Origin of the sequence: Labrenzia sp. VG12, from assembly GCF_002237595.1 — a bacterium.
Lineage (GTDB): Bacteria > Pseudomonadota > Alphaproteobacteria > Rhizobiales > Stappiaceae > Roseibium.
This window is the reverse complement of sequence record NZ_CP022529.1, coordinates 230687-344062: the sequence shown is the minus strand read 5'-3', so window position 1 is coordinate 344062 and position 113376 is coordinate 230687. Positions and strand designations below refer to the sequence as shown.

110 protein-coding genes, 1 tRNA gene and 3 pseudogenes (2 of these 114 only partly in view) are annotated in these 113376 nt (G+C 59.6%); 40 read left to right on the top strand and 74 right to left on the bottom strand.

All coding sequences use genetic code 11. From position 1 onward, the window contains the following. From CHH27_RS01590 to CHH27_RS01530, 12 genes and pseudogenes are all read right to left on the bottom strand, one after another. Positions 1-121 carry the start of an ABC transporter permease gene (locus CHH27_RS01590; RefSeq protein WP_094070016.1) on the bottom strand. It extends 878 nt beyond the left edge of the window, so the window shows 121 of its 999 coding nt (coding positions 1-121); its start codon is at positions 119-121; its stop codon lies beyond the left edge, outside the window. Then, positions 118-1683, bottom strand: a complete 1566-nt coding sequence (locus tag CHH27_RS01585; RefSeq protein WP_094070015.1) for a sugar ABC transporter ATP-binding protein — start codon at positions 1681-1683, stop codon at positions 118-120. The genes CHH27_RS01590 and CHH27_RS01585 overlap by 4 nt, the downstream gene beginning before the upstream one ends. Before the next feature lie 80 nt (positions 1684-1763). Further along, the gene (locus tag CHH27_RS01580) at positions 1764-2684 is read right to left on the bottom strand and encodes a sugar ABC transporter substrate-binding protein (RefSeq protein ID WP_094070014.1); all 921 of its coding nucleotides are present in this window, start codon (positions 2682-2684) and stop codon (positions 1764-1766) included. A 1237-nt stretch (positions 2685-3921) separates the two neighbouring features. Next, positions 3922-4308: a GFA family protein gene (locus CHH27_RS01570; protein ID WP_094070012.1), complete on the bottom strand. Its 387-nt coding sequence runs from the start codon at positions 4306-4308 to the stop codon at positions 3922-3924. Between the two features lie 11 nt (positions 4309-4319). Further along, positions 4320-5060, bottom strand: a complete 741-nt coding sequence (locus CHH27_RS01565; protein ID WP_094070011.1) for an SDR family oxidoreductase — start codon at positions 5058-5060, stop codon at positions 4320-4322. A gap of 449 nt (positions 5061-5509) precedes the next feature. Further along, a complete protein-coding gene (locus CHH27_RS01560; protein ID WP_094070010.1) occupies positions 5510-6961 on the bottom strand; it encodes an aldehyde dehydrogenase family protein in 1452 nt (483 codons plus the stop codon). Between the two features lie 10 nt (positions 6962-6971). Then, the gene (locus CHH27_RS01555; RefSeq protein ID WP_157738644.1) at positions 6972-7142 is read right to left on the bottom strand and encodes a hypothetical protein; all 171 of its coding nucleotides are present in this window, start codon (positions 7140-7142) and stop codon (positions 6972-6974) included. 13 nt (positions 7143-7155) lie between these two features. Beyond that, entirely contained in the window at positions 7156-8745 is a 1590-nt protein-coding gene (locus tag CHH27_RS01550) for an ABC transporter ATP-binding protein (protein ID WP_094070008.1), read from the bottom strand. Then, positions 8742-9572 carry an ABC transporter permease gene (locus tag CHH27_RS01545; RefSeq protein ID WP_094070007.1) on the bottom strand — a complete coding sequence of 277 codons (831 nt, stop codon included), beginning with the start codon at positions 9570-9572 and terminating at the stop codon, positions 8742-8744. Before CHH27_RS01545 ends, CHH27_RS01550 begins: the two co-directional genes overlap by 4 nt. Beyond that, a complete protein-coding gene (locus tag CHH27_RS01540) occupies positions 9572-10519 on the bottom strand; it encodes an ABC transporter permease (RefSeq protein ID WP_094070006.1) in 948 nt (315 codons plus the stop codon). Before CHH27_RS01540 ends, CHH27_RS01545 begins: the two co-directional genes overlap by 1 nt. Positions 10520-10620: 101 nt before the next feature. Beyond that, positions 10621-12105 carry an ABC transporter substrate-binding protein gene (locus CHH27_RS01535; protein ID WP_094070005.1) on the bottom strand — a complete coding sequence of 495 codons (1485 nt, stop codon included), beginning with the start codon at positions 12103-12105 and terminating at the stop codon, positions 10621-10623. Then, positions 12092-13416, bottom strand: a pseudogene (locus CHH27_RS01530) (acetylornithine deacetylase/succinyl-diaminopimelate desuccinylase family protein). Before CHH27_RS01530 ends, CHH27_RS01535 begins: the two are co-directional and overlap by 14 nt. A gap of 85 nt (positions 13417-13501) precedes the next feature. On the opposite strand from CHH27_RS01530, the gene CHH27_RS01525 reads away from it, so the two are divergent. After that, entirely contained in the window at positions 13502-14062 is a 561-nt protein-coding gene (locus CHH27_RS01525; RefSeq protein ID WP_094070004.1) for a PAS and helix-turn-helix domain-containing protein, read from the top strand. A gap of 177 nt (positions 14063-14239) precedes the next feature. Here the strand turns inward: CHH27_RS01525 and CHH27_RS01520 are convergent, their stop codons facing one another. The 6 genes from CHH27_RS01520 to CHH27_RS01495 all read right to left on the bottom strand — a co-directional run bounded on the left by CHH27_RS01520 (position 14240) and on the right by CHH27_RS01495 (position 21140). Beyond that, a complete protein-coding gene (locus CHH27_RS01520; protein ID WP_094070003.1) occupies positions 14240-15094 on the bottom strand; it encodes a fumarylacetoacetate hydrolase family protein in 855 nt (284 codons plus the stop codon). A gap of 138 nt (positions 15095-15232) precedes the next feature. Further along, entirely contained in the window at positions 15233-16177 is a 945-nt protein-coding gene (locus tag CHH27_RS01515; protein WP_094070002.1) for an ABC transporter substrate-binding protein, read from the bottom strand. A 73-nt stretch (positions 16178-16250) separates the two neighbouring features. Then, positions 16251-17255: an ABC transporter permease gene (locus CHH27_RS01510; RefSeq protein WP_094070001.1), complete on the bottom strand. Its 1005-nt coding sequence runs from the start codon at positions 17253-17255 to the stop codon at positions 16251-16253. Continuing rightward, on the bottom strand, positions 17252-18778 hold the full coding sequence (locus CHH27_RS01505; RefSeq protein ID WP_094070000.1) for a sugar ABC transporter ATP-binding protein: 1527 nt from the start codon (positions 18776-18778) through the stop codon (positions 17252-17254). Before CHH27_RS01505 ends, CHH27_RS01510 begins: the two co-directional genes overlap by 4 nt. A gap of 34 nt (positions 18779-18812) precedes the next feature. Beyond that, complete coding sequence (locus CHH27_RS01500) at positions 18813-19562, bottom strand: SDR family oxidoreductase (protein ID WP_094069999.1); 750 nt, start codon at positions 19560-19562, stop codon at positions 18813-18815. Positions 19563-19613: 51 nt separating this feature from the next. After that, a complete protein-coding gene (locus CHH27_RS01495) occupies positions 19614-21140 on the bottom strand; it encodes a UxaA family hydrolase (protein ID WP_247646178.1) in 1527 nt (508 codons plus the stop codon). A gap of 117 nt (positions 21141-21257) precedes the next feature. Between CHH27_RS01495 and CHH27_RS01490 the strand changes: the two genes are divergently transcribed. From CHH27_RS01490 to CHH27_RS01475, 4 genes are all read left to right on the top strand, one after another. Then, positions 21258-21971, top strand: a complete 714-nt coding sequence (locus tag CHH27_RS01490) for a GntR family transcriptional regulator (protein WP_094069997.1) — start codon at positions 21258-21260, stop codon at positions 21969-21971. A gap of 66 nt (positions 21972-22037) precedes the next feature. Beyond that, positions 22038-23090, top strand: coding sequence for an aldo/keto reductase (locus CHH27_RS01485; RefSeq protein ID WP_094069996.1), 1053 nt, complete (start codon positions 22038-22040; stop codon positions 23088-23090). Further along, positions 23080-23511: an RbsD/FucU family protein gene (locus CHH27_RS01480; RefSeq protein WP_094069995.1), complete on the top strand. Its 432-nt coding sequence runs from the start codon at positions 23080-23082 to the stop codon at positions 23509-23511. Before CHH27_RS01485 ends, CHH27_RS01480 begins: the two co-directional genes overlap by 11 nt. After that, positions 23508-24329: an amidohydrolase gene (locus CHH27_RS01475; protein ID WP_094069994.1), complete on the top strand. Its 822-nt coding sequence runs from the start codon at positions 23508-23510 to the stop codon at positions 24327-24329. Before CHH27_RS01480 ends, CHH27_RS01475 begins: the two co-directional genes overlap by 4 nt. A gap of 107 nt (positions 24330-24436) precedes the next feature. Here the strand turns inward: CHH27_RS01475 and CHH27_RS01470 are convergent. Further along, positions 24437-26793: pseudogene (locus tag CHH27_RS01470) on the bottom strand (1-deoxy-D-xylulose-5-phosphate synthase N-terminal domain-containing protein). Positions 26794-26918: 125 nt separating this feature from the next. On the opposite strand from CHH27_RS01470, the gene CHH27_RS01465 reads away from it, so the two are divergent. Next, a complete protein-coding gene (locus CHH27_RS01465; protein ID WP_094074452.1) occupies positions 26919-27386 on the top strand; it encodes an Lrp/AsnC family transcriptional regulator in 468 nt (155 codons plus the stop codon). A 156-nt stretch (positions 27387-27542) separates the two neighbouring features. Here the strand turns inward: CHH27_RS01465 and CHH27_RS01460 are convergent, their stop codons facing one another. After that, entirely contained in the window at positions 27543-28745 is a 1203-nt protein-coding gene (locus CHH27_RS01460) for a methionine gamma-lyase (RefSeq protein WP_094069993.1), read from the bottom strand. 113 nt (positions 28746-28858) lie between these two features. On the opposite strand from CHH27_RS01460, the gene CHH27_RS01455 reads away from it, so the two are divergent. From CHH27_RS01455 to CHH27_RS01445, 3 genes are all read left to right on the top strand, one after another. Then, positions 28859-29317 (top strand): Lrp/AsnC family transcriptional regulator, encoded by a 459-nt coding sequence (locus tag CHH27_RS01455; protein WP_094069992.1) that lies wholly within the window; start codon positions 28859-28861, stop codon positions 29315-29317. A gap of 396 nt (positions 29318-29713) precedes the next feature. Then, a complete protein-coding gene (locus CHH27_RS01450) occupies positions 29714-30952 on the top strand; it encodes a tyrosine-type recombinase/integrase (protein WP_094069991.1) in 1239 nt (412 codons plus the stop codon). A 307-nt stretch (positions 30953-31259) separates the two neighbouring features. Then, entirely contained in the window at positions 31260-31775 is a 516-nt protein-coding gene (locus tag CHH27_RS01445) for a 2-oxo acid dehydrogenase subunit E2 (RefSeq protein ID WP_247646177.1), read from the top strand. Positions 31776-31889: 114 nt separating this feature from the next. On the opposite strand, the gene CHH27_RS01440 is transcribed toward CHH27_RS01445, so the two are convergent. The 10 genes and pseudogenes from CHH27_RS01440 to CHH27_RS01395 all read right to left on the bottom strand — a co-directional run bounded on the left by CHH27_RS01440 (position 31890) and on the right by CHH27_RS01395 (position 41168). After that, positions 31890-32243, bottom strand: a complete 354-nt coding sequence (locus tag CHH27_RS01440; protein WP_094069990.1) for a RidA family protein — start codon at positions 32241-32243, stop codon at positions 31890-31892. Between the two features lie 32 nt (positions 32244-32275). Next, positions 32276-33336 (bottom strand): annotated as a pseudogene (locus tag CHH27_RS01435) (NAD(P)/FAD-dependent oxidoreductase). Positions 33337-33371: 35 nt separating this feature from the next. Further along, positions 33372-34394 (bottom strand): histone deacetylase family protein, encoded by a 1023-nt coding sequence (locus tag CHH27_RS01430; RefSeq protein WP_094069989.1) that lies wholly within the window; start codon positions 34392-34394, stop codon positions 33372-33374. Continuing rightward, positions 34391-34873 carry a GNAT family N-acetyltransferase gene (locus CHH27_RS01425; RefSeq protein WP_094069988.1) on the bottom strand — a complete coding sequence of 161 codons (483 nt, stop codon included), beginning with the start codon at positions 34871-34873 and terminating at the stop codon, positions 34391-34393. The genes CHH27_RS01430 and CHH27_RS01425 overlap by 4 nt, the downstream gene beginning before the upstream one ends. A gap of 2 nt (positions 34874-34875) precedes the next feature. Further along, a complete protein-coding gene (locus tag CHH27_RS01420; RefSeq protein WP_094069987.1) occupies positions 34876-35805 on the bottom strand; it encodes a 3-keto-5-aminohexanoate cleavage protein in 930 nt (309 codons plus the stop codon). 6 nt (positions 35806-35811) lie between these two features. After that, positions 35812-37167 carry an aspartate aminotransferase family protein gene (locus CHH27_RS01415; protein ID WP_094069986.1) on the bottom strand — a complete coding sequence of 452 codons (1356 nt, stop codon included), beginning with the start codon at positions 37165-37167 and terminating at the stop codon, positions 35812-35814. Next, a complete protein-coding gene (locus CHH27_RS01410) occupies positions 37164-38249 on the bottom strand; it encodes an ABC transporter ATP-binding protein (RefSeq protein ID WP_094069985.1) in 1086 nt (361 codons plus the stop codon). The genes CHH27_RS01415 and CHH27_RS01410 overlap by 4 nt, the downstream gene beginning before the upstream one ends. Positions 38250-38323: 74 nt before the next feature. Next, positions 38324-39463 (bottom strand): extracellular solute-binding protein, encoded by a 1140-nt coding sequence (locus CHH27_RS01405; RefSeq protein WP_094069984.1) that lies wholly within the window; start codon positions 39461-39463, stop codon positions 38324-38326. 53 nt (positions 39464-39516) lie between these two features. Continuing rightward, on the bottom strand, positions 39517-40302 hold the full coding sequence (locus CHH27_RS01400; protein WP_094069983.1) for an ABC transporter permease: 786 nt from the start codon (positions 40300-40302) through the stop codon (positions 39517-39519). Beyond that, positions 40302-41168 (bottom strand): ABC transporter permease, encoded by an 867-nt coding sequence (locus tag CHH27_RS01395; RefSeq protein WP_094069982.1) that lies wholly within the window; start codon positions 41166-41168, stop codon positions 40302-40304. Before CHH27_RS01395 ends, CHH27_RS01400 begins: the two co-directional genes overlap by 1 nt. Positions 41169-41274: 106 nt before the next feature. On the opposite strand from CHH27_RS01395, the gene CHH27_RS01390 reads away from it, so the two are divergent. Next, entirely contained in the window at positions 41275-42243 is a 969-nt protein-coding gene (locus tag CHH27_RS01390; protein WP_094069981.1) for a LysR family transcriptional regulator, read from the top strand. 29 nt (positions 42244-42272) lie between these two features. Here the strand turns inward: CHH27_RS01390 and CHH27_RS01385 are convergent, their stop codons facing one another. Continuing rightward, positions 42273-42602, bottom strand: coding sequence for a hypothetical protein (locus CHH27_RS01385; RefSeq protein WP_371681810.1), 330 nt, complete (start codon positions 42600-42602; stop codon positions 42273-42275). Between CHH27_RS01385 and CHH27_RS28600 the strand changes: the two genes are divergently transcribed. Further along, complete coding sequence (locus tag CHH27_RS28600) at positions 42513-42899, top strand: hypothetical protein (RefSeq protein ID WP_371681869.1); 387 nt, start codon at positions 42513-42515, stop codon at positions 42897-42899. The genes CHH27_RS01385 and CHH27_RS28600 overlap by 90 nt on opposite strands. Here the strand turns inward: CHH27_RS28600 and CHH27_RS01375 are convergent. Beyond that, positions 42889-44130: a Zn-dependent hydrolase gene (locus CHH27_RS01375; protein WP_094069979.1), complete on the bottom strand. Its 1242-nt coding sequence runs from the start codon at positions 44128-44130 to the stop codon at positions 42889-42891. The genes CHH27_RS28600 and CHH27_RS01375 overlap by 11 nt on opposite strands. Before the next feature lie 143 nt (positions 44131-44273). On the opposite strand from CHH27_RS01375, the gene CHH27_RS01370 reads away from it, so the two are divergent. From CHH27_RS01370 to CHH27_RS01340, 7 genes are all read left to right on the top strand, one after another. Beyond that, positions 44274-45833, top strand: coding sequence for an ABC transporter substrate-binding protein (locus CHH27_RS01370; RefSeq protein WP_094074451.1), 1560 nt, complete (start codon positions 44274-44276; stop codon positions 45831-45833). 84 nt (positions 45834-45917) lie between these two features. Next, entirely contained in the window at positions 45918-46862 is a 945-nt protein-coding gene (locus tag CHH27_RS01365) for an ABC transporter permease (protein ID WP_094069978.1), read from the top strand. Continuing rightward, on the top strand, positions 46862-48799 hold the full coding sequence (locus CHH27_RS01360; protein ID WP_094069977.1) for a dipeptide/oligopeptide/nickel ABC transporter permease/ATP-binding protein: 1938 nt from the start codon (positions 46862-46864) through the stop codon (positions 48797-48799). The genes CHH27_RS01365 and CHH27_RS01360 overlap by 1 nt, the downstream gene beginning before the upstream one ends. Next, entirely contained in the window at positions 48796-49806 is a 1011-nt protein-coding gene (locus CHH27_RS01355; RefSeq protein WP_247646176.1) for an ABC transporter ATP-binding protein, read from the top strand. The genes CHH27_RS01360 and CHH27_RS01355 overlap by 4 nt, the downstream gene beginning before the upstream one ends. A 33-nt stretch (positions 49807-49839) precedes the next feature. Then, entirely contained in the window at positions 49840-50631 is a 792-nt protein-coding gene (locus tag CHH27_RS01350; protein ID WP_094069976.1) for a FadR/GntR family transcriptional regulator, read from the top strand. After that, complete coding sequence (locus CHH27_RS01345; RefSeq protein ID WP_094069975.1) at positions 50628-51578, top strand: acetamidase/formamidase family protein; 951 nt, start codon at positions 50628-50630, stop codon at positions 51576-51578. The genes CHH27_RS01350 and CHH27_RS01345 overlap by 4 nt, the downstream gene beginning before the upstream one ends. Positions 51579-51729: 151 nt before the next feature. Next, complete coding sequence (locus tag CHH27_RS01340) at positions 51730-52911, top strand: amidohydrolase (protein WP_094069974.1); 1182 nt, start codon at positions 51730-51732, stop codon at positions 52909-52911. Positions 52912-53108: 197 nt separating this feature from the next. Here the strand turns inward: CHH27_RS01340 and CHH27_RS01335 are convergent, their stop codons facing one another. From CHH27_RS01335 to CHH27_RS01320, 4 genes are all read right to left on the bottom strand, one after another. Continuing rightward, a complete protein-coding gene (locus CHH27_RS01335; protein ID WP_094069973.1) occupies positions 53109-53852 on the bottom strand; it encodes a serine protease in 744 nt (247 codons plus the stop codon). Positions 53853-53854: 2 nt separating this feature from the next. Further along, positions 53855-54913: a fatty acid desaturase gene (locus CHH27_RS01330; RefSeq protein ID WP_094069972.1), complete on the bottom strand. Its 1059-nt coding sequence runs from the start codon at positions 54911-54913 to the stop codon at positions 53855-53857. 57 nt (positions 54914-54970) lie between these two features. Continuing rightward, positions 54971-55159, bottom strand: a complete 189-nt coding sequence (locus tag CHH27_RS01325; RefSeq protein ID WP_157738643.1) for a hypothetical protein — start codon at positions 55157-55159, stop codon at positions 54971-54973. 158 nt (positions 55160-55317) lie between these two features. Beyond that, complete coding sequence (locus tag CHH27_RS01320; RefSeq protein WP_094069970.1) at positions 55318-55527, bottom strand: cold-shock protein; 210 nt, start codon at positions 55525-55527, stop codon at positions 55318-55320. Between the two features lie 342 nt (positions 55528-55869). On the opposite strand from CHH27_RS01320, the gene CHH27_RS01315 reads away from it, so the two are divergent. Beyond that, entirely contained in the window at positions 55870-56187 is a 318-nt protein-coding gene (locus tag CHH27_RS01315) for a GFA family protein (protein WP_094069969.1), read from the top strand. Between the two features lie 251 nt (positions 56188-56438). Here the strand turns inward: CHH27_RS01315 and rpsU are convergent, their stop codons facing one another. The 6 genes from rpsU to CHH27_RS01285 all read right to left on the bottom strand — a co-directional run bounded on the left by rpsU (position 56439) and on the right by CHH27_RS01285 (position 61898). Further along, positions 56439-56687, bottom strand: coding sequence for a 30S ribosomal protein S21 (gene rpsU, locus CHH27_RS01310; RefSeq protein WP_094074449.1), 249 nt, complete (start codon positions 56685-56687; stop codon positions 56439-56441). A gap of 89 nt (positions 56688-56776) precedes the next feature. Continuing rightward, on the bottom strand, positions 56777-56938 hold the full coding sequence (locus CHH27_RS27515) for a hypothetical protein (protein WP_157738642.1): 162 nt from the start codon (positions 56936-56938) through the stop codon (positions 56777-56779). A 678-nt stretch (positions 56939-57616) separates the two neighbouring features. Next, a complete protein-coding gene (locus CHH27_RS28595) occupies positions 57617-57973 on the bottom strand; it encodes a transglutaminase family protein (RefSeq protein WP_371681808.1) in 357 nt (118 codons plus the stop codon). Continuing rightward, positions 57885-59072, bottom strand: a complete 1188-nt coding sequence (gene metK / locus CHH27_RS01295; RefSeq protein ID WP_094069968.1) for a methionine adenosyltransferase — start codon at positions 59070-59072, stop codon at positions 57885-57887. Before metK ends, CHH27_RS28595 begins: the two co-directional genes overlap by 89 nt. A gap of 82 nt (positions 59073-59154) precedes the next feature. Further along, complete coding sequence (locus CHH27_RS01290; protein ID WP_094069967.1) at positions 59155-60849, bottom strand: methyltransferase domain-containing protein; 1695 nt, start codon at positions 60847-60849, stop codon at positions 59155-59157. Between the two features lie 959 nt (positions 60850-61808). Then, a tRNA-Ser gene (locus CHH27_RS01285) sits at positions 61809-61898 on the bottom strand. A 306-nt stretch (positions 61899-62204) separates the two neighbouring features. Between CHH27_RS01285 and CHH27_RS01280 the strand changes: the two genes are divergently transcribed. The 3 genes from CHH27_RS01280 (at position 62205) to CHH27_RS01270 (ending at position 64686) form a co-directional block, all read left to right on the top strand. Beyond that, on the top strand, positions 62205-62939 hold the full coding sequence (locus CHH27_RS01280; protein WP_094069966.1) for an ABC transporter substrate-binding protein: 735 nt from the start codon (positions 62205-62207) through the stop codon (positions 62937-62939). A 224-nt stretch (positions 62940-63163) separates the two neighbouring features. After that, positions 63164-63898 (top strand): ABC transporter substrate-binding protein, encoded by a 735-nt coding sequence (locus CHH27_RS01275; protein ID WP_157738641.1) that lies wholly within the window; start codon positions 63164-63166, stop codon positions 63896-63898. 110 nt (positions 63899-64008) lie between these two features. Continuing rightward, positions 64009-64686 carry a DUF930 domain-containing protein gene (locus tag CHH27_RS01270; RefSeq protein ID WP_157738640.1) on the top strand — a complete coding sequence of 226 codons (678 nt, stop codon included), beginning with the start codon at positions 64009-64011 and terminating at the stop codon, positions 64684-64686. Between the two features lie 119 nt (positions 64687-64805). Here CHH27_RS01270 and CHH27_RS01265 read toward each other — a convergent pair whose 3' ends face one another. Further along, positions 64806-65045 (bottom strand): hypothetical protein, encoded by a 240-nt coding sequence (locus CHH27_RS01265; protein ID WP_094069963.1) that lies wholly within the window; start codon positions 65043-65045, stop codon positions 64806-64808. A gap of 449 nt (positions 65046-65494) precedes the next feature. On the opposite strand from CHH27_RS01265, the gene CHH27_RS01260 reads away from it, so the two are divergent. The 3 genes from CHH27_RS01260 (at position 65495) to CHH27_RS01250 (ending at position 67410) form a co-directional block, all read left to right on the top strand. Further along, positions 65495-66271: an alpha/beta hydrolase gene (locus CHH27_RS01260; RefSeq protein WP_094069962.1), complete on the top strand. Its 777-nt coding sequence runs from the start codon at positions 65495-65497 to the stop codon at positions 66269-66271. Positions 66272-66399: 128 nt separating this feature from the next. After that, entirely contained in the window at positions 66400-66822 is a 423-nt protein-coding gene (locus CHH27_RS01255; protein WP_094069961.1) for a DUF2147 domain-containing protein, read from the top strand. Between the two features lie 114 nt (positions 66823-66936). Continuing rightward, entirely contained in the window at positions 66937-67410 is a 474-nt protein-coding gene (locus CHH27_RS01250; protein ID WP_094074448.1) for a DUF2147 domain-containing protein, read from the top strand. A 48-nt stretch (positions 67411-67458) separates the two neighbouring features. Here CHH27_RS01250 and CHH27_RS01245 read toward each other — a convergent pair whose 3' ends face one another. Beyond that, positions 67459-67950, bottom strand: a complete 492-nt coding sequence (locus CHH27_RS01245) for a GNAT family N-acetyltransferase (protein ID WP_208988417.1) — start codon at positions 67948-67950, stop codon at positions 67459-67461. 12 nt (positions 67951-67962) lie between these two features. After that, positions 67963-69492, bottom strand: coding sequence for a glycosyltransferase family 39 protein (locus CHH27_RS01240; RefSeq protein WP_208988416.1), 1530 nt, complete (start codon positions 69490-69492; stop codon positions 67963-67965). A 207-nt stretch (positions 69493-69699) separates the two neighbouring features. Here CHH27_RS01240 and CHH27_RS01235 point away from each other — a divergent pair, with 207 nt between their 5' ends. Beyond that, a complete protein-coding gene (locus CHH27_RS01235) occupies positions 69700-70638 on the top strand; it encodes a DMT family transporter (protein ID WP_094069959.1) in 939 nt (312 codons plus the stop codon). A 148-nt stretch (positions 70639-70786) separates the two neighbouring features. Here the strand turns inward: CHH27_RS01235 and CHH27_RS01230 are convergent, their stop codons facing one another. The 6 genes from CHH27_RS01230 to CHH27_RS27510 all read right to left on the bottom strand — a co-directional run bounded on the left by CHH27_RS01230 (position 70787) and on the right by CHH27_RS27510 (position 76342). Next, entirely contained in the window at positions 70787-71407 is a 621-nt protein-coding gene (locus CHH27_RS01230; protein WP_094069958.1) for a LysE family translocator, read from the bottom strand. 56 nt (positions 71408-71463) lie between these two features. Continuing rightward, positions 71464-71838, bottom strand: coding sequence for a GFA family protein (locus CHH27_RS28040; RefSeq protein WP_094069957.1), 375 nt, complete (start codon positions 71836-71838; stop codon positions 71464-71466). A 26-nt stretch (positions 71839-71864) separates the two neighbouring features. Next, on the bottom strand, positions 71865-73346 hold the full coding sequence (gene gatB / locus CHH27_RS01220) for an Asp-tRNA(Asn)/Glu-tRNA(Gln) amidotransferase subunit GatB (protein ID WP_094074446.1): 1482 nt from the start codon (positions 73344-73346) through the stop codon (positions 71865-71867). A 182-nt stretch (positions 73347-73528) separates the two neighbouring features. After that, positions 73529-73810, bottom strand: coding sequence for an EscU/YscU/HrcU family type III secretion system export apparatus switch protein (locus CHH27_RS01215; RefSeq protein ID WP_094069956.1), 282 nt, complete (start codon positions 73808-73810; stop codon positions 73529-73531). A gap of 13 nt (positions 73811-73823) precedes the next feature. Then, the gene (locus CHH27_RS01210; protein ID WP_157738639.1) at positions 73824-74753 is read right to left on the bottom strand and encodes a flagellar hook-length control protein FliK; all 930 of its coding nucleotides are present in this window, start codon (positions 74751-74753) and stop codon (positions 73824-73826) included. Beyond that, positions 74729-76342 (bottom strand): hypothetical protein, encoded by a 1614-nt coding sequence (locus CHH27_RS27510; protein WP_157738638.1) that lies wholly within the window; start codon positions 76340-76342, stop codon positions 74729-74731. Before CHH27_RS27510 ends, CHH27_RS01210 begins: the two co-directional genes overlap by 25 nt. Positions 76343-76591: 249 nt before the next feature. Between CHH27_RS27510 and CHH27_RS01195 the strand changes: the two genes are divergently transcribed. Further along, complete coding sequence (locus CHH27_RS01195) at positions 76592-76831, top strand: DUF6455 family protein (RefSeq protein WP_094069952.1); 240 nt, start codon at positions 76592-76594, stop codon at positions 76829-76831. Between the two features lie 19 nt (positions 76832-76850). Here the strand turns inward: CHH27_RS01195 and CHH27_RS01190 are convergent, their stop codons facing one another. Continuing rightward, complete coding sequence (locus CHH27_RS01190) at positions 76851-77153, bottom strand: phosphatidylglycerophosphatase (protein ID WP_094069951.1); 303 nt, start codon at positions 77151-77153, stop codon at positions 76851-76853. 1037 nt (positions 77154-78190) lie between these two features. On the opposite strand from CHH27_RS01190, the gene CHH27_RS01185 reads away from it, so the two are divergent. Then, complete coding sequence (locus CHH27_RS01185; protein WP_094069950.1) at positions 78191-78448, top strand: YjhX family toxin; 258 nt, start codon at positions 78191-78193, stop codon at positions 78446-78448. Between the two features lie 35 nt (positions 78449-78483). Here CHH27_RS01185 and CHH27_RS01180 read toward each other — a convergent pair whose 3' ends face one another. Continuing rightward, entirely contained in the window at positions 78484-78894 is a 411-nt protein-coding gene (locus tag CHH27_RS01180) for an imm11 family protein (protein WP_157738637.1), read from the bottom strand. Positions 78895-79214: 320 nt separating this feature from the next. Then, the gene (soxR, locus tag CHH27_RS01170; protein WP_208988414.1) at positions 79215-79697 is read right to left on the bottom strand and encodes a redox-sensitive transcriptional activator SoxR; all 483 of its coding nucleotides are present in this window, start codon (positions 79695-79697) and stop codon (positions 79215-79217) included. Positions 79698-79808: 111 nt separating this feature from the next. Between soxR and CHH27_RS01165 the strand changes: the two genes are divergently transcribed. After that, complete coding sequence (locus tag CHH27_RS01165) at positions 79809-80174, top strand: VOC family protein (RefSeq protein WP_371681807.1); 366 nt, start codon at positions 79809-79811, stop codon at positions 80172-80174. A 55-nt stretch (positions 80175-80229) separates the two neighbouring features. Here CHH27_RS01165 and CHH27_RS01160 read toward each other — a convergent pair whose 3' ends face one another. The 8 genes from CHH27_RS01160 to CHH27_RS01125 all read right to left on the bottom strand — a co-directional run bounded on the left by CHH27_RS01160 (position 80230) and on the right by CHH27_RS01125 (position 89959). Further along, positions 80230-81471 (bottom strand): HlyD family secretion protein, encoded by a 1242-nt coding sequence (locus tag CHH27_RS01160; RefSeq protein WP_094069946.1) that lies wholly within the window; start codon positions 81469-81471, stop codon positions 80230-80232. Further along, positions 81464-81988 (bottom strand): hypothetical protein, encoded by a 525-nt coding sequence (locus CHH27_RS01155; RefSeq protein ID WP_094069945.1) that lies wholly within the window; start codon positions 81986-81988, stop codon positions 81464-81466. The genes CHH27_RS01160 and CHH27_RS01155 overlap by 8 nt, the downstream gene beginning before the upstream one ends. 156 nt (positions 81989-82144) lie before the next feature. Next, complete coding sequence (locus tag CHH27_RS01150) at positions 82145-82912, bottom strand: SDR family NAD(P)-dependent oxidoreductase (protein ID WP_094074444.1); 768 nt, start codon at positions 82910-82912, stop codon at positions 82145-82147. 158 nt (positions 82913-83070) lie between these two features. After that, positions 83071-84426 (bottom strand): adenylate/guanylate cyclase domain-containing protein, encoded by a 1356-nt coding sequence (locus tag CHH27_RS01145; RefSeq protein WP_094069944.1) that lies wholly within the window; start codon positions 84424-84426, stop codon positions 83071-83073. A gap of 97 nt (positions 84427-84523) precedes the next feature. Then, entirely contained in the window at positions 84524-85681 is a 1158-nt protein-coding gene (locus CHH27_RS01140) for a helix-turn-helix transcriptional regulator (protein ID WP_094069943.1), read from the bottom strand. A 306-nt stretch (positions 85682-85987) separates the two neighbouring features. After that, on the bottom strand, positions 85988-86812 hold the full coding sequence (locus tag CHH27_RS01135) for an MBL fold metallo-hydrolase (protein ID WP_198338325.1): 825 nt from the start codon (positions 86810-86812) through the stop codon (positions 85988-85990). 10 nt (positions 86813-86822) lie between these two features. Then, positions 86823-87281 (bottom strand): cyclic nucleotide-binding domain-containing protein, encoded by a 459-nt coding sequence (locus CHH27_RS01130; RefSeq protein WP_094069941.1) that lies wholly within the window; start codon positions 87279-87281, stop codon positions 86823-86825. A 95-nt stretch (positions 87282-87376) separates the two neighbouring features. After that, positions 87377-89959, bottom strand: coding sequence for an ABC transporter ATP-binding protein (locus CHH27_RS01125; RefSeq protein WP_094069940.1), 2583 nt, complete (start codon positions 89957-89959; stop codon positions 87377-87379). A 232-nt stretch (positions 89960-90191) separates the two neighbouring features. Between CHH27_RS01125 and CHH27_RS01120 the strand changes: the two genes are divergently transcribed. From CHH27_RS01120 to CHH27_RS01095, 6 genes are read left to right on the top strand one after another with little or no spacing between them, the layout of a single operon-like run. Beyond that, on the top strand, positions 90192-91406 hold the full coding sequence (locus CHH27_RS01120) for a glycosyltransferase family protein (RefSeq protein WP_094069939.1): 1215 nt from the start codon (positions 90192-90194) through the stop codon (positions 91404-91406). Between the two features lie 41 nt (positions 91407-91447). Continuing rightward, positions 91448-92668: a glycosyltransferase family 4 protein gene (locus CHH27_RS01115; RefSeq protein ID WP_094069938.1), complete on the top strand. Its 1221-nt coding sequence runs from the start codon at positions 91448-91450 to the stop codon at positions 92666-92668. 23 nt (positions 92669-92691) lie between these two features. Continuing rightward, entirely contained in the window at positions 92692-93819 is a 1128-nt protein-coding gene (locus tag CHH27_RS01110) for a glycosyltransferase family 4 protein (RefSeq protein ID WP_094069937.1), read from the top strand. Continuing rightward, positions 93816-94970, top strand: a complete 1155-nt coding sequence (locus CHH27_RS01105; protein WP_094069936.1) for a glycosyltransferase family protein — start codon at positions 93816-93818, stop codon at positions 94968-94970. Before CHH27_RS01110 ends, CHH27_RS01105 begins: the two co-directional genes overlap by 4 nt. Beyond that, positions 94967-95761: a polysaccharide deacetylase family protein gene (locus CHH27_RS01100; RefSeq protein WP_094069935.1), complete on the top strand. Its 795-nt coding sequence runs from the start codon at positions 94967-94969 to the stop codon at positions 95759-95761. The genes CHH27_RS01105 and CHH27_RS01100 overlap by 4 nt, the downstream gene beginning before the upstream one ends. Next, the gene (locus CHH27_RS01095; protein WP_094069934.1) at positions 95758-96063 is read left to right on the top strand and encodes a DUF3088 domain-containing protein; all 306 of its coding nucleotides are present in this window, start codon (positions 95758-95760) and stop codon (positions 96061-96063) included. Before CHH27_RS01100 ends, CHH27_RS01095 begins: the two co-directional genes overlap by 4 nt. Before the next feature lie 319 nt (positions 96064-96382). Here CHH27_RS01095 and CHH27_RS01090 read toward each other — a convergent pair whose 3' ends face one another. From CHH27_RS01090 to CHH27_RS01075, 4 genes are all read right to left on the bottom strand, one after another. Beyond that, positions 96383-96883 carry a peptide-methionine (S)-S-oxide reductase gene (locus CHH27_RS01090; RefSeq protein WP_208988413.1) on the bottom strand — a complete coding sequence of 167 codons (501 nt, stop codon included), beginning with the start codon at positions 96881-96883 and terminating at the stop codon, positions 96383-96385. Positions 96884-97184: 301 nt separating this feature from the next. Beyond that, positions 97185-97394, bottom strand: coding sequence for a DUF2783 domain-containing protein (locus CHH27_RS01085; protein ID WP_094069933.1), 210 nt, complete (start codon positions 97392-97394; stop codon positions 97185-97187). 4 nt (positions 97395-97398) lie between these two features. Then, positions 97399-99009, bottom strand: coding sequence for an FAD-dependent oxidoreductase (locus tag CHH27_RS01080; protein ID WP_094074442.1), 1611 nt, complete (start codon positions 99007-99009; stop codon positions 97399-97401). 74 nt (positions 99010-99083) lie between these two features. Beyond that, positions 99084-99626 carry a VOC family protein gene (locus CHH27_RS01075; RefSeq protein WP_094069932.1) on the bottom strand — a complete coding sequence of 181 codons (543 nt, stop codon included), beginning with the start codon at positions 99624-99626 and terminating at the stop codon, positions 99084-99086. A 195-nt stretch (positions 99627-99821) separates the two neighbouring features. On the opposite strand from CHH27_RS01075, the gene nthA reads away from it, so the two are divergent. From nthA to CHH27_RS01055, 4 genes are read left to right on the top strand one after another with little or no spacing between them, the layout of a single operon-like run. Then, complete coding sequence (gene nthA / locus CHH27_RS01070) at positions 99822-100457, top strand: nitrile hydratase subunit alpha (RefSeq protein ID WP_198338324.1); 636 nt, start codon at positions 99822-99824, stop codon at positions 100455-100457. Beyond that, entirely contained in the window at positions 100454-101113 is a 660-nt protein-coding gene (nthB, locus tag CHH27_RS01065; protein ID WP_094069930.1) for a nitrile hydratase subunit beta, read from the top strand. The genes nthA and nthB overlap by 4 nt, the downstream gene beginning before the upstream one ends. Beyond that, complete coding sequence (locus CHH27_RS01060) at positions 101100-101474, top strand: nitrile hydratase accessory protein (protein WP_247646175.1); 375 nt, start codon at positions 101100-101102, stop codon at positions 101472-101474. The genes nthB and CHH27_RS01060 overlap by 14 nt, the downstream gene beginning before the upstream one ends. A 7-nt stretch (positions 101475-101481) precedes the next feature. After that, positions 101482-101934, top strand: coding sequence for an isoprenylcysteine carboxylmethyltransferase family protein (locus CHH27_RS01055; RefSeq protein WP_094069929.1), 453 nt, complete (start codon positions 101482-101484; stop codon positions 101932-101934). A gap of 7 nt (positions 101935-101941) precedes the next feature. Here CHH27_RS01055 and CHH27_RS01050 read toward each other — a convergent pair whose 3' ends face one another. After that, positions 101942-102832 (bottom strand): LysR family transcriptional regulator, encoded by an 891-nt coding sequence (locus CHH27_RS01050; protein ID WP_094069928.1) that lies wholly within the window; start codon positions 102830-102832, stop codon positions 101942-101944. 161 nt (positions 102833-102993) lie between these two features. Between CHH27_RS01050 and CHH27_RS01045 the strand changes: the two genes are divergently transcribed. Further along, positions 102994-103281 carry a DUF1330 domain-containing protein gene (locus CHH27_RS01045; RefSeq protein ID WP_094069927.1) on the top strand — a complete coding sequence of 96 codons (288 nt, stop codon included), beginning with the start codon at positions 102994-102996 and terminating at the stop codon, positions 103279-103281. Positions 103282-103321: 40 nt separating this feature from the next. Here CHH27_RS01045 and CHH27_RS01040 read toward each other — a convergent pair whose 3' ends face one another. The 7 genes from CHH27_RS01040 to CHH27_RS01005 all read right to left on the bottom strand — a co-directional run. After that, positions 103322-103834: a hypothetical protein gene (locus CHH27_RS01040; protein ID WP_094069926.1), complete on the bottom strand. Its 513-nt coding sequence runs from the start codon at positions 103832-103834 to the stop codon at positions 103322-103324. 944 nt (positions 103835-104778) lie between these two features. Continuing rightward, a complete protein-coding gene (locus tag CHH27_RS01030; RefSeq protein ID WP_094069924.1) occupies positions 104779-105369 on the bottom strand; it encodes a trans-aconitate 2-methyltransferase in 591 nt (196 codons plus the stop codon). 65 nt (positions 105370-105434) lie between these two features. Further along, positions 105435-106616, bottom strand: a complete 1182-nt coding sequence (locus CHH27_RS01025) for an ABC transporter permease (RefSeq protein WP_094069923.1) — start codon at positions 106614-106616, stop codon at positions 105435-105437. Next, complete coding sequence (locus tag CHH27_RS01020; protein WP_094069922.1) at positions 106613-107638, bottom strand: ABC transporter permease; 1026 nt, start codon at positions 107636-107638, stop codon at positions 106613-106615. Before CHH27_RS01020 ends, CHH27_RS01025 begins: the two co-directional genes overlap by 4 nt. Before the next feature lie 234 nt (positions 107639-107872). Further along, a complete protein-coding gene (locus CHH27_RS01015) occupies positions 107873-109759 on the bottom strand; it encodes an ABC transporter substrate-binding protein (RefSeq protein ID WP_094069921.1) in 1887 nt (628 codons plus the stop codon). Continuing rightward, a complete protein-coding gene (locus CHH27_RS01010) occupies positions 109756-111642 on the bottom strand; it encodes an ABC transporter ATP-binding protein (RefSeq protein ID WP_094069920.1) in 1887 nt (628 codons plus the stop codon). The genes CHH27_RS01015 and CHH27_RS01010 overlap by 4 nt, the downstream gene beginning before the upstream one ends. 189 nt (positions 111643-111831) lie before the next feature. Beyond that, a protein-coding gene (locus CHH27_RS01005) for an adenylate/guanylate cyclase domain-containing protein (protein WP_094069919.1) crosses the window boundary here: on the bottom strand, positions 111832-113376 show its 3' portion. The gene runs 336 nt beyond the window's last position; the window shows 1545 of its 1881 coding nt (coding positions 337-1881); its start codon lies beyond the right edge, outside the window; the stop codon is at positions 111832-111834.

Sequence of the window (113376 nt, the reverse complement as noted above, 5' to 3'; positions counted from 1 at the left end):
AGAGCGAGAAGAACAGGATCAGCGCCAGCAGCGCGAGACCGATGCCGGCATTATGCAGGACGGTGCGAATAGAGAATTTGGAGACCGGCGGCGCGGCTTCCTGAAGGGTTTCGGTGGTCATTGACGTGCTCCCCCGGCCGTGTCGGTCTGCCCGTAAGCCAGTTTCAGGATGTTTTCTTCTGAGAATTGGTCGCGGGCGAGTTCGCCCTGGATTTCGTGTTCGGCCAGCACCAGGATGCGGTCGGCCAGGGCCATCAGCTCGGGCATCTCGGAGGAAACGACCAGCAGGGCAACGCCCTCCCGGGCAAGGTCCTTCAGGATGCCGTAGATCTCCGCCTTGGCGCCGACATCGACCCCTCGGGTCGGTTCATCGAGCAGGAGCACCTTCGGCCCGCGCGCCAGCCATTTGGCCAGCACCACCTTCTGCTGGTTGCCCCCGGACAGGCTGGAAACGGCGTCCGAGGTCTTGCCGTATTTGAGTTTCAGTTTCGCCCCGCCCTCGCGCGCCTTGCGGGTCTCGCTGGCAAGCTGCAACAGCCCGGAGCGTGACACGGCCCCAAGACTTGCCAGCGACATGTTGGCGGCAATCGGCATGTCGAGGATCAGGCCTTCGTCCTTGCGATCCTCCGTGACAAAGCCGATCCCGGCGGCAATCGCATCACGCGGCCCCTTGAAACGCACTTCCTGGCCGTCGCGATAGAGTGTGCCGGACCGCAGCGGGTCGACGCCGAAGATGCCGCGCAGGATTTCCGTGCGCCCCGCACCGACCAGGCCGGCGATGCCGACGATTTCCCCTGCCCTCAGGTCCAGCGACACGCCGGTGTTGCCCGGGTTCGCGCCGGTCAGGAGATTGTCGAGTCTAAGAGCGGATCGGCCTGGCATCTTCACGTCCTGCTCGTCCCGTTCCGCACCAAGGTGACGCCCGACCATGCGCTGGACAACGCCTTCCGGTGTCGTCTCCGCAATCAGGTCGGTCGCGATGGTCTTGCCATTGCGGAAGACCGTAACCCGGTCGCAGATGGCAAAGACTTCATCGAGATGATGCGACACGAAAACGACGGTCACACCATCTACCTTGATGGCGGCGACAATGTCGAAGAGGCGCCTGGTCTCGCGCTCGGTCAGGGTTGCCGTCGGCTCGTCCAAGATCAGGATCCGGCTCTTCGACTGCAAGGCCCGGGCAATCTCGACCAGCTGGCGATGGGCGATACCGAGCGAGGAGACCGGCTGGGCGACGTCGATGTCGGAGAGGCCGATGGCATCAAGCGCCTGGCGTGCCCGCCGGTTCATTTCCCTGCGGTCGAGCAGGCCAAGCCGGTTGGTCGGCATGTGCTCGATGGAAATGTTCTCGGCAATGGTCAGGTGGTCAAGCAGGTTGAATTCCTGGTGCACCACCTGAACGCCGCGGTCCTTGGCCTCATGCGGAGTTGCCGGCGTGTAGCTAGCTCCGGCGAGCGTGACCTCGCCTTCATCGAAGGGAAAGACACCGGAGAGGATCTTGATCAGGGTGGATTTGCCGGCGCCGTTTTCGCCGACGAGTGCGTGAACCTCTCCCTCTTCAAGAGAGAAACTCACGCCATCCAGGGCCTTGACGCCCCCAAAGTATTTCTTGAGACCGAGAACGGACAGAAACGGTGTTTCCGGCGCAGCTGCGGGCGCTGCGGCAAGCGAGGCGGCTGCCATGATGCGTCCTGTCGTGATCTAGAAAAAGAAAACTGCTCCCGCCCTCAGGCTGACCGGACGGGAGCGCTCTTGGTTGGGGCTTAGTTTGCCGTCACCAATTCGATCGGGGTCTTGACCCAGCCCTCGAGTTCCTTGTCGGTTGCGACAACCTCCAGCGCCAGATCAATGGCATTGGCGGCCATGTCGGTGCCGAACTGGTCGACGGTGGCAAGCATGCGCCCATCTTCGATCATCGGGCCAACGGCCGGGATGTTGTCGAAGCCGACGACCAGAATGTCGTCACGACCGGCGCTTTCCAGAGCCTTGACGACACCGATCGCCATGGAGTCGTTGGCGGCCATCACACCCTGGATATCCGGGTTGGCGGTCAGCATGGTGGCGAAGACCTGGTTGGCTTCTTCTGTTTCCCAATGGGCCGTGCGGCTGTCCAGCAGGTCGAGCTTGAACTCGGCAACGCTGTCTTCAAAGCCCATGCGGCGCTGGTTGGCATTGTCGGCGCCCGGGTTGCCTTCAATGATGACAACCTTGCCGCCCTCACCCAGCGTCTTGCCGAGCGCATCGCCGGCGAGCTTTGCTCCACCCCGGTTGTCCGGACCGACAAAGGCCAGATCCACACCCTGCTGCTTCTTGGCGTCTTCATCGAGTGCCACGTCGAAATTGACGACCACGATGCCGGCTTCCATCGCCTTCTTCAGCGGACGGACCATGGCGCGGCTGTCAGCCGGGGCAACAACGATGGCGTCGACACCCTGGGTGATGAAATTCTCGACCGCGTTGATCTGGGATTCAAAGTCGGTCTCGTTCTGCATGCCGACGGCTTTCAGCACGTAGTCGCCACGCTTTTCCTGGTGCGCTTCTGCGCCCACCATCATGTTCTGGAAGAACTCGTTGGCGAGCGACTTCATGATCAGGCCGACCACCGGCTTGTCATCGGCCAGAGCGGTGCCACCAAGCAAAGCGAGACCGGTCGCTGCCGCGGCAGCGATTTTAAATAACTTCATGATTTTCCTCCCAAAAAGGCTGCACCCTCGGGGCCGGAATTCCGGCGCGATCAGGCTGACAAATTGAAAGCACGAGAATTGAAAACCGTCAATATGAAACGTTTCATTTTTTTGAATGCATTCATTTTATCCTGAAAATTGACCAGCAAAATCAGCGACTTTCGCCTAAAATTAATCGGCAAAAAAGTTATCCAGTGAGGAACGTTCATGCCGAAATCCAAGCTTACCCGCTGCCCAGTGTCGTCCCGAGCGAGCAATGCGAGGCGCTGGGGCAGACATGTTTCCGGAGCAAATGCGCTGGCTGAAAAGCATCGGCGCCAAAGCTCCCGCCAAGCGCAAACGAACATGCGAGTAGGCCCCGGATCAGCGCTGCGCTTGTCCGGGGTGACACCCGCACCTTCTCTTTCGTCGATTCGAACAAGTGGGACGCAGTTGGTCGCGGAGCCAGATCCAGGGTGTCAGAACCCCGACGGCGACAGTTGAACCCGAGCAAAACGCCGCCCCCCCGGTGTCACCCCGGGCGAGCGAAGTGAGACCCGGGGCCTACTCATTTCCAGAGCAAATGCGCTGGCTGAAAAGCATCGGTGCCAAAGCTCCCGCCAAGCGCAAGCGGACATGTGAGTAGGCCCCGGATCGGCGCTGCGCTTGTCCGGGGTGACACCCGCACCTTCTCTTTCGTCGATTCGAACAAGTGGGACGCAGTTGGTCGCGGAGCCAGATCCAGGGTGTCAGAACCCCGACGGCGACAGTTGAACCCGAGCAAAACGCCGCCCCCCCGGTGTCACCCCGGGCGAGCGAAGCGAGACCCGGGGCCTACTCATTTCCAGAGCAAATGCGCTGGCGGAAATGCATCTGCGTCAAAGGCTTCGCCAAGTGCAAGCGGACAGGCGAGTAGGCCCCGGCTCGGCGCTGCGCTTGTCCGGGGTGACATCCGCACCTTCTCTTCTCTCCTTCCGGACGAATGTGGCGCAGCTGGTTGCTGAGCCAGAACCTGTAGGTCAGCGCACCACCGGCAAACGCTGAACCCGAGCAAAACACCGCCTCCCTGGTGTCACCCCGGGCGAGCGAAGCGAGACCCGGGGCCTACTCATTTCCGGAGCAAATGTGCTGACTGAAAAGCATCGGCGCCAAAGCTCCTGCCAAGCGCAAGCGGACTTGCGAGTGGGCCCCGGGTCTCGCAATGCTCGCCCGGGGTGACATCGGTGGGGGTGGCCTTGGTCCTTGGAGGCAAACACCCTTAATCGCGCCCTTCCCCCTCCTGGTCCCGATCATAAAGCGTCATCTCCGGAAACTCCGGCAGCCAGGCCTCGCGGCGGATGGTCCAAAGCTCATAGGTCGGCCGGAACTGATCGGGGGCGTCGAAAGCGCCGAGATGCAGTTCCATCTCGTCACCTGTCCTGGAAAAGACCGAAGAACCACAACGCGGGCAGAAATGACGCCCCTGATAATTTTGCGTTTCCCCTTCAACGGTCACAGCCGTCTCCGGAAAGATTGCGGAGGCATGAAACAGCGCGCCGTGGTGCTTGCGGCAGTCGAGGCAATGGCAAAGACCGACACGCAAGGGCTCGCCCGATGCGATGAAACGCACCTTCCCACAGAGACACCCTCCGGCACATTGTATCATGGCCGCTCTCCTTAGATGCAGCGTCCACCATCCACCTCCATGGCCACGCCGGTGACCATGCCGGCTTCGTCGGAACACAGGAAACAGGCGGCGTTGCCCATATCCTCCGGGGTCGAGAACCGGCCAATCGGAATGGTGGAAAGGAACTTGGCGCGCATTTCCGGCGTATCCTCGCCCATGAAACTTTTCAGAAGCGGTGTCTCCCCGGCAACCGGGCAAATGGCGTTGACGCGCACGCCGGACGGCGCCAGTTCGACGGCCATGGTCTTGGTGGCCGTGATCATCCAGCCCTTGGAGGCATTGTACCAGTTGAGCTTCGGACGGGGGCTGAGACCGGCCGTCGAGGCGACATTCAGGATCGCGCCCTTGCCCGTGTCGCACATGGCCGGCACGAAATGCCTTGCCGTCAGGTAGACCGACTTGCAATTGACTGCCAGGACCCGGTCGAACTCGTCCTCTGTCACATCCTGCATCGGTTTGGGCAGATGGGTGATGCCGGCGTTGTTGACCAGGATGTCGACCTTGCCCATAAGCGAAGAGGCAACATCGGCCAGGTGGGCGACACTGTCATTGCAGGAGACATCCGTTTTGACCGCCAGTCCGCCGACTTCAGCCGCAATCTCTTCTGCCAGTTCCAGGTTCAGGTCGGCGACCATCACCTTAGCCCCTTCGGCAGCGAACTTGCGTACGATGCCAGCGCCAAATCCGGAGGCCCCGCCGGTCACAATTGCCCGTTTTCCGTCCAGTCTCATCCTTGTCTCCCGTTCTTTTGTCCGCGCTCTTCATCGTCACTTCGGCCGCAGCTAAGCGCGAGCCGGGACTGGAGAGCCAGTTGAGTTTGTTTCCTTCAAATCCACATTCGTTTTTCGTCATTGCCGGGCCCGACCCGGCAATCCACGCCATTTCCAATCAACACGCTCAGGCGGAGCCGTTGGAACCGAAGCGGCATGGATGCCATGGTCAAGCCATGGCATGACGGCAGAGACGTTGGTCTTCAAAGTCCATCACCGTCCGCCACTGCACAGCTCCCCCCAAACCTGACATCCCGACAAAGCACAGCGGAGATCCGGCCCCCTGCTCGCCGTGTCGTCAATTCCAAAACACAAACAACCTCATGAGGTTACTGGGTCCCCGCTTTCGCGGGGATGACAACCGAGAGTGTGGATGCCGCTCCTAATTCCGTTTCCGCCCCAGGACGTCCCTACCCGTGCAGTGCCGCGACGGTCTTCAGGGTCGTGAAGCCGTAGAGTGCCTCGAAGCCTTTCTCGCGGCCATGACCGGACTTGCCCATGCCACCGAACGGCAGCTCGACGCCGCCGCCGGCGCCGTAATTGTTGATGAAGACCTGACCGGAGCGGATTTGCTTTGCAAGCCGCATCTGGCGTGCACCATCCCGGGTCCAGAGGCTGGCCACCAGGCCATAATCGGTGCCGTTGGCTATGGCGACAGCTTCTTCTTCATCATCGAACGGGATGATCACCTGGACCGGGCCAAAGATCTCGTCTCTCGCCAGCACGTGATCCGGCGCCACATTGCCGAACAGCGTCGGGCGCACATAACTGCCGCCTGCTGGCGTCTCGCTGAGTTCTGCCTCCGCCGCCTTTTCAAGATCTGCACCCCGGTCGAGAAAGCTGGAGACGATGCCCTGCTGTCTGGCCGAAATCAGCGGCCCGACATCGAGATCAGCCAGCGCCGGACCGACTTTCAGGGCTCCATAGCGCGCCGCCATCAGTTCGGTGACTTCGGCCACCCGGGAGCGCTGCACAAGAATGCGCGAGGACGCCGAGCAGGTCTGCCCGGCATTCTGGATGCCCGCATTGACGAGAAACGGCAGCGCTGCTTCCAGATCCGCATCCTCAAACACCAGTTGCGGAGACTTGCCGCCCAGTTCGAGCGTGACCGGCACCACATTCCGGGCAGCGGCCATCTGCACCTGGATGCCGGTTGCAACGGACCCGGTGAAGGACACATGGTGCACGCCCGGATGCGCCGAAAGGGCGGCACCGGCTTCCCCACCGAGACCTGGCACCACATTCAGGACACCGTCCGGCAATCCGGCCTGGCGGGCGAGATCGGCAAAGGCGAGCGCCGTCAGGCAGGCGTCCTCGGCCGGTTTCAGCACACAGGCATTGCCCGTTGCCAATGCGGCCCCGACCGAGCGTCCGATGATCTGCATCGGGTAATTCCAGGGCACGATATGACCGGTGACGCCATGCGGCTCGCGCAAGGTGTACACCGTATAACCGTCGAGATAGGGGATGGTTTCGCCATGCAGCTTGTCGGCCGCGCCGCCATAGAATTCCAGGTACCGGGCGAGCGCGACAGCATCATTGCGTGCCTGCTTCAGCGGTTTGCCGACGTCGATCGCCTCGATCCTTGCCAGATGATCGACCTTCTCCAATACCAGTTGCTGCAGGCGAAACAGGAAGCGCCCGCGTTCCGCCGCTGATGTCTTGCCCCAGGGACCTTTGAGAGCCGCGTCCGCGGCTGCCACGGCCGCATCAATATCGGCGGCACCTCCCCTTGCAATCGCGCCGATACGTTCACCGGTCGAGGGATCCGTCAGAGGCAGCTCCTCGCCGCCCAGAGGATCAACCCATGTGCCATTGATCAGGCATTTGGCCGGATCGAACCAGAGATCGAGCTCAGACATCCGTGGCTCCTCAGTAAAACATTGTGTGCTGTTTCGGGAAAAACAGTTCTATGAACAGGTGGTTGTTACTGTATCCGGGTTGCCCGAAGTCATTTCCGTAAGGCAGACCGACACTGACCCAGATCCAAGCAAGCAGGATGGTCAGCAGCACTGGGCCTAATTTTCTCTTGGATCTGAACATGTCTGCTTCTCCTTCAGGCCGCATCCGCCGGCAGAACCGGGGCGGCTGCAACGAGCTGTTTCGTATAGGGGTGGGACGGGTGATCGAAGACGTCTCCGGTCGGGCCTTCCTCGACGATCTGGCCGGCTTTCATGACCAGCACCCGGTCGGTGATGGAGCGAACGACGCTCAAATCATGGCTGATGAAGAGATAGGTCAGCCCGAACCGGCCGCTCAGATCCGCCAGCAAATCGAGCACCTGGGCCCGGACAGACACATCCAGCGCCGACACCGCCTCATCCAGGATGATCAGGTCGGGCTTGATGATCAGCGCACGGGCAATGGCAATCCTCTGGCGCTGCCCGCCGGAAAATTCGTGAATGTACTTGTCCGCATCAGAGGGCTTCAGCCCGACGCTTTCCAGCGCTTCGGCGATCGCAAGGTCGCGCTCCTTCCCGCGTGGTGGCGTCTCCAGCAGGTGGAACGGTTCAGTCACCAGACGATCGACCTTCCAGCGCGGATTGAAACTGCCATAAGGGTCCTGGAACACCACATGCATGCGGCGGCGCACGGCGATATTGGCGTGGTGATGGGTAAAGACCGGCAGTCCGTCAAAGAGGATTTCACCTGACTGAACCTCTTCCAGGCCCAGAATGGCTCGTGTCAGCGTGGACTTGCCACAACCGGACTCGCCGACAAGCCCGAGGCTCTCCCCCTTGCGGATCGTGAAACTGACCTTGTCGACCGCCCGGAAATGCGTTGTCTTGCCCCACCAGCCATGGGTGTGACCGACATAATCGCGCACGACCTCCTTCACTTCCAGGAGCGGTACCTCGACGGGTTCGCTGGCCCGCTCCGGCACATGACCGGAGGCTTCCAGCAGCGCTTTCGAATAGGGATGCTGCATGTGAGCGAAGAGCTCGTCCGCCGGACCGCTTTCCACCACCTCCCCGTCCTTCATGATGACAAGGTCGTCCGCGAGATCAGCCACCACGGCGAGGTCGTGCGAAATCAGCATCAGCCCCATGCCGTCTTCGGCGACCAGCCGCTTCAGAAGATCGAGGATCTGCGCCTGGGTCGTGACATCCAGTGCCGTTGTCGGCTCGTCCGCGATCAGCAGCCGGGGCTTCAAGGCAATCGCCATGGCAATGACGACGCGCTGGCGCTGCCCGCCGGAAAGCTCATGCGGATAGCGTGACAGCGGAAACCTGTCCTGTGGCAGCTCCGCCCGGTGCAACGCCTCAGCGGCCCGCGCCATCGCCTCGGCCCTGGACACCTTTTCATGGATCAGGATTGTTTCGGCGACCTGGGCCCCGATGGTCTTCAGCGGATTGAGCGCGGTCATCGGCTCCTGGAACACCATGCCGACCTCCCGCCCGCGCAAGGCGCAGAGCTCTTTCTCGGTAAGCCCCAGAATGTCCTTGCCGTTCAGGACGATGTCCCCGCTGCACTCCGTGCCGTTGGGCAAAAGCTGCAGGACGCTGAACGCGGTGATTGACTTGCCCGAGCCGCTTTCGCCGATGACACCCAGAATACGGCCCGGTGCCAGTGACATTGAAACGCGCTCCAGGATCGGTACACCGTGAATGGACAGCGAGAGATTGTCGATCTTCAGAAGGCTCATGTTCGCGCCCTTCTGAGCTTGGGATCGAGAACATCCCGAAGGCCGTCACCGAGAAGATTGAGGCCCAGAACGGTCAGGAGGATCGCAAGGCCCGGGAAAAGGGCCAGATGGGGCGCTAGCGATATCATCGTCTGACTGTCGGCAAGCATGCGGCCCCAGCTGGCAATCGGTGGCTGTGCACCAAGCCCGACATAGCTCAGACCAGCTTCCGCCAGAATGCCGAGCGAGAACTGGATCGTGCCCTGGACAATCAGCAGATTGGCGACATTGGGCAGGATGTGCTCCAGCGAGATCCTTGCCGGTCCCTTGCCGGCAACGCGCGCCGCCAGAATGTAGTCCCGGCTCCACAGGGACAGTGCCGCGCCCCGGGTCAGGCGGGCAAAGACCGGAATGTTGAAGATGCCGATGGCGATGATGGCGTTCAGCGCGGATGCCCCGAAGACGGCCGTGATCATGACGGCAATCAGAAGGCTCGGAAAGGCAAAGACCAGGTCATTGCCGCGCATGATCACCTCGTCCATGAGACCACCCTTCCTGGCCGCTGCGGCAAGGCCCAGCGGCACGCCGAGCACCATGCCGATGCCCACGGCGACCAGCGCAACGGCGATGGAGGTTCGTGCGCCTTCCATGATCATGCTCAGGATATCCCGCCCGAACTGATCGGTGCCGAGTGGATGCGCCCAGCTGGGCGGTTTCATCCGGTTGGCAATCTCCAGAACGGTGATGTCATAGGGCACCCAGATCAGACTGATCAGGGCCGCGCCTGCAAAAACAAGCGTGAGGATCGCGCCGGGCAGCAGCGTGCGGCTGTGCAGGAAAACGCTCATCATCGTCTCCTGCGCAAGCGCGGGTCGACCCAGGCATAGGCCATGTCGACCGCGAAATTGACCAGGATCACCGCGAAGACCAGCAGCATTACGACACTCTCGACCACGATCAGATCGCGCGCGCTGATTGACTGGAACACCAGTCGGCCCAGGCCCGGCAGGAAGAATACGTTTTCGATGATGATCGCGCCGGCCAGCAGAAACGAGAACTGCAGGCCGAGAATGGTCAGCACCGGGATCAGGGCATTGCGCACGGCATGGCGCCAAAGCGCCTGGCCCTTGGTGAGCCCCTTGGCTCTGGCCGTTCGGATGAAATCCTCGCTGAGCGTATCGAGCAGGCTGGAGCGCATCACGCGCGTCAGGATGCTGGCCTGCGGCAGGGCCAGTGCGATGGCCGGCAGCGTCAGCGCTTTCATGCCCGCGAAGAAGCCGGCATCCCAGCCCGGAAAGCCGCCTGCGGAAAACCAGCGCAGATTGATCGCAAAGACCAGGACCATCAGCATGGCGAACCAGAAATTCGGGATCGCAACGCCGAGCTGGGTGACACCCATGACACCTGCATCCACGGCCGTGCCGCGCCGCGAGGCCGCCCAGATGCCGGCCGGAAAGGCGATGAGCGTGCTTAAGGTCAGGGCGTAAAGCGCAAGCGGCAGCGACACCCAGAGCCGGTCGCCAATCATCTCGGATACCGGGGTGCGATAGGTGTAGGAGGTGCCAAAATCACCGACCAGCAAACCGCCAGCCCAGGACAAATAGCGTTGCAGGATCGTGCCGTTAAGGCCCAGTTCCTCACGCAGGGCTGCAAGTGTGTCTTCCTGCGCATTGAGGCCGAGCATATAGGCAGCCGGATCGCCCGGGACCACTTCCAACGCCAGGAAGATGATCACGGACGCCGCGACAAGGCTCAAGGCCAGCGACAAGAGACGTTTCAGAAAATAGTGCAGCATGACCGCGTCGCGTGGCCGCGACAAAGGCAGCCACCGTCAGGAGTGGGAAGGACAAAATGGGTGTGCGCACCGAAGCGCGAACACCCTGCTTCGCGTATGGGTCAGTCTTCCCAGGAGACCGCTGTCAGATCCGTGGCCTGGGTCGGCTGGTTTTTCCAGAGCCCCTTGATCTTGGCATTGGCAACGGTCGGGAATGCGAGCTGGAACAGATAGCCGTTCACATAGTCGTTGGAGATGATTTCCTGTGCATCCTTCAGAAGCTGGGAGCGTTTTTCCGGATCGTTTTCAACGGTCAGGTCTTCGATCAGCTTCTGGAAGGCAGGGTTGTCGTACTGGAAGTAGTAGTCGGGCCGCGCGTAGATGCCGATATCCATCGGTTCGGTGTGACTGACGATGGTCAGGCCAAAATCCTTGCCCTTGAACACCTGTTCCAGCCACTGGGCCCATTCCAGGTTGGTGATTTCCGTCTCGATGCCGACGGCGCGCAGCTGCGAGGCGATGATCTCCCCGCCGCGACGGGCATAGGAGGGTGGCGGCAGCTTCAGGGTCGTGGTGAAGCCGTCCGGATAGCCGGCTTCCGAAAGGAGTTTCTTGGAAAGCTCCGGATCGTACTGGCTGAGGCCGGTCAGATCGACATAATCGGGATTATGCGGTGCGAAGTGGGTGCCGATCGGGGTGCCGTAGCCGAACATCGCGCCGTCGATGATCGCCTGGCGGTCGATTGCATGCGCAATGGCTTCACGCACCTTGATGTTGTCGAGCGGCGGCAGCTTGTTGTTGGTCGACAGGATCGTTTCGCCTTCCGTTGACCCCACCAGCACCTGGAAGCGCGGATCGGCTTCGAACTGCGGCAGGTTTTCCGGTGCCGGGAAGCCGACAAAGGCATTGACGTCTTCCGCCATCACGGCCGCAAAGGCTGCGGTGGGATCGGAAATGAACTTGAAGGTGACCTTGTCGAGTTTGGCAGGTTCGCCCCAATAGTCGGCATTCTTTTCAAGATCGATCCGGTCGCCCTGGACCCAGTCGGTGAACTTGAACGCACCGGTTCCGATTGGCGTTGTCTTGATGTCACCGATGGTTTCCGGCGCGACGATCACGGCGTCGCCCCAGGCCATGTTGAACAGGAAACTGCCGTTTGGCTCCTTGAGCGTGACCTTGACCGTCAACGGATCGACAACTTCGACCGATTCAATGCCTGCAAAAAGTGCCTTCTGGGCGTTCTGGCTGTCTTCCGCGCGCGCGCGGTCCAGGCTGAACTTGACGTCCTCGGCGGTCATGTCGCTGCCGTCGTGGAACTTCACGCTCTCTTGCAGCTTGAACGTATAGGTCTTGCCATCTTCGGAGATCTCCCAGGTTTCAGCAAGGCCCGGGTTGACCGAGCCATCCGGGCCGAAACGGGTCAGGCCTTCGAAGACATTGGAATAGAGCACGGAGTCGATGGCACCGGCGGCAGCGCTGGTCGGGTCCAGATGCGGCGGTTCCAGCTGCATGGCAACGACGATGTCGCTCTTGGCGTGGGCGAGACCCATGCTCGCGGTCAGCGCCAAGGCGCTTATTACTCCCAGTCCGATCTTACGCAAGCTCATGACTTCCCCCTTTTTCTGACGGCTGATCTTGCTTTCCAGCCAGAAGATCGATCAGCGAGCGGCCCATCACCTTCGCCGAGTCGAGCATGTCGTCGACACCGACATATTCGTCCGGTTTGTGCGCAAGATCCAGAATGCCCGGACCATAGGCGATACAATTTTTCAGTTTGCCGATCCGGTCGATATGCTTCTGGTCGTATGTGCCGGGACTGACGACATATTCTGCCTCCTTGCCCATGGTCTCCCGAATGGCTTTCGCAACGGTTGAGACCACGGGCGCGTCCTTCTCCGTCATGGTCGGCAGCACACGGTGAAGCTCGCGGACATCATAGCGGAACTTGTCGCGCCGCCCTTCGACGGTTTTCAGAACATCCATCACCTCCGCCTGGACGTCATCGATATTCTCTTCCAGCAGGAACCTGCGATCAATTACCATTCGGCAGCTGTCCGGAACGCAAGGACTTGGCAGTCCGGTGAAATCGGCATCGCCTTCCGACTGGCCGCCATGAATGGAATTGATGTTGAGCGTCGACTGCCTGGCCCCTTCCGGAACGACCGGCATATCCGTGCGTTTTTGCGCCAGCGCCGGGAACAGGCTCTGCTCCATCTCTTCGACCACCGCGCCCATGTGGCGGACGGCGCAATCGCCGAGAAAAGGCATGGAACCGTGGGCGATTTCGCCATAGGTCTCGACTTCCGCCCACCAGACACCGCGGTGCCCGAGGCAGATCCTGTCCTTGTTGAGTGGTTCGGGAATGATGACGTGCTGGACCCGGTCCGGATCGAAATAGCCCTTGCCGGCCAGATAGGCGACCCCGCCATAACCACCCGATTCCTCGTCGGCCGTTCCGCTGATCTCGATGGCGCCGGCAAAGTCCGGGCAGACCGCCAGGAAAGCCTCGGCCGCCACGATGCTGGCAGCCAGGCCCCCCTTCATGTCACAGGCGCCGCGACCATAGATCTTGCCGTCGACAAGTTCGCCGCCAAACGGATCCTTGGTCCAGCCATGCCCGACATCGACCACGTCGATATGGCTGTTGAAATGCACGCATTCACCGGGTTTCCCCCCCTCACGGCGGGCAACCACGTTCCAGCGCGGATATTTGTCGCTGTCCCCGGGGCCCCATGCGCTCTGATCAGTTCGACGCAAAAGCCGGCCTTGCGCAGTCGCCTGTGCAGGTAGTTGCAGATCTCGAGATAGTTCTCGCCGGGTGGATTGAGCGTCGGAATGCGCAGCAGATCCTGTGTCAGCGCAATCAGATCATCGCGCCTTGCGTCAATTTCACGGATCAGGTCGTCGACAAGCGGCATCCGGCTCCATCTCCCATTGGCACCTCAGGCACCAACTATGCTACCCTCAAACTACGGTGCCAATACCGTAGTTTCACGGTGACTCATGTCAGAGCTCGATCAACTTGCCTTCGACCACGCCCCGATGGGGCTGACCCTGACCGAAAACAGGATCATCCGGACCTGCAACGAAACCTTCGCCGCCATGTTCGGTTACAGCAAGGAGGCCCTGATCGGGCAGAGTTTTCGCCTGCTTTACGGCACGGATCAGGAATTTCACCAGATCCGGGATATCGGGCTGGAACCCTTGCGCCAGTCCCTGCCCTACACGGATGAACGGCTGATGCGTCGCTCCGATGGAGCCCGCATCTGGTGCCGCTTCCGGGCGCGTACCTTGACCCCTGAAGCGCCCTTGGAGCGCATTGTCCTGAGTTTTGCGCTGATTGACCGCGCAACGACCGGACCGCAGCTGACACCGCGCGAACGGGACGTGTTGCTTCTGCTTGCCAAGGGACAGACAAGCAAGGAGATGGCGCGCGGACTTGGCCTGTCTCCAAGGACGATCGAGGATGTGCGCGCTCGGCTTTTGAAGAAGTTTCAGGTCAAGAGCGTTGCGGTGCTGCTGGCGCGGTTTTCGGGGCATGAAGCGGGCAAAGGAGCGCGGTGAGACCTGCAAAGCGCATTACGGGTTGAAGTGCCTCTCCTTCTTCGTCATGCCATGGCTCGACCATGGCATCCATGCCGAGAGCTAACGGTTTGATCCGCGTCCTGTTTTTACCGCAGGTCACGGCATGGATTGCCGGGTCAAGCCCGGCAATGACGAAGGCAAGATTGTCTCTTCAACTCAGGCCCGCACCACCTTCTGGGTCTGCACACCCAGCTTGTCGATGCCGAGTTTCATGACTTCGCCGCCCTTCAGATAGACCGGCGGCTTGTGACCCATGCCGACGCCTGGAGGCGTGCCGGTGGAGATGACGTCGCCCGACTGCAGGCTCATGAAGCGGCTGAGATAGGAAATCAGGAACGGCACCCGGTAAACCATGGTTTTGGTCGAACCGGTCTGGCGGCGCGTCCCGTCGACCTCCAGCCACATTCCAAGGTCGTCATAGTCACCGACCTCGTCGGGCGTCACCAGCCAGGGACCCGTCGGGCCGAATGTGTCGCAGCCCTTGCCCTTGTCCCAGGTGCCGGACCGCTCGATCTGGTATTCGCGCTCCGACACATCATTGACCACGCAGAAGCCGGCCACATGGCTCATGGCATCCGCCTCGTCGATATAAGCACCGCCCTTGCCGATCACGACGCCCAGTTCGACTTCCCAGTCAGTCTTTTCTGACCCGCGCGGGATCATCACATCGTCATCCGGACCGACAATCGCCGACGTCCACTTGTTGAAAACAACCGGCTCCGGCGGCACGTCCATGCCGGATTCCGCCGCATGGTCGGCATAATTCAGGCCGATGCAGATGAACTTGCCGATAGCCCCGACACAGGGGCCAAGACGCAGGTCCTCTTGCGGCGTTCCAGCAACCACGGGCAAGGTCGAGATTTCGAGCGCCTGCAGGCGCTGCAGGCTCTCCGGCCCCAGGGCGTCGCCGGCAATGTCGGAAACGATCGATGACAGGTCCCGGACCTGGTTGTCGCTATCAAGAAGACCGGGCTTTTCTTCACCCGGCGCGCCGTATCTCAGCAATTTCATGAAAGTCTTTCCTTGACGTTGGGAACCCGGCCGCTTGTGACGGCCGGGTTGTGGGAGCCGGTTCAATCTGCAACCATCAGACTGCATATGGAAGCAGTTTCAGGCTCAAATTTTCTTTCTAGATATTACCTAGAAAAATCAATCATACAAGACGGCCGCGATCTTGGGATCGTCCATGTTCGACTTGTCGTACCAGTAGAAGCCGGTGTCGATATGTGACGGCACTTCCTTGCCCTGGGAGGCCTCAAGGGCCGCCTTGACGGTTTCATAGCCGATCCCGACCGGGTTCTGGGTGATCGCGCCGGCCATCACGCCATTTCGGATCGCGTCCTTCTGGGCCTTGCCACTGTCATAGCCGATGATGACGATGTCGGACTTGCCCATTTCCGTAACGCCGTTGACGACACCAAGTGCAGATCCCTCATTGGCACCAAAGATGCCTTTCAGGTCCGGATTGGCCGTCAGGATCGCCTTGGTCAGTTCGGTCGACTTCAAATGATCGCCTGCGCCATATTGTACAGTCACCACTTCAATGTCCGGATACTTGTCCTTGACCTGATTGGCAAAACCGTCAACGCGGTCGATGCCGGTCCGGCTGGTCTGGTCATGCGCCACGATGGCCACCTTGCCGGCGCCGCCGATCAGCTCGGCCATCTTGTCCGCCGCGAGGGCAGCTGCGGCGACATTGTCGGTCGATGCGGTGGCAACAGGAATGTCGCTGTCGACACCGCTGTCAAAGGCGATCACCGGAATGCCCTTTTCCTGGGCCTGGCGCAGCAGCGGGATGGCTGCCTGGCTGTCGAGCGCCGCAAATCCGATGGCCGTCGGGTTCTTGGCGAGGGCGGCCGCGAGCATGTCGATCTGACGGTCGACCATGGATTCATTGTCCGGGCCCTCAAAGGTGATGGCGACACCAAATTCCTCAGATGCCTGATCGGCGCCTGCCTTCACGGCCTGCCAGAACTGGTGCTGGAAGCCCTTTGAGATCAGCGGCACGTAGGTTTCCTGTGCACTTGCGATATTCGCGGACAACATCAGCGCGGCGGCGCTGGCGGCTCCAATGAGGGTACGTCTGTTCAGCATATTGCTCTCCTGTGGTTGGACCGGATCTTCCCGGGTTTCGGGGCGTGGTCGCCCTCTTGGTTGTTGGTGAAAATCAAGACCTGCGCCGGCGCACCATGTCGGCATAAACGGCCAGGATGATGATCGCGCCGGTGACAACGGTCTGCCATTCCTGGGCGACGGACAGGACACGAAGACCGTTGGTCAGAACCGCCATGATCAATGCACCGATCAGCGTTCCGAGAACCGTGCCGCGCCCGCCGCTGAGCGATGTTCCGCCGATCACGACGGCGGCAATCGCTTCCAGCTCGTAGCCGAGACCCAAGGCGGGCTGAGCCGAGTTCAGGCGCGAGGCAATCAGGATGCCGGCGATACCGCAGATGGCTCCGGCAAGCGCATAGACCGCCATTTTCCAGAGGTCGGTGTTCACGCCCGACAGGCGCACGGCCTCCTCGTTGGAGCCCAGCGCGAAGGTGTACCGACCGAGCACCGTGCGGCCGAGGATGTAGGCCGCCGCCCCGGCGACCAGGAACAGGATCAGAACACCATTGGGGATCGGCAGCGCAGGAAAGATTTCGCCAATCAGTGACCCGCGAGAAATCTGGTCGAACCCCGGCGTGTCGTTGAAGTAGATCGGACGCGTGCCGGAGATGACCAGCGAGAGCCCCTTCAGGATCAGCATCATCCCGAGCGTTGCGATGAAGGGCGGAATCTTCATCTTGGCCACAAAAGTGCCCGAACACAGGCCGCAAAAGGCGCCTGTGGCAATGGCTGCCAGAACACCGAGCGGCAGCGGCATGCCGAGATTGGTCAAGACCACGCCTGCAATCACCGCGCAGAAGGTCATCAACGTTCCGACCGACAGATCAATGCCGCCGGTGATGATCACCAGCGTCGCGGCGACTGCCAGAACGCCATTGACAGAGGTGGCCTGCAAGATGGCAATCATGTTGGACGTCTGCATGAAATTGGGAGACGCGATCGAAAAACCGATCAGGAGCAGGATCAGGCTGGCAAAGGCGAGCAGTTTCTGATGCGCTCCGGCTTCGAGCAGACGGGTCACGAATGTCGGCGAAGATGGCGTGTTGACGGCGGTCATTGCGGATATCCCTCCGGCTGCATGGACGGCGCCCGTTGTGTCGCCAGATGCATGATGTCTTCCTGGGTTGTGTCTTCTCCGCCCGGCAGGATGCCGGTCAGGCGTCCTTCGCACATGACGGCAATGCGATGGCTGAGCCGCATGACTTCGGGCAATTCCGAGGAGATCACGATGATCGCCCGGCCTTCGCTGGCGAGGTTCTTCAGGAGCTTGTAGATTTCCGACTTGGCGCCAACATCGATGCCTCTGGTCGGTTCATCGAAAATCAGGATGTCGCAATCCCGGTAGAGCCACTTGGCGATGACAACCTTCTGCTGGTTACCCCCCGACAGCAACCGGACTTCCTGGCGGTCGGAGGGGGTGCGGATCTCAAGTTGGCCGATATAGTCCTGCGCGGTCTTGCGCATGGCCTCTTCTCTCAGGACGCCGAAGCGGCTGGCGAAACGGTCAAGGCTCGCAAGCGCCACGTTGGTGCGCACATCCATGCCCGTCGCGAGACCAAAGTGCTTGCGATCCTCAGACAAGTATCCGATCCCGGCCCTGACTGCGTCGGACGGCCTGGAGATTGCGCAGGGCTTGCCGTGGACCCGGATCTCCCCGCCCTCACGCGGGTCGGCGCCAAAGATGGCCCGGGCAACTTCGGTTCGCCCTGCCCCCATCAGACCGGCAAAACCCAGGATTTCTCCCTTGCGAACAGAAAAGCTGACGTCCCGGATTTCGCTGCCTCGAGTGAGACCGCGCACCTCCAGAACGGTTTCGGCCTCCGAGAGATCGGGTACAACCACCGGATCGTTGGTCACCTCGCGCCCGACCATCATGGAGATGATCTTGGAAACGGGCGTTTCGGCCGCGCCGACGGTTCCGACATAGGCGCCATCACGCATGACCGTCACCCGGTCGGCGATCTGTTTCAGCTCGTCCATCTTGTGGCTGATATAGATAATGCCAACGCCATCGGCCTTCAGGCGGCGGATGATGGTGAAGAGTTCCGCAATTTCCGCGTCGTTAAGGGCTGCTGTCGGCTCGTCCATGATCAGGACCCTGGACCGGTAGGAGAGCGCCTTGGCAATCTCGACCATCTGCTGGCGGGCAATGGTCAGCTCGCCGACGATGGTCCTGGGGTTCATGGTCAGGTTCATGGAGCGGAAGATCTCGTCCGCCTGCGCATTGAGTGCCGCTTCGTCAAGACGCCCGAACCGCTTGCGCGGCTCCCGGCCAATGAAAATGTTCTGAGCGACAGTCAGATCGTTCATCAGGCTGAGCTCCTGATGAATGATGCCGATGCCCAGATCCTGCGCGGCCCGTGGACTGTCGATCACCACGTCCCGCCCCTCGACCAGAAGCTCGCCGCCATCCTTGGGGTAGATGCCCGACAGGATCTTCATCAGCGTCGACTTGCCGGCACCGTTTTCGCCCATCAGTGCATGGACTTCACCGCTGTCCAGCTCGAAACTGACTGATTTCAGGGCGTGCACGCCGGGAAACCGTTTCTCGATTCCCGTCATCTTCACCAGACTTGTCATGACGCGGTCCTCCCAAACCACGACGGAGTGGCCACTAGATCGTGACACCACCGTCGACCAGAAGTGCCTGCCCGGAAACGAACCGGCTTTCATCCGACATGAGGTAGACAACCATCGGGGTGAGATCGTCGACGGTGGCCAGCCGGCCCATGGGCTGGCGGGCGATGAAATTCTTCTCCGCTTCAACGGGATCCGGTGCGGACGCGATACGGCCGCGCAAGGACGGCGTGTCGACCGTGCCCGGGCAGAGAGCATTGCAGCGGATGCCATCGGCCACGAAATCCGCGGCAACGCCCTTGGTTAGGCCGATCACGGCCGCCTTGGTCGCGCCGTAAAGCGTCCGCACCGGAAAGCCTTTGATGGAAGACGCCATGGACGACATGTTCAGGATGGAAGCCGCCCCTGTTTCCTGTGCCCGCTTGCGCATGCCCGGCAGAAAGGCCTGGGTCATGCGGTACATGGAGCGCACATTGAGATCGAAACTGAAGTCCCAGTCATCCTCGCTGATGTCGAGAACCGTGCCGTGATGGACAAACCCGGCGCAATTGAAGAGCCCGTCGAGATCAGGCAATTCCGCGGCCAAGGCATCAATGGCTGCCCGGTCGCCGACATCCAGCTTTCTTGTCTCAATCTCCGGCACGTCCCGGGACAATGTCGCCAGAGTTTCAGCGTTGATATCGACCGCGATGACCCGGGCTCCCTCGCGGGCGCAGGCAATAGCGCTGGCCCGGCCGATGCCCTGGCCGGCGGCTGAAATCAGTATGGTTTTATCCTTCAGGCGCACTCGTTTTCCTCCCGAGAATTCGCGCGTTTTATTTGGTTCTTCAGGCTGCGTTCACATCACCGCGCCGATCTGCCACGGCACGAACTCCACGCCGCCAAAACCGAGTTCCTCGCTCCTGGACTTTTCCCCGGACGCGACTGCGACGATCTTTTCAAAGATCTCGGTGCCCTTGGCTTCCAGGCTGACGTTCTCCGAAACGATATCGCCGCAATTGATGTCCATGTCCTCCGACATGCGGGCGTACATCTCGCTGTTGGTTGCCAGCTTGATGCAGGGCGTCGGCATGTAGCCGGAGACGGATCCTCGCCCCGTGGTAAAGACGATGATGTTGGCACCGGACGCAATCTGACCGGTGACTGAGCAGGGATCGAAACCGGGGCTGTCCATGAAAACGAACCCCTTCTTGTCGATGAATTCGCCGAACTTGTAGACATCCGTCAGGGGCGCCGAGCCACCTTTTGCGGCCGCACCGAGCGACTTCTCCAAAATGGTGGTAAGTCCGCCGCGCTTGTTTCCAGGAGACGGATTGTTGTCCATCTCGCCGCCATTTCGGGCGGTGTAATCTTCCCACCACCGCACCCGCTCGATCAGCTTCTGACCAACTTCGACGGACACGGCCCGGCGCGTCAGAAGATGTTCGGCGCCATAAATCTCGGAGGTTTCCGACAGGATGGTCGTGCCGCCATGGCGCACCAGCAGATCGGACGCGATGCCCAGCGCCGGATTGGCGGTGATACCGGAATACCCGTCAGAACCGCCACATTGCATGCCAACCGTGATTTCAGAGACCGGAACCGGCACACGCTCGGCCTTGTTGGCCATGGCCGCCAGTTCAAGCAATTCGCGCAGGCCCGCCTCGATTGTCTTGCGTGTGCCACCCGTCTGCTGGATGGTCATGTAGCGCAGATCCCCGCCGGGCCGGATCTTCCGATCGCCGACCAGATCGGCGATCTGCATCACCTCACAGCCGAGGCCAATCAACAGGATCGCGGCGAAGTTCGGGTGCTGTGCATAGCCGGACAGCGTCCGGAACAGCGTTGCATAGCCTTCATCCTTTGCCGACATGCCGCAGCCGGTGCCATGGACGATCGGAACGATGCCGTCGACATTGGGATAAGCGTCCAGCAGCCCGGATTTTTCCGCGGCTTCCGCGATGAATTTTGCGACAGAGCCCGAACAGTTCACCGACGTCAGGATGCCGATATAGTTGCGTGTCCCCGCCTTCCCGTCCGAGCGGCGATAGCCCATGAAGGTCCGCTCCTGCGTGATCGGCGCAAGCGGGTACGAGGCTTCGGCGTGCTGGTAGTCCTGGCTGTGATCGCCCATGCCCAGATTGTGGACATGCACATGCTCGCCAGGTCGGATATCCGCCTTTGCATGACCGATGATCTGGCCATAGCGAATCACTTTTTCGCCGGAGGCGATGGGGTTTCGTGCAATCTTGTGGCCGCGCTGGATCTGGTTCGTGAGGGGCACATCGACAAAGGCCGCATGCTTCCCCGCCCCAATATCCTCCAGGGCGATGACGACGTTATCATCGGCATTCAGAAGGATGGAATTTGCATGAGGCTGCAGCACGAATGTCTCTCCCACGTCGGCGCAGATATGGTTTTGTCGAGCGCCGAATTGACCCGACGATAAACTTGACAGGACAACTGTGTCAACTAACATGTTAGCATTCTAATCGAGATAATCATGTCCCTGAGCAACGAACAAGATTTTCCGGACATCACCCTGCCGGACATCAGCAAACTCTCCGGATCGCTGGCCCAGCGTGTCTACGAGGCCCTGCGCATGGCGATCCTGGCCATGGACCTGCCACCGGGCACCCCCTTGAAAAAACAGGCAATTTGCGAACAGCTCGGCGTGTCCCGCTCGCCTGTCACCGAAGCGATCACCAAGCTCGCGAACGAGGGGCTGGTGGAGGTGATCCCGCAATCCGGATCGCGGGTCACACGATTTTCCCTGTCGGAAATTCGCGAAGGCGCCTTTCTCCGCGAAGCAATCGAGCTCGCCGCCGTTGCCAAGGTCGCCGCCGAACGCACGGAAGATCAGCTCGCCGAGCTGACCCGCAATCTCCGACTTCAGGCGCTTTGCCTGGAGGACCACGACGAGGCCGGGTTCTATGCCGAGGACGAACGCATGCACGAACTCATCTTTGCGTTCACCGGCTATCCGCGACTGAACGCAATCGCGGCAACCGGCTGGGTCCAGGTCAACCGGGCCAGACAACTGCTCCTGCCACTGCGCGGCCGGGCCTACGAAGCCTATGAGGAGCACCGTCAGATCATCGAGGCGATCCGCCGGCAGGACGCGGATGCCGCCCGAAAGGCAATGGAAAAACACTTGAGCGAACTGGTCACCCGCCTGGAGCCGCTCGCCAAGGAACGGCCGGATCTGTTCACCTGAACAGGCTGGTGCACGAGGAAAGCCCCTGGTCCTTGCAGCCAGGGCCAAAATGACTGGGAGGAAGCCATGACAGCTTTGGCAATTCGGCCGCTCAACGCAAGAACGGCGCGCAGGATAGACCTGACGGTCATGGGATTTGGCGGCGCCCCGCTCGGCAACCTGTATCGGAAAGTCTCCGAGGAAGACGCCCAGGCGGCCCTGCAAGCCGCCTTTGACAACGGGATCCGGTATTTCGACACGGCTCCGCAATATGGTCTTGGCCGCTCCGAACTGCGGTTTGGCGAGGCGATCAGGCGGTTTGGCCGGGAAAACATCGAACTATCCACCAAGATCGGCCGGCTCCTGCTAGATTGTGCGCCCGAAGAGGTGACGCCGGAAGCCTTTGTGGACGTGCCGCAGAAGCGCATCCAGTTCGACTACAGCTATGACGGCGTCATGCGCAGTTACGAGGCCAGCAAGGAACGTCTTCAGGTGGACGCTGCGGACATCCTGTTGGTGCACGATGTCTGTGTCTTTTCACAAGGCTCGCAGGAAGCCAGTGACAGGCGCGTGCGCGAACTTTTCGACGATGGCGGTTACCGCGCCCTGACCGAGTTGAAAGAAGCCGGGGCAATCGCTGCCATCGGCGCTGGGGTGAACGAGTGGCAGGTTTGCCAGAAGCTTCTGGAAGAAGCGGATTTCGACTGTTTCCTGCTTGCCGGACGCTACACGCTTCTAGAGCAGGACGCCCTGGAAACCTTCCTGCCGCTCTGCGAAAAACGCGATGTCGGCATCGTTCTGGGCGGCCCCTACAATTCAGGCATTCTGGCAACGGGTGCCGTCGCCGGCGCCAAGTACAATTACGCCGATGCACCACCGGACATTCTGGAACGCGTCCGGAAGATCGAGCGTGTCTGTAACGCACATCGCGTTCCGCTGATTGCGGCCGCCCTGCAATTTGTCCTTGGCCATCAGAGCGTCAAGACAGTCATCCCCGGTGCGGTCAACGCAGCCGAGGTCGACGCCAATATCGCACTTTTGAAGCAGGAGATCCCCTTCTCCTTCTGGTCCGACCTCAGATCGGAAGGCCTGATCCGGCCGGATGCGCCCTTACCTGGAGAAGTCAGCCATGCTGCGTAACCTGCCGCAAATTCTCAGCCCCTCTCTCCTCTACACGCTCCGGGCCATGGGCCACGGCGACCGGATTGCCCTTGTGGACGGCAATTTTCCGGCCGAGAGTTCCGGGCCGGACTGTCTCCGGCTCGACGGCATTTCCGCAACGGATGTTCTAAAGGCCGTACTTCAGGTCATGCCTCTCGACACCTTTGTGACCGCTCCTGCGATCACCATGCAGGTGGTTGGCGATCCGGAGGCCGTTCCCGACATCGTCGCCGAGTTCCAGTCGATCATCGACCAGGTCGCCGACCATCCGGCAAAGATTTCCACGCTCGAACGGCATGCCTTTTACGAGGCTGCGTCCGGCGCCTTTGCCGTTGTCCAGACCGGGGAACAGCGCCTTTATGGCAACATTCTCCTGACCAAGGGCATCATTGCGCCATGAGACTGGATGCCCATCAGCATTTCTGGGACATTGCGCGAGGCGACTACGGGTGGCTGACACCGGACGTCGGACCGATCTACCGGAACTACCACCCGGAGGATCTGAAACCTCACCTTGTCCGGCACCAGATCGACGGTACGATCCTCGTCCAGGCGGCTCCGACCGTCGCTGAGACCCGCTACATGCTCAGCCTCGCGGACGACAATGATTTCATCAAGGGTGTGGTCGGCTGGGCCGATTTCGAGGCGCCGGATGCGCCGGAGCAGATCGCGGTGCTGGCCCAGAACCCGAAACTCGTTGGCCTGAGGCCGATGATACAGGACATCCATGATCCGGACTGGATGCTGGAACCCGGTCTCAGCCCTGCCTACCGTGCAATGATCGCGCACGATCTTGTCTTTGACGCGCTCACCCTTCCAAGGCACCTCAGGAACCTTCGCCGTCTTGCCGACCGGCACCCGGACCTGCCCATGGTGATCGATCACGGCTCCAAGCCGGAGATCGCCCCGGGCCTGTTCGATGACTGGTCCGAAGACATGGCCGTTTTGGCTGCCGAAACATCAGCCTTCTGCAAGCTCTCCGGTCTGGTGACCGAGGCCGGCAACAGCTGGACCTTCGACACCTTGCGCCCCTATGTCGATCACCTTCTGGAGATCTTCGGACCGGATCGCCTCATCTGGGGCTCCGACTGGCCGGTCTGCACCCTTGCCTGCTCCTATGAGGATTGGATAGAGATCAGCGCCGAGCTGCTGAAGGACCTCGGTGAAACGGAACGGCAGGCGGTTCTGGGCGGAAATGCCGAGAAGCTGTATCTGTAGCCGCGTCGGCCGCCCCCCTGACCCCAAGAGGTGACTGCAAGCCGCTCTCTGGCAAACTGCGATCGCCCTTCCGCTTGTCATCCCACGTTGCGTGCGGACACGTCCGCTTAAACCCGCCGTCCCGGCGTCAGCCCATTCACCTTCTCGATAATCGAGGCCGCATCGATGCCGAAATGACGGTAGAGATCGCCGATTGTGCCGGTCTGGCCGAAATGCTCGACGCCCAGCGGGATGGTCTGGTGTCCCGCCACGCCGCCGAGCCAGGCCAGCGTTGCCGGATGGCCGTCGATGACGGTGATCAGTTTGCAATGCGCCGGAAGGTCGCCGAGAAGGTGCTCGATGTGGGAGCAGGCGTTGGTATTGCCGCGCGACCGTGCACGCTGCGCTGCCGTCCAGCCGGCATTCAGCCGGTCGGCAGAAGTAACGGCAAGCACACCGACATCTCGCCGATTGCCGGCAAGCTCCCCGGCTGCCTTGATGGCCTCCGGAGCCACCACGCCCTGATAGGCAATGACGACTTCGCAGTTCGGCCCGGGCTTGCGCAGCCAGTAGGCCCCGTCAATGGCACCCTGGCGGAAATCCTCGTCGGCCCGCTTGACCGGCTGTTCGATGGGATTGGTCGAGAGGCGCAGATATACGGAGCCACCCGTTTCGTCCCGCAGCCAGGTGCGTTCGTCCGGATCCCCTCGCCGTCGCGCTGAAGATAGTCAAAAGCCCATTCCATGATGACCGCCAGCTCGTCGGCAAAGGCGGGTTCGAATGCGGCAAGGCCGTCCTGGCTCATGCCGATCAACGGCGTGCCGATGGACTGGTGCGCCCCGCCTTCCGGCGCCAGCGTGACGCCGGACGGCGTGCCGACAATCATGAAGCGGGCGTCCTGGTAACAGGCATAGTTGAGTGCATCGAGACCGCGGCAGACGAAGGGATCGTAAACCGTGCCGATGGGAATGAGCCGTTTGCCGAACAGCGAATGGGACAACCCCGCCGCGCCGAGCAGGAGAAACAGGTTCATTTCGGCAATGCCAAGCTCGATGTGCTGCCCTTCGGGCGTGAACTCCCATTTGGCCGTGGACGGAATCCGGTGCTCGATAAAGGCATCCGCCATGGCGGTGCGGGCAAAGAGCTTGCGCCGGTTGACCCAGGGACCGAGATTGGTGGTGCCGGTCACGTCCGGCGACGTGGTGACGATCCGTTCGGCCAGCTTGCTGTCGCCCTTTGAGAGGTCGTCCAGCACCTTGCCAAAGGACATCTGGGTGGAGAGGTCCCGGTCGGAGCTGAGCTCTATGGACGGCACACTGATCTTGTCGGCCGCGTAACGACGGCGCCCCTTGGCAAAAAACGGCACCTCGTCCAGAAAGGCCTTCAGCCCGGCAACGTCACGAACGGTGGCAAACGGCTCCCATTCGTCGCCTTCTGCTACGCCCATATGCTGTTGCCACTCGGTCATCTGGGCCTTGTTCATCAGCCCGCCGTGATTGTCCTTGTGACCGGCGATCGGCGTGCCCCAGCCCTTGATCGTATAGGCCAGGAAACAGGTCGGCCTGTCGTGGTCAATCGCCGCAAAGGCCTCGGCCATCGTCTCGGTGCAGTTGCCGCCAAGGTTTTCCATGAGGTCGGCCAGTTCCTGATCGGAGCGGCGGTCGATCAGCGCAGTCACGTCGCCCTGGTCACCGAGATCATCCATCAGACGTTTGCGCCAGACCGCGCCGCCCATGAAAGTCAGGGCCGAATATTCCTGATTGGAACAGTCGTCGATCCATTGGCGGAGCCTGTCTCCGCCCGGTTCGGCGAAGGCGGCCCGCTGCAGGGCGCCGTATTTGACCCGGACAACCTCCCAGCCGAAGGCATCGAAGATTTTCTCCACCCGGTCGAACAGGCCTTCGCGGACGATGCCGTCGAGCGACTGGCGGTTATAGTCGATGATCCACCAGCAATTCCGGAGATCGTTCTTCCAGCCCTCCTGCAGGGCTTCATAAACATTGCCCTCGTCCAGCTCCGCATCCCCGACAAGCGCGATCATGCGACCGAGAGGCCCCTCACCCGACCAGGATTTTGCCGCGATATAGTCCTGGATCAGCGATGCGAAGGAGGTGATTGCAACGCCCAGGCCAACCGAGCCGGTGGAAAAATCGACATCGTCGATGTCCTTGGTGCGCGACGGATAGGACTGGACGCCGCCGAGCCCACGGAAGTTTTCCATCTTCTCGCGTGTCTGGTTGCCCATCAGATACTGGATCGCGTGGAAGATCGGCGAGGCATGGGGTTTGACCGCCACCCGGTCTTCCGGTTTGAGCACGGAAAAATAGAGAGCGGTCATGATCGACACCATCGAGGCTGAACTGGCCTGGTGCCCGCCGATCTTGATGCCACCCTCCTTGGGACGGATGTGATTGGCGTGGTGGATCATCCAGTGCGACAGCCACAACAGCCGCTGCTCTATGGTTTTCAGGTGTTCAGTGCTCATGCCCATGTTCCGCTGCATCCGGTTTCTGGCTTCAATCTAACGTCCGGCCTGAGCCGGTTTCTTGCAATTCGATAGCCACTTCAGCTAGTTTCTGGTGAACTTCATTATCAGAAGGCCAAATCTTGGTGATTTCCGACGCACTCGACACGTTTGATATCCAGATCCTGCGTGAATTGCGCCAGGATGGCCGGATCTCGATTCAGGATCTCTCCGAACGGGTCGGCCTAAGCGCCACGCCCGTTGCCCGCCGGCTGCGTCAGCTGGAGGACCGGGGCATCATCACCGGCTATTGCGCACTGATCGACGAGGTCAAGCTCGGTTATGAAGTGTCGGTTTTCGTCTCGGTGCAGCTCGACAAGCAGATCGATGTCACGCTGGACCAGTTCGAAGCCGCGATCCAGGCCTTTCCGGAAGTGGTCGACTGCTGGCTGATGACCGGCAATCGCGACTACCTCTTGCGCGTTGCCACGACGGGCCTCGCCGCCTTCGAGACATTCCTGACCGGCAAGCTCACCAAGGTTCAGGGCGTTGCCAATATCGAGAGCTCCATCCCGCTGCGCCGGGTGAAATCCGGTGTCGCCAGGACACCGTGACCACCGGCTTCCCTCCCCACGGCCTCACAGTTTCCCGCCCCACGCCGTCATTCTGAGGAGCGGGCTTGCTCGCGTCTCGGAGGATGGACGGCAAACTCGCGTTTGCGGCCCGTCCTTCGAGACGCCGCTTTGAAGTGAGGCTTGCTTCTTGGCTGGTTAAGCCGCCGCGGCCGCTTCACCTTCCGGCAGGGCCTGTGCCAGATCCGCCAGGATGTCCTCAACCTCTTCCAGTCCCACCGACAGGCGCACCAGACCGTCGCTGATGCCATGGGCGGCGCGCTCTTCGGGCGTATAGGTGGAATGGGTCATGGAAGCCGGATGCTGGATCAGCGTCTCGGCATCTCCCAGCGAAACGGCCCGCTGGATCATCTCCAGGGCGTTCATCATCGAGATACCGGCTTCCAGTCCACCCTTCAGTTCAAAGGCGATCATGCCGCCGGGCTGAGCCATCTGACGTTTGGCGAGTTGGTGCTGCTCGAAACTCTCAAGCCCCGGGAAATAAACCTTAGAAACCGCCGGGTGTGCTTCCAGCCATTCAGCGACCTGTCCGGCCGAGGAACAATGCCTGTCCATGCGCAGGGCCAGCGTTTTCAGTCCGCGCAGGATCAGAAGGGCGTTGAAGGGAGCCATCACCGCACCGGTCATGTCCTTCATGCCGACAAGGCGGATCTCCTGGATCTGCTCGGCGCTGCCGGCCACGAGGCCGGCAACCACATCGCCATGACCGCCGAGATACTTGGTGGCCGAATGCAGAACGATGTCGGCACCCATCTCGATCGGGCGTGTCAGATAGGGTGTCGCGTAGGTGTTGTCGACGATCACCGTTGCGCCCGCTTCATGCGCGATGGCAGCGATATGCTCAATGTCGACGAGGCGCATGTTGGGATTGGCCGGTGTTTCGAAATAGACCACGCGCGTCTTGTCGGAGATCGCGCCGCGCAGGTTCTCCGGATCGGTCATGTCCACATGTGTGATGGTGATCCCGAACTTGGTAAGACCGTGACGCATGAAGGCGAAGGTGCAGCCATAAAGCGTCTCGTCGACGATGATCTCGTCGCCCGGCGCAACCAGCGTCCAGAGCGTTGCGGTGATGGCACCCATGCCGGATGACAGCGCCAGACCGGCCTCCGCGCCTTCCAGATCGGCGATGCGCTGTTCCAGGAGATCCAGCGTCGGGTTGGAGATGCGGCTGTAGATATGGCCCGGGCGCTCGCCTGCAAACATCTCGCCACCGGCTTCCGCACTTTCGAACACGAAGGTGGAACTCAAGTGAAGCGGCGGCGTGAGCGATGCATCATTGTCCATCGGCTTGTAGGCGTGATGGATGGCGCGGCTGGCAAAACCCTTATAGGCACTCATGGCTGTCTCCCAAATCTCGATCTTGGCAGTATGTCGAAATTTCGAGAGCAGTAGATTTCAATTCATGCCTCAGATAAGCTTCTGATTAGCAGAATCTGCCAAAAAGAGAGAAAATGGACAGCAAGGACCGCCAGATCATCCGCGCGCTGCAGCGCGACGGCCGCATGACAAACCAGGACCTTGCCGACGAGGTGAACCTGTCGCCGTCCCCGTGCCTGCGCCGGCTGCGCAATCTCGAGGCCTCGGGTGCCATCAAGGGTTTTTCTGTCGATGTCGACCCTGCCGTCTACGGACTACCGATCACCGTGTTTGTGCGGATCCGGCTGGAACGTCACAACGAAGAAGACGTGCAGAGGTTCGAACGCCAGGTTCAGACCATCCCGGAAATCCTGGAGTGCCATGTCCTGACCGGTGCAATGGACTATCAGTTGCGGGTCGTCGTCTCCGATCTCGACGCTTATGAGACCTTCATCCGGACAAGGATCCACCCGATCGGCGGCATCGCTTCCATCGACACGAGTTTTGTCTATGGCACGGTCAAGAAAACGGCCGTGTTTCCCAAACTCTCCTGAACAGCTCAGCCCGCTTGAGCCGACCATCGATGTGTTTGTGCAAACGGCGGCCAGGAAGGGCGACCCGCGTCAGACGCTGAAAAGACATCCCGGACCCGAGCAGACTGGGGGCGCCTTAAGAGGACGACGGACTGGATATTGGTCCAGATTTAACCGGCCCGAATTCGTCTTTGAAACATCATCTTGTAAGGAAGAGTGGCGGAGAGGAAGTCCGCCTAGATTCAAGTCTCAATCTCGATCAATCGATTTCACGCACTATGATTATATCGTTATATTTGAATAACTAATTGACCTTCTGTGTTTCCTATTCGTATCTATGTCTATCATCATGAGGCAGCAAATATCACGCTTTGTGATGGTCTAGATGATGGGCCAAGTTGTTTCGGCCATGACGCGTTGGGGGACAGGCGATTGCTGACAGATGCCAAAGCCAGGAAGGTCAAGCCTGGCGACAAGCCGGTTTCGGATGGGACTGTTCAAGGGCTCTATCTCTTTCCCGGAAAGTCAGTCGGCAAGGCAAAGTGGGTGTTCCGGTTCGTATCACCGGAAACCGGCAAGCGTCGCGATATGGGGTTTGGGAGTTATCCGTCCGTCCCGCTTAAGGAAGCTCGAGACAAAGGCCTTCAAGCGCGGCGGTTGTTGGAGAACGGAAAAGACCCGCTGAATGAACGACAGAGGTGTCTGGAAAACGAGCAGCACAAAATGTCACTGCCGACCTTTGCCGAGGCTGCGCGCAAGGTTCACGAGGACCTGAAGGCGGGATTTCGAAATGAAAAACACTCCAACCAGTGGATCAACACACTGGAGCAATACGTGTTTCCGTCGATCGGCAGCATCCAGGTATCCAACCTGTCCCCCGCGGATTTCGCAGGTGCATTGAAACCGATCTGGCTGGAAAAGCCGGAAACAGCTTCACGTGTCAAACAGCGTTGCGATGCCGTGATGAACTGGTGTGCTGCGCATGGTTACATCATGGCAAGCCCCGTTGGTGTCGTCAGCCAGTTGCTGCCCAAGCAGCCCGGCAAGCGCGAGCGGGTTGCCAACCAGCCCGCTGTCCCTTGGCGCGATGTGCCGGCTTTTGTGCAGCGCGTCTTGCGCTCTGGCCACCAGACACGCTCCAAGCTCATGCTGGAAATTCTTATTCTAACGGCCGCCCGTTCCGGTGAAGTCAGGCTGATGGAATGGCCGGAGTTGGATTTGGAAAAAGGTATCTGGACCCTGCCCGCCCAGCGCATGAAGGCAAATGTCGCGCATCGTGTGCCGTTGTCACCCTACTTGATCGAGCTCTTCGAGAACCTGCAGGAGGAAGCCGACCTGGATGTGACGGAGCTGGTTTTTCCCTCGCGCAACAACACCCCGGTCAGCGACATGACGCTGACCAAGTGTCTGCGCGATCACAAGGTTGCCAGCGACACGCCAGGGCGCGTTGCTACGGCGCACGGGTTTCGCTCAAGCTTTCGGGACTGGGCATCTGAAAGCGGCTACCCGCGGGATATGGCGGAAAGAGCCCTTGCACACACGATCAGGAATGCGACCGAGGCCGCCTATCACCGGACTGACTTATTGGAACAACGACGGGACATGATGCTGGCTTGGGGAAAATGGGTTCACAAGTCGAGCGAAGACTTCGAGTGAGGGGACGCTGGCTGTCGCAGCTTCAATCCTACATTCGACCGCACGGCTCGAGCATCTTTCCAAAGTATCAATCGTAACGAACCCGTACTCGTAGATTGCTCGTAGTGCGGCAGGGGGGCCATGCATGATCGCCGTCAAAAAAATTGTGCCGTGGCCCGGCAGGTGTTCAAGCGCCCGCATCATGGCCGCCCCACAGGCACAGATCCCTTACCTGACCGGTCGCACCCGGCCGACATGGCGGCAGTCGTCTTGCTGCGGCGGGAGTGGAAGACGGAAGACCAAACAAGGGGGCGCAACACCGACGACGTTGGCCTCGCGTGCCAAGGCGCTGTCGCATGCGCTGCGCGAGATCCCAAAATTCAATGCTTCGCTAAGCAGCGACGGCAAGACGCTGTTTCCGAAAGATTATGTGCATATCGGGATTGCCTTTGACACGGCGCACGGCCTGATGGTGCCCGTGATCCGGGATGTCGACAGGAAAGGCCTCTGGCAGATTGCGGCCGAAATCGCGGATCTCGCTACCAGGGCCCAGAACCGCAAGATCCGCCCGGACGAGATGGGCGGCGCTTCCATGACCATCTCCAGCCTGGGTGGCATCGGCGGCACGGCCTTCACGCCGATCGTCAATCCGCCGGAAGTCGCCATTCTCGGCATCACGCGTTCGGAAATGGTGCCGGTCTGGGGCGGCGAGGCGTTTCAGCCTGTACAGATGGTGCCGCTGGATCTCAGCTACGACCATCGTGTGATCAACGGCGCTGATGCGGCACGGTTCTTGAGGTGCTTTGCCGATCTTCTGGCAGATCCTTGGCGGATGCTGATTTGAAGTGGCAAGCTTGCAAGCATTGACGTGCGTCTGACCCTGTTCCCGACAGACGGTTTAGGCCTGTCGGGTCGGTCGCGTTCATGTGCATACACCAATGGGGAAACTCAACGACTTCTATGAGTTGGTTGCCGCGACCACGATGATCTCGACAGTGTAATCCAGAGTGGCGAGTTTGGATTCGCCACAGGCGCGCGCCGGAGGATTGGCAGGATCAACCCAGGCATCCCACACCTCGTTCATTGCTGCAAAATCATCCATACTGGCCAGCCAGATGGTCGCCTGCAAAATGCGCGACGTGTCGCTCCCGGCTTCGCTCAGCAGCTTTTCAATCTTCTGCAAGATTACCTTCGTCTGATCGGCGGCGCTGTCTCCCGGATTGCCGACCTGGCCGGCAAGATAGACGACGCCGTTGTGAATGACGGCCTGGCTCATACGCGGGCCGCTGTCGAGCCGTTTGATATCGGACATGATTTTTTCCTTGTGCTGGATAGGACTGCGGCTCAGGCGAGACGCGCCGGGTTGAGTGCCGTAACGACTTCGGCGGAGAGTTCAGACGGCAGGTTCAGGCAGAGATCTGCCGTGAGCCTTGACAGGGCCGGAGCCGTTTGCACGCCGTATCCGCCCTGACCGGCAAGCCAGAAAAAGCCTTCCGCATCAGAGGCAAAACCGACAACGGGTGTCCGGTCGGAAACAAAGCTTCGAAGGCCCGCCCAGTTACGCTCCACGCGCGTGACCGGCATGGTGACGGCTTGTTCGAAACGGTAAAGCCCTTCGGCGAGCACCATGTCGTCGGCCCAGGCATCATGCGGGTCGACGGGATCTTCATCGGCGGGCGAAACCATGAATTTGCCAGCGTCTGGCTTGGCGTACCAGCTTTCAGATGCGCTGGCGACCAGCGGCCAGCCGGTGATGTCCACGTCCTCGGGGGCGGTACAATGGCGGCCGAACGCCGCATCGGCACAAGACCAACTTTCCTGACCTGTGCAAGGGCGGCAATTTCGTCGGCCCAGGCGCCAGCCGCGTTGATCAGGACCGGTGCTTCAAAGGCACCTTTGGGTGTTTCCACACGCCAAGTGCCGGCATATCGGGTGATGCGCTGCGCTGGCGCGTCCAGAACGAATTGCGCTCCGTGTCGGCGGGCCAGCCGGGCAAATCCCTGCAGCAACCGGTCTACGTCAATGTCCCGGGCATCCCGCTCGATTGCAGCGGCGGCGATGCTGTCCTTGCGCAAAAGCGGAAACAGCTCGACCGCCTCATCGGCGGTCAATGTCTCCATGCCTTCGGCGCCGTCGAGATAGATCCTGAAGGCGTCCAGTTCGTCCTCGGTCGCGATCAGCATCTCACCTCGCGGCGACAGCAGGCTGTCATCGGAAATGCCTTCGGGACTGGCCAGGACCGGCTCGGACGCCGCGTTCAGGGCCCTCAGCGTCCGGTTGCCGTAGTTGCGTATAAAGATCGCTGCAGACCGGCCGGTGGCGTGGCGGCCGAGCGTATCTTCCATTTCCAGAACGGTGACGCTTGCCTCGGGCGCCAGACGCGCTGCCGCGCCGGCTCCGGCCATGCCGCCGCCGATGATCAGGAAATCCGATGTTTCGATCATGCGTCCTGGAATCCTTTCAGGAAGCTGGTGAGGTTCTGGCCAAGCTCCTCGGACAGGTAGCCGCCTTCCTGGACCAGCAAGGTCGGCAGGCCGAGGCGTGCGATCGCTGTTCCGATGCGACTGAAACCCGGCGTGGTAATCGCAAGGCCTTTGAGCGGATCCTTTTCATAGGCGTCCAGGCCGAGCGCCACAATCAGAACATCCGCGCCGAAAGCGCGAATGTGGTCAAAGGCGGTCTCAAGGGTTTTCAGGTAGTCGTCATCTCCGGTGCCACGGGCCAGCGGAAGATTGAGATTGCAGCCCCTGCCCTGCCCTTCGCCGCGCTCGTGGCCATGCCCCCAGAAGAACGGATAAAAGCGCACCGGGTCGGCATGGATCGACAGGGTCAGAACGTCCCCCCGCTCGTAGAAGATGCCCTGTGTGCCGTTGCCGTGATGGACATCCACGTCCAGGATCGCCGGCCGTTTGCCGGCCTTGAGCAGTCGCTCCGCCGCTATGCCGGAGTTGTTCAGGAAACAGAAGCCGCCGGCGAGATCTCCGAAAGCGTGATGCCCGGGCGGGCGCGACAGCACGTAAGCGGCCTGCGTCCCGCCCGCCAGAAGATCGGCCCCGTGCACCGCACTTTGTGCCGACCAGTACGCGGCTTCCCAGGTGCCTGCGGCAATCGGGCAGCTGGTGTCGGCCTGATGAAAGCCGGCCTGCCCCACCGCCGAACGCGGATAGCTGGCCGTGCGCCGGTCCGGGTGAATGTTCGGGATGACCTCGTCCGAGGCGCCCTCGATGCGCGACCAGCGCTGGTGGATGGTCTGCAGAAACACCAGATATTCCGCCGAATGCAGCGCCGCGATCGGCCCAAGGCCCGCATCTTCGGGCGCTTCAAAGCTGCAGCCAGCGGCCTCGGCCCCGGATTTCAGCACCTCGATGCGCCGGGGCTGTTCCGGGTTGGCAAGGCGCGTGCCGTTGGCCATGAAGTGTTTTGGATCATGCGTCCACTGGCGCTCGTCGAATACCGCTTTCATGGGCGTTTCCTCAAGTTGTCGAGCGGTTCCCCCTTCAGGTCGAGTACGGTCTCTTCCTGCCGGGCCTCAAAGCCGAGGCGCTCATAGAACCGGCGCGCGTCCGGATTGTCGTGGTAGACGGCAAGTCTCAGGAAGGTGACCGTCCAATCCTCTGGTGCGAGGTCAGGGGCCGCCGCCAGAAGCCGCGGACCCAGCCCGGCGCCTCGTGCCTGTTCGGCCACCCAGAGATCGGAGACGTAGAGCCCCGCCCCGCCGCGCGTCGTCGAGAAAATCGGCGAGGCCAGCAGAGCACCGACGGTGATTTCCTGCCGTGTGGCCAGCAGGGCGAAGAAGGTAGGAGCAGCGCCAAAGCCGTGCTGCTTCAGCATGTCCAGGCTGGTCGCATGGACGTCGCCCATGTCCCGTGACAACTGACTGAGGGCAAAATGCAGACGATCCGCGTCGCCGCGTTCCGCCCGCCTGATCCGGATGTCGCTCATGATCAGAATGCCGTCCCGTCGGCGCCCTTGAGACCGAGCATCGCCCTCGCCTCGTCCGGTGTCGCGACCGTGCGGCCGAGTTCCTCGACAATCCGCCGGATCTTGGCAACCTGTTCGGCATTCGAGCGGGCCAGCGCGCCCCGGCCGATAAACAGATTGTCCTCAAGCCCGACCCGCACATGTCCTCCCATCCCCGCTGCCATTGTGGCGAACGGGATCTGCTGACGTCCGGCCGCGAGCACCGAGAACAGATAGTCTTCCCCGAAAAGCTTGTCAGCCATGCGTTTCATATGCTGGAGGTTTTCCGGATCGGCGCCGATACCGCCCAGCACGCCGAAAACGAACTGGATGAAGTAGGGCGCCTTGACGAGACCGCGGTCTGCAAAATGGCGCAGCATGTAGAGATGGCTGACGTCATAGCACTCAAACTCGAACCGCGCACCGCGTTCCTGGCCCATGCTGACCAGCACCTGCGCGATGTCGCGAGGCGTGTTCTTGAAGACGAGATCGTCGGAATTTTCCAGGAACGGTTTTTCCCATTCGTGCTGCCAGCTGTCATAGCGGCTTGCGAGCGGATAGAGCGCGAAGTTCATCGTACCCATGTTGAGCGAGCACATTTCCGGTTCGGCGGCGAGCGGGCCTTCCAGGCGTTGGTCCAGCGTCATCACCGCACTGCCGCCCGTCGTGAGGTTCAGCACCGCGTCGCAGCCAGCCTTGATCTCCGGCAGGAAGGCCATGAAATCCTTTGCACTCGCCGACGGCTGGCCGGTCTCCGGGTTGCGGGCATGCAGATGCAGGATGGCAGCGCCTGCCTCGGCCGCGCCGACGGACTGGCCGGTGATTTCCGCAGCTGTAACCGGCAGGTGCGGCGACATGGTGGGTGTGTGAATCGACCCTGTGATCGCACAGGTGATGATGATCTTGTCTGTCATGTTGGTCTAACCGGCTTGGGCACGCTGCCCGGAAATCCTGTCGAGAAGCTGGCGCAGGGACCTGTCGAGCCCCTCGATGATCTCGGACACATGGTCGGCATTGGAAATCATTGGCGGAGCGATCAGGAAATGATCGCCGCTGTAACCACCCCGTGTCCGCCTGGAATAGATGATCAGGCCGTTGTCATAGGCCATGTCGACCAGCAGGTTGAAGGCATTCAGTTCCTTGGGGAGCGGCCGCATGGACACCCGGTCGTCGACCAGCTCGAACGCGAGAAGAAGGCCTTCGCCGCGAACGTCGCCAATGATGGAAAATCGCTCCATCAGCTCTTCCAGCCCGGTCTTGAGCAGAGCCCCCGTCGCAGCCGCATTGGCACACAGGTTTTCGCGCTCGATCTCCTCCAGAACCGCAAGTCCGGCCGCACAGGCCAGCGGATTGCCGGCATAGGTGAACCCGTGCAGGAAACCGCCCGCATCCAGCACATTGGAAACGACATCCTTATGCGCCACCATGGCACCAAGCGGGGCATAGCCGGCGGCAAACCCCTTTGAAATCACCAGAATATCCGGCTCGACATCCCAGTGCTCGGCGGCAAAGAACTTGCCGGTGCGCCCGCCACCGGACATGACCTCGTCATGGATCAGGAGCACGCCATAGCGGCTGCAAATCTCACGGATCCGCTTCATGTAGCCCTTCGGCGGCACCAGGGCGCCGGTAGAAGCACCACCGACCGGTTCGACAATGAAGGCGAGGATTGTTTCCGGGCCTTCAGCGAGGATCTTCTCCTCCAGCATGTCGGCATAATGATGCCCGGTTGCCACGTCCTGCGGGTCGAGCCCGTCGAGATAGGCGCGCGGTGCCGGGATCTTCGGCATCGGCCGCATCATCGGTTCGAACGGAGCTGTCAGCGGCGCGTATCCGGTCAGCGCCAGGGCGCCGAGGGTACAACCGTGATAGGAGGGCTCGCGGGAAATGACTTTGGTGCGTTGCGCCTCACCGGTTGCGACCGCGTTCTGGCGCGCCAGCTTGATGGCGCTTTCCACTGCCTCCGACCCGCCGGACACAAAGAACACCTTGTCGAGGCCTGCCGGTGCGAGGCTTGCGGTTTTGGCTGCAAGCCGTTCAGCCGGTTCGGTCTCGAAATGCAGCCGGTAGCCGAAGGTCGACTTGTCCATCTGCTTGCGCATGGCGTCCAGAACACGTGCATTGGAATGGCCGATGTTGCAGACCATTGCACCGGAAGAGCCGTCCAGATAGCGCTTGCCGTCGACGTCCCACATGTAGACGCCGCGGGCCTGGTCGAGCACCGGCCGCCGTTGCCGGGTCTGGTAGAAGAGATGCGAGGATTCCGACCGGTTCATGCTGCAGCTCCCGGAAGCGCGGCGCAGTCACGCGGGCGGAAGCGCACGGAAACCGGGGCACCTTCCTGAAAGGGGTGATCGTCGATCATGTTGATGGCCTGAAGTTGATGGCCACCGACGCGCACGAAATAGCGCGCCGCCTGGCCCTGATAGTCCACCGCCTCAACGACGCCATCGAGCGCAATGCGATCATCCGGCGGCGTGGCCTTGTCAGTCAGGAACAGTTTTTCAGCGCGGATGACCAGCTGAGCCGGGCCGGCTTCACCCACATTCGGCGCCCTGTTCTTCGGCACATTGATCTGGCCGAAATCAGCCAGTTCCAGGTCCAGTCCATTGCCATTCACGGTTCTGCAGGTCGCCGGTAGAATATTGGAAATGCCGAGAAACCGTGAAACGAATTCGCTGGCGGGCGTGTTGTAGACCTCTTCCGGAGAGCCGATCTGCTCTACCCGCCCGTTGGACATGACAACGATCCGGTCGGACATGGCAAGCGCCTCGGACTGGTCGTGGGTGACGAACACAGTAGTAATGCCGATCTGGTGCTGGATGCGTTTCAGCTCCACGCGCATATCCTCGCGCAGATTGGCGTCCAGCGCCGACAGCGGTTCGTCGAGCAGGAGCACGTCCGGTTCGATCACGATCGCGCGGGCCAGCGCAATGCGCTGCTGCTGCCCGCCGGAGAGCTGTTTGGGGTAGCGGTCACTAACATGGGGGAGCTGCACCAGCTCCAGGGCGTCCTTCACCTTCTTCTCCGCATCCGCCTTCGAGATGTCCCGGTATTTGAGCCCGAAAGCGACATTCTCGGCAATCGTCTTATGCGGGAAGAGCGCATAGTTCTGGAACACCAGACCGAGATTGCGCTTGTGGATCGGCACGTCGTTGATGCGCTGCCCCTTGATCGCGATGTCGCCTTCGGAGGGGTCGATGAGGCCGGCGATCATCCTGAGGGTTGTTGTCTTGCCGCATCCTGAGGGGCCGAGCAGCGTGACAAAGCTGCCGTCGGGGATGTCCATGCTCATCCGGTGAACGGCGGTGAAGCCGCCGAACTTCTTGACGATGTTGGTGAGGGTGACTGCGCTCACGCCAATTCTCCGACTGTCGGAATGCGGGGAGGCCTGCCGCCGCGATAGCGGCAGGCTGTTCTTGTGCGTCGGGTTCAATAACCCTTCTGGATCCGGCCGAATGTCTTGGACCAGTCCGCTTCGTGGCCGTTCCAGTAGTCCGGGTTGGCGAAGGTCAGGCCGGAAAGGGTGCCGGTCGGATCGAAGGCCGGCAAGGTCGGGATCTTGTCGCCCAGATCCACCTTGTTCGGATCAAGCGCCGGCGGGTAGTTCTGGCCCTCGGCAACGGCGATGGAGGTTTCCGGCGCCAGCATGAAGTTGAGCAATTCCTCGACCTCGGCCATTGGCGAGCCCTTGATGACAAACAGGCATTCCTGCCAGCCGAAACCGTTGGGCGGGTCAATGTAACCGATGTCATGGCCCTGTTCCTGCAGCGCATAGATACGGCCGGACCAACCCTCGGTGACATAGATCTCTTCTTCGGCGAGCAGGCTCATCAGCTCGGCACCGGACTGCCAGTATTTCAGCAGAAGATCGCGATTGGTGCGTACGGCGTCCCAGACCGCGTCCATGTCCGTGGCGTTGTTCGGATCCTGACCGGTCTGGAGCGAGGCGTACCAGACACGGGTGCGCCAGTCGGACCAGCCGCCGATCTTGCCCTTGTAAGCTGCGTCGATCAGGAGCTTCGCACCCTTCTCCTTGGCTTCCTCATCGGAGATGTATTTCCGGTTATAGGCAATGCCCGTGGTGCCGTAGTCATAGGGCACGCAGGAGAGCTTGCCGTCGGTGACACCCCGGAACACGTCGGTCAGCTTCGGAATGACGTATTCAAGGTTCGGGATATTGGCCTCGTTGAGTGTCGAGTTCAGCCCGAGATTGACATAGCGTGCGTAGTCGAAGACGCCGGAAAGGTGGGCGATGTTGTATTCGCCTTCCTGGCTGGCCTTGACGCGGGAGAGGTATTCGTCACCGCCGCCGAAAGTGCCGTCGACCACCTTGACGCCGGTCTTTTCGGTGTAGGGGTCAAAGGCATATTTGCGGAAGGCTTCGGAGACGACACCGCCCCAGCCATCGAAACGGACCTCTTCGGCCGCCGCAAGAGCCTGGCGCGAAAACGGCGTCTGCACGCCATAGGCAAGACCAGCGGCGCCGATCAGCCCGAGGAATTTGCGGCGGTCGAGGTCGCCGTTGAGATAGCGTTCACGCAAGCGTTCGTAACGTTTTGTGCTGTCCATCTTTCTGTCCACTCTGGTTTGTTCGTTCAGGTTTTTCGTTTCGTCGCGCGGTTCTAACCGCCGCGCTGCATGGCCATCCGCCGGGCGATTGCCAGCCCCAGGAGCGGCAATCCGACGGTGAGGAAAATCATCACGGTGCCAAGCGCATTGATCTCCGGAGAGATGGAATTGCGCAGCATGGCGAAGATCTGGGTCGGTACGGTTTCCACACCGCCCGGTTTCCAGAACAGGGTTCCGGTGATGTCGTCGAAGCTGATGGTGAAGGCGAACAGCATGCCGGCGAAAACCGCAGGTGCCAGCAGCGGCAGCGTGATCTGGAAGAAGGTCTGCACCGGGCTGGCGCCGAGGCTGAGCGCGGCTTCCTCGTAGTCCTTGCGAATGCCGACGAGCCGTGCCTGGACCACCAGAATGACAAAGGGCAGCGTGAAGATGACATGGCCCATCAGGAGCAGGAAGAAGCTCTTGTTGATGGACAGGAAATTGAGGAACAGCAGCAGCGCGACCGCCAGCACCACTTCCGGCACCAGGATCGGCGCGATCAGAAGTGTGGAGATCAGGTTGCGGCCGGGCACGTTGTAGCGCACCAGCGCCAGGCTGGCGAGAACGCCGAGCGTCGTTGAAATCACCGCGGTCAGCGCACCGAGCACGATCGAAGTCCGGAAGGCCCTGAGGATCGCCTCGTTCTGGGCGAGTTCCACAAACCAGCGGAAGGAAAAACCGGTCATCGGGAAGCTGCCGAACTGGCTGGCGTTGAAGCTTAACAGCACGACCACGGCCACCGGCAGGAACATGAACAGGTAGACGAGCAGCGTGTAGATGCGGATCAGGTTCCAGCCCATCAGCCAAGCCCCTTCATCAGCTGCGCCATGCCGAGATAGTGGTTGTAGATCAGCACCAAAGCGCCAAGCACGGCGAGCAACATCAGCGACAGGGCGGAACCGAGCGGCCAGTTGAGCTGGGTGATGATCGCCTCAAATACGAGATTGGCGAACATGGCGTCCGTCGGACCACCAAGGACCAGCGGGGTGATATAGGTGCCCGCGCTCAAGACGAAGCAGAGAAGACCGCCGGCGGCAAGCCCCGGCAGGGACAGCGGCAGCGTGACTTCCCGAAACGCCTGCCAACGGGTGGATCCAAGGGAACAGGCGGCGTCCTCGAGAGAGACGTCGATGCCTTCGAGCGCGACATAGACATTCAGCACCATGAACGGCAGCAGAAAATGGACCAGGCCGAGGATCACGGTCGGCTCGTTGTAGAGCATCTGAACGGGCTCATCGACGATGCCGAGGTTCAGAAGAAGCCAGTTGACCGCCCCGGAAACACCCAGAATGTTGATCCAGGACATGGTGCGAATGATGTAACTGATCCAGAAGGGCAGCATCAAAAGCAGGAGCAAGAGCGCCTTGTTGCTGCGTGCCCGTGCGATGAAATAGGCCGCCGGATAGCCCATGACCGCACAGGCGATCGTGGTGATCGCCGCGATCCGCAATGTGCTGAACAGGATGTCCCGGTAAAAGGGATCGGTCAGCGCCTCGTTCCAGTTGTCGAGATAAAAGCCCGCCTGGTCGGCGCCTGTCGCGGTGCGCAGCCAGAAGGAATAAACGACGATGAAAATCAGCGGCACAAACAAAAGCAGCCCCACCGCCGTCAGTGCCGGAGACAGGAGAATCAATGGCTGTCGTCGTTCCCGCGCCTCGACGCTCATGCGCTCAACCCACCTTTTCCCTTGTCAAAACTACTTGACTTCAGCGTTGCAGGCAGGCCTTCATAGATCAAATAGATAATGAAAATTGTAAGTATAGATCAGATCAATGATTGAAAACCTGCGTCCCATTGAGGCCGACAGATTGGCCCGAGAGCTGGACTGGAACCTGTTGAGAACCTTCGTCGTTCTGGCTCATTCGCGCAGCGTGACCGAAGCCGCTGAAAGGCTGCGGCTGAAACAGCCAACTGTTTCGAGCGCCTTGAAACGGCTGGAAGAGCGCATGGGCCGGAAGCTGATTCATCGCAAACCTGGTTATTTCCAGCTGACGGAAGCCGGCACCTTGCTGCTCAAGGAAGCGATTGAAATTCAAGGCGCCATTTTGCGGCTCGGCACGCTGATGCGCGATGTGACGGACGAGGTTCGCGGGCATGTCGACATCGCGATGGCAAGCCATGTGGTCTGCCCTCTGTTTGACGACACTTTGCGCACCTTCCATGAACGGCACCCGGCTGCAACGCTTTCCATCAGTGTGTCTGCCAGCAAGGAAGCCCTGGAAACCGTGACGGCCCGCCGCGCGTCATTTGCCATATGCCTGGTGCGGGACCGAAATCCCAAACTGGAATACATGCGCCTTTTCAGAGAGTATTTTGGTCTGTTTTGCGGACCGCCTCATCCGCTGTTCGGCCGTTCTGAACTGGAAAAATCGGACCTTGCGGGTCAAGCGGCAGTCAGCTTTGTGACCGACCGGCTGGAAGATGCACTGCGCCCGGTAACGCTCATGCGCGCGGATGCCGATCTGGAAGACCGTGTTGTTGGCACCTCGGCGCATCTAGAGGAAGTGCGCCGCATGATCATCGCTGGACTTGGCGTCGGCCCCCTGCCCGTTCACGTTGTCAAACGTGATGTGCGCGACGGCCTGCTATGGCAACTGCCCCCTTATGAAGGCCTGCCAGAAATCGGCGTTCATCTTGTCTGGAACCCCAAGGCGAAAATGAACCGTGCGGAGAAAGCGATGCTGGACATGCTGCGCGACAAGATCCGGGAAGTCCCAATTGAAGATAGGACTTACCGGTAACTGTTACGATGCTTCAAAGCCTGGATCGCCTATACAGGAGAGCCTGGTCCGGAATCATCCGTTTCGGGTGTAAGCTCCCGATCTGCGTCTTCGAGCGGCTGTGTCGTAAAGCCTTTCAATCCCGAGAACTCCTTGGCGTCCCGCTGGATCTCAACCGGACTGAGCGCGTAGGAAGTGCAGAGGTCACCAACAGATCTGTGAGCGCGCATGTGAATGCGTTCATAGCCATGGCTGGCGTCGATACCGAAGGTTGTCAAGGCGGCGCGCACATCCGCACCCGCGGCAGCCGCGCCAGAGCGATAGAACCGGAAAACATCCTTCTGATGTTTGATGTCGTTGTCCCTGCAGAGCTGAACCATTTTGCGCGTCAGACGATAGTCAATCGGGCCGGCTTGGTCCGCATGGCGAAGGTTACGCCAGATCTGTTAGAGTTCTGGCCAGAGGCAGATGTGCCGTTGTCGATAGCCACGCTGCAAGTCGAAGAACGCTCCAGACTCGTGCGGGCTATCGGTGAGGTTGCCAAGATGCTGAACGCTCACAAACTCGACGCCGCACCGATCCTGACCCACGAGGAAATCATAAGCGAAATTTCTTCGTGGCGACTTTCCCTAAAGGCAAATGAGACCGGTTCGAATTTGCGCCCGCTCAGCAGCTGAGTTCGATCAGCATCTGCAGCATCAGATTGGCACCCTTCTCAATGTCCGCCCAGTCACTGTGTTCTTTGGGCGAATGGCTGATGCCGTCTCTGCTTGGGATAAAAACCAGCATAGACGGACACAAGGTCTGCATGGTCTGGGCATCGTGTCCTGCGCCGGACGGCATGCATTTCACGGAATAGCCCAGGTCTTTTCCACGCTTCAGGCCTTGTTTGACCAGATCCGGATCCAGGGTCACCGGCGACAGCCAGCTTCGCTCGACAATCGTATGCGACAGACTGTGCTTGTCGGATATTCTTTCAACGATTTGCACCATCTGTGATCGCAAATCCTGCATCACCGTCTCGTCCGCATCGCGCAAGATAATCGTAAAAGCCGCTTCACCCGGGACCGTGTGCGTATGGTTGGGCGAAAGCTCGACTTTGCCGATCGTGATCCGGCTGGCGTCGGTGCCATAGTCCTTGATCAAATCCGGAATTTCGACGCTGATCTCTGCCAGACCGGCAAAGGCGTCCGCGCGCATGTTCATCGGCGTCGTGCCGGAATGATTGGCGACGCCGGTCAGCACACATTCGAGATTGCAAATGCCGGACACACGGTCGGCGATACCAATATCTGTTCCTTCGCGTTCCAGTACGGGCCCCTGTTCGATGTGAAGCTCCAGAAACGCTTTTACACTGCCGGTTGAGCGCGCGGATGAGAGGATCTCGACGGGATCAAGTCCTTGCGCGGCCATGGCGTCCTTCAAACGAAGGCCATTGGCATCCGCTGCGCCATCAAGCCAAGCTTCGCTGACTTGACCGGCAATGGTTTGCGAGCCGAGCATGCCGCCGAACCGGCCTTCTTCTTCCGATGTGGCCACCACTTCGATCGGCGATTTCAATGTGAGGCCCGCATCCTGAATGGCGCGGACGCATTCAAGGGCCACGCAGGCCCCCAGCGCTCCGTCAAACGCGCCTCCTTCAATGACCGTATCCAGATGCGAGCCGATCATCACGGACGGGCCATTTCCAGCGCCGGTCCGGCCGAACAGGTTGGCGGCTCCGTCCCGGCTGGTGGTCAGTCCGCTCTGACGCATCTGATCTTCAAACCAGTCGATGCTGGCCATGTGCGCGTCTGAAAATCCCGTCCGGTTGAACCCTCCCGATGCCGGATTGGCTCCAAACGTGTTTACCCCGGCGAGCAACTCCTTGAGACGGTCGAGATCGATTTTTGCCGGGGCGTGGCTCATGTCATTTCCTTCAATGTGTCAAACGCTTATCGGGTATTTCAGCGCCTCACCACGCGCCAGAATTGAAATCAATATGAAATAATTATTGCGAAGATGCAATTGATCATGATTAATTATCACAGAACACAACGAGGGGAATGGATATGAAAAAACTGATAGCCGCGGCGCTTGCCTCGGCCTTCCTTGCGTTGGCGCCACAGGCGCAGGCGCAAACTCCACCCAATGTCCTGGTCGTCGGGCAAATTGCGGAACCAAAGTCTCTGGACCCGCATGCGGTGACCGCGGTCAATGATTTCCGTATTCTGGTCAATCTTTATGACGGCCTTGTCCGCTACAAAGATGGAACGCTCGAAGTTGAGCCGGCGCTGGCCGAAAGCTGGACAATCTCAGACGACGGCAAGACCTACACATTCAAACTTCGCGAGGGGGTGACGTTCCACGACGGCTCACCGTTCAACGCGGAGGCGGTGAAATTCAACTTCGATCGCATGCTGGATGAAGAACACCCCTACCATGACACGGGACCGTTCCCGCTGTCGTTCTTCTTTTCCGCTGTCGAAAACGTTTCTGCAGATGACGACACCACTGTCACATTCACACTGAATGCACCTTATGCGCCGTTCCTGTCCAACCTCGCCTATCCGACCGGACTGATCGTCTCACCGGAAGCAGTGAAACAGCACGGCAAGGACTTTGGCCGGAATCCTTCCGGAACAGGTGCCTATTCCTTCGGCGAATGGGAAGCCAATGCCAAGGTGGTAGCGGTCAAGAACGCCAATTACTGGGACGGTGCGCCGGAGCTGGAAGCCTTGATCTACCGCCCGATCACCGACGCCAACACCCGCATCGCGGAAATGCTATCAGGCGGTCTGGATGTCATGGTCGAAGTTCCGCCGGACAGCCTGCAGCAGTTCAAGTCCGATGCAAGCTTCTCGGTTCTGGAGCAGGCAGGCCCTCACGTCTGGTTCCTGATCCTGAATGCCAAGGAAGCTCCGTTCGACAACAAGGCAGCCCGCCAGGCAGCAAACTACGCCATCAACAAGACGGCACTGGTTGAAAACATCCTGCAGGGTACTGCGGACGTGGCCGCTGGACCGACCCCGCCGGCATTCGCCTGGGCGTACAACGAAGGTCTGGAGCCATATCCCTATGATCCTGAAAAGGCCAAGACGCTCTTGAAGGAAGCAGGATACAACGGCGAGGAAATCACCTTCTACGTCACCGAAGGCGGTTCCGGCATGCTCGACCCGGTTGCCATGGGCACGGCCATCCAGGCCGACCTGCAGGCCGTTGGCATGAACGTCAAGATCGAGACCTACGAGTGGAACACCTTCCTCGGCAAGGTGAACCCGGGTCTTGAAGGTAAGGCCGCGATGGCAGAAATGGCCTGGATGACAAACGATCCGGACACACTGCCGTTCCTGGCGCTGCGTACCGAAGCTTTCCCTGACAAGGGTGGTTTCAACTCCGGTTACTATTCCAACGCCAAGGTGGACGAGCTGCTTGAAAAAGCCCGCCAGGTGACGGATCAGGCCGAACGCGCCGCTCTCTACAAGGAGATGCAGGAGGTCGTTCAGGAAGACGCACCCTGGGTCTTCGTCGCCAACTGGAAGCAAAATGCTGTAACAAAGGCTTCCGTCGAAGACTTCAAGCTGCAGCCGTCTTTCTTCCTGATGCTTCAGGACGTCAAGAAGCCACAGTAAGACTGTGATCTCTGTCCCGGTGCACCTTCGGGTCTGCCGGGACACGTGTCTTTGCCCAGCTCGGGCACAAGAGGGGGAAATGCCTTGGGCGCTTACATTGCCAAACGCCTTCTGGCCGCCATTCCGGTCCTGTTCGGTCTAACGATCATCGTTTTTATGATCATGGCCATGATCCCTGGGGACCCGGCAACGGCCATTCTGGGGTCTTACGCGACACCGGAGAACGTTGCCAAGCTCAACAAGGATCTCGGGCTGGATAAGACCCTTCTGGAGCAATACGTCATTTGGATCGGCAATCTGTTCCAGGGCGACCTCGGCCGGTCCTATACGCTCAACCGCCCGGTTCTCGACGAAGTTCTGGAGCGTTTTTCCGCAACTCTCATTCTGGCTGGCACCGCGTTGGTCCTGTGTTCCGTCTTCGGACTTCTGGCCGGTATCGTTTCTGCCGTGAGACAGTTCGGCTGGACCGACAAGATCATTACGCTCCTCGTCCTGATCGGCATTTCAACGCCATCCTTTTGGCTCGGACTTCTGTTGATCCTCATCTTTGCCGTGAAACTCAAACTGTTTCCGGCGTCCGGTATGTACGCCATCTATGGCGGTGGGGACCTGCCGGACCTTCTCCATCATCTCGCCTTGCCTGCCCTGACCTTGTCCGTCGTTGCGACCGGGGTCATTGCCAGACTGACCCGGACAGCCATGCTGGAGGTGCTCCGTCAGGACTACATCCGGACCGCGCGCGCCAAGGGTCTCTCCGAAAACAAGGTGATCTACAAACATGCATTCAAGGCTGCGCTGGTGAGCGTTATTCCGGTGATCGGCATTCAGGCCGGTTTCGTCATAGGCGGGGCCGTTTACATCGAAACCGTGTTCCAGTGGCCGGGCATCGGCTCCATGCTGGTCAAGGCCATCTCCACCCGTGACCTGCTGCTTGTGCAAGGGGGCGTGCTCGTCGTCGCGGCGGCCTATGTGTTTTTCAATCTGCTGGCCGATGTCATTCAGACCATTATTGATCCGAGGCTGCGCTGATGACGGACACTGCACTGAGCACGCCGGCGAAGTCTTCTGCGAAAGTCTCAAGACCCGGTACTTTCTCTCTTCTGTTGAACAACACACTGGCGACATGTGGACTGGTCATCCTGATCGCTGTTTGCCTGATTGCGCTGGCAGCTCCGCTGCTGCCCTTGGCCAACCCGGATGTTACGGCTCCGGCAAACCGCCTGCTTCCGGTTTTCAGTGACGGGCACTTGCTTGGCACGGATCACCTGGGCCGGGATCTTTTGTCACGCCTGATCTGGGGCACGCGGGTTTCTCTTGCCGTTGGCTTGTCCGCAACGATCATCGCGGCGTTTTTCGGGTCTCTTCTGGGGCTGGTCGCTGGTTACGCCGGCGGCCGGGTCGATGCCATAATCATGCGCGGGATCGATATGGTGATGGCCTTTCCATATATCCTGCTGGCCCTCGCGATTGTCGCGGTTCTGGGGCCCGGTCTACTCAATGCGCTTTACGCCATTGCCCTCGTCAACATCCCTTTCTTTGCCCGGAACATACGCGGGATCACGTTGGGCCTGTCTCGTCGGGAATTTGTTGACGCTGCCCGGCTTTCAGGGAAATCGCCCGCGCAGATCCTGTTCATCGAAATCCTGCCCAATGTCCTGCCGGTGATTGTGATCACCATGTCGACAACGGTTGGCTGGATGATCCTTGAAACGGCAGGCTTGTCCTTCCTTGGCCTGGGAGCACAGCCGCCGCAAGCGGATCTTGGCTCCATGCTGGGCGAAGGCCGCAAGATCCTGTTCACCGCCCCGCATGTTTCCATTGTGCCTGGCGTCATGATCTTCATCCTTGTCATGAGCATCAATTTGTTCGGCGACGGCGTTCGCGACGTTCTGGACCCGCGCCTGCGCTCCGGATCGTTAACGCGCCCGATGGCACGCACCGCGGTCAAACGGAACGGAGAGCCCGTTCCGGCACCGTCCGCCAATGGCGGTGTCCTGGATGTGCGCGACATGCGCACCGAATTCCAGATCGGCGGATCGGTTTACAAGGCGGTCGGCGGTGTTGATCTCAATCTGAAAGAGGGCGAATGCCTGGGGCTCGTCGGGGAGTCGGGCTCCGGAAAATCGGTGACCGCCATGTCCATCATGGGACTGGTTCCCACACCGCCTGGACGCATTGCAGGCGGAGCCGCCTTTCTTGAGGGAGAGGATCTGTTTGCCGCATCCGACACCCGGATCCGTGAGCTGCGCGGCGGGTCCGTGGCCTATGTCTTCCAGGATCCGCTCTCGACCTTGCATCCCCTGTTCACGGTCGGCGATCAGCTCAAGGAGGCGATCGGCACCCATCAGCCGCTCTCCGCCGCGCAAATCCGGGACAAGGCGATCGAACTCCTGTCGCTGGTCCGGATTCCCAACCCGGCTGAGCGCCTGTCTGCCTATCCTCACGAATTGTCGGGCGGGATGCGACAGCGCGTGTGCATCGCCATGGCGCTTGCCAATGACGCCAAGCTTCTTATTGCCGACGAACCCACCACAGCGCTTGATGTGACAGTCCAGTCGCAAATCCTGACGCTGATGAACCAGCTGCGGCGGGAGCGCAATGCGGCGATCCTGTTCATCACCCATGATTTTGGAGTTGTGTCTGCCTTATGCGACCGGGTCGCGGTCATGTATGCGGGCCGGATTGTTGAAACCGGCAAGGCAGACGATGTTCTGTCCAATCCGCAGCACCCTTATACGGCAAAGCTGATCGAATGCGTCCCTGTGCTTGGTGAGCCCGGACGGCGACTTGATGCCATCGAGGGCCGGCCACCGGTTGTCAACAACCTGCCTGCAGGATGTGCTTTTGCCGACCGGTGCTCGAAGGTCAGATCCGAATGCAGAACAGGCCATATCGACCTGGCCACAACATCTGAGGATCACAGTGTTCGGTGTCTTTATCCCCTCACGCCAGGAGCACCGGCATGACAAGGTCAGCCATGGATGAATTGCAAGACAGCGTGCTCCTGTCGATTGCCGATGTAGAACGGGTTTTTGGCGGCGGTCGCAAGCTGCTTGGGGGACGGATGCCGGCTGTCCACGCCGTTCAGGGCCTCAGTCTGGAGGTGCGGCAAGGCGAGACGCTTGGTATCGTCGGCGAATCCGGTTGCGGCAAGTCCACCCTGGCCCGGCTGGTCGTCGGGCTTGACCTGCCGACGGCCGGCCGGATCACGTTTAACGGCGAGGATTTGGCGGCGCTGGCGAAAACGGATCGCACGGCCCTGGCACGCAAGGTTCAGTACGTCTTTCAGGACCCGGTCGCCTCGTTGAACCCCCGCAAGACGATCAGAACCATTCTGGAAGCGCCCCTCAAACACCTGACGGATCTCGATGCCACGGGGCGTCAGAAGCGGCTGGCCGAATTGCTGGACGCGGTCAATCTGGCGCCGGAATTTCTGGATCGGTATCCGCACGAGTTTTCAGGTGGACAAGCGCAACGTATCGGAATCGCGCGCGCTCTGGCCGCAGGACCGGAGCTTGTTGTGCTGGATGAACCGGTGTCGGCGCTCGACGTTTCCGTACAGGCGCAGGTCCTGAATTTGCTGGATGACTTGAAGGATCGATTTGGTCTGACCTATGTCTTCATTAGTCACGACCTGTCGGTGGTTGAGAGCGTCAGCGACCGGGTTGCGGTGATGTATTTCGGGCGGCTTGTCGAACTTGGCACGGCCACGGATGTCTTTACCGAAACGTTGCACCCCTATACGGAGCTATTGATGCGCTCCGCGCCAGCCCCCGGGCGGCACGAATTGATGTCGGAGGATGCGGACGCGGAGCTGCCCGATCCTTACAATCCGCCGCCGGGATGCGCCTTTGCTGCCCGGTGTGGGCGCAAGTCGGATGTGTGCCTGGCGTCCAAACCGGCGCGGAGGGAAGCGTCCGGCCAAGGCGCCGGCCATGTGGCAGCTTGCTATCATCCGCTGACTCGCGCATAGGCTTTGGGAACAGGCAAACAAGTTCATCCGGCTATGAAAAACCTCGACCTGGCGTCTGAAACAAAACCACGGAAGCGGCAGCGCCGCCCCGATATGGTGGCTCAACAGATCCGCGAGCAAATTGTGGCGGCCGGGCTGCAACCGGGCGACAGAATTCCCGCTGAGTGGTTGTTGCCGGATGCCGTGAAAGTATCCCGCGGCACGCTGCGGGAAGCGTTGAAAGTCCTGGAGTTTCAGGGGCTCATTTCGACGAGAAGCGGACCGGGTGGAGGCGTTTTCGTATCGGCCGTCGAACCTGGAGAGGCGATCGGTCTTCTGGACAACCTGTTTCTGTTCAATCCGCCGTCAATCTCAGATATCTACACATTGCGCAAGCAGCTGGAACCGGAACTGGCAGCTTCCGTCGCCGGAAGTCTGACCGAAGAGGCTTTTCAAGCTCTTCAGGGCTGTATCCGGCTTTATGAAGACGAACCCAGAACGGCTGAAGAAGAATATGCGCAGCGGCTGGCGGAGTTGGACTTTCACGAGGAACTGACCCGTCATTGCGGCAATCCGATTCTCGCTTTTACCTGCCGCTTTCTGCTCAGCCTGTTGCGAGACATGACCGTGTGCCGGTCAATCTACAAAGAGCCCAATCCGGCCTTGCGCGAAACCGGGCTGCATTATCAGGTCCGCTTGCTCAGGGCGATGAAGTCCGGAGACGGCGAGCTGTGTCGCATGATTATGCGCGGACACATGATGGAAGCGGAAAAATACATGCTTGAGCGCGCCGCCATGCGGTCGCCGGGCCGCCTTGGGCCGGCCGACAGGGAGCAAGACGGATGAGCACGCATGGCCTTGCGGCTCACACCATTCATCGATGCCACACGCATTTCGGCTGGGACCGGTCGATCGAGCCGGTTCAATTTGCCAAACCCGGCGACCGATTGCTGGTCGAGTGCAAGGATGCCGCAGGAGGACACTTTACCGACAAAAGCACGCTCGCCGACATCGCAACGCTGCGTCCGGAATGCGCCAATCCGGTGACAGGACCGATATACGTGGACGGGGCAGACCCCGGCGATGCGCTTGTGGTGCACATCGAAGAATTTGTGCCGAGCGGTTTCGGCTGGACCGCGATCCTGCCAGGTTTCGGTCTCCTGGCGGATCAGTTTCCACACCCGGCCCTGAAGCTGTGGCAATATGAAACCAGCGCGCTCCAGCCGGCCGTTTATTCGGATCTGGCCCAGGTGCCCTTAAAGCCGTTTGTTGGCACGATCGGTGTTGCCCCCAAAGACCCTGGGCCCCATTCGGTCATTCCGCCGCGCAGGGTTGGCGGCAATATGGACATTCGCGATCTGGCAGCGGGTGCAACGCTTTATCTGCCGGTCGAAGTACCCGGGGCATTGCTCTCCCTTGGCGATACCCATGCCGCTCAGGGGGATGGGGAAGTCTGCGGTACGGCGATTGAAAGTGCGATGGATGCTGTCGTCTCACTGGACGTCATCAAGGGCGGAGCTCCGCCATTTCCCCGTTTCACCGTGCCCGGCCCTGTCACCAGCCATCTGGATAAACGCGGCTACGAAGTCACAACGGGCATCGGCCCGGACCTTGCGAGTGCAGCAAGGGACAGCGTCAGCGGCATGATCGAGCACCTGACCCGAATGACGTCAATGTCGGCCGACGACGCCTATATGCTTTGTTCCGTCTGTGGCGACCTGAGGATCTCCGAAATCGTCGACGCCCCGAACTGGGTCGTTTCGTTCTACTTTCCCCGGATCGTGCTGGGCTGAACCGGTTCATGGATAAACATCCGGGCGACTTTCGCCCGGCTTGCCCGCGTTGCTGTTGCGTGGCGCGTTCGAACAGCAGTACTAAGTGAACATCCAGAAACGCTGACGACAGTCAAAATTCTCCCGCCCCGTTTCAAGAGGACCCTGACCCTTGGCGATAGATCTCAACCAGTTAGTCCAACTGCGCCATTGGCTGCATGCTCACCCGGAAGTGTCACGCGAAGAGTTTGAAACGGCAAAGCACATGCGTGCCTTTCTGGCCGAGCATGCTGCGCCAGACGAGTTTATTGAGCTGGATGGGGCCGGTTTTGCGGCCGTCTACAATGGTTCGGCTTCCGGAAAGACGGTGATGATCCGCGCGGAGCTGGATGCCTTGCCGATCCATGAAATCAACAGCGACATCGACTACAGGTCGCAGTACGACGGCGTCGGCCACAAATGCGGTCATGACGGACATATGGCCATTTTGGCAGGTCTTGCCCAGACACTCGTCGAGCGGCCCGCAAAGGGGCGCGTCGTCCTGTTGTTTCAGCCCGACGAAGAAACTGGAACAGGCGCACGAAACTGCTGCCTGCATCCGAACTTCAAACAGATCCAGCCCGACTATGTCTTCGCCTTGCACAATTTGCCGGGATTTTCAAAGGGCTCGGTGATCTGCAAGACCGGAACCTTTGCCTCGGCGGTGAAATATGTAGCTGTGACATTTTCCGGCAAGGAAGCCCACAGCGCACAACCGGAAACCGGCGCCAGCCCCTCCTTTGCCATGGCGGAACTGACCCTGAAGGCGCGGCAGATCCAGGCGAATTACGACACGCCGGCGGCCTATGCGCTGATTGTCCCGGTCTACACCGAAATGGGCGTTCAGGCGTCAGGCGTTTGCCCGGGATATGGTGAAGTGCATTTCACCTTGCGAGCCGCACAAGGTGCCGTCGTTGAAAGCATGTGGGATGACCTGTCAGCTTTTGCGCGAAACCTGGCTGATGACTATGGCCTGGCGTTCGACTTTGAAACCCGGGAGGAGTTTGCCGCCAACACCAACAGCCAGCTTTCATTCGACATGATCAAGGCGGCATCTGTGCAGGCAGAGGCAGAGTTTTTGCTGATCGACAAGCCGTTTCGCTGGGGGGAAGACTTCGGCGAACTCACCAATCGCTTTAAAGGCGGTATGTTCGGTTTGGGAGCCGGCGAAACCCTGCCCGACCTGCACAACCCCGACTATGATTTTCCCGACGACCTTCTGATGCCCGGCATTACCATGTTTTCCAATCTGGTTCAGTTCGGCTTGTCCGGTGAAGAACTCAACAGGGTGAAAAGCCTCGAAGACAACACATAAATCTTGCGCGCTAGCGATGCAGGAATTTTTTGGTGTTCATGGCTTTACCGGGGGCGCTAGCCTTCGCGCGAACGGTGAGAGACCTTGTTCCACGGTCTATTCCTGGAAGCAGCCGTTCATTGCAATGAAGGCAGGTTTGTTCGTCCTGTTGTCACGTTAGACGATAGGTCCACCGTTTGGGTGTTCCACACAAGCAACTACTCTGAATTGTCTTCCGTCAAAGTCATCAACACGTCTGCATACCATGCGCAATTGAGACCAAGAGCTTCGTCTACGGTAACATCCCGGGTCACGACATCGAGCCGCGCCGAATGGATGCCAATCAGGTGGCAATTCAATGTTCCGTCGCCGATCTCACCATGCTTCGAGTACATCAGCACCGGAGCACCGCTGCTGCCGCGATGTGTCCGAGCATCGGTTAGAAAGTAGCCCTGGCCCTGAAAACGCATCCCGAAGGAAGAAGCGATAATCGCGTGTCTTACGACCGGCAATGCATGCAATGTGTCGGAAAAGCCGAGCGGGTATCCGGGAATGAGAAGTCGTTCTCCAACTTCCGGCTGGTTCGCTGCGGGATCGATCAAATGCGCTTCGCTGAACGCGTGCAACACGCATTGTTCCGGCAAACGGTGTTTATCGAGCTCGATCAGTGCCACGTCGATGAGGCCGCCACGATCGAACCCCTCACGCCACAATGCATTGCCGTCGTGATAAAGTGGGATCAGGAAATGGATGGTCTGCGCTACATCTTCAGCAGATACATGAAGTTCAATCTGGAACGCGTCGGGACGATGTCTGCTCGTTTCATCTATGAACACGTGCCTGCTGCTCACGAGATAAAGCCGCTCGTCCCTTTGAAAGAAGAAACCTGTAGCATTGGTCAGGACGGAGCCCTGATTGAGCGTCAGTATGCGCGCAGCCGTAAGAAGGATTGTCTCAATCACGGTCAGTGTGCCTTTTCGTCGCCCATTGCGGCAGTTGCGCGCGTGGCCTTTTCATCCCGGAAGGTAATAAGGCGCTTTCTGCTCTCGTCCCAGAGGACGAATTTCACGCAATTCAAGCTTTCAAGAAACGTGATCCGGTTCACACTCTGCAATTCCGGAAAGTCCTGCAGAACCTCGGGTAGCCTGTAAAACGGAATTCCGGCGGCCAGGTGATGCACGTGATGTATGCCGATGTTGCCGGTGATCCACTGAATTGGACGAGGTAGCACATAATATGAACTGCCATGCAAGGCGGCCTGTTGAAACACCCAGTTGTCCTGTTCTTCCCAGTGTGTCTCCTCAAACTGATGCTGAACGTAGAAAAGCCAAACGCCGATCGTAGCAGCCATCAGCGTCACAGGAACCTGAACAGCGAGAAAAGGGCCAAGACCTATCAACCAGATCATTGCTGCGACTGGCAGCGCAATTCCGATATTGGTGGCAATCGTGGAGAGCCATGGCTGCGTCCCGGCGCGCATGAGACCAATCGGCAGCCTGTATTGGCATATGAACAGCCAAGCCGGCCCAAGTCCGAACATGATCAGTGGGTGCCGATAGAGCCGATAGCGAACACGCGCCCAACGTGAGAGTTTCCGGTACTCGCGCACAGTGAGAGTATCAATGTCTCCGATACCCCGACGGTCAAGGTTTCCGGCTGACGCATGGTGAACAGCGTGGGTTCGGCGCCAGTAATCATAAGGCGCCCACGTGAAAACACCGATCAGACGGCCGATCCAGTTGTTCAGACTGCGATGCGCAAACAGCGTTCCGTGACCGCAATCATGCTGCAAGATGAATAGACGGACCAGGAAGCCCGCTGTGGGAATCGTAAAGACAAGGCCCCACCAGCCAACGTGGAGAATGGTCACCACAGCGGCGGTCCACAGTGCGACAAAACACAATACAGTTATCGCAATTTCGCGTGCGCTACGCATCGGACTTGGCTGCCGATAGCGCGCCAGAACTGTGGTCCAGGCACGATTGTATTGCTGCTGCCCGGGCTCAATTGAGCATTTGGTCATTTTCGAGGTTACCCTCTGTTTTGCTTCAAGGCAGCGTGCATTCCAGTCTTTCAACCACTAGGCTTTGGGTAGCGTTTTCCCGCCGCCTTTCCGCTTGGCTTTTGGTTCGGCACGCGGTGGTTCTTCTTGAAGCGCAAGCCTGGCGGCCCTGAGCTTCTCGGTCTTGAACCGTCTCTGTTCGGCCTCCGTACGCGAAATCTCCAATGAAACTTTTTTTGTCACATCTGCCTTGGTTTCAGCGGTCATCCGCTGTGTCTTGCCAAGTTTGCCGAGCTTGTTCGCGGGGCCCATTGCTCTGCTTCCTTTTGGGTTGGGAACGCAAAAAGGCCGGGAAACTCCCGGCCTTTCCACCCATCCTTGTGGTCCATGCCAGTACATCCGTGGTCAAAGACCGGGGACGGGGATCAAGCTTCCTGCAAATTGTCAGCAGAAGACTTGCCGGAACGGCTGTCCTGGACCACGTCAAAGCTGACTTTCTGACCTTCGACAAGCGGTTGCATCCCGGCGCGCTCGACGGCTGAGATGTGGACGAAAACGTCCGGCGCCCCGTCTTCAGGCTGGATAAAACCGAAGCCTTTTGTGGCATTGAAGAATTTTACGGTTCCGACGGTCATAACGATTTCCTTTCAATCGGTCATGAGAACTTCCGCGGCACGCTCAAAAGTGCACCACAGCGAATAAGTCGACGTTGAAAGGGAAGATCGTACGAGGCGCCGTGTGCGCAGAGACAAAGTTCGTCAAGCAAAATCGATATCTGAAGATATAGGTGGGAAACGCAGTCAGAACAAGGCCGGCCGCAAGATTATTCTCGAATATTTCTACCATTCCAGAAGATTTTGGGAGGCAACAATATTTAGCGAAGACTATTCTTTCCGCGCTACACTGCGATTAACTAGGCCCAATTCAACACTTCTGAGGTGTACGAACCTGTGTTTCAACCGATGTAGTGGGCGTGATTGCCAGCAGACAAATGGAAGTGCGCTTTTGAAGCAGTGCTGGCGAAACAGACAGATTTTAAGCTCGAAAAAGGGGTACCAAAGTGGTTCGAGCGCCATGCTGATCGCGGCCATGCAATGCTTCGCGGCTTCTGCTTTGAATGTGGGTCACCGCTGTTTCTGATCAACAAGGCAAATCCCGGCGCAATGATACTGTTTGCGGGTAGTTTGGATGATCCGAGCTGGTATGAACCTAGCCGTGACATTTACGTGAAAAGCGCACAGCCGTGGGATCAAATGGATTCCAGTTTGCCGAAATCAGATAAAATGCCAGCCTAATTCAAAGAATTTTGCTATTTCTGCGGTATCAGTTTTAGGCCGACATCAGCGAATTTATCGGCATCGGGCTCGTCCCGATACCGATGCGTCTCAAGCGCTTTGTTTTGTCATGAAATGTCAGAAGCGGCTGCAAGGCCAGCCCTCTAACCCTACATCAAGAGGGCCAGCACTCCAGCATTGTGCCAGCCAGTTTTGTGTAACTGTTCCAGGTCCAACAAGAGTGTGATTGGCTTCGTGTCGCAAGCGCCCTGTTAGCCACGTCCGCGGCCAGCCGGAGCCGCACGTTTCTTCATCGGGATCAGACCTTCGCGTTGTGCGAGTTTACGAGCTGCCTTGCGGTTTCTCCGGACGGCTTCACCCTTCTCGCGAGCGCGTTTTTCAGAAGGCTTTTCATACGCGCGTCTGGCTTTCATTTCCCGGAAAACACCCTCCCGCTGGAGTTTCTTCTTAAGGACCCGAAGTGCTTTTTCCACGTCATTGTTGTGTACAGTAATCTGCAATTGATTTCCTATCGATGCCCACGGTTTCGTTTTGGTCTCGAGATCGCCTTCGGCCATCCCCTGTTTTTCGTGTCCCTAATTCAGATTAGCTATTCGCCCTGATCGGAGCTTTCGGCGCTGCCGTCCTTCTGCAGACCGGCATTGCGTGCCTCCGCCTTTTCAGTCTTGGCTTTCAGGCGTTCAGCCTTTTTAGCGGCTTTCGCCTTGTCCCGTTCGGACCGTTCAAAGCTGTAGTTTGGCTTTCGTGGCATGATTTACCTTTTCAATCTTCCCAGTGCTCCATGCCAGGAGATCCCTGGTCGCGGGCGAGGATGCGAGCTTAAGCTGCCTGAAGTTTGCCAGCAGCAGATTTGCCAGAACGTTTGTCCTTGACGACGTGAAACTCAACTTTTTGACCTTAAACCAGCGACAAGATACCGGCTTAATAAATCAGTGATGTTGTCAAAAACGTCCGAGGCACCTTCTTCGGGCTGGATAAAGCCGAAGACCTTGTTGGTATTTATGAGCTTTTCCGTTCCGGTGGTCGTAACAAGTTCCCGTCAATCAGCAGAGAACAATGCGCCAAAAGCACACTGCATCGGTTAAATCGAGATTGATTGGAGAAAACGCGTTCAGCGCAAAGATAAGCGCGCCCACAGAGTTCTTATGACAAGATCGACCGCGGTCATGGTACCTGGAATGCCTTTCGGCGCAAGGTGAGTCAGGGTATTTCCTCTATCTGATCGATCCACACTTGGAAATCGACGCGTTTGTGCTGGCCAAAACTGTGTGTCAGCGGCACCTCGCCTGCGGGCAATAAGCACTCTTCCTAAGCGGATATCGTTGTTGCGCGGATCAAACGTCCACCATTTGCCACCAAGATAAATTTCCATCCAAGCAGCTGAATCCATTGGCGGACAGGGTGGTTTCTGGGCAATGTCACCAACATATCAGGCGCAATACCGTGCGGGGATATTCAAGCTGCGGCACAATGTGCTTGCAAGATGCGCGTAGTCTCGACAAACACCCACACCTTCGTTTAGCGTTTCGGCAGCCGTCCGGGTAGACCGGGAATTTTCGTGACCGAAACGCACATGATTGTGTACAAAGTCGCAGATCGTTTGGACGTTCACCCCCCAGAACCGGCCCAATTCGTTCCCGGGCGTATTGGGAAAAAGGCGGGCCCCGGCGCGCAGCGCACCGGGGCAGTTTTTTGGATTATTCGGCCGCGTCGGCCCGGGCTCCGAAGTGCCGGGCCAGGTCGTCGGCGATATCGGTCTTTTCCCAACCGAAGCCACCGTCCTCATCGGGCGTCCGTCCGAAGTGTCCGTAAGCTGCGGTCCGCGCATAAATGGGTTTGGTCAATCCAAGCTGTTCACGGATACCGCGAGGGGTCAGGCGAACCATCTCCCGAAGCGTCTTTCCAAGCGCAACCTCGTCCACCTTGCCTGTTCCCTGCGTATCGACATAGACAGCGACCGGATCCGGGACACCAATCGCATAGGCGAGCTGGATCAGGCATTTGTCGGCAAGGCCTGCCGCGACCACATTCTTGGCGAGGTAGCGCGACGCGTATGCGGCCGACCGGTCGACCTTTGTCGGGTCTTTGCCGGAGAACGCCCCTCCGCCATGCGGAGCGGCACCGCCATAGGTGTCGACAATGATTTTCCGGCCGGTCAGTCCGGCATCGCCGTCCGGGCCGCCAATGACAAAACGTCCTGTCGGATTGATGTAAATCCGGTTTTCAGGAACCGCCCAGCCGACCGGCAATGCGTTTAGAATAAAAGGCAGAACTGCCTCACGCACCTCTTCCTGGCTGACATTCTCACCGTGCTGTGTCGAGACGACGACCGCATCGATCCCAACAGGACGCCCTTTTTCGTATTTCAAGGTCACCTGGCTCTTGGAATCCGGTTGAAGGCGCTGTTCCCTGCCGGCCTTTCGAGCCTCGGCCATGGTGCGCAGAATCTTGTGCGACAGGAGGATCGGCATGGGCATCAGCTCTTCCGTCTCGTTGCAGGCGTAACCGAACATGATGCCCTGGTCACCGGCGCCTTCTTCGCCCTTGTCGCCTTCATCAACGCCCATGGCAATGTCGGCCGACTGCTGATGCAGGCGGTTGACAACTTCCATGGTCTTCCAATGGAACCCGTCCTGTTCGTAGCCGATATCCTTGACGGCCGCGCGAACCAGGTCCTCGACACTCTCGAGAACTTTCTGGGGGCCACGGACCTCACCGGCGACAGTCACATGGTTGGTCGTGGTCAGGGTTTCACAGGCGACACGGGCATCTGGATCTTCAGCCAGGAAAGCGTCCAGAATGGTGTCGGAAATCCGGTCGCAAACCTTGTCCGGATGGCCCTCAGATACGGATTCGCTGGTGAACAGCCAGGTGTCTTGCGTCATTGCGCACTCCTTGTGATTGGGAAATCGTTGCCCCCTGCCCGCCGTATGATCGGCGACCGGCAGGGTTCACATGTCTGGAAAGCTATTCGGGTTTCCGGAACAGCTGGATACCCCAGGCCAGTTGCCCGGCATCCGCACTGTCGACCCAGTTCTGGAGACCCGCTGCCATCTTGTCGAGATATGCCGCAGATGCCCCTTCGCTAAGCAGCCGGTCGTAGTTCGCCAGCAGTTCTTCGCGGACCCTGTGGTAGTGGTTCCTGAGCTGGTCGGTCATGTCTTGCTGTTCCGTGATCTCGAAGCCAAGCGCGGACGCCGCTTCGCGATAGAAGCGGAAGGAGCCAAGGCTGTTGAGCTGCAAGCGATCGTAGACGGGCTGAAGTGCGGCCGGGTCGGCATCGTCGGCCTGCATTGGATCGGTGAAAATGAAGTATCCGCCCGGTTTCAGAACGCGATGCACTTCCTTGAGAACCTGATCACGCTGGTCGGAGTGCAAAATTGCATCCTGGCTCCAGACGATCTCAACACTTTCGGCCTTTTCCGGTATGTCCTCAAAGACACCGTGAACGACGCGTATCCTGTCCTTGAAACCCTGTTGAACATTGCGGTGCCGGTTGGTGTCGTTCTGGACATCGGAAATGTTCAGGCAGATCGCTTCACAGCCGGATTGCTTGACCACCTTGCGCATGGCCCCGCCGTACCCGGAGCCGATGTCGAGCACCGTCGCATTGCTGTCCAGGTTGGGGAGCATATTGACCATTGCATCAATGGTGAGGTCTGACGCGTCGCGGATGTTGCTGGTCGTGTCGTAGAGGCCGATATGCAGATCCTGCCCACCCCAGACGATGCTGTAGAACGTGTCCGCATCGTCGCTGTCATAGTAAGTTTCCGCGACCTCCCGGATGTCCTGCTTGCCCTCCTCCAGCGGTGCCCCGCCCCAGCGCGCAAGATGCAGACTGGACTTCTCCGCGATATGGATAAAAAAGTCGGGTTCGCTCTCAGCATAGGTTTCCTGAAAGTCGCCATAGGTGCGGACCCGCTCAAAACCGGCTTCTGACAACAGTTTGCGCATGTAGTTCTTGCGCACCGGACACATGTTGAGAGTGTATTCGGCACCATCGGGAAAGCTGTATTTGAAGCGTGCGAGCCCTTCGTCCAGATACTCCGGCTCCGCCCTGACTTTCTCACCAGCGTAGTAGTATTTGTGTTTGTTGGAATAATCCTTGTTGTCGAGCATCGCATCGTAGTTGCGCTGATCGATGATCAGGATACCGTCATGCTTCAGGGCCGCGTAGAACTCTGCCAGAGCCCTGCGGCGGTCGCTTTCCTGATGCAGATGCGTGAAGGAATTGCCAAGGCAAATGATGGCGTCGTATTTGCCCTGAATGTCACGGTTGAGCCAGCGCCAGTCCGCCTGGACGGTCTTCAGGATCATGCCGCGTTTCTGGCCGTTTTCAAAGGCTTTGGCCAGCATCGCGGCAGATCCGTCCGCGGAGGTGACATTGAAGCCGGACCCGGTCAGGCGGACCGAATGAAAGCCCGTGCCGGTGGCAACGTCCAGGACACTTTCCTTGCCCCGGGCGCGCAACACATCCATGAAAAACTGGCCTTCGCTGTCAGCCCGCGCCTCCCAGTCGATGAGTTCATCCCACTTTTCGACAAAGGCCATGATGTATTCGCCGCGGTAGAGGTCGGTTTCCCGGTCCGCCGTCGGATCCAAGCCATAGGTCTGCTCGTCCAGATGCAGCTCGGCATTTGTCGCCAACTGTTCAGACTGCATGCAATCAATCCCCTTTGTGGTCGGTTCAAACGGCCCAAGCGGGCCGCGGCGCGCACGCGCTCGTACGCCCCCCAGGAAGGGCGGCGCAAAACAGAACTGTTTAGTTTCAGATCCGGCAATGACGTGCCGCGAAGCACCAATGAAGGCATACAGGCCTGACAAGTGTAGGCCGGGTGCCGGACCCAGAGGCAAAAGACGCGCAACTGCAGCTCAAGACGGCCGCAAAATGATGGGCGAAGCGATTGGAGCCTCGATGAACCATGCAAATGGGGCGCGCCCATCAGCCAGGAAGTGGCGCGACCTTAACAAACACCCGGTTCATTACAACAGCCGGCCGGGGAAATGCCCGCAAAACAGAGAGAGACGCCTCTATAACTATTTGTATTTTATAAATTATTTTTTTTACAAAACTTTTCTGACAGCCCTCTGCAACACACCGCGTCTTCTGCGAGGCTGTCGTGGAACGAGCGCCAAAACCTCTTTCTATCCGCGATGCTATGCATGAACTGCTCAACCTTCTCCGAAGTGCCTACATCGAAGGTGGGATGGGTCCCCGGCGACCGGCGACACGTTCACGCTTGACGGCAAAGCGCAGACGTTGGTGGCTCGGTCGGCAACCGAGAAGTCTGGAACTCCCCGAGGTGGAAAGATCAATGGCGGGAAAGAGATCAGTCTGCCGTGCTGCGCACATGCAAGCCTCCTGAGTCGCGCTCGGGAAAACGAGCGGTTTCGGTTGGCGAGCACGTCCTGCGCAAGCTGGTGATGAACCCGGATGACATGAAAGAGCCGAGTTAAATATTGGGTAGGCTCTGTTGCGATGTCGTGCAAGAGCTTGAGGCGAAAAAATCCTGATTGAACGTCAGGGCTGTGAATAAACCTATCGACTGATGGGCTGAATGATGGCCTGAAAAATCAGCGTATCCATTGTCGATTTAAAATCAATAGCTTATCAGAAAATATGGCGGAGAGGAAGGGATTCGAACCCTCGAGACGGTTGCCCGCCTACTCCCTTAGCAGGGGAGCGCCTTCGACCACTCGGCCACCTCTCCGGTAACGCCCGTGTACGAACAAACGCCCGCAAGTTCAAGGGCCTTTTTGCGTGGGCCTACTTTTTCCACCGGGGCGGACTTGTTGAGCCGGCGCCCCTGCCTGCGCACACAGCTGGCTTCGTGCGCTGTCTCTCGCTGAAGACCATTTGCGTCCGGCGCCTGATCTTCAACCCGGCAGAAGATGTCCGTGCGCCTGGGCAAGTGCGCCAAGACCTGTTGCCCGCAGGAAGGGTTTCGAGCGGCCTTGGACAGAGCTGCGCAACAAGTGCTAACTTGTGCTGGGGAGAGGAGAGAAGGAATGCTTGAATGCGCCTGATGCTCATGACCCTTTTTTGCCTGGCCGGGCTGGCGCAGGCCAGCGCAACCGACCTCCAGATCGTCACCGAGGAATTTCCCCCCTACAACTATCAGACAAACGGCGAGGCAAAGGGGTTGTCCGTCGAGGTCATGGAAGCGGTTCTGGACGAAATCGGTGAAGAAGCGGAATTCGCCTTCTATCCGTGGGCGCGCAGCTATCTCACGGCGCAGAACCGCAAGAACACCCTGATCTTCTCGATCGGGCGCATCCCGGAACGCGAGGATCTGTTCGAGTGGGTCGGCGTTATCGCCCCCTTCAACACGTCTTTCTACAAGCTCGCCTCGAATGGAGCCATTCAGATCGGCACGCTGGACGAAGCCAAACAATACAGTGTCGGAGTGTCGGTGGAGGATGTGATCTACCAGTATCTCAAGGGCCAGGGCTTCACCAATCTCGAGGTTGTCGGCCAGGATGTTCTGAACATCCGAAAACTGGCGCTCGGCCGGCTCGACCTGATTGCTTTCGACGAGGCCTCATTCGCCCACCGCGTCGTGCTTGAAGAGCTTGAGCCCACGCTGTTTCAGCAGGTTTACCGCCTGGAGGGTCTCAGCGGCGACCTCTACATGGCTTTCAACAAGGACAGCAATCCGGATCTTGTCGATCGGTTCCGGTCCGGGCTGCAGAAAATCAAGGAAAACGGCCGTTACGACGAGATCCTGATGCGCTACCAGCTCATGAACTGAGAAGAACCGCCAGCCACGGGCGAAGGCGGGGCACATGCCCGGACATCTGGCATCGTCAACCCGGACGTTTTTTGGTCAATCAGACACAAGATTAACTTTTCGTCTTCGCATTTTGTAAATAAGCTTTGATCTAATTTACGCTAGGTGATGACAAAGCTTTATCGAGCCAACAAGCCACCAAAACTTGAAATAGAAAGAAAATAAATCGCAACCGGAGTTTTCTTGTGCGACTATTGCTTGCAACCTTTTCGATAATTGCGCTTATCGGCCAAGCATTTGCCTCCGACCTTCTGATTGTGACCGAAGAACTGCCCCCTTACAATTATGAGGAAGATGGCGTTGCAAGAGGCATGTCGACCGAAGTCGTCCAGGCTGTTCTGGCTGAGACCGGCCTGGAGGCGGACATCGTGTTTTATCCCTGGGCCCGCAGTTATCTCATGGCGCAGACCCGCAAAAACACCCTGATCTATTCCATGGCCCGCATTCCGGAGCGCGAGGATCTGTTCGAATGGGTCGGCATTGTCTGCCCGATCACCACGTCCTTCTTCAAGCTTGCGTCCAATGACAAGATCCAGATCAATTCCCTGGATGATGCCCGCGCGTATCTCATTGGCGTGACGCTCAAAAACGTCAACCACATTTACCTCGAGGGCAAGGGCTTCACCAAATTCGAGCTTGAAAGCCAGGACCTCATCAACATGCGCAAACTGGCACATGGCCGGATCGACCTGGTCCCCTTCGACGAAGCGTCTTTCTATTACCAGGTCCGCCGCGACGGCATGGATCCGGAACTCTTCGAACCAGTCTATCGCCTGGACGACCTGTCCAAGTTTCTCTACATGGCCTTCAGCAAGAACTCGGACCCGGACCTTGTTGAAAAGTTCAAGCTTGCCCTGACGACCATTCAGGAAAACGGCGTCTATGACGGCATTGTCGCCAGATACCAGCTCATGAACTAGGGCGATGACCCTTGAGTTGTTGTTTGCAGCTCCACACTTCGGCCGCACTCTTTTGCTGCGCTTAGACCTCTTGCCCGAGGACCCGGTGTTGGAGCCGTTCCATTCCAATCGTGATTGCACAGGACCGACTGAGCCGACTGGTCGCCGACCGGTTTGCCTTTCTGTGCGCGATCTGGCTTCACCTTGCCGTATATGCGTTGCTCGCTGAGCTTTCCACCGCCCCCACCCGGACGCCTTCCAGCCCGGCGCCTGTCGAGGTCGAAATCATCAGGCCCGATCTGTCGCACCCCGGCCCGAGCATTCAGCCCAACAATTCAGAGCCTTCAGATCCGCTGCCCCGACCTGACGAGCGCGGCCTGCCGGTAACAACCGGCCCTCCCGAAGACCGGGAAGCCGGCGATACCTGGATCCGTGCTGAAACGTTTCTGGCAGCTTCTGTCCTCGCAGATCCCCGTTCCCGACAGGCGCGCCGGGCGCTGTCGACGCTGGTGGGGGCGGACAGGCGTGAACAAGTTTGTGCCCTGGAGGCCATGGAACAGCTGCGTCAGGGCAAGCCAGGCTTCCGGCCGACACGGCTTGCACCGCATGCGTTCCGCAATGCGCGTATACGTGATGGAATGATTGTGGTCACTGCCGGCGCAGTACGCAGCCAGAGGCAATGGTATGAAATCGCCTACAGATGCCGGCTGGATCCGGAGGGCCGCCAGGTGGTCGGCTTTGAATATGCGCTTGGCGCGACGATAGAGCGGGCGCTCTGGGACGCGCATGGTCTGGCACCGGTCCATTAGGCTGGCCCCGGAATGCGCCTTATGCCCGGAGACCGGGATGGGCGCGGCAGAGATGTTTCTGCCGCGTCACATGAACAATTCTGGTGGAGATGCCGTCAGGCCGGCAGCCCTGACCGAACTCAATGCATCGACAGCCATTCGCGGGCCGAGCGCTGTGCTTCGGCAATTTCGGCTGAGCTCATCTCGCAGGAGATTTCCTTGCGATAACGTGCGGCATCGCTGTTGCCCTTGAGCGCGGCAATGTTGAACCACTTGTGTGCCGTGACCAGATCCGTCGCGCCGTGACGGCCGCAGGCACTGTCCAGGCCCATCTGGAACAGAATATCCGCCGTGACCGGCTTTTCAGCGAAGGCGGCCATATCCGCCGAGTGCATTTCAAAACGAGCCATTGTGCTCCCCTTTCATCCTCTGTCAGACTTCCCTGATGCCTCCCGTTCCTTCTGGAACACATGCGAGGCACCTTCCCCGTGAGCGATCGGGCTGAAGACCGGAGCCGAGCCCCCGGAACAATCCAATCTAAGAAACGCAAGCTTTCGCGAAGCTTTCCCCGTCGTTTCCTGAGGGTTACTTCAACAGGAGCAGTTAAAAGGCTCGTTAAAAATCACGTTTAACGCAATCCGAACAAAGTTTTAAGCAAATCTGAAATTCATACACCGGTAAGCATAGGGTTTCGATTTTCTCTTTTAAATCAATCGCATTCTCCGAAAAATTGACAGGAGCTCGCAAGACTCTGTTCACCATGGCAACATCTCCCGAATTTTTTTGATGCCCGTCCGGTTCACAACCGGCCCTGCCCTGGAGAGAGAAAATGCGAAACGTTCCGATCGTGTTGCTGCATGGAACAAATGCCGCCCCCTGGACCATGGAACCGTTCAGACGCTTTTTCCAGGAACAGGGTTTTGACTGCCACACGCCGACCTATCGGCATCACGATCTGCCGGACGGCCCCGAGCGGACAGCGGCGCTGACCGGTGTCAGCATTTCAGACTATGTCGAGGATATTGCCGGCTTTCTGGCAACGCTGGACAAGCCGCCCATCGTCATCGGCCACTCGCTTGGCGGCCTGATTGCACAATTGCTCAATGGCCGCGGCCTGATTGCCGCCGGTGTGCTGATCAACAGCAGCATCATCAACGGCGCGGTTCCGACCACCGAGATGGAGCGTGCGCTCGGCAAGATGTTCATGTCGGCAGGCACGTTCTGGGAAATGGTGCCTGGTCAGGATTTCGACCTTTTGGCCACTTATGGCCTCAACACCATGCCTAGCGCACAACAGCACGAGATCTGTGATCGCCTGCAAACGGAATCCGGCCAGGTGCTGTTTGAGCTGTTTTTCTGGATGTATGACATCCATCAGGCGACAAAGGTCGACTTCGAACAGGCCAGGGCGCCGCTCCTGTTCCTGTCGGGGAGCGAGGACAAGGTGGTTCCGCCGACGACGGCGCGCAGCATGGCCGACCGCTATGGCGCGCAAGCCACTTTCCTCCAGTTCGGCGGCCGCTGCCACTACATGCAACTGGAAGAAGCCTGGGAGGAAATCGCTGGCGCCAGTCTGGAGTGGATTGACAGTCTGCCCAGACTCTAGCGCCCTCTCCTGCAAGACCGGACCCAAAAACTTCCCGACCTTCCCCTAGGTGACGGCTTTTCAGCGCGTTTCAATGCCGATACATTCCGTTTCCGTAAACGGAAGGCATTCAGCTTTGGGAGGAACACATGCTGAAATCTGTCCTGAACACCGCGCTGCTGGCCGCCGGTCTCGTCACCGCGTCATCGACGCTCTCAATCGCTGCAGACGCCAAGGGAGACTGGGTGCGCCCGAACGGGGCCTCTAAAATCCGCATCAGTTCATGCGGCAACTCACTTTGCGGCAAACTGATCTGGCTGCGCGAACCGCGCAACGATACCCAGAACCCGGACACATCCAAACGTGACCGCTCGCTGGTCGGCGTGCAAATCGTCCAGTCCATGAAACCGACGTCTCAGGAAAACCAGTGGAAGGGCAAGGTCTACAACGCCGAGGACGGCAAGACCTATACCGGTTTCATCAAATTGACCTCGGCCAACAAACTGAAGCTTGAGGGGTGCGTGATGGGTGGTCTGATCTGCAAGGGCGAGACCTGGACCCGGGCAAACTGATCCACACAAAAAGTGCGGGCCTTGCCAAATCCTGTCGATTTGGCCACGGCCCCGTCGCATTTGCTGGTAAAACCTTGTGGCGCATCCATCTCCAGCAATGCGGCGGGGTTTTTCGTGACCGACTTTTTTCAGTTCCGTTTTCGTCAATCCGTTTTGTCTCGCTTTCAGGCTGGCCTTCTGGCGGTGCCGCTCCTTGCAGCTGCGACAGCCAATGCGTCCGCCGCTCCGGATATCAACGGAACCTGGAAAACCCCGGCAGGCGCGCTGGTCGAGATCAAGGCTTGCGGCAACGAGCCTTGCGGCCGCATCGTCGACTTTCCGGCTCCAAAGGGATACACGGTGCAATCGACTCCGGATCTCAACAACAAGGACGAGTCCAAACGTAGCCGCAAGATCCTTGGCCTGAAGGTCCTGTGGCGACTCAAGCCGGCTTCCAACAGCTGGAAGGGCCGGGCCTATGACCCGCGGCGCGGTTTCAGTGCCAATGCGACTGTGCGCAAGACGAACGCAAACACGCTGGAGGTCCAGGGCTGTGTGCGCGTTGTTTTCAATGTTTGCGAAAAAGAGACCTGGCGGCGGGTGAAGTAGGCCAAACAGTGCCCCTTGCACCTTTGGAAATGCTGCGACCGGAGCCGGTCACATCAGCAATTTCTTGTAACCGAGATGGCTCTGGTCATAGCCGAGCCTCCGGTAGAAGTGATGCGAGCCCTCCCTCTCCTTGTTGGAGGTGAGCTGGATCATGCAGGCATTCGCTTCCGCCGCCAGACCCTCGGCATGTTCCACCATCTTCCGGCCAACGCCGGTGCCGCGCTGATCGGGACGCACATGCACGCTCTCCAGCTCCACCCGCGGGCGGCCCTTGAACGCGAGACCCTTCAGGAAATGGATCTGAAAGGTGCCGACCACCTCGCCCGTCTGATCGAGCGCCACGTAGACATCGCATTCCGGTGAGGTTCGAAGTGCGTCGAAGGCCGGTCGGTACTCCTCCCAATCATCGAATTCACGTCCCTTGCGGACGGACGTCGCGCCGGCATTGATGATGGCAACGATTGCCTGAAGGTGTTCAGGAAGCGCCTTCTTGATCGTGATCGAATGGGTCATTTCACTCGCGTTCCAGACAGCTTCCATGGCTGTCACTTTTTATTGGCAGACGGGATCATCCGGAGACAACTCCGCTAGACCCCACCAGGTCGTTCGCCAGCCCTGCGGCTTGAAGCCGTGTGGCCAGGCACCGTTGAGAAAGGTGGCAGAGCTCGGTGTGGAGCCCTTCCAGAAGGCGTTGCGATAAAATCGCTCGACGGCCGATGCCTCGGGCTTCTCGTCCCCCTCTTCCCAGACGAAAAAGCACTTGTCGCGAGGCGGCTCGGGTGACGGAATCGCCTTGGTGACCACGCGGGCGTCGGGGAAGAGAACCCGCAAATTGCCGCCGGTATAGCCGTTATCGGCAATAAGCGTCGCCTTCGCAGCCCCCAGCCCTGAAAGCGGCGATTTCAAATCCGAATAGGGCTTCATATGACGGCATTTGCCGCCGCACCAGAACCGGTCAGGAGCAACAAGGCCAGGCACACGGGCCAGAAACGCCACGGCCACAAGGGCCAGCAGAACAGCACAAAGCCAGCGCCATTGCTTCTGAAATCCGAAACGCTCCAGGTCCGCAAACAGGAAGATCGGCAGAAGCAGCATAAGGGGGTGCATGTGCCGTTCCTTGACATAGGTGGCACCGGTGAGGACGATCAGAAGCGCAGTCAAAACGATCATGGCCAGGACCGTGCGTCCGCACAGTCGGGCCACATCATTGACCGCGGATACTGCCGGCTCCCGTCGTCCGAGATAACGCGGCCAGAACAACAGCAACAAGAGCGGTACCAGGGGCACGGAGAAGCCGACAAGACCGAAAGCCAGCTTCCCAAGCCCTTCCGCAGCACGGTTCAGATGAGACGTTTGCGCCGTGACCCCCATCGTGTCGGAGACCGACGACAGGAGTTTCAATCCCTCGCTGAGGATCCACCAGGCATAGGGGCTGTAGACCAGCGCCACCGCCAGCGGCACAAGCAGAAGGCCGGCAAGGCGCAGTCGGGCGCGCCAGACCGGGTCACTCAAAGCCGCCAGCAAAAGAGCCAGAACAAAGATCGGGTAGGAGTGTTTGCCCAGAAGCCCGGCGCCGGCTGCTGCTCCAAAGAGCAGATAAAAGACCAGCTGACGCGTCTCCAGCGCCTTCAGGAAAAAGAAAGCGCTCATGGCGCAGGCCGTCGTCAGCACCACCGTGTGGGTGACACCCTCATGCAGGTTCCAGCCGAACTGGTAATAGAGCGAATAGGAAAAGGCACAGAGCGCTGCCAGGCGCGGATCGGCTATCGCCTTGCGGGCGATCAGGAACAGGAACAGGGCTGCGATCGAAATCAAGCCGTATTTGACAAATAGTGCGGCCCAGATCGTCGGGCCGAAGATCTGCTGCGCGGAAAAGAGCAGCCACTCGTAAAGCGGTGGCTGGCGCAGCATGTAACCGGGCTGGAGCGTCTGGACGAGCACGTTTTCGAACATGTCGTCCGTGCCGAGCACAGGCGTTGACAGAGCGCGCAACAGAAGATGCGACAGCCCCCAGAGCGCTACAATGGCCCATACGCCCAACGGGGTCGCGTAAAAGGGCCTGTCAGGTCTGTCCAGGGTCACGGAAGGCATTCGACTCAGCAAGTCAGATCAAAACAAAGGGTCCTGCGCCCTTTAGCGCATTTCCGCAAGGATGCCCAGCAATACGCCCTGGCGCCGGCCAGACTGTCATCGATCAATCCTCCTGAAGGTCAAGGTCACAATCATTGATTGGTCAGGAAAGGACTGCATCGCTACGCTTCGGGCCCATTCCAGATTGCGGAGTTTCCCTTGGCCCTTGATGTCCGGCCCCTCAAACCAGCGGCAAGCGGCCTCGAACAAGGCATGATCTTCATGGCCGTTGCGGTTCTGACCGCACCCATCTCCCATGCGATCGCAAAATCGCTCGGGTCGCAGATGGCACCGGGTCAGATCACCCTGGCCCGGCTCCTGGTCCAGATATTGATTCTTGCTGCCTTCTTCTCCCTCAGTGGATCCAGCAGATTGCCTGTTCCAACAGTTTCTCAGGTGTTGCGCGGCGTGCTCCTGGCCTCTGCCTCGCTGTCCTATTTCTGGGCTGTCACGCTGCTGCCACTCGCCGACGCCTCGGCCATATACTTCGTCTCGCCCTTCCTGCTGACACTGTTTGCGTCGGTGTTTCTGGGTGAAAAGCTCGGGCTGAGGCGGATAACGGCCGTTGCCGTCGGCTTTTCCGGCGCCCTTATCGTCACGCGGCCCAGCTTTGAGCAGTTTGGCGCCGCGGCTCTGCTGCCCTTTTTGTCGGCCATCTTTGTCGCAATCGTGTTTACCCTCACACGGGCCCAGAACGCCAGGGAAACGCCGCTTGCGCTGCAGTTTTGGATGTGCTGTTCAGGGGCTGTTGCGATTGTTGCCGCCATGGGCCTGGGCGCACCGCTGAACATTGCCTTTCTCGCACTCACGCCGCCCGCGCCCGTCGACTGGGCGCTGCTGATCGTTCTCGGCCTGATAGGCACAGTCACACAATTGCTGGCGACCAAGGCCATTCGGCTGGCGCCGGCAGGTGCGCTGGCACCCTTGCAGTATCTGGAAATCCTGTCGGCCAGCCTCTTGGGCTATTTTGTTTTCTCGGATGTCCCCGACCGCGCCACCCTGACCGGCATTGCGATCATCGTCGCAGCCGGGCTCTACATGTTCTACAGGGAGCGGCAGCTTTCCCGAGGCGGCGCCGGAGGACAGGAACTCTCCTGATATAGCGAGTTGACTTGTCTTATGTCGAACGATGGTCAGGACGCATTGTCAAATCGCCCAGCCGGGCAAGACGCTTGCTTTTCGCGCTTTTCCTCGCAACTCGTTGACGTCTGTTGCGCCAGTTCGATCAAATCAACGAGACCTGATCCTAGGGTCGAAAGGTCGCCAACTTAAAGGCGGCGAACGAAAAGAACAAACCCAGTGCGGCGCTGATCCAGCGCTGGCCCCTACGATAGAAACGCACGACTGTCTGGGTCGAAAACGTGAGCGCGTAGGCCATGTGTCCGAATATCGACAGAACCGTACAGAGAAAAATCAGTGTCAGACCGGACCACAATGGCGCGTCCCCTCCCAGTCCGATACCCACGATCGCCACCCAGTGCAGCGCCGCTTTCGGATTGGTCATCTGGATGGAGAACCCTTTCAATGTCAGATTGTGACCGCTTGCGACGCTGGTGGTAAGGTCCGTCCCGGCGGAGGCGGCCGACCGGAAGGCACGGAAGGCAAGCCAGAGGAGATAAGCGGCTCCGACGAATTTCAGAAGTGTAATCGCATGGGCGTAGGACGCAACCAGGGCCGTCAGCCCTGCGACGGTCAAAGATGCCCACACGCCTGCCCCAATACCTATCCCCAACGCAAGACGGCAGCCGGCAGCCCGGCCGTTTTCCATCGACGTCCCGATAACGGACAGGATATTGGGCCCGACACTGACGAAACCGGCGCAAAAGATCCCGAGCGCCAAAAGCAGGCTGGCAAGATGGTCCTGCATTCAATCTCCCTCTTGACCCGAATGCGCGGGCCGCAAGCAGAGCAGAATTGCCGGCGTCAGTCCAGAAAGGTCCACGTGTCAGCCCCATCAAAATGACGGTGGCCAATCTCTTCGATCGTCCCGGGCGCTGCAAGACGCAGATTGACGGCCATGCGGCCCTTGGCGTCGCCCTTGATGGCTTCCCAATGGGTGGTCGAGCCGCATGTCCGGCAAGTGTGGAAGGCAAGTTCCTTGTCACCGCGGGAATAGCTGAGGGTCGCTTCGGGAACCGCGGTCACGGTGATGTCGCCCGCCTCGCCGTGTCCCCAGACCGTGCCGAGACTGCGGCAGACCGAGCAATTGCACTCCACGGCGAACCGAGGCTGGATTTTCATTTCGTAGGAGACAGCACCGCAATGGCAGGCTCCGGTGATCGGCAATGTGACCGCCATGACTGTCTCCTCCAATTGTGCCGTGTTTATTCCAGGCCGATTTTCTGTTTCAGCATGTCGCTGACAGCCTGCGGATTGGCCTTGCCCTGGGACTGTTTCATCACCTGGCCGACAAACCAGCCGAGAAGGCCTGGTTTTGCTTTCGCCTGCTCAACCTTGTCCGGGTTGGCGCTGATGATCTCGTCGACAATCGCCTCGATCGCGCCGAGGTCGGTGACCTGCTTCATGCCGCGGTCTTCGACGATGGCCGCCGGATCGCCGCCCTCGGTCCAGACAATTTCAAAAAGGTCCTTGGCAATCTTGCCGGAAATGACGCCGTCCTTGATCAGATCGACGATGGAACCGAGTTGGGCCGCAGAGACCGGGCTGGTGGCAAGATCCTTGCCTTCCTTGTTGAGGCGGCCGAAGAGCTCGTTGATCACCCAGTTGGCAGCAAGCTTGGCATCGCGGCCCTTGGCCACTTGCTCGAAGAAATCGGCAGACGCCTTTTCAGCGACCAGGATGTCGGCGTCATATGCCGTCAGGCCATAGTCGCTGATGAAGCGGTTTTTCTTGTCATCCGGCAGTTCCGGCAGATGCTGGGCCAGGTCATCGACAAAATCTTGCGTGAATTCCAGCGGCAGCAGGTCGGGATCCGGGAAATAGCGATAGTCATGCGCCTCTTCCTTGGAGCGCATGGACCGGGTTTCGCCCTTGACGGCATCGAACAGCCGGGTTTCCTGGTCGATCGAACCGCCATCTTCCAGGATCGCGACCTGACGGCGCGCTTCATATTCGATCGCCTGGCCGACAAAACGGATCGAGTTGACGTTCTTGATTTCGCAGCGCGTGCCAAATTCACCGCCCGGCTTGCGGACCGACACGTTGACGTCGGCGCGCATGGAGCCCTGGTCCATGTTGCCGTCACAGGTGCCGAGATAGCGCAGGATGGTGCGCAGCTTGCCGAGATAGGCCTTGGCTTCATCCGCGGACCTGAGGTCCGGCTTGGACACGATCTCCATCAGAGCGACGCCGGACCGGTTCAGGTCGACAAAGGACATGGACGGGTGCTGGTCGTGTAGCGACTTGCCGGCGTCCTGCTCCAGGTGCAGTCGCTCGACACCGATCTCGACCTGCTCGTCCGGCATGTCCAGAAGGATCTTGCCTTCGCCGACAATCGGCTGCTTGAACTGGGAGATCTGGTAGCCCTGCGGCAGATCCGGATAGAAATAGTTCTTGCGGTCGAACACGGATTTCAGGTTGATCTCGGCCTTCAGGCCCAGGCCGGTGCGGATCGCCTGTCGCACGCATTCCTCGTTGATCACAGGCAGCATGCCGGGCATGGCCGCGTCAACGAGGCTGACATTGCCGTTGGGATCCTTGCCGAATTCGGTCGAGGCACCGGAAAAGAGCTTGGCGTCGGACGTGACCTGGGCATGGACTTCCATGCCGATCACGATTTCCCAGTCGCCGGTCGCGCCCTTGATGAATTTCTTCGGATCGGGTGTGCGTACGTCGACAATCGTCATTTTCGTCAAGAATCCTGTTCGTTCGATTTCGCGCGGAACCACAGCGAGGCAGGTTTGCTGCGGCGCGAACAATTGGCAGACTGATGACCTAGTCGGGAATTGGCCGCGCTGCAAGGGTTTCCTTGTCCGTCGGCAGCGCTTTCGCACAGTGGAACGTGCCTGGCGACAATATAAGGTGCCGATCAGGAGCGCGGTGGGTGCTGCGCCACGCCGGTGCGCATGATGAAACCGACCAGCACAGCAACGGCCTGATAAAGCTCTACCGGGATTTCCTGATCGATTTCGATCTGCGACAGGGCCTCGGCCATCATCGGGTTCTGTTCGATCGGAACGCCGGCTTCCCGCGCCAGCCGCTCGATCTGCTCGGCAACCGTTCCAGCCCCCTTTGCCGTGACAACCGGCGCACCCTCGTTCTCGTATTTGAGGGCCACCGCCAGTTTCTTGTCTGTGTCACTCTGGTTCACAGCAAACGTCCCTTCATGATTGCCGGTCGATCATGGCGCCGTAATAGGCAGCAGTCTTCGGCGGCAGGCCACGCACCAGCCGTAGTTCCTGCAGGTCGAGCCCCGCATCGGCAAAGGCGGCCTCCATGGTCTCCCGGACGGCGTTCAGATTGTCGAACGTGTCCTTGCGTTCGACCCATAGGCTGGCATAGGTGCCGCCGCCACGTAGCGAAATTGCGGCTTCCAGCGGGCCTGTGGCAGTCAGGTCGAGCGCAAATCTGAGCCGCCACGCGGGTTCGCTTTCGTCATCCGTCTGATTGCCGGCCCCGTCCCGGCCGATCTGCATCTGCATGACCGCGGTTTCCTGCCCCAGCGCGAGCGGCAGCTCCAGCACCACGTCCATGGGCTTGGCCGCCACTTGTGGCCCGCTTTCACGGGCAAGACCTGTGTTGGCAAGTTGCGTGAGCCGCAGGCGCGCAAGTGCCGCATCCGTTTCCTTGAGCAGCGCCTGCAGGTTCTGCGGGGCCGCGCCCGCCCAATATCCGCTCGCCGATTGCGGCGCCTGACCTTGAGGCGGCGTGTGGCGGGAGGGCGCGGCCGGCTGTCCCGCAGGACGCGCGATCTCCGGGCGGTGTCCAAGCTGTTGCAGCAGGGACTTTAAGGAGAGCAAGGCCGATTTCAGATCCGGAACCGCACCGCCCGAGTTTCCCGGCAGTGCCAGTTGCGCCTCCCGGAACTGGCCGGACTGGCGCACCGCCTGTTGAAAATCGCCTGCTGTCGGACCGCCGGAGAGGTTGAGCCTCAGCCCGAGGATCTGCTGCATGGCTTTGGTCACGGAGTCCGGCAGGCTCACACTTCCGGCATTTTGCGCACTCATCAGGGTGCCGATCTGCGCAAAGAGACTGGTGAGACCAGCCTGTTGTTCGCTCAATGGCTGGGTCAGCGCGCCTGCAATTTGCGCCACAGGTCCTTGACCGGAGGGCGCGGCCGGCTGGCTGGACACTTGCGTCGCAGCCCCCCGAGCGCCTGGCCGCCAAGTTGCTGATAGGGTTGCCCGGGCAGGATCCGGACTGGTGGAGCTCCCGGTTGCTGACCGAGACCACCGGTGCCTGCCGTCAGCGTCGCGAGCGCAGCATTCGAACCCGCAGCCTGGGAAACGAATTGGGCAGTGGTCGCGGTACCGGTAACCTGCGGAGCCGGGCCGGAGGACGCCGGCGCAGGAGGTGCATTTGATGGGGCAGCAGGGGGACCCGACGAAAGGGCACCAGCCGGCGCGGGGCTCTGCAAGGACGCGGGCGAGCCCGCCGTGCTCACGCCTGCTTGCCCCGACTGGACCGGCGATGTGGTTTGGATCGCAGAATTCGGCGGCGCGGGAGCCGCCTGCGGCGGCGTGCCAGGCACTGGTCCGGCGGCGGATGTCCCCGATGGAGCTGCGCCACCCGCCCCGATCGGCCCCGAGGCCGGCAGAGAACCCGGGGCTTGGCCCGGCTGCCCCGTCGCTTGAGGAGGGGTTACCGATGAAGACGGGAGAGCCCCTGTCGCCGACGCAGGCGGAGCCGATGGCTGCGGCGGCAAGCCGGATTGAGACCCGGGAACAGCCGCGGCCGGTGATGGGATCGTCGAAACAGCACCAGCCGCCACACCTGAAACAGACCCCGGCGGGGCCGTTGGCGCCGTACCGGCCAGGTTTGTCGGCGCTCCGGTTGCCACGGACGTGTTTTGTGGCGCACCGGTCTGGGTTCCACTGGAGGATATCTGTCCGCCGGCAGGTGGAGCGGCCTGCACGGTTGCAGCAGTGCCCGGCGCGTTTGGCGCAGCTGGCGCTCCTCCCACCTGCGGCGGCGTTGCGCTTGCGCCAGTCGCCTGGGGCAGGATCTGATTGGAGGTGGCAGTCGGTGTGCCGACAGAAGCAACCGGTCCGTTCAAGGACGCCGGTTGAGCCTGAACCGGAGGCGCCCCTGTTTGCTGCGGTGCGCTTGCCGGAGCAGCCTGACCTTGAGCTGGTAGCGGTGCCTGCCCGGACAGGAGCGATTGTCCTGCTGGTGTTTGCAAGAGCGGAGCCCCGGTGGACACGGGCACCTGGCCTTGCGGACTACCACCTTGAGCCAACGGCACACTGGCCGGCAGGACCTGAACCAGATGTGCCCCCGTTGGTGTGGCGGTAACAACCGGATGCGCGGCAACCGTCGGCAGGGCCGGCGCAGGCTGCGCCGACCCGCCCTGGGTCGGAGGCGCCTGAATTTGAGTGCCACCCTGGCGTTGCCCGGAGCCTGCTGGCTGCTGCGCCGGAGGGGCTGCGCCTTTGTCGGGCGTGATCAGGATGGTTGGCTGCTGCTTGCTGCCGGAAACAGTGACGGTCACCTCCGCATTGGTCGGCAAGGGGGCGGAAACGCGCAAGTCGACCTTGCCGTCGGCTGTCGCCAGCCGGACGACACCACCAGGCAGATTGCTTTCCACGCGCGCCTTCAGCTCGGTCCCCGGCTCGAGCTGGGAGGCAGCGGCACCGTTGGCAGCCCCCTGCGGCAGCGTCGACGCTCTCACTGTTTCAACCATCACACCTTCTCCGGGTGAAGGCACTTCGCCTGCAGGTCCTCAGGCCAAAGCCCAGGGTCCGGGAATCATAGGTTGTGAGTATGGCCGGTTTCTTAAAGAAATCCCAGAGTTGACACGGATCAAGGCACGCCTGCCGCCGTTGCCTCAGATTTGAGCGACAATCGGTAACAGCTTTCCGGCCCGTAACCAGACAGCAGCGCCGCAACAGCACCGAAGCTCCATATGTCAAGGAGACCGAGCTTGAATTGGATGGATCGCCTGAATGAGCGCGCCGAGTTGATGGGCAGAATGCTTGATACGATCGGTGCAATGAAACACCTGCCCACTGCGGCGCATTCAGATGCCGAAATCCGGGCCGCAGCCTTTCGCTGCATCAACTGCTCGGAAACGGAAACCTGCCGGAAATGGCTGGACGTAAATTCTGAAGGTGCCGATCAGGCGCTGGACGCCTGCCCGAACGCAGAGCTGTTCAACAGCTGGCGTTCGTAGACCAGCCTCCAGATCGCGCTCAGCCGCGCTTGCGACGCTGGCTGAGCCAAAAGGCTGCAAGCGCCACCAGAAACCCTCCGGCAAACCGGAAGGGGAACATGGCAAGAGCCCCCGCGTCCTGAGAGATCGGCTGAGGCAATTGCAGCATGCCTACAGCAGCTTCCAGGATAAGCGACAGTGCCGCCGCCGCGAAACCGGCGATCCAGAGTTTCTGCAGCCGGTCGGCACGCCAGCCAAGATAAGCGCCAATCAGCAGCGCAAACGGGTTCAAAAGACCGGACAGGCCAAGCAGATCCAGCCAAGTGTCTGAGAGCATCGTCATGGGCCTCTCATAACGTCCCCGATGTCAAAAGGCGAGGCACAATCTTACCGACCGGTTACCCATTTCCCGGACAACGCATATGATCTCTATTCAGGTTTGCAGCGCACCGAAGAACCGGCTCAATTGCCAAGGTTGCCAGCCCGCCGCTTCGCACTGCACATCAAACAACATCTACGGAAAAAGACAGAAACAGCGCACAATATTACGAAAGTTTTCGTAAGCGAAAGAACATGAATAGCTATTCATGTAAATATTTATCCCTTTACTTCCAGACAACCTGTGCTAGTTTGAAATACTAAGATTGCCGAATGACGGCATTCGTCCCGATCCCATTGCCAAGCAACAAGATTTAATTACATGGCTTTACTTTCCACGATTGAGAAAGAAGACCCAACCGTCCAAGTATTGTGTGAGACCGACCGTCGTCTTGCTATACTTTGCGGCCATTGTGGCCGGTTCCGCTACATGAGTGCAGCGCGGTATGCCGGGGACCAGAAAATTTCCGCTTTGAGCGAAACACTGAAATGTAGCGCCTGCGGCTCGAAAGACGTGAAAGCCGTCGCCGTTTCCAGAAACCCTGACAACGGTTATTGGCCGGCGGAACGCAGCTGACGTTTTTTTCGGAAAACCCAGCCTTTCCGGCGTCAAGACCTGTCCCGGCCCAAAATTCGGGGCAATTTTGCAACAGGGGCCGCGCAAAACCTGGACACTCTCAAACCCTGCCATTGTGAGGCTTCCGCTCTCGTGATAGACGCTCTCGCATCAATTGAGAGGTTTTATGCGCGGATCTAAACAGTCCCGGTAAAGCCCGGCCAAGAAGAGCCGGGATCACAACACAGCGCTGCATGCGTCTAGCTGCGGCAGCTGACCGATTGTGTTTGCACCAACCGCAACAGACAATGCCGCCATTGGCACACGTCCGGACTGCCGAACAGGCATTCGCCCCCGGAGCCGTGAATGCACAGGTGCCTGTGACTCCAGGCCGCCAATGGGGATGGACTGCAGCGGTTGATGTTCAGTCAGGCTTCTCAGCATCAATGGACATTTCCAAAGCCGAGCAGCGGGTTCTGCACCTGTTGGCTCAAGGCGGCTACATTCTCGTTGAAAAGGACGAGAACGGCCGCATCCTAAATCATGAAACCGTTACCCGGGACGGCTGGTTCTGGGGCGGGTGCACGCCGCACCTGTTTCATAAACTGAAATACAAGCGGTTGATTTCGTCGAAAAACAGCGGCCCCTATCGCATCACCCAACTCGGGTTGAAAAGGGTCCGCGCTCAACTCGACAACCGCTAGAGCATCAGACGCCGGATTCCGGAAACGGAATCCGGCTAGACAGCTTTGAACGGATTGAAAGCGGTGCCCGTCAAGCCCTCTTGTTTCATTTCATCGACGACGGTACTGGAAAGGAAGGTGCCATAGATCACGTGCTTGTCGACCCAGGCATGAGCATCGCCAATCTGTTTCAGACTGAACACAAACTCCCCGGTGCGCGGCTCAAATGCGATGCCTTTTATGAGCTGAGCTGTCGCCTGTTCCCGGTCCATCCCGTCCAGGCGAGTGCAGATATTAAAGAAGTACATCTGCCGTGCGAATGACCCGTCCTTGTAGACCAATTCGACGGGGAAAAACTGATGAACGCCCGGTTCATGGCGTTCAATGATGTCCTTGAAGGCATCGGACACCAAATACATCTCGTACGTGTATACAACATCAGGGGGGGATACCGCTTGCTTCCCCATTGTGCACGCGTTGGAACATGGTCTGGCTTGACTGCGCGACCTGCATACAGCCTACCTGCCTCAAACAAAGGATTGACTGCTCTATCAAAAGTTGTATCGACATATTCGATCTTTCTGACATCACCATCCAAAGGAGCACACCCAATCGTATGCGGGGCCTCTTCTCTGGCCCCAAAGCTATAGATGACACCTTCGGTCATTTTCATCTCCTCACGCCGATCATGCTGACCCAAATCGGGCTTGCCTACCGTTCTGAGCTGATTTGGTTCTTTTGCAAAGGAGGGATTGAAAGACTTTGTTCCGTGTTCATTAGCGACCAGTCATGTGTCTGAAACCTTGAGATCCGGGCTGTCACCGAGCAGATAGCGCGGTCCCCGCCCCTTGCTCGCGGCTGCATCGCCGGCATTGTAGAGCTGGCAGGATTTCAGGGACAGGCAGCCACAGCCGATGCAGGACTCCAGTTTGTCGCGCAGGGCCGTCATGCGCTCGATCCGCTGATCGAGATGTGCGCGGAATTCACGGCTGATGCGCGACCAGTCGGCCTTGGTTGGCGCCCTGCCCTCCGGCAAACGCTTCAACTGCTCCGCGATCTCTGAAATGGAAAACCCGAATTCCTGGGCCACGAGCACGAAGGACAGCCTCCGAATGTCGGCGCGCAGGAAGCGGCGCTGTCCACCTGCATTGCGGCTGGGGTGCACCAGGCCCTTGTCTTCGTAAAACCGTATGGCCGACACGGACAAACCGGTTCTTTCCGCCAGCTCGCCGATGGTCAAGGGATCAGCACCCGTCATAAGCTTCTTCATTTTTTTCCTTTTTCGCTCTTGACCTCAACCTTACTTGAGGAATTATCTCCAGTGTCCGAGAAAGGTCAAACCTGAAAGGACAAGGCCATAAGCAGCGCATTCCTGGAACATGTGAACGTGACCGTCAGCGACCCGGAGGCAACGGCCAAAAGACTGGAAGACTGGTTCGGCTGGAAGATCCGCTGGAAAGGCGCCAGCCTGGGGGGCGGCACCACCTACCATATCGGCAATGACACCAGCTACATCGCCGCCTATCGTCCGGCAGACGCGCCCCTGCGGTCGAATGCCGTCAGTTACCACACCCATGGTGGCCTCAATCATGTGGCCGTCGTTGTCGACGACATCGATGCCACGGAAGAACGGATCAAGGCCGGCGGTTACAAGACCCACAATCACGGCGACTATGAACCAGGCCGCCGCTTCTACTTCGACGATGATGACGGTATCGAATTCGAAGTGGTCAGCTACGCGGACTGAAAGCAGAGTGACATGGCTACGGACGGCGATTGCCGTCCGTCCATCTCCATCGCCATTAATGACCGGTCAGGACAAGTGTCTGGATCGGGTAGAGCAAGGCCTGCAGACGCAGGAGCATGGCGTGCACCAGACCAACGGTGTCCACCGCATGCAGGAAGACAAACTCCCCTGTCCCGATCGGTTCGCCGGAGGCAAGCCGTTCGTGATTGTTTGTGTAGGCATTGACGGTGCAGACGGCGCCTGGCGGTAGGTCTCGCAGGCCATCTTCGTAAAGCGGCTCCAGCAGCGTCGTGATCGTTGCCGGTTTCACGGACTGGCTGGCGTCATAAAGAGACCCGCCGGTGCTGACCTGGCCAGACGCTATCTGTGTCTGGATTTCCGTGACGACCAGCGGAATGATCGTGAAGGGTACTGCTCCGCAGAACGCCTCCGCAACCATGCCTTCTTTCAGAACCTGGGCCTCGATCTGACCAAATCCGGCGATGATCCGCTCCCTTTGCGCGTCCGCCGGGATCAGTACGCCCGCCGGTCGCATGAGCGGATTGACGATGTCGCCCTTGCGCAGAACGAACTGACTGACCGTGCCGTCAACGCCGGCATAGACCGTCATTTTCTCAAGTTCGACCTGCGCTTCCGCCTGCCGGGCCTCGGCACTGTTCAACCGGGCCGGCAGTGACACATTGATCTTCGTTTCCACCAGATCCTGGTTTGCCTTGGCCGCGTTGAGGGCGCCCTGACGTGCCGCCACCGTATTCTGCAGCTTTTCAAGATCGCGCTCGCTGACAACATTGGCGTTGCGCTCAAACAGTTCCTGGCGTGTATCGAGTTCGTCCTGGGCCTGTTTGAGGGACGCTTCGGCCTGTTCGACCTGCGCTGTTGCAACGGCAAGTTCACCTTGTGCCAGGGCGATCTCGCCCTGGATTTCGGCGATTGCCTGCGTTGCCGTGACGACATCGGCTTCCTGACGCGTGCTGTCCAGCTTGAAGATCGGATCGCCCGCCTTGACCTCGACTTCAAGTTCCCGCGGCACATAGGTCTCGATCACCCGGCCAGAGCCCTCGGGCAGGATGGGAACGGTCCGGAAGGAGGAAACCGCAGTCGTGGAGGTCGGATGAAAATAGAAGATCAGCGTGATCAGGGAGACGGTGAGAATCAGGCACAGAACGATGCCGTATCGCAGTTCGAACCAGACCGAATAGAGCGTGATTTCCTTGCCGATGCGCTTGCCCTGAACAAAGCGGCGGATCAGGAAGTCCGGCAGGATCGTCAGCAGCGAACAGAACAGAAGCTCAAACATGCTTGTTCTCCCCTTCCGCATTTGCCGACTCGGGTCTTGATGGCCCCGAGTCTGCCGGCGCTGATGCCGCAGCCAATTCGCTTTCTGCTGTCAGGTTTTCGGCGGGCGGTGCCGCTGCTCCGGCAAGTTCCGCTTCCTCATCGCGTTCCACCAGAGTTTCGGAAGAAACGCCTCCGGTCCCGGCAAGCCGGCTCAGGGAATGGGCCATGGATTCCAGCGGTGTCCAGAAATCCGGCAGCTGGATAAAGGCCAGCAGCAATGCCGCCACCCAAAAGATGTTGTTGTGGGTGAACAGCGCGAGCAGACCGAGCACCGCGACCAGTTCGAATTGCATGCGCCCGTGTTTGTGCGCCAGCCGTTCGGGGATGGAATGAAGATGCAGGTAAAACACGCCGAGCAGAATGACGCCGACAATCAGCGCCACCAGCATGACGCTCATCAGCCAGTCACCACCATCTGCCGTTGGAATGAAAGGCGGCAGATGATGTGGCGCAAGTGCATGCGCTTGTTCGGCCATTGGTCAGTCCCCCGAATTCGTGAAAGCGCTGCTGAAATACGAGCGCCCCTGCGTCAGCTTAGTCGGGATTTGACCATATGCGTATGAAAAAGTGTGTCTGTGGAATACTTTGGCAAATCCGGCGGCACATATGGCGTGCCGCCGGCAACCCCTTTTTTAGCGTGGGGCCATGCGGATCGCACCGTCCAGGCGGATGGTCTCACCGTTGAGCATGTCGTTTTTGCAGATCGACTTGACCAGCTGGCCATATTCAGCCGCCTTGCCGAGCCGTGACGGGAACGGGACCTGCTGACCGAGCGAATCCTGAACCTCCTGGGAGAGGCCCAGCAGCATGGGTGTTTCGAAAATACCCGGCGCGATGGTCATGACGCGAATACCTGATTTCGACAGATCCCTGGCAACCGGCAGGGTCATGCCGGCGACCCCGGCCTTCGAGGCGGCGTAGGCAACCTGGCCGATCTGACCATCAAAGGCGGCCACAGATGCGGTCGACACGATGACGCCGCGGCCACCGTCGGCCGTGACCGGGTCGAGGTCCACCATGCCCGTTGCAGCGATCGAAAGGCAGCGGAAGGTTCCGATAAGATTGACCGCCACGACCTTTTCAAACATGTCGATCGGATGCGCCTCGCCGCGCGACGTGGTCTTTGCAACCGGCGCAATGCCCGCGCAGTTGACCAGGATCCGCTCCTGGCCATGCGCCTTGCGTGCCGTCTCGAAACCGGCCTCGACGCTGGCCTGATCGGTGACATCAACATCGGCGAAAAGACCGCCGATTTCGGCTGCAACGGCCTCCCCCTGCTCCGCGTTGCGGTCGAACAGGGTCACCTTCACACCCTCACCGGCCAGCATGCGGGCCGTTGCCGCCCCGAGCCCCGAGGCCCCACCTGTCACAATTGCGGCTACAGAAGAATCCAGTTTCACGTCGCTCTCCTTGAAAAGGCACAATCCATTGAAATTAATGGATTTAATCTTTCTTGTTGACGATTAGGTCAATTTAACGGGCAAAGTGACCGAGAATGACGCTGCGGTCAAGCAATTCCGTGTTGTCCAACCAAAGGGAAAAGATGTGTCTGTGCCGGCTATCGGGCCAGCACGACCAGGTCGACCGGTTGTTTCATGCCCGCGACTTCCGCCCCGGGCCGGGCTTCCAGCAGCGGCAGGTCCAGCCCCTGGGACAGAGCCAGCTCAAACGTCGATTTGTCGGTCAATGCCTTCGAGCGCTCGACCTTGTTGGCATCTTCCAGTTTTGCCGCCCTGTTGACAGCGTCCCCGATCACCGTGAATTCCAGGCGCCGTTTCGAGCCGATCACGCCGACAGTCACCGGGCCGGCGGAAACGGCCGTGCCGATTTCAAGGTGATGCGGCCAGCCGGCCTCCAGAAAACGCTGCTGCTCAAGTGCAGCGGATTCGACAAGCCGGGCCGCGGCGCGCAGGGCATCGGCGGCATAGGTTTCGCTGTCCTGGACCGCGCCAAAAGTCGCCAGGATGCCGTCGCCCAGGAACTTGTCGACCCGCCCGCCTTCCTCAACAATCACCTCCACGGCCATGTTCTGGTATTCGGCCAGGACCGCCAGGACCGTTTCGGGGGCCAGCGTTGCCGAAGTCGAGGTGAAGGACCTTATATCGGCATAAAGGATCGCCGCGTCCCGCTGACGGCCCTCACCCGCCTGCAACTCTGTGTCGGCGTCCGTGATGGAGGCAGCGACTTCCGGCGAAAAGAACCGGCGCAGGTCCATGGCCGCCGCGTGGTCCTTGGTGGCCTCAAACAGCATGGAACGGCCCCGGTAAAGGGCAACGGACAGAATGACGGTCACCGCAAGAATGACCATGGTCTTGTCCAGTTCAGCGCCGATCAGAATGTTGTTCCCGGTCAGGTATTCCACATAGTTGCGGGTCACCCGCATCCGGTCCATGTCGGCCACGACCGCATAGAACACCAGTCCAAGCCAGCCCGCTACGGCGACCAGCCCCGTTGTCAGAACGAAACGCGGATCAAAGCGCAATGCCCTCATGCCAATGAAGAGGAACACATACATCAACGTCGGAGTTTTCAGGTAGAAGGTCGGGTGCTGGCCATATTGAATGTGAAAGGAAAAGATCAATCCCACCAGCAGGCTCATATCGACGAAGATCGACACCAGCAGGTACCATTCCGGCAATTCATAGCGGTAGGACAGGACCAGCCGCGTCACCGTAAACAGAAAATACGCCATCAGCGCATAGGGCACGAAGTTGAAACCGGCCGAGCCTTCCGCCCGTGGCGCGATGGCATAAAGCGTTGAAAAGAACAGCACCAGGCCAAGCTGCACCCAGCCGATCAGCCGTTCCGAGGAGGCTTCGCGCGCCCGGATATCCTCGCGAACCCGGTCGGGCAGACCATCTACGGGCGGTCCGCCGCGCAGGATATATCGAACTGTTTTTGCAAATGAACTCATGTCGCCGCCGGGAAAAAGAAACGGTGACCGGAGTTTCACCGTCTCTGAAGGATTGCGCAAGCAGGCCCGCGGGATTGTGAGCGGATGTGAGCGGGGCTCAGGATTGCCAGTTGGCCTGTTGGCGCACTTGCTCCACCTTGCGGACGAGATCGCTTTGCCGACGGCACCCGGTCTTGGCAAGGGCGGACTTGACCTGGTTTCGGGCCGTATGAACGCTGATTTTCCGCCGGTCGGCTATCTCCGCCGGCGTAAGCCCGTCCGCAAGTTTCAGGACCGTGTCGGTTTCGGCGCGGCTCAACCCGAGCAGACGCTGCACCTGCTCCTGCAAGGAGACGCTGTTCGCGTCCCGTTTGAGTGCCACGAGTATCGCCGAAATGGACTTGTCCATGAAAATGCCGAATGGCGTTCGATCAAGATCGGCCAGACGGACCCCGATGGTTCTGCATGTCCAGGTCCGGCCATCATTGCCGGTCAACCGCCAGTTCTTGAAAATATTGTGGTCGCCCCGGGCCTGAAAGTGTGCGAAGTCGCTGAATTCCTGCTGCACTTTTTCAGAGCGAAACCTTAAACGACGATCAAAACCGTCACCGACCAATGTACCACTGGCAAGCAACGCTTCGGCTTCTGAACAGGCATAGTGGATCGCCATGGCGGGATCGACGACAAACAGTGCGGTTCCCGCCCCCAGCAGATGCTGTTCGGCGGCCCATTTTTCGAAGGAAAGCCCTGAAATCGTGCGATTGATCTCAAGGGACTGGCGAATGACGGGCGCGAGATGGCTGCATAGTTGCAACCAGTCCGCCTCGTAGCGGTCCCGATCCTTTGCACGCATGTTGCCGCCGATCAGAAACATCCGGTCGGCGTCGAATGCCAGCATGGATCCCCCGCCGCCGGTAATATCTTCAAGCGGCGCCAGCAGATCGGCATAGAACTCTGTTTTCCGAAGCTTGTCGGGTGGACAGAGTTGAAAGGTGGAGATGACGTCGCCAACGGCACATTTGGCGAAATTCGCCGCAAACGGGTTCTTGTCGGCGTAGTGAGTCTCGTAAATCTCCAGGATGGCCGGATCGTAACCCGAGGAATAGGCCAGCGGCGCAACCTTCGTCTGCTCATCATAGCCGATGAGCTGCGTGCACACCTGAGTTCCGAGCGTCTTGCCAAGATCATCGAGGAAAACCTGCCAGCGATCCGGCTGCAAAGCAGCTGCAACCGCCAGGTTCGTCAAGTGAATATATTTTTCAGCTTCAACAGTCATGCCCGCCCCAACGAACACTGTGAAATATAACAATAATCCTATGCAATCCGGCAATGCTCACCGACAAAATTGCTACCGCTTAGTCCATATGGACCATGCACTTAATGCATACACCCTGTAAACAACTATTGATCGTATTTGTCGCTCTCGTGTACCGCGTTTTCAAGGTAGTCGAGCGTGTTTTCCGGGCGCAACCAAGGAATACCCGCATTCCTGCACTCGGCGATATGATCCATTTTTAAACTGTAGTGTTTTTTGGGCGGCCGTTTGGGCCGCCCCTTTTTTTTGCCGTCGCAAGGAAGGCGGTCAGGGACGCAGAACCATCCCCTCGCTGGCAACCAGAGTGCCCGGATAGGCGTTTTGGGCTGCAAGGCCGATTTCATCCAGTTCGTCGTCAGACCGGCGCGGATCGTGGTGAAACAGGACCGGGGTCTTCACATTTCCGTCTCTGGCAAGCTGCACGGCCTTTTGCCACGTGGAGTGACCCCAGCCCTTGTAGGTCTGATACTCGTCGTCGGTAAACATGGCGTCATAGATCATGATGTCCGTGTCCCGGACAAAGTCCGGAAGGGCGGCGTCGATCTCGGGGTCTCCATGTTCGTGATCGGTGATGATGCACAGGGACTTGCCGTGAAACTCGAACCGGTAACCGCATGCGCCACCTGGATGATTCAACCGGGTTGTGCGGATCACCAGATCGTCCGACCGAGGAAGATTCTCCCCGGCCGAGAAGGACTTGAACTCGACAGCTTTCAGCGTCTTGGCGGCCACCGGAAATATCGGTGGCGACATGATCCGGCTGACGATGTCGACGAGGTTGGTCTCGTCCTGGAAATGGCCGGCCCAGGCCGTCACTTCGAAACTTGGGTCATAGGCCGGCTTGAAAAAGGGCAGGCCGCAAATGTGGTCGAGATGCGTGTGCGTGAACAGGAGATCGAAGGAACGGGTCTTGTTCCGGCACAATTCCATGCCGAGATTGCGGGCCCCGGATCCGCAGTCAACAAGGACGAGTGCGTCGCCGGCGCGGATTTCGAAGCAAGACGTCTCGCCACCGTAACGCAGCGTGCTTGATCCGGGTGTCGGCGTCGATCCTCTCGCGCCCCAGCAGCGAAGCGAAAATTCCTCGGTCACATGTTGCTCCCTAGCCGTTTCCAGCGCTGCGGCGCGCATCGGCCAAGTCCCGGGTCGTCCGTTCAAGCCGCAACGCCAATGTCCGCATCACTTCAAGTGAGATATCCGGAAATTCTTTCAAGAGTTTCAAGAAATCATCTTTGGAAACGGTCAGAACATCCATGTTGTTTGCGGCAACAAGCGTCGCCGTTCGTGGCACATCGCACAAAATGGCAATTTCGCCGACAATCGAATTCTCCGAAACCTGGGCGACCTTCTTTTCCCCCTCCGGGGTCGCAACCAGAACGTCCGCGTCTCCGGCAAGAATGATGAAGGCACAATCGCCCTCTTCTCCCTGAGAGCAGAGGCGCTCGCCGGCCGGGTATTCGGTTCGGTCGCTGATAAAGGCCAGGAGGCGCAGCTTCGTCTCGTCAATGCCGTGGAATAGCGGCACCTTTCGCAGCGCTTCGACTTCCGTTTCAAGTGTCATACCGTTCTCCCCCGGTTTCGTTCTGGGGCCAGGTTTTGTCCGATGCGCCTGGCATTGTCGGCAAACCGACTGCCCTTCTCCTCACCGCCATCCCGTTACCCCTTGTCTGTAAGCCGTCCCTGGTCGAATACGAAACGCTGCTCGAATTCGGCCGCTATGTCTGCGTTGGACGTGCCATACAGGAATGTCTTTTCGGCAAGGATGTCGCGCAAGCCGTCGCGCAGGCCCTTGTCGTCCTCTGTCATTCCGGTGGCGATATCGTCCAATATGGTGATTTTTGCGTTTTTCAGAAGGCCGCGCACCAGAGCGATCTTGCGCCGTTGGCCCGCGGAAAGCTTGGAACCGGCCACGCCGACATGATAGCCGAAGCCCGCATAGATGATCGGATGCCGCAATCCGGTCTCCTCCACGATCGCACGAATGACATCATCAATACGGCGGCGTGCATCGCGTCGGTCGACGCGCGCGCGCCCGAACAGAAGATTGTCTTCGATGGTGAGCGGCGGCAGGTAGACATCCGGATCAAAGGCAACGAAGTTGTCGCTGTTCTTGACCACGCTCTCAAGGAAACGTTTGCGTGCTTCAATGACCTCGTCCCTGAGTTCGTCCGTCATGACCCCCAGACGATGACGGGCCGGAACCAGCTTGAACGCAAGGCCGGTCAGGCGCGACCGGTCGACCTCCGTCAGGCCAGGCCGTTGCTGACCGGATTTCGCGATCCGGACAATGCGTTCGAAATCCGGAATTTCATCGAGCGTGATGAAGGAATAAGCGCCGAGAAGGCCACTGTCGCCCGAGACATTCGAGAACAGTTCCAGCATGGTTTCGGCAATCTTCAGGCCGATCTGCTGCAGCTTCTTGTCAAAGCCGGTTTCCGTCAGGAAGGCCTTGACCTCTTCGAGGTCGGGCACATCGTCCATCGTGACATTCGGGTCCGACGGGACGGCGAAGAACAGGTTGTCGGCCAGGCTGGCACTCGCATTGAACTGGTCCCGGTGCCAAAGCTCGACCAATCCGCCGAGTGCAGGCTCCTTCGCGATCCGGTCGGCCAGATTGTTCCGCACGCTCAGGATCTTGTCGGCAAAACCGTCATCCATGGACGGATCGAAACGGGACTGCAGACCAAGACGGTAAATGTCCTTGTCGAGCTTGACGGCCTTCAGAAGTTCAAGCGCCTTCTGGTCAAGCGCGCGCTCGTTGTCGACACCGGCGGCTTCGAAGTCTTCCCACTCGGCGCCCAGGTCATAGATCGGATTCATGGTCAGCTTCGCTTCGCTGACCCGGCGTTTATAATTCTTCAGATCCTCGCCTTCGCGCTTGGGCGGTACGAGCGGCCTGTGCCGAAGGCCGTAATAGAGATTGTCCCGTATCGTGCCGGTCCAGACATGGACGGCGCCGCCGACATAGGCAATTTCGCGGCCGAGCGTCGCATCCGTCAGCTTGTCGAGATCGTGTTCGCCAATAAGGACCCGGCCGGTGGAGGCCGAGACCAGTCCGGCCGCGAGCTGCAGCACCTCCGACCGCCCGGATCCGTCTGGCCCGACAATGGCGGTGGAACTGCCTGCCGGTACGGTCAGGGACACGTCCATGACTTCCTGACCCGCGGCACCACCCGAAAAATTGACGTTCTCGAACTTGACGTCGCCGGTGAGCTCGACCGTCTCGTCAGCGGTAAGGCGCTCGGTGTCGTAAATGTCGGACGGGTCGAAATTCTCAACGACCGTCTGGTACTTGACGCTGACATCCGCCGTCATCTGATAGAAGGACAGCAGCAGTTTCCAGGGACCGGCAAGGTCCTTGTAGGCGGCAATCACGGCCAGCAATGCGCCGATGCTGAGATTGCCTTCAATCACCAGATAGCCGCCGATCAGATAGAAGAAGAACGGCGTCAGCTGGTTCATGAAATTGTTCAGGAACTTGATGAGGAACTTCCGATTGAAGATCTCGTAGCGGATCTTGAAGTTCTCATAGAGCCTGTCGGAAATGTCCGCCGAATGCCAGGCAGCCGCGTCGTTTGCGTGAATTTCGGCAACACCCGTGATGCTCTCGCCGACCTTGTCGGCGATTACCCGCACGTTTTTCACGCGCTTGCGCGAGAGCAGCACGACGCGCCGCTGCAGAAGCGGAATAACGTAGCCCTGGATCGGATAGGAGCTGATCGCGGCAAGACCGAGCAGCGGGTCCTGCATGAAGATGAAGCCGAGCTGCACGATCAGCATGCCGCCCTGATAGGCAGGCAAGGCAAACGCTTCACCGATATAGCCGCCGACGTCTTCCACTTCCGATGTGATCATCGGAATGATCTCGCCGGAACTGACCTTCCTGAAATGCGGCAGCCTGAAGCGCAGGACCCGTTGAAACAGCTCGAAACGCAAGCGCCGCAACATGCGCTCGCCGAGACGCCCCTTGTAGACATTCAGATAGAATTTCAGGCCGTTGGAGACGACCACGAGAAACAGGAACGTCAGGCACAAGAGCACCAGATAGGGAATCTGGTCGAAGTCGAAGCCAAAAATAGTCCGCGGGAAATTGTCGCCCTGCACCGCATCGTTGACGATCAGTTTCGGCAGTTCGAGCAGGAAATAGACCACCGGATACGTGAGCACGGTGACCATGAGGATGAAGATCTGCTGCTTGGCACTATACTTCCAAATAAAACCGAAAAGGCTCTTTTCCATAAGCTCATCCAAACAGATAAGGATCAAACATGTGCAAGCAGATCAGATTTGGTATATTAGCGATCCGTGATCGATGCGCCAGCCAGGATTAGCATTAGCAACAATCAGTTTGAAAGGGTCCGCAGACCGTTCCTTGTCGAAAGTTCCGTGTCAAGCCATATCCGCACGTGACAACACCCAATCAATTGAGACATAAGCCTTCTCGGGGCAGATTTACACATTTAGGGGCAGTATGAGTTCCAAGACGCCGAAGATCCTCATCTACAGCCATGACTCCTTTGGGCTGGGCCACCTGCGCAGGTGCCGGGCCATTGCGCAGTCACTGGTCGGCGATTTCGACACCCTGTCCGTCCTGATCCTGTCCGGCTCCCCGATCATCGGCAGTTTCGAATTCCGCTCGCGGGTCGACTTTGTCCGGATTCCCGGCGTGATCAAACTGCGCAACGGCGAGTACACACCGCTCTCACTGCATATCAACATCGACCAGACGCTGGCGATCCGGTCCTCGATCATCGAACATACGGCGAAGGTGTTCGACCCGGATATCTTCATCGTCGACAAGGAGCCTCTGGGGCTGCGCGGCGAAGTGCTGCCAACCCTGGAAGCCCTGAAGGAAACGGATACGCGCCTGGTGCTCGGGTTGCGCGACGTGATGGATGATCCGCAGATCCTGAAGGAAGAGTGGGACCGCAAGAACGTCTATCCCGCGCTGAAAGACCTTTATGACGAGATCTGGGTCTATGGCCCTGAGGACATCTGCGATCCGCTTGACGGGATAGATCTGCCGGAAACCGTTTCCGACAAGTTGCGCTATACCGGATATCTGCGCCGCGAGTTGCCGAAGTCAGCGCTCGATCAACCGGCGCCGACGCCCTTCGACGACGAGCCCTATATTCTGGTGACACCGGGCGGTGGTGGCGACGGGGTCGAAATGGTCGACTGGGTCATGCGCGCCTATGAGGCCCGGCAAAGACCGCTTTTTCCGGCTCTGATCGTTCTGGGCCCCTTCATGCCGGCTGCAGCGGCCGCACAGTTCAGTGAACGGGCAGAGCATCTCCGGGACGTGGAAATCATACGCTTCACCCCTCAGATCGAACCGTACCTGGCCAACGCCACCGCCATTGTCGGCATGGGCGGCTACAACACGTTCTGCGAAATCCTGTCCTTCGACAAACCGACCCTTATGGTGCCGCGTGTGGTGCCGCGCCGGGAACAGGCCATTCGCGCCGAACGCGCCGAAAAGAGTGGTCTGCTCAAGGTCCTGCCGATTGATCGGTACCCGGATCCGGATCTGATGGCCGCCGCGTTGTCGGAGCTGCCGGAAATGGCCTCTCCCTCTTCCGCCGGTGTCGACAATCTGCTGGGCGGGCTCGAGATCATTTCGAGCCGTGTCGGAGAGATCTTCGAAGAGCAGCAATCCGACGAGCGGAAACTGGTCAACTTCTAGGCCATCGCCGCATTCACCAGCCGAAAACAGAGAGACACTGGATGTCCCGTATCGCCGTTGTGGTCAAAGGCTACCCGCGCCTGTCCGAAACCTTCATAGCGCAGGAAATCCTCGGTCTGGAACGACGGGGTATCGGTGTTCTGATCGTTGCCTTGCGCAAACCCTACGACCCCTTCATCCACGACCTGCACCGGCAGATATCGGCCGAGGTGATGTATCTGCCGGAATATGTGCGGGACGATCCGGCCCGCGTGGCCCGTGCCAAACGCTGGGCGGAAAAGCAGCCGACCTACGCGACCGCCAAGGCGCTGTTCGACGCGGATTTCAAACAGCAGCCCAATGCCGACCGCCGGCGGCGATGGGCACAGGGCTGTGTCTTCGCGCATGAATTGCCGGAAGACATCAGCTGGATCTACACCCACTATCTGCACACGCCCTGCTCGGCCGCACGCTACGCGGCCCATCTGTCCGGACGTTCCTGGTCGTTCTCCGCCCATGCCAAGGACATCTGGACCAGCCCGGACTGGGACCTGAAGACCAAGATCAACGATGCCGCCTGGGGTGTCACCTGCACGGCTGTCAACGAGAAATACCTGAACGGGCTTGCCGATGATCCCGGCAAGGTGGAGCTGCTTTACCACGGCCTCGACTTTTCCGGCTTTCCGGAACCCGACGGCGAGCCGTCGGCGCGTGATGGCAGCGATGCCCCCGTCCGCCTGGTGTCCGTCGGACGTGCGGTGGAGAAGAAGGGGTATGACGATCTCCTGGCCGCCCTTGCGCAGCTTCCAGCCAAGCTCAACTGGACCTTCACCCATATTGGCGGCGGTGAATTGTCGGATGTTCTGAAGGGTCAGGCAGATGCGCTCGGGCTTTCGGATCGGATCACCTGGCGCGGCGCGCAGCCGCGCGAAGAGGTCATCGCCGCCTGCAAGGACGCGGACCTGTTCGTGCTTCCCTCCAAACTGGCCAGGTCCGGCGACCGGGACGGTCTGCCCAACGTGCTGATGGAAGCCCAGTCGATGGGCCTGTGCTGCCTGTCGACACAGGTCTCCGCAATCCCCGAACTGATCCTTGATGGCAAAACCGGCGTTCTGGTCGCGCCCGGAGCACCGGACCAGCTGAAGGACGCCCTGAGCCGCCTCATTCAGGCCCCTCAGACGCGATACGAACTGGGACAGGCAGCGGCAAAGCGGGTCCGCTCCGAGTTTTCGACCGATCCGGGGCTTGACCGTCTGGCGGAGAAATTTCGTAAGGTTCTCTGACCGCAATCCACAGTGGGACAGTCATGAAAATCGCCTTCACCGCACCGATGAAGCCTCTGGATCACCCGGTCCCCTCCGGTGACCGAACCATGGGCCGGTTGATCGTCAGGGCCCTGGAAAGCCTTGGCCATGAGGTGACGGTCGCAAGCCGTTTTCGGGCCTGGCGCAAGGACGGCAGTGACACGATCCAGCAACAGGTGCGCGACAACGCACTGGCGGAAGCCGAGCGTGTCGCCTCCGACTGGGAGCAAACCGGCTACCGGCCAGATCTTTTTCTGACCTACCATCTCTATCACAAGGCTCCGGACTGGATTGGCCCGGCTCTGGCCGACCGTTTCGATCTGCCCTATGCCATTGTCGAGGCAAGCCGCGCGCCGAAACGGCAGACCGGTGACTGGGCTTTCGGCTTTGCCGCAGCTGACGCGGCGCTCAAACGCGCCGACGCGGTCGCTGCCATCCACAATGCCGATCTGGAGTGTCTGGCCGCAATCGTGCCACACAGAAACCTCTCGGTGCTGCTGCCGTTTCTGGACGCGGCCCCGTTTCTGGCCGCTTCCGCCGACGCCAAACCGCTGGCCGCCGCCCCGTTGAAACTGATGGCCGTCGGCATGATGCGCGACGGCGACAAACAGCGGTCCTACGAGGTTCTGGCCGCGGCCCTCAATGAGCTGCGTGATACGCCCTGGCACCTGACCATCATTGGCGACGGACCAATGCGGGCGCAGGTTGAAGCGCTGTTCCCGCCCGACCGCACGACTTTTCTCGGCGCGCTCGAACAGGACGCACTCGCAGCCCAGTATGCCCGACACGACCTGCTCGTCTGGCCCGCCATCCGGGAGGCCTTCGGCCTCGTGCTTCTGGAAGCCCAGGCAGCAGGCCTGGGAGTTATCGCCGGGGACACGTTCGGGGTTCCCGACATCGTTCTTGACGGCGAAACCGGACTGCTCTCGCCGGAAGGCGACGTTGGTGCCCTGGCCGCCAATCTGGGCAAGGTGCTTGGAACACCGTCCCTCGCCGACGAACTGGGCGCCGCCGCACGCGAGCACATCCTGAATGTTCACACGCTTGAGGCCGGGGCTGCCCGCCTGAACGCGCTGATCGAAAAAGCAAAGCGCAACCATCTGACCGCCAGGACGAGCGACACGGCATGAGCCCAAAAGCCTTCATTCATGTGCAGCACCTGTTGGGGACGGGCCATGTCGTCCGTGCCGCGGCCATTGGCAAAGCGCTTGTCAGCCTCGGTGTGGATGTAACGCTTGCCAGTGGCAACCGGATTCCACCAACCCTGGACACGAACGGTCTGAACGTCATCGAGCTGCCCGCCTGCAAAAGCCCGGATGCGGGCTTCAAGCGCCTTGTCACTTTGGCCGATGAAGATATTGACGATGAATGGAAATCCGCCCGCGTTAAAGCATCGATTCAAGCCTTTGACGAACAGGATTACGATCTTCTCCTGACGGAGACCTATCCCTTCGGCCGGCGTCAGCTGGACTTCGAACTGACACCGCTTCTGGAAACCGCCAGGGCACGGTCCAAGCCACCGCTGATTGCCACCTCCATCCGGGACATTCTGGTGCGCAAGAAGGAGCTCTGGAAAGAGCGCTGGATGGCCGACCAGGCTCTCAAGTATTACGACCGCATTCTGGTGCATGCCGATCCAGGTTTCATTCGCCTGGAGGACAGTTTCCCATTCGCAGACGATGTTGCCGAGCTGGTGCGTTACACGGGCTATGTCGGCGGTGCGCCCCGCCCGCCGTCAGACAGCCGTGACGGCGAGGACGAGGTGATCATCTCCTGCGGCGGCGGCGCAGTTGCGGAAAACCTGCTGTCTGCGGCCCTCGATGCCCTGCAGCTGTCACGCCGTGCCGAGGATACGCCCTGGCGGGTGCTGATCGGACATGACATTTCCGAAGATGCCTTTGGCATTTACCGGCAAAGCGCGTCGGAAGGTGTGATCGTCGAGCGCGCACGCCGCGATTTTCCGGAGCTTCTGAAGCGGGCAAGGCTCTCCGTGAGCCAGGCCGGCTACAACACCGTGCTCGATGTTCTTGTTGCCGGCGTTCCGGCAGTCTTCGTGCCGTTCGCCCAGGCCAACGAAACCGAACAGACGCAGCGCGCCGAAGCGCTTGCCCGCCACGGGCGTGCCGTTGTCACACCCGAAGCGGCGCTGACACCTGAGCGCCTTGCAGCGGCCATCGACGACGCGCTTGCCCTTCCCCGCGCATCTCATGAAGTGACATTGGGCGGCGCTGAAAAAAGTGCTGCCATTCTGCTTGAGGACCTGAAGGAAAGAAGCGCATGACGACCGATCTTCAGCGCTTCCAGCGCGAGCTCACCCGGCATCTCGACTGGTTCGCGGAGCGGAACCGAAAGGTCCGGTTCTGGTGGCGGGACGATGACGCGATCGAACCGACACCGGCCCTGGACCGCATGCTGGACCTGGCCAACCGGCACAATGTCGATCTGGCGCTCGCTGTCATTCCGAAAGCCGCCACGGAGGCCCTTGCCGAGCGCCTTACCACAGAACCCCATGCGCTGGTGCTGCAACATGGCTGGCAGCACAAGAATTTCCAGCGCAAGGATCTTGGTGAAAAGGCTGCAGAACTCGGCTCCCGCCGCGACCCCGACGAGCTGATGGCCGAGCTTTCTGCCGGCAAAACACGGCTCGAAACCCTGTTTGGCGACAAATTCATTCCTGCCATGGTGCCGCCCTGGAACCGGATCGCCCCGGGCATCCGGCGCAGACTGCCGGAGATCGGCCTGCCAGGCCTGTCGACTTTCACCTGGTACCATTTCCCGAAGGCCAGCCAGGTCCAGTCCCATGTTGATATTCTGAAGTGGAAGAAGCAGGTCCGGTTCATCGGCTGGGAAAGCGCGCGCCTTCGCTTTGACCTGCAACTGACACGGCGACAGAACACCGGTGGCGAACCGCTTGGGCTCCTGACGCATCACCTCGCCCATGACGAAGGCTGTTTTGAATTTCTGGAAGTGTTCCTGGAGATCGCGGCACATCATGAAGGGGCGGACTGGCCGGATGTGAAAGAACTGTTTGATCTCTCGCTTGAACCGACATCGGAGCCCGTTGCCGCATGAAGGACACATTGTTCCTGCTCAGGCCAGGTTTCGAAGACCCTGCCTACCCCGGCCAGGTCTTCTATTGCTGGCACTGTGCGCTCATGGAGGGCGTTCTGGCCTCTTTCCCTGACCTGCACGAGAAGCTCACGGTCCATCGCATTGCCTGGCCGCGCCCCCGGATGGAACTTGTCAACCTGCTGGGGGAAGCCCATCAAAGCCTGCCGGTGCTGGTTCTCGCCGAAGGCGGCTTCATTGATGACAAGGATGCCATTCTTGCGGCACTGACCGAGCGGCATGGGTTTCCTCATCCGCATCCGTGAGGCCAACCGACCTTCTCTCGATGTCACCCCGGGCGACCGAAGGGAGACCCGGGGCCTACTCATTTCCAGAGACGTTGGTCACTTCGCAAGAAGCCTAAGCAAATTTCTAAATGTCCTGCGCTTCGGCAAGCAGCCCTGCGAGTGGGCCCCGGCTCTGCGCTGCGCTTGGCCGGGGTGACACCGAAGGGGAACAAACACCGCGACACTTATGACAGAGCCGAAACGTAGTCCCCACGCTGCCGGTCCCGCCTCGCCGCGCCCTCTCATTCAGTGTCATGAACGCAATGCGTGGATGACAATAGAGAAGATTTGTCTCCCCTTATTCCGCAGCCTCGAACCGATCCGGCCTTAGCACTCTGGCAAATTTCTGTCGCAACAACGCCAGTTTCGGGTCGATATAGGTCTTGCAGAAAGGCCGCTCCGGACCGTTCACATAGTAGTTCCGGAACCGCTCGTCGGAGGGTTTGAAATCGGCAAGCGTCATCACGCTTGTGATCAGCGGCTCGTCGAAATCATGCTGCAGCGTCCGCAGGATTCGGCCGACCTTCACACCGGTGCCAGCATCATAGACATAGACTGCGCTGCGATATTTGCCGCGCATCTTGTGCCGCGAGGTGCTGGAGTGGGTTCTGAGATGGATCTCGATCAGCACCTCCAGCGGCAGCTCGACCGGATCGAACGTGACGACCACCGCTTCCGACCAGGCGTCCTCGGGCGGATCGGAGCGGATGAACCCCTGATCCACGTCTGAAATGCCCTGAATTGCCTGAAAAACGGCCTCGGTGCACCAATGGCAGCCGCCGCCCAGCCCGATCTTCACCCTGACCTCCACCACTTCAACGAGATGAGCTCAGTGTGCCTGTCTGGCTGAAGAAACCAAAATGACTTCAGCGAGATTCCCCCAGAGGAGATGGAAGACACCTTCCAGAGTGTCATCCCGGGCGCAGCGAAGCGGGAATCCGGAGCCTACTCGCATTGCAAATCGGGAGAAGGGGTAATCTGTGTCGACACATTGTCCGCAATTCCCGGCTTTCTGGAAATGAGTGGACCCCGGGTCTCGCGATGCGAACCCGGGGTGACACCAGAGTTTGTTGAAGGGGTCTTGCAGCTTGCTCCTGCCCCTAAGCCGCCTTCCTGTCCGCCTTTGGATCGGCGGCAAAGTCAATCGCGGCCTTGAGCGTATCCAGATCGCCGATCTGGTTTGCCAGAACCAGGACGAGGCGGGCATTCATGCAGTTCGCCTCTTCGTCGCTCATGTGGCGCTGGCTGGAGACCAGGTGCTCGTAAAACCCATCCGGGTCCGGGATGTTCCGTGTCAGTTCAAGAGCCATCGGATCATGCGCCTCCAATCGCGGTTTTCAGGGCAGCTTCCACCTTGTTGTCGTTGAAATAGCGCCAGCGCGCAGCGACATGCTGGTCCGGCCGGATCAGATAGACCGTACCCGGCTGGGCGTCATACCGTTCCGCAAGCTTGCCATCGGCATCCTCCAGGTCGCGGCCGACCCTGAGCACACGGGCCTGAACATTACCGGCGGAGATATCCCGCGCTTCTTCAGCACCGAAGACCAGCAGCGTAAAGCCGTCTCCGACCTGGTTCAGGAACCAGCCATCCTCACCCTTCACCTTGATCGGCGCATCGGAGCAGCAGGTGCCCGGATGCATCTTGCCGGCAAAGCTGGATTCGTCTTCCGTGTTGAGGGCGCTTTCCGCGTAGGGCGTTGGCGCCGAGAGACGTCCTGAGTTCACCAGCGGCTTGGCGAAGTCGGTCACTTCGGAGAGGTCCAGCACAGCATCGCGGAACCGGCGCGAGGCCTCGTTCTTCGGCGTGATGAAATCGGTCGAGCGGGTGGAGTTGAGGAGATTGTCATCGGCTGCAAAGGCCCGCTCCTCGTGATAGCTGTCGAGCAGACTTTCCGGCGCATCGCCGTCGAGCACAAGTTTCAGCTTCCAGCCCAGATTGTCGATGTCCTGGACGCCGGTATTGGCACCGCGTGCCCCGAAGGGCGAGACCTGGTGGGCGGCATCACCGGCAAACAGCACCCGGCCATAGCGGAACTTGTCGATCCGCCGGCAGGCGAACTGATAGACCGAAGCCCATTCCAGCTCGAACTCCTTGTCCTCGCCAAGCATGGCCTTGACGCGCGGGATGATGTTTTCCGGCTTCTTCTCTTCTTCCGGATCGGCATCCCAGCCGAGCTGGAAATCGAGCCGCCAGACATCGTCGCATTGCTTATGCAACAGCGCGGATTGCCCGCGGTGGAACGGCGGGTCAAACCAGAACCAGCGCTCGGTCGGAAAATCGGCCTTCATGATGATATCGGCAATAAGGAACCGGTCCTGGAAGAACTGACCGGAGAACCCGGCCCCCACCATCTTGCGTGTGTCGGAATTGGCACCATCGCAGGCCAGCACCCACTCGGCTTCCATCTGGAAGACCCCGTCCGGTGTTTCCACCGTCAGCGTGGCGCCGGTTTCGTCCTGGGTCAGGTTGATCAGCTTGTGCTTCCAGCGCAGGTCAATGAGGTTCGACGTCTTGGCCTCGTCGACCATGTATTCCTCCAGATAATATTGCTGGAGGTTGATGAAGGCAGGGATCTTGTGACCGTCCTCGGGCAGGAGGTCAAAGCTGTAGGCAAGGTCGTCGCGAAAGAACACCTTGCCAAGCTGCCATTCGACACCCTTGTCAATCATGCGCTCGGCACAGCCGAGACGGTCCCAGATTTCCAGCGGCCGCTTGGCATAACAAACAGCGCGCGAGCCGATGGAAACGGTGTTGTTGTCGTCCAGAACGACGGTCGGAATGCCGCGCTGCGCGAAATCAAGCGCGGCCGTCAAGCCAATCGGTCCGGCCCCGATCACCACCACCGGATGGCGCTTGACCGTTCCAGTCCGCTGCTCCTCCGACTGCCGATACTCGAATTCCGGATATTGATAGGTTTGAAACATCAGGCTCTCCTCCCAGGTCCGCCAGGGCCGTTTCGATGGCGCCGCATTTGCCGCAGCGCGTGCATTTCTGCTGCTCACACATCTGCCAGCTCTTTGGCATGCAGCCATTCGGCGTGTTTCGGTGCGCGCTTGGTCTTCGACCACTCGTCCAGCATCTGCCACTTGACTTCGTCGAGACGGGCCAGAAGACGGTCTTCTTCCGGATCGGGACAAGCCAGTTCGACGCGGTGGCCGTTCGGATCAAAGAAATAGATGGAGTGGAAGATGGAGTGGTCGGTGACCCCCAGAACCTCGACACCGTTTGCTTCCAGGTGATCCTTGAAGGCGATCAGTTCATCCCGGTCCTTCACCTTGAAGGCAATATGCTGCACCCAGCGCGGGGTGTTCGGGTCAAATCCCATGTCCGGCTTGGTCGGCAGTTCGAAGAAAGCAAGCACATTGCCTTTTCCCGCATCCAGGAAAACATGCATGTAGGGATCGGGCTCATGAGTTGAGGGCACATGGTCCTCGGCAATGGCCAGGATGAAATCCATCTTCAGCATCTTGCCGTACCATTCGACGGTTTCCTTGGCATCCTTGCAGCGATAGGCAACGTGATGCATCTGCTCGATTTTCATGGGACCGCTCCTCCGGGAATTAGTTACATATGTAACTATATAGAGCCATCTACAGATTGCCTTGACCTAGATCAAATTAGTTACATTCGTAACCATTGTTACCTGACTGAGAACCTCCTTCCGGCTCGACACTCATTGACAGGAGCCGGGCAGCATTCTCATATGAGGATCTCTCCCCCTAGCCTGGAGCTGCCCATGCCCGGTCACGACCACAGCCATGATCACGACCATTCAGAGCTCAGCGAGATCGAGCTGCGCGTCCGGGCGCTCGAGACGCTGCTGACCGAAAAGGGCTATATCGATCCGCCTGCCCTGGATGAGCTGATCGAAACCTATGAGACCAAGATCGGTCCGAAGAACGGTGCCCAGGTCGTGGCCAGGGCCTGGTCCGACCCGGCTTACCGGGAAAGGCTGATGAGCGATGCCACGGCGGCGATTGCGGAATTCGGCTTCACCGGGCGCCAGGGTGAACACATGGTGGCCGTTGAAAACACCGCCGAAACCCACAACATGGTCGTCTGCACATTGTGCTCCTGCTACCCGTGGACCGTGCTCGGCCTGCCGCCGGTCTGGTACAAGTCGCCGCCCTATCGCTCGCGCGCGGTGCGCGATCCGCGCGGCGTCCTGGCGGAATTCGGTGTCACACTGCCGGATGGCAAGGCAATCCGGGTCTGGGATTCCACGGCGGAAGTCCGCTATCTGGTCATTCCCGAACGGCCTGCCGGCACAGACGGCTGGAACGAAGACCAGCTTGCGGAGCTGGTCACCCGTGACAGCATGATCGGCACTGGCCTCGCCCTTGATCCGGCTCAAAAGGAGACCGCCGCATGAACGGAGCTCAGGACCTTGGGGGCCAGATGGGCTTTGGCCCGATCGAACTGGAAGACAACGAGCCGAATTTCCACGCCAGGTGGGAAGAGCGTGCCTTTGCGCTGACGCTTGCCATGGGCGCAACCGGCGCCTGGACCATCGACACATCCCGTTTTGCGCGCGAATCCCTACCGCCGGCGGATTACCTGAGTTCCAGCTATTACGAGATCTGGACCAAGGGCCTTGAGAAGCTGCTTTTGAACAAGGAACTCGTGACCCAGGAAGAACTCGAAACCGGCAAGGCGCTTGCACCGGCAAAACCGGTGAACCGGGTTCTGAAGGCAGACGCCGTGGCCGCTACACTGGCCAAGGGTGGCCCGGCCGATCGGGCGGAAGACCAGCCGGCCCGGTTCCGCGTTGGCGACAAGGTCCGGACCAGGCGCATGAACCCGGAGCATCACACCCGCCTACCCCGCTATGCGCGGAATGCGGTCGGCACCATCGACGCGATCCATGGCGTGCATGTCTTTCCGGATGCCAATGCCCATGGCAAGGGTGAACAGCCAACCTGGCTCTACAGTGTCGCCTTTAAGGGAACGGATATCTGGGGAGAGGACAGCGACCCTGATCTCAGCCTTCGGATCGATCTTTGGGAGCCGTATCTTGACCTCGCGTGATGCCCGCCCGCAGACACAAGCACCGAGCCTGCCGCTCGACCAGGATGGTGGCCCGGTCTTCTCGGCGCCCTGGGAGGCACGCGTCTTTGCCATGACGCTGCAGGCGCATCAGGCAGGGCTGTTCACCTGGTCCGAATGGGCCGATACGCTGGGTGCGGAACTTGCCGGAGACGGTCAAGGAGATGGGGACGGCAGCGGCGAACCCCTTGGCTACTATGATCATTGGCTGACCGCGTTCGAAAAGCTGCTGACGGCCAAGGGCATTGCCGGTGCCGGCCAGCTGTCGGATCTCAGGGCGGCCTGGGGCGAAGCTGCGAAAGCGACACCCCACGGTCAGCCAATCGAACTTTCCAGAACATGAGTGAGACATGAAACTGAAAGTGCCGCCAGTTGCCGTGTTTCTGGTCGCTGTCCTGCTTCTTGCAGCCGGTCACTGGCTCCTGCCCGGTCTTTCGCTGTCCTTGCCCGGGCAAGTCTCAGCCGCGCTTTTGTTCGGACTTGCCGGTATCGTACCCGGGCTTCAGGCGGTGATTGAATTCATCGCGCGCAAGACCACCGTCAATCCGATGGAACCTGAAAAGGCCACGACGCTGGTCACCGACGGTATCTACCGGTTCAGCCGCAACCCGATGTATCTGGGACTGCTCTGCCTGCTGCTGGCCTTTGCGCTGTTCTGGGGCACGCTGACGGTGATTGTCGTGGTACCGCTCTTTGTCTGGTACATGACCGAGTTCCAGATCAAGCCGGAAGAGGACAGCCTGAGACAGGTGTTCGGCAGCGAGTACGAGGCATACCTTTCCGACGTGCGGCGCTGGATCTGACAAGGTCTCACGATCCGAGGTAAAGACCGCTGCGCCCCTTGAAGGCATCTGCGGCAAAGCGCAGGAAGGTACGGATCCTGGCGACATTCTTCAGGTCCGGGTGGGTCAGGATCCAGATGTCAAAATAGCGCGTCGGCTCGACGCCCGGCAGACGCATCAGGTCAGGATCCGGGTCGCCCAGAAAACATGGCAGGCGGCCGATCCCCATCCCGGCCCGGACCGCGGCATGCATGGTGATCATGTCGTCCGTGACAGTGGCGATCTCGCCATTCGGATAGCGCTCGCGCAGCTCCTTCGGCACGCTGTTGCTCCACCATTTGAAGGCGACGAAAGGCACTTTCGCCGTGGTCAGATTGTCCCGGTAGGCCTCCTGAAACCTGCGGGCAAAATCGCGGGACACATAGAAGCAGCGGTTCTGCCCCGTTGCCAGGCGTCCGAACAGGGTCTCGTCCGGCTTGTCGGTCACCCGGACAGCGATGTCGGCCTCGCGCCGGTGCAGGCTCAGAATTTCGTTGGCCGCGTTCATCGTGACATCGATCTGGGGATGCCGCTCCTTGAAACGGGCCACGATCTCGGCAAGCTGAACCTGAAAGATCAGCTGGGCAGCGGTCACCCGCAGGGGCCCTTCCAGCTCGGCATCCCTGGCGGTGATACGCGTGTCGAGCGACAGCATTTCCGCTTCCATGCGGCGTGCTGTCTCGACCGCCTCTTCGCCCGCGCTGGTCGCGACAAATCCTTCCGGCAGACGGTCGAACAATCTTGTGCCGAGGCGTTCCTCCAGCGCGGTCAGGCGGCGGGACACCGTTGAATGGGTCACACCCAGTACCCGGGCGGCCTTGGTGACGTTGCCCGCCTTGGCGACGGCGAGCACGAATTTCAGATCATCCCAATTGTCCAAGACCCTGCCCGCAGTTGCTCACACACCATCCGAAAAGACTTAGGATCTTCAAGATCACTTCGCCAGTGCATTTTTGCACATCCGCATTCCTGAATTGAACATTTTTTCGCAGGTAAAATTGGGTCAGGCTTCCTGGCATCTCGTCACAAGGAGTTTTTGAGATGACCGTTCAAGCCCTCGCCATGATTACCGTCACAGACAAGGAGGCGCTCGGCGCCTATCGCGAAAAAGCTGCGGAGGCCCTTGCCCGCCACGGTGGCAGCGTGGTTGCCGCAGATCCGGAGCCGCTGGTTCTGGAGGCGGCCAATGACGCCCCCAATATCACCGCCCTGCTCTCCTTCCCGAGCCCTGACGCCGCCAAGGCCTGGCGCGAAGACCCGGATCTGGCCGACATCCACGCCCTGCGCAACAAGGGCGGCAAGTCGACCATCGTGGTGTTGCCGGGCTGAGGCTGAACAGCCCTTTTGCTCAGGGCTAATCACCTGAACCTTAATCGGCGACCCGACTGGCGACCTCTTGCCATTCTGCGAGTGTCGCGTCGTGTGCAGCATCCGTTGGCATGATCACGAAGGAATTCGGCAGGATCATGCCAACGACGCCTTCAGGAATTGTTTTCATCTCTTCGGCGGATAAGTAAGTCCCAAAATCTTTCACCAGAAACAGCATTTCGGCGCCTGCTAACACCTGGACACCACATCCCCCCAGATAGAGGTTCCAGGTCACAACTGGTGTGGAGTCATTCTCAGGCCCTTTCAGCACTTCGCTGACGTCATAGCCAACTTTTATCAAGCCGGGAGGCGCATGTTCAGGGCCGGATCCGGGTTCAACGAGAAACGGCTTCCCCGGCTCAGGCGGCAGATACTCGATACTGTGCACAAAGCCAATAAAGACCCGGTCTGCATTACGGAAAAAATCTTCGTTTGAGTTCAGATCCGGGCTGCTGCATGCAAGCGCAGCTGTCGGAAAAATGAGAACCAGCAACAGACAAAAAAATCTCTTCATGTCAGCTCACCATCGCGCAACTTGAAATTTCTCTAAATTCACCAGTCACTTGTGGCAGATCTTTGACCCCTTGGCGAACCTGACGCCATAGAACTGAATAACGGGCCGCCACTACACTTCCCCCCCTCATACACGAGAAGCGCTTTTGCGCTGTCTCGAAGGTTGGGCCGCTTGCTCGTCGGATTGCCGCCCAACCTTCGTGGCGGACCTTTCGGTCCTCCTCAGGATGAAGTCTACTGAGCTGGGCATATTGGAAAAAGGTGTCACCAGACCTGCGCGCCTGGTGAGGCCTTCCCTTATCTGGCAACAGAACCAATTGTTATTTGTTGCAAGGACGTGTTCGGACTGTCAGTTTGATCCGGACTTTGATCATTTCCCGGACGCGTATTCAAATGAGTTGCTGCACCCTATGTGAACGCCCTCTGGACGTCGAAGAAGACCCGTTGTCAGGCGACTGCGGTGGAGATTGCTGGGGCTGCATCGGCCTGATTGAGGCGACATATCTAAAAGCCGAGGAATCAATCAAGTTTGTCGACCTGTAGATTGCCTGGGGCTGGTGCGAAGAGAACGGCACCGCCAAGCCGCAAAGTGTTTTCCTGGCCGATCCCGACCTCTGCAACACGGGTCAGCATTTGCACTGACGGAGCGCCAAAGGCGCTCAAACGTCTCCAGGGCTCCGGGGCAACCCACCACTCAAACAAAAATCCTGGAGTTCACCGAGCACCATGCGCCGCGGAACAGATCGGCAAGCTGACTATTGTTGCGTTGCCGAGCTGTCCCTTCGGCACACTCCAAATTCATCCTGAGGAGACGAAATGTGGCGTCTCTATGAATGGGCCGCTTGTTCCAGTGCATGTGGCCCACCCTTGGAGACGGACCTTCCGGTCCCCCTCAGGATGAGGTCCATTTTCTGAGGAGCCGTTGCTTAGGGAGCTGTTCTGACCTCAGACCGGCTTTACCAGCCGCATGCGCCAGGTGACGCCCTTTTTGTCGGACACGAGCCGGTAGTCGTCGAGGACGTCCCACTTTGCTTCATCGTCGGTCGCTTCCCAAAGCTTGTTGATCAGCTTGTTGGCACCCGATTCGGGCCGTTTCGGCGAATACATGGACAGTGCAATGACGCCATCCTTCTTCAGGAACGGGACATAACGGGCGACCAGGGCAGCCGGATCCTCCGCGAAGTGCAGCACCTCGTTGAAGACGATGGCCGAGAAGGTCTCGCCGTCCTGCGGTTCAAACGTGTGCATGTCGCCGGCGCGCAAGCTCGCGATAGTCGGGTCGACATTGGCAATTTCGAGCGATGCCGGGGACAGGTCCATGCCGACATAGCGCTTGATGCCCATGGGCTGCAGGCGTTCATAGAGCAGCCCCTCACCGCAGCCGATGTCGAGCACCTCGTCCATGGAACCGGTCAGGGATAGCCACATGCCGATGATGCCATAGCGGCCGCTTTCGGGCAGCGAGCGCAGGAAGGCCCAACGGCCTGCTTCGTATTCCTCGTCCCAACCGGCTGCAGTGGAGGCGTTTTTCGACATGATGACTTCCCAAAATTGAACGGCGGGCCGAAGCGGCCCGCCAGGATCTCAAACTCTCTACCGCATCACTTATAGGGATCGGCCGCGTCGCGCAAACCATCGCCGAGGAAATTGAAGGCCAAGACCACGATGATGATCGGAATGACCGGTGCCATCAGCCAGGGATAGACGGTCACCACCGAAATATTCTGCGCCTCGTTCAGTAGAACGCCCCAGGAAATCGCCGGTCGCCGCAGTCCCAGATTGAGGAAGGAGAGCGCTGTTTCACCAAGGATCATCGACGGGATCGACAGGGAGGCGGAGGCGATGATGTGGCTGGTAAAGCCGGGCAGAAGATGCCGCGTGATCACGCGCTTCGGTTTGGCGCCCATCAGAACGGCCGCCTTGGCATATTCCTCTTCGCGCAAGGACAGAAGCTTCGATCGCACGGCGCGCGCAAGCCCCGGCCAGTCCAACAGCCCCAGGATGATGGTCAGGCCGAAATAGATCCAGACCGGGCTCCAGGTGACCGGCAAGGCCGCCGAAAGCGCCATCCAGAGTGGCAGCTCCGGCAGGGAGCGGATGATTTCAATGGCGCGCTGGATGATGCTGTCGGCAATGCCACCGAAATAGCCGGCAATGCCGCCAAAGAAGAGACCGAGAATGATCGAGATGGCAACGCCGATCAGGCCGACCGTGAGCGACAGGCGGGCACCGTAGACAAGCCCGGAGAACTGGTCGCGTCCCAAGCGGTCGGTGCCGAGCAGGAACATCGTACCGCCCTCGGCCGGACAGACAAGGTGGAACCTTGCCTCGAACAGCCCCCAGAACATGTAGTCGTCACCGCTGCAGAAGAAGCGCAGCCGCTGAACGTCATTCGGATCGTCCTTGAAGACCCATTGCAGGGTCTCCATGTCGATTTCAGAGGTCATGCCATAGACGAACGGACCGACGAACGAGCCTTCATGGAAGAGGTGAATCGGTTGCGGCGGCGCATAAAGATGCAGGCTGTCGCGGGTGTTTGCCTCATAGGGCGCGATCACTTCGGCGAAGGGCACGCACATGTAGAACAGGATCAGGATCACCCCCGACCAGACCGCAATCTTGTGGCGCTTGAACTTCCACCACATGATCTGCCATTGCGAGGCCTGGTAGAAGCGTTCCTGCTCCGCCGTCATTTCCTCCGTGGTGGCCGGATTGAACGGGGTCGGATCGACATAGTGCTCGACGACACGCTGAGGCGTTTTGTCCTTCATGTCCGTGCTCATGTCGACGCCCTCCCGCCCAGTCGAATGCGCGGATCAAGCACTGCCAGCAGCAGGTCGGAAATCAGCATGCCAATGAGCGTCAGGACAGCCACGAAAAGCAGGATGAAGCCCGACAGGAACTGATCCTGCGATTGCAGCGCCGACACCAGAACGGGTCCGACCGTCGGCAGGCTCATCACCACGGAGACAATGACCGAGCCGGAGACCATGGAGGGAATCAGGTTGCCGATATCGGCAATGAACGGGTTGATCGCCATGCGGAGCGGATATTTCACCAGAAGCTGGTTTTCCTTCAGCCCCTTGGCGCGGCCGGTGGTGACATACTGCTTGTGCAGTTCGTCCAGCAGGTTGGCCCGCAATCGCCGGATCATCGCCGCCGTCCCGGACGTGCCGATGACGATGGTCGGAACGATCAGGTGGGCCAGCACCGACATCGCCTTGTCGAAACTCCAGGGCTGGTCAATGTATTCCGGCGCCATCAGGCCACCGACCGAGAGCCCGAACCAGCGATTGAAGAAATAGAGCAGGATCAGGGCGAGCAGGAAGTTCGGCGTTGCCAGCCCGATATAGCCGACAAAGGTGATGCCATAGTCGCCCCAGGAATATTGCCTGGTCGCAGAGTAGATCCCGATCGGGAACGACACGACATAGACGAAGAGAATGGTGGCAAAGTTGAGAACGACCGTCAGCGGCAGGGTCGGGCCGATCACCTGTTCCACCGGCTTGTCAAATTCGAAAGACCAGCCCCAGTTGCCCTGGATCAGGCCGTCGAAACCGTGCGGACCGGGCCAGAGACCAATCCAGATCAGGTAGCGCTCGAAAAAGGGACGGTCGAGGGAGAATTCCTTGCGCAGGAATTCAAGCTTCGCGACCGAGGAGCTTTCGCCGGAGGACTTCAGCGCGGCAATCTGGTTGGAAATATAGTCGCCGGCCGGAAGCTCGATGATCAGGAAGGTGAGGAAACTGATCACCAGCAAGGTAGGGATCATCATCAAGATGCGGCGGATAATGTAATAGAGCACCTAAACTCCCCTCAGCCCCGAGACGTCGCGCAGACCGCTCATCAATACCTGCACTAAAAGTCGATTTCCGTCTCGATACTATGACGAAAAATCAGCACGTGTCAGGCCTTGGCCTAACATGAAGGCGGAAATACCGAAAGATGTGTTGGAAGACCTCATCCGCGCTTCTTTCGTTCCGGCCCGGTCAGAATTTTTTTCTGTCCGGGCCGGGACATTTTCTTCTGGATGTTCCGGTCAGTCCGCCTTGAAGAACTCATCCATTCGGTGAATGCCGTAGTGGGCTCCCGGGTCCCAGCCATAGATGCCTTCCAGCGGAACATTTTCGACATTCTTGATCACGACCGGCTGACGCACACCGGAGACCAGACCGATATGGATGGTCTCATCGGCGTGGATCTGGAGCATTTCCTCCCAGATCTCGGTGCGCTCCGCCGGTGTCCTGGAAACGAGCCAGGCCTTGTAGAGCTCCATCAGACGCTCGGCCGGGGCCCAGTCGGGCTTTTCACCGCCCTCGCCCTGGGTCTCGTAATAATCGCCCCATTTGTGCCAGGAGAAGCTGTCGCCATGAACCGGTGCAAAGTCATCCGGCGGCATTTCGGAGGTCGGAATTCCGTTTTCGAAGCCCGTCCAGACCGACATCACCAGATCGCCGGTGATGGCACGCTCGCGCATGTTGTCGCGCTGGCTCGGCTTGGCGAAGAGGGCAACGCCGACTTCCTTCCACATTTCCTTGACCAGCTCGAGCGCATCGTCCTGGACCTGCTGTTCACCGGAGGTTTCGACGATGATCTCCAGCGGCCGTCCATCCGGCATCAGGCGGATGCCCTTCTTGTCGCGTTTCGTCAGGCCGATCTCGTCCAGAAGCGCATTGGCCTTGTCCGGATCATATTCGGCCCACTTTGTGGTGAGCTCCGCCTTGTAGAGCGGGCTGGAGGCCAGAACCGTATCGTTGCCAGGTGTGCCGAGGCCGAAGAAGAGCACCCGGTTCAGGAGATTTCGGTCAATCGCAACCGACAGGGCATGCCGGAAACGCGAATCGCGCAGCAGTTCCCGCCAGACCGGATCCTTGACCGTCAGGTTGGGCAGGATGGAAATTTCCGAACCCTTGCTGTTGGACCAGAGAGCGGTCACGTAACCGTTCTGCTTCTCGCCCTTTTTCAGGACCGTGATGTCGGAGAAGCTGAGGTTGCGGGCCTGGAGATTGCTTTCGCCGGCCTGGGTCTTGGCCGGGATCAGCTTGCCGTCGGCAACGGTCATGACCACTTCGTCGGCATAGGGCAGCTGCTGGCCGGTGCTGTCGACGCGGTGGTAATAGGGATTGCGTTCCAGGATGAAACGCAGATCGCTGTCATCGCGCTTGCGCACCCAGGGCTGCAATGTCGGAAGGTCGACATTGCGCGCATTGTACATGTCGTCCTTCTTGTTATGGAGCGGTGCCCAGCTGCGCGCCTTCACCTTGGCCGCTTCCTTGGCGATCACATCCGGGTCGCCGTATTTTTCGTGAAACTGTTTCAGATAATGCGCCGGCCGATAAATGAAGGGCGGCCGCGACTTTGCCAGTTCCGGCAGGAACAGCGGGTTCGGTTCGTCCCAGGTGAAGCGGACGGTGGTTTCGTCCAGAACCTCGAACTTGGGCCCCTTGCCGTTCACCAGCAGAAAGGGCGGCAGGCCGGACGGTGTCAGGTTCTCGTTGCTGACAATGTCCTCGAAATAGTAGCGGATGTCCTCCGCCCCGAAAGGGTGACCGTCGGACCACTTGTGGCCTTCCCGCGTGTTCAAGGTGAAGATCCGGCCGTCCTCGACGTCAACACTTTCCAAGATGTCCGGCAGCAATTCGAGCTGCTCGTTATAGCCAACGAGGCGGGCATAGCCCCAGACATTGATCAGGCGGACATCCTTGGCCCGGCCGATCAGCGTGTCGATGGCGCCGCCGTGCCTGCCGGTCTTGCGTCCCTTCGCTTCCAGGTCAACCACCAGGGGTTCTGTCGGAAGCCGCTCGGCCACCGGCGGCAGTGACGGATCAAGGCCGGGTGTCTCCTGCAATTCCAGCGCGGCCAGCGGCCCCGCCATCAAGGCTGCAGTCAGGAATAGCCCTGCCCGGATGGAATTCTTAAGCTTCATGCTGCTGTCCCCTCAAGCGCCCCGGTGTTCTTCAGGCCAGGTGCGCAGACAAAGTGATCCGGTTCCATTTCAATGAGAGACGGCGCATCGCCGTCTGCCAAGCGGAAAGGTTCCGGCCATAGATGCGGCTCCGATGCTCTCTTGGCATCCAGAGCGGCAAAGTCGAGCGGCGCTGACAGGTCCGGTTCGGGAACCGCCGACAACAGCGCCTTCGTGTATGGGTGAAGCGGATTGCCGACGACCGTGCGGGTCTCGCCCAGCTCCACAAGACGGCCACGGCACATCACGGCGATCCGGTCAGCAACATAGTCTACCACAGCCAGGTTATGACTGACGAACAGGTAGGTCAGGTTGAGATCGCGTTTGAGATCCTGCAACAGGTTGAGGATCTGGGCCTGCACGGACACATCGAGCGCCGAGGTCGGCTCGTCGCACAAAATGAATTCCGGGTTGAGCGCAAGCGCCCGGGCAATGCCGATCCTCTGGCGCTGACCGCCGGAGAAGGAATGCGGGTAGCGGCGCAGGAACCTCGGATCGAGACCAACCAGGTTCATCAGGTTACGCGCCCGCTCCGCCCGTTCCTTTGGCGTGCCGATGCCGTGCACTTCCAGCGGTTCCATCAGCGTATCGTTGATGGTCATGCGGGGATTGAGCGAGGAAAACGGGTCCTGGAAAATCAGCTGGACGCGGCGGCGGTAGTCCATCAGCGCCGGACCGCTGAGCTCGGAAACATCCTCCAGCCCCTTGCCGCGATTGTACAGCACCTGGCCGCCCTCAATGTCGAGGGCGCGCAGGATAGCCTTGGCCGCGGTGGTCTTGCCGGACCCCGATTCCCCCACAAGGCCGAGACATTCGCCGCGCCGGATGGTCAGGTTGATGCTGTCGAGCGCCGTCATCGTCTTGGCCTTGCCGCCTAGCAGCGAGCCCTTGCGCAAAGTGAACTGCTTGGTGACGTCGCGCATTTCCACCAGCGGCTCGCCGGGGGCAACCTCGCAATGCGGACGGTTGCTTGTCAGGTCCTCGGATTTCAGTTCAATCGGACGGATCGGGACAAGGCGCTCCTCCTTGTCCATGTGAAAACTCGGCACCGCATTGAGCAGCGCCTTCAGGTAATCGTGCTGCGGATTGGAGAAGAGCTGCTCGGCCGTTCCCTTTTCCATGATGCGGCCGTGATAGATCACCGCAATCTCGTCGGCCATGTTGGCAACAACGCCAAAATCATGTGTGATCATCAGCACCGACATGCGCAGTTCGGACTGGACCTCACGGATCAGCTTCAGGATTTCGGCCTGGATGGTGACGTCCAGCGCGGTCGTCGGTTCGTCGGCAATCAGGAGAGCCGGGTTGCAGATCATCGCCATGGCAATCATGGCCCGCTGTCGCAAACCGCCTGACAATTCGAACGGATAGGTGTCGAGGGCGCGCTTGGGATCGGGGAATTTCACCAGGCTCAGCATCGTCTGGGTCAGCTCGCGTGCCTCGGCACTGGAGACATTCCTGTGCAGCAGCGCAGCTTCGCCGATCTGATCGCCGATCGTATGCAGCGGCGACAGGGACGTCATCGGTTCCTGGAAGATGATGGCAACGCGGTTGCCCCGCAGGTGGCGCATTTGCGGCCCCTTGCGGTCCAGCGATGCGATGTCGACCGGCGGCTCTGCCCCGGTCGGGTCGGCCAGGATGACCTGGCCGGATGTGATACTCGCCGCCTGCGGCAAAAGCCCCATGATCGTTTGCGAGATAACCGTCTTGCCTGATCCGGATTCACCAACCAGCGCGACTGTGCGGTTCTCAGGCACGACGAAAGATACGTCGTCAACAGCCCGGACCCGACCTTCCGCCGTATTAAAATCTACCGTCAGTCCCTCAATCGAGAGAACATTCACTGCACGTTTCCTCCCAGGCAAGGATGTCTCAACGTGGCTTACTAAGCCCTCATTGCATTTCAAAGACAACCAAATTCGCCTTGGGATAGCAATGCAGGATTAGTGACCCGGCACATGTGATCTACGTCACATTTTGCGAAAAGTTGCTGCACTTCCAGTGTCGGCAATGATTTTGCCGCCACGGAAGCCCTATTCCGCGGCCGACACGGGCAACTCTTGCGGTTCTTCTTTTTGCGAATCGCCAACGGCAAACGGATCCAGCCAGTAGACTTCCATGCGCCCGCTACGGCCACGCAGATGATGCGCCCCGACCGCCCGCTGATGGCGTTCGCGCGGCAATTGCGCCACGGTGTCGGCGCTGGCCAGGATCGTTACTTCCGGCGTACCCGGCACTTCCTTGCCGAGGGTCTGCAGCCGTTCGGCCGCATTCACAGTGTCGCCGACGACCGTGTAATTCCAGCGATCAAGCGCGCCGACATTGCCGACCACGGCCTCACCGGTGTGAATACCGATCCGCAGGAACATTTGCGGACGTCCTTCTTTTTCCGCCTTCTGGTTGGCTTCATGCAGCGCGCCTGCAATTCGGCGCGCCGTTCGCACAGCAGCTTCCGCGTGGTCTGGCCGGGCATCCGGCGCCCCCCAGAAGGCCAGCATGCCGTCTCCCAGAAACTTGTCGACTGTCCCGCCTTCGGCTTCTACCGCTTCCACCAGAATGGCAAAATGGTCGTTGAGCAGCCCGGCCGTCTTTTCAGCACTCAGGTGTTCCGACAGGGCCGTGAAGCCGACAATGTCGGTGAACAGGATGGTGAGTTCAGCCTCCCGTGCCTCGGCAGCCTGCCCGCCACCAAGCCGCATCAGCTTGATGAACAAAGAACGCGGAACGTAGGTGTTCATGGCCTTCAGGCCCTCCACCATGGAGTTGAACGCCAGCGCGACCTGATCGATCTCCGCTACCCGGCTGCGCGGCAGAGGCTCCACGTCGCTCAGGGACAGTGTGCCGACCCGTTTCGACTGCAGGGCGAGATATTTGAGCGGTCGCGCCACGCGGCGCCCCATCCAGAAGGCAATGAGGACCGACACGACCAGGGCGCCAAAGCCGACAAACATCGAGCCGGCCAGACGCCGCACTTCCCGGGACACCGTCGTGCCGAGATAATACTGACCGACGGTCCAGGGCTTGTCGCTGAAACCGTCCAGCAGCGCCTTCATCATGATGTATTCGTCGTCATTGGCGGTGACAAACGACACATCAATGCCGAGATCCGCCGCCTTCTTGAACTCTTCCAGCTTCTCTTCCGTTGCAATTGCCGCAAGAACTGGATCGCCCAGGTTGAGCCAGGACCCTGGAATATTGTCCTTGATGGAGCCGCCCGTCTGCAGGCTTTCCGAATCCGAATGCAGGACGACCTGATCCCCGTCGGCAATGATGAACACCGTGTTGTCGACGCCCTCGTCCTGGGCCGAGACGATGCGGCCCAATTCTTCCATGGAGGTTGCCGCAGTCAGGGTCCCTATTATGGCGCCGTTCCGGGTCAGCGGAACGGAGACATTGGCAAACAGACCAACCTCATGCTTGACGAGCGCCCCCCAGGTGGGAGGACTGTCGCTGGCCAGTTCCGGCAATTCGTGAGACGTCATGCCAGGTGGCGGTGCGTCGGAGTTGATACGCCAGATCTTGCCGTTGGGCGCGCGATAAACCCCGATCCGCCGCCCGTCGGGACCGGTCACTGCCAG

What these genes read in the sequence shown, in the direction of transcription:
- CHH27_RS01585 (WP_094070015.1), bottom strand. Translation starts at nt 1,683, where the DNA reads ATGGCAGCCGCCTCGCTTGCCGCAGCGCCCGCAGCTGCGCCGGAAACA.
- CHH27_RS01580 (WP_094070014.1), bottom strand. Translation starts at nt 2,684, where the DNA reads ATGAAGTTATTTAAAATCGCTGCCGCGGCAGCGACCGGTCTCGCTTTG.
- CHH27_RS01570 (WP_094070012.1), bottom strand. Translation starts at nt 4,308, where the DNA reads ATGATACAATGTGCCGGAGGGTGTCTCTGTGGGAAGGTGCGTTTCATC.
- CHH27_RS01565 (WP_094070011.1), bottom strand. Translation starts at nt 5,060, where the DNA reads ATGAGACTGGACGGAAAACGGGCAATTGTGACCGGCGGGGCCTCCGGA.
- CHH27_RS01560 (WP_094070010.1), bottom strand. Translation starts at nt 6,961, where the DNA reads ATGTCTGAGCTCGATCTCTGGTTCGATCCGGCCAAATGCCTGATCAAT.
- CHH27_RS01555 (WP_157738644.1), bottom strand. Translation starts at nt 7,142, where the DNA reads ATGTTCAGATCCAAGAGAAAATTAGGCCCAGTGCTGCTGACCATCCTG.
- CHH27_RS01550 (WP_094070008.1), bottom strand. Translation starts at nt 8,745, where the DNA reads ATGAGCCTTCTGAAGATCGACAATCTCTCGCTGTCCATTCACGGTGTA.
- CHH27_RS01545 (WP_094070007.1), bottom strand. Translation starts at nt 9,572, where the DNA reads ATGAGCGTTTTCCTGCACAGCCGCACGCTGCTGCCCGGCGCGATCCTC.
- CHH27_RS01540 (WP_094070006.1), bottom strand. Translation starts at nt 10,519, where the DNA reads ATGCTGCACTATTTTCTGAAACGTCTCTTGTCGCTGGCCTTGAGCCTT.
- CHH27_RS01535 (WP_094070005.1), bottom strand. Translation starts at nt 12,105, where the DNA reads ATGAGCTTGCGTAAGATCGGACTGGGAGTAATAAGCGCCTTGGCGCTG.
- CHH27_RS01525 (WP_094070004.1), top strand. Translation starts at nt 13,502, where the DNA reads ATGTCAGAGCTCGATCAACTTGCCTTCGACCACGCCCCGATGGGGCTG.
- CHH27_RS01520 (WP_094070003.1), bottom strand. Translation starts at nt 15,094, where the DNA reads ATGAAATTGCTGAGATACGGCGCGCCGGGTGAAGAAAAGCCCGGTCTT.
- CHH27_RS01515 (WP_094070002.1), bottom strand. Translation starts at nt 16,177, where the DNA reads ATGCTGAACAGACGTACCCTCATTGGAGCCGCCAGCGCCGCCGCGCTG.
- CHH27_RS01510 (WP_094070001.1), bottom strand. Translation starts at nt 17,255, where the DNA reads ATGACCGCCGTCAACACGCCATCTTCGCCGACATTCGTGACCCGTCTG.
- CHH27_RS01505 (WP_094070000.1), bottom strand. Translation starts at nt 18,778, where the DNA reads ATGACAAGTCTGGTGAAGATGACGGGAATCGAGAAACGGTTTCCCGGC.
- CHH27_RS01490 (WP_094069997.1), top strand. Translation starts at nt 21,258, where the DNA reads ATGTCCCTGAGCAACGAACAAGATTTTCCGGACATCACCCTGCCGGAC.
- CHH27_RS01485 (WP_094069996.1), top strand. Translation starts at nt 22,038, where the DNA reads ATGACAGCTTTGGCAATTCGGCCGCTCAACGCAAGAACGGCGCGCAGG.
- CHH27_RS01480 (WP_094069995.1), top strand. Translation starts at nt 23,080, where the DNA reads ATGCTGCGTAACCTGCCGCAAATTCTCAGCCCCTCTCTCCTCTACACG.
- CHH27_RS01475 (WP_094069994.1), top strand. Translation starts at nt 23,508, where the DNA reads ATGAGACTGGATGCCCATCAGCATTTCTGGGACATTGCGCGAGGCGAC.
- CHH27_RS01460 (WP_094069993.1), bottom strand. Translation starts at nt 28,745, where the DNA reads ATGAGTGCCTATAAGGGTTTTGCCAGCCGCGCCATCCATCACGCCTAC.
- CHH27_RS01455 (WP_094069992.1), top strand. Translation starts at nt 28,859, where the DNA reads ATGGACAGCAAGGACCGCCAGATCATCCGCGCGCTGCAGCGCGACGGC.
- CHH27_RS01440 (WP_094069990.1), bottom strand. Translation starts at nt 32,243, where the DNA reads ATGTCCGATATCAAACGGCTCGACAGCGGCCCGCGTATGAGCCAGGCC.
- CHH27_RS01430 (WP_094069989.1), bottom strand. Translation starts at nt 34,394, where the DNA reads ATGAAAGCGGTATTCGACGAGCGCCAGTGGACGCATGATCCAAAACAC.
- CHH27_RS01425 (WP_094069988.1), bottom strand. Translation starts at nt 34,873, where the DNA reads ATGAGCGACATCCGGATCAGGCGGGCGGAACGCGGCGACGCGGATCGT.
- CHH27_RS01420 (WP_094069987.1), bottom strand. Translation starts at nt 35,805, where the DNA reads ATGACAGACAAGATCATCATCACCTGTGCGATCACAGGGTCGATTCAC.
- CHH27_RS01415 (WP_094069986.1), bottom strand. Translation starts at nt 37,167, where the DNA reads ATGAACCGGTCGGAATCCTCGCATCTCTTCTACCAGACCCGGCAACGG.
- CHH27_RS01405 (WP_094069984.1), bottom strand. Translation starts at nt 39,463, where the DNA reads ATGGACAGCACAAAACGTTACGAACGCTTGCGTGAACGCTATCTCAAC.
- CHH27_RS01400 (WP_094069983.1), bottom strand. Translation starts at nt 40,302, where the DNA reads ATGGGCTGGAACCTGATCCGCATCTACACGCTGCTCGTCTACCTGTTC.
- CHH27_RS01395 (WP_094069982.1), bottom strand. Translation starts at nt 41,168, where the DNA reads ATGAGCGTCGAGGCGCGGGAACGACGACAGCCATTGATTCTCCTGTCT.
- CHH27_RS01390 (WP_094069981.1), top strand. Translation starts at nt 41,275, where the DNA reads ATGATTGAAAACCTGCGTCCCATTGAGGCCGACAGATTGGCCCGAGAG.
- CHH27_RS01385 (WP_371681810.1), bottom strand. Translation starts at nt 42,602, where the DNA reads ATGGTTCAGCTCTGCAGGGACAACGACATCAAACATCAGAAGGATGTT.
- CHH27_RS01375 (WP_094069979.1), bottom strand. Translation starts at nt 44,130, where the DNA reads ATGAGCCACGCCCCGGCAAAAATCGATCTCGACCGTCTCAAGGAGTTG.
- CHH27_RS01370 (WP_094074451.1), top strand. Translation starts at nt 44,274, where the DNA reads ATGAAAAAACTGATAGCCGCGGCGCTTGCCTCGGCCTTCCTTGCGTTG.
- CHH27_RS01360 (WP_094069977.1), top strand. Translation starts at nt 46,862, where the DNA reads ATGACGGACACTGCACTGAGCACGCCGGCGAAGTCTTCTGCGAAAGTC.
- CHH27_RS01355 (WP_247646176.1), top strand. Translation starts at nt 48,796, where the DNA reads ATGACAAGGTCAGCCATGGATGAATTGCAAGACAGCGTGCTCCTGTCG.
- CHH27_RS01350 (WP_094069976.1), top strand. Translation starts at nt 49,840, where the DNA reads ATGAAAAACCTCGACCTGGCGTCTGAAACAAAACCACGGAAGCGGCAG.
- CHH27_RS01345 (WP_094069975.1), top strand. Translation starts at nt 50,628, where the DNA reads ATGAGCACGCATGGCCTTGCGGCTCACACCATTCATCGATGCCACACG.
- CHH27_RS01330 (WP_094069972.1), bottom strand. Translation starts at nt 54,913, where the DNA reads ATGACCAAATGCTCAATTGAGCCCGGGCAGCAGCAATACAATCGTGCC.
- CHH27_RS01325 (WP_157738643.1), bottom strand. Translation starts at nt 55,159, where the DNA reads ATGACCGCTGAAACCAAGGCAGATGTGACAAAAAAAGTTTCATTGGAG.
- CHH27_RS01320 (WP_094069970.1), bottom strand. Translation starts at nt 55,527, where the DNA reads ATGACCGTCGGAACCGTAAAATTCTTCAATGCCACAAAAGGCTTCGGT.
- CHH27_RS27515 (WP_157738642.1), bottom strand. Translation starts at nt 56,938, where the DNA reads ATGCCACGAAAGCCAAACTACAGCTTTGAACGGTCCGAACGGGACAAG.
- CHH27_RS28595 (WP_371681808.1), bottom strand. Translation starts at nt 57,973, where the DNA reads ATGAGGACGGTGGCTTCGGTTGGGAAAAGACCGATATCGCCGACGACC.
- metK (WP_094069968.1), bottom strand. Translation starts at nt 59,072, where the DNA reads ATGACGCAAGACACCTGGCTGTTCACCAGCGAATCCGTATCTGAGGGC.
- CHH27_RS01290 (WP_094069967.1), bottom strand. Translation starts at nt 60,849, where the DNA reads ATGCAGTCTGAACAGTTGGCGACAAATGCCGAGCTGCATCTGGACGAG.
- CHH27_RS01280 (WP_094069966.1), top strand. Translation starts at nt 62,205, where the DNA reads ATGCGCCTGATGCTCATGACCCTTTTTTGCCTGGCCGGGCTGGCGCAG.
- CHH27_RS01265 (WP_094069963.1), bottom strand. Translation starts at nt 65,045, where the DNA reads ATGGCCGCCTTCGCTGAAAAGCCGGTCACGGCGGATATTCTGTTCCAG.
- CHH27_RS01260 (WP_094069962.1), top strand. Translation starts at nt 65,495, where the DNA reads ATGCGAAACGTTCCGATCGTGTTGCTGCATGGAACAAATGCCGCCCCC.
- CHH27_RS01255 (WP_094069961.1), top strand. Translation starts at nt 66,400, where the DNA reads ATGCTGAAATCTGTCCTGAACACCGCGCTGCTGGCCGCCGGTCTCGTC.
- CHH27_RS01245 (WP_208988417.1), bottom strand. Translation starts at nt 67,950, where the DNA reads ATGGAAGCTGTCTGGAACGCGAGTGAAATGACCCATTCGATCACGATC.
- CHH27_RS01230 (WP_094069958.1), bottom strand. Translation starts at nt 71,407, where the DNA reads ATGCAGGACCATCTTGCCAGCCTGCTTTTGGCGCTCGGGATCTTTTGC.
- CHH27_RS28040 (WP_094069957.1), bottom strand. Translation starts at nt 71,838, where the DNA reads ATGGCGGTCACATTGCCGATCACCGGAGCCTGCCATTGCGGTGCTGTC.
- gatB (WP_094074446.1), bottom strand. Translation starts at nt 73,346, where the DNA reads ATGACGATTGTCGACGTACGCACACCCGATCCGAAGAAATTCATCAAG.
- CHH27_RS27510 (WP_157738638.1), bottom strand. Translation starts at nt 76,342, where the DNA reads ATGGTTGAAACAGTGAGAGCGTCGACGCTGCCGCAGGGGGCTGCCAAC.
- CHH27_RS01195 (WP_094069952.1), top strand. Translation starts at nt 76,592, where the DNA reads ATGGATCGCCTGAATGAGCGCGCCGAGTTGATGGGCAGAATGCTTGAT.
- CHH27_RS01190 (WP_094069951.1), bottom strand. Translation starts at nt 77,153, where the DNA reads ATGACGATGCTCTCAGACACTTGGCTGGATCTGCTTGGCCTGTCCGGT.
- CHH27_RS01185 (WP_094069950.1), top strand. Translation starts at nt 78,191, where the DNA reads ATGGACATTTCCAAAGCCGAGCAGCGGGTTCTGCACCTGTTGGCTCAA.
- CHH27_RS01180 (WP_157738637.1), bottom strand. Translation starts at nt 78,894, where the DNA reads ATGGGGAAGCAAGCGGTATCCCCCCCTGATGTTGTATACACGTACGAG.
- soxR (WP_208988414.1), bottom strand. Translation starts at nt 79,697, where the DNA reads ATGAAGAAGCTTATGACGGGTGCTGATCCCTTGACCATCGGCGAGCTG.
- CHH27_RS01160 (WP_094069946.1), bottom strand. Translation starts at nt 81,471, where the DNA reads ATGTTTGAGCTTCTGTTCTGTTCGCTGCTGACGATCCTGCCGGACTTC.
- CHH27_RS01155 (WP_094069945.1), bottom strand. Translation starts at nt 81,988, where the DNA reads ATGGCCGAACAAGCGCATGCACTTGCGCCACATCATCTGCCGCCTTTC.
- CHH27_RS01145 (WP_094069944.1), bottom strand. Translation starts at nt 84,426, where the DNA reads ATGAGTTCATTTGCAAAAACAGTTCGATATATCCTGCGCGGCGGACCG.
- CHH27_RS01140 (WP_094069943.1), bottom strand. Translation starts at nt 85,681, where the DNA reads ATGACTGTTGAAGCTGAAAAATATATTCACTTGACGAACCTGGCGGTT.
- CHH27_RS01130 (WP_094069941.1), bottom strand. Translation starts at nt 87,281, where the DNA reads ATGACACTTGAAACGGAAGTCGAAGCGCTGCGAAAGGTGCCGCTATTC.
- CHH27_RS01125 (WP_094069940.1), bottom strand. Translation starts at nt 89,959, where the DNA reads ATGGAAAAGAGCCTTTTCGGTTTTATTTGGAAGTATAGTGCCAAGCAG.
- CHH27_RS01120 (WP_094069939.1), top strand. Translation starts at nt 90,192, where the DNA reads ATGAGTTCCAAGACGCCGAAGATCCTCATCTACAGCCATGACTCCTTT.
- CHH27_RS01115 (WP_094069938.1), top strand. Translation starts at nt 91,448, where the DNA reads ATGTCCCGTATCGCCGTTGTGGTCAAAGGCTACCCGCGCCTGTCCGAA.
- CHH27_RS01110 (WP_094069937.1), top strand. Translation starts at nt 92,692, where the DNA reads ATGAAAATCGCCTTCACCGCACCGATGAAGCCTCTGGATCACCCGGTC.
- CHH27_RS01105 (WP_094069936.1), top strand. Translation starts at nt 93,816, where the DNA reads ATGAGCCCAAAAGCCTTCATTCATGTGCAGCACCTGTTGGGGACGGGC.
- CHH27_RS01100 (WP_094069935.1), top strand. Translation starts at nt 94,967, where the DNA reads ATGACGACCGATCTTCAGCGCTTCCAGCGCGAGCTCACCCGGCATCTC.
- CHH27_RS01095 (WP_094069934.1), top strand. Translation starts at nt 95,758, where the DNA reads ATGAAGGACACATTGTTCCTGCTCAGGCCAGGTTTCGAAGACCCTGCC.
- CHH27_RS01085 (WP_094069933.1), bottom strand. Translation starts at nt 97,394, where the DNA reads ATGGCTCTTGAACTGACACGGAACATCCCGGACCCGGATGGGTTTTAC.
- CHH27_RS01080 (WP_094074442.1), bottom strand. Translation starts at nt 99,009, where the DNA reads ATGTTTCAAACCTATCAATATCCGGAATTCGAGTATCGGCAGTCGGAG.
- CHH27_RS01075 (WP_094069932.1), bottom strand. Translation starts at nt 99,626, where the DNA reads ATGAAAATCGAGCAGATGCATCACGTTGCCTATCGCTGCAAGGATGCC.
- nthA (WP_198338324.1), top strand. Translation starts at nt 99,822, where the DNA reads ATGCCCGGTCACGACCACAGCCATGATCACGACCATTCAGAGCTCAGC.
- nthB (WP_094069930.1), top strand. Translation starts at nt 100,454, where the DNA reads ATGAACGGAGCTCAGGACCTTGGGGGCCAGATGGGCTTTGGCCCGATC.
- CHH27_RS01055 (WP_094069929.1), top strand. Translation starts at nt 101,482, where the DNA reads ATGAAACTGAAAGTGCCGCCAGTTGCCGTGTTTCTGGTCGCTGTCCTG.
- CHH27_RS01045 (WP_094069927.1), top strand. Translation starts at nt 102,994, where the DNA reads ATGACCGTTCAAGCCCTCGCCATGATTACCGTCACAGACAAGGAGGCG.
- CHH27_RS01040 (WP_094069926.1), bottom strand. Translation starts at nt 103,834, where the DNA reads ATGAAGAGATTTTTTTGTCTGTTGCTGGTTCTCATTTTTCCGACAGCT.
- CHH27_RS01030 (WP_094069924.1), bottom strand. Translation starts at nt 105,369, where the DNA reads ATGTCGAAAAACGCCTCCACTGCAGCCGGTTGGGACGAGGAATACGAA.
- CHH27_RS01025 (WP_094069923.1), bottom strand. Translation starts at nt 106,616, where the DNA reads ATGAGCACGGACATGAAGGACAAAACGCCTCAGCGTGTCGTCGAGCAC.
- CHH27_RS01015 (WP_094069921.1), bottom strand. Translation starts at nt 109,759, where the DNA reads ATGAAGCTTAAGAATTCCATCCGGGCAGGGCTATTCCTGACTGCAGCC.